General features: G+C 71.5%; 102 protein-coding genes and 2 pseudogenes (1 of these 104 running past the window's edge). 42 read left to right on the top strand and 62 right to left on the bottom strand.

Features of this window, described 5'->3' with window-relative positions:
• On the top strand, positions 1-1,118 hold the 3' portion of the coding sequence (locus Adu01nite_RS07250; RefSeq protein ID WP_203725746.1) for a sensor histidine kinase. 37 nt of this gene lie to the left of the window's left edge; the window shows 1,118 of its 1,155 coding nt (coding positions 38-1,155); the start codon falls outside the window, past its left edge; the stop codon is at positions 1,116-1,118.
• A gap of 2 nt (positions 1,119-1,120) precedes the next feature.
• Here Adu01nite_RS07250 and Adu01nite_RS07245 read toward each other — a convergent pair whose 3' ends face one another.
• The 5 genes from Adu01nite_RS07245 to Adu01nite_RS07225 form a co-directional block, all read right to left on the bottom strand.
• A complete protein-coding gene (locus Adu01nite_RS07245) occupies positions 1,121-1,486 on the bottom strand; it encodes a hypothetical protein (protein WP_203725745.1) in 366 nt (121 codons plus the stop codon).
• On the bottom strand, positions 1,483-2,391 hold the full coding sequence (locus Adu01nite_RS07240; protein WP_203725744.1) for a lysylphosphatidylglycerol synthase transmembrane domain-containing protein: 909 nt from the start codon (positions 2,389-2,391) through the stop codon (positions 1,483-1,485). The genes Adu01nite_RS07245 and Adu01nite_RS07240 overlap by 4 nt, the downstream gene beginning before the upstream one ends.
• Before the next feature lie 604 nt (positions 2,392-2,995).
• Positions 2,996-3,964, bottom strand: a complete 969-nt coding sequence (locus Adu01nite_RS07235) for a pectinesterase family protein (RefSeq protein ID WP_239132203.1) — start codon at positions 3,962-3,964, stop codon at positions 2,996-2,998.
• 247 nt (positions 3,965-4,211) lie between these two features.
• On the bottom strand, positions 4,212-5,000 hold the full coding sequence (locus Adu01nite_RS07230) for a phosphatase PAP2 family protein (RefSeq protein ID WP_239132202.1): 789 nt from the start codon (positions 4,998-5,000) through the stop codon (positions 4,212-4,214).
• A gap of 126 nt (positions 5,001-5,126) precedes the next feature.
• Positions 5,127-5,768, bottom strand: a complete 642-nt coding sequence (locus tag Adu01nite_RS07225) for a DUF4760 domain-containing protein (protein WP_203725742.1) — start codon at positions 5,766-5,768, stop codon at positions 5,127-5,129.
• Between the two features lie 286 nt (positions 5,769-6,054).
• On the opposite strand from Adu01nite_RS07225, the gene Adu01nite_RS07220 reads away from it, so the two are divergent.
• Both Adu01nite_RS07220 and Adu01nite_RS07215 read left to right on the top strand, forming a co-directional pair.
• Positions 6,055-6,930: a ribokinase gene (locus Adu01nite_RS07220; RefSeq protein WP_203725741.1), complete on the top strand. Its 876-nt coding sequence runs from the start codon at positions 6,055-6,057 to the stop codon at positions 6,928-6,930.
• Between the two features lie 385 nt (positions 6,931-7,315).
• Complete coding sequence (locus tag Adu01nite_RS07215) at positions 7,316-7,504, top strand: hypothetical protein (RefSeq protein WP_203725740.1); 189 nt, start codon at positions 7,316-7,318, stop codon at positions 7,502-7,504.
• Between the two features lie 81 nt (positions 7,505-7,585).
• On the opposite strand, the gene Adu01nite_RS07210 is transcribed toward Adu01nite_RS07215, so the two are convergent.
• The 4 genes and pseudogenes from Adu01nite_RS07210 to Adu01nite_RS07200 all read right to left on the bottom strand — a co-directional run bounded on the left by Adu01nite_RS07210 (position 7,586) and on the right by Adu01nite_RS07200 (position 11,229).
• On the bottom strand, positions 7,586-8,182 hold the full coding sequence (locus tag Adu01nite_RS07210) for a DUF6642 family protein (RefSeq protein ID WP_203725990.1): 597 nt from the start codon (positions 8,180-8,182) through the stop codon (positions 7,586-7,588).
• Between the two features lie 334 nt (positions 8,183-8,516).
• Positions 8,517-10,310, bottom strand: a pseudogene (gene recQ / locus Adu01nite_RS07205) (DNA helicase RecQ); the annotation flags it as partial.
• Positions 10,311-10,388: 78 nt separating this feature from the next.
• Complete coding sequence (locus tag Adu01nite_RS48395) at positions 10,389-10,523, bottom strand: hypothetical protein (RefSeq protein WP_275414621.1); 135 nt, start codon at positions 10,521-10,523, stop codon at positions 10,389-10,391.
• Between the two features lie 64 nt (positions 10,524-10,587).
• Complete coding sequence (locus tag Adu01nite_RS07200) at positions 10,588-11,229, bottom strand: GTP cyclohydrolase II (RefSeq protein WP_203725739.1); 642 nt, start codon at positions 11,227-11,229, stop codon at positions 10,588-10,590.
• A 164-nt stretch (positions 11,230-11,393) separates the two neighbouring features.
• On the opposite strand from Adu01nite_RS07200, the gene Adu01nite_RS07195 reads away from it, so the two are divergent.
• Positions 11,394-12,083, top strand: coding sequence for a RibD family protein (locus Adu01nite_RS07195; RefSeq protein ID WP_203725738.1), 690 nt, complete (start codon positions 11,394-11,396; stop codon positions 12,081-12,083).
• Positions 12,084-12,101: 18 nt separating this feature from the next.
• Here the strand turns inward: Adu01nite_RS07195 and Adu01nite_RS07190 are convergent, their stop codons facing one another.
• The 5 genes from Adu01nite_RS07190 to Adu01nite_RS07170 are packed head-to-tail and all read right to left on the bottom strand — an operon-like array spanning position 12,102 to position 16,426.
• On the bottom strand, positions 12,102-13,136 hold the full coding sequence (locus Adu01nite_RS07190) for a lysylphosphatidylglycerol synthase transmembrane domain-containing protein (RefSeq protein ID WP_203725737.1): 1,035 nt from the start codon (positions 13,134-13,136) through the stop codon (positions 12,102-12,104).
• Positions 13,137-13,196: 60 nt separating this feature from the next.
• Positions 13,197-13,964, bottom strand: a complete 768-nt coding sequence (locus Adu01nite_RS07185; RefSeq protein ID WP_203725736.1) for a class I SAM-dependent methyltransferase — start codon at positions 13,962-13,964, stop codon at positions 13,197-13,199.
• Positions 13,965-14,016: 52 nt separating this feature from the next.
• The gene (locus Adu01nite_RS07180; protein ID WP_203725735.1) at positions 14,017-15,051 is read right to left on the bottom strand and encodes a glycosyltransferase family 4 protein; all 1,035 of its coding nucleotides are present in this window, start codon (positions 15,049-15,051) and stop codon (positions 14,017-14,019) included.
• On the bottom strand, positions 15,048-15,446 hold the full coding sequence (locus Adu01nite_RS07175) for a 6-pyruvoyl trahydropterin synthase family protein (protein WP_203725734.1): 399 nt from the start codon (positions 15,444-15,446) through the stop codon (positions 15,048-15,050). The genes Adu01nite_RS07180 and Adu01nite_RS07175 overlap by 4 nt, the downstream gene beginning before the upstream one ends.
• 5 nt (positions 15,447-15,451) lie before the next feature.
• Positions 15,452-16,426 (bottom strand): zinc-dependent alcohol dehydrogenase, encoded by a 975-nt coding sequence (locus Adu01nite_RS07170; RefSeq protein ID WP_203725733.1) that lies wholly within the window; start codon positions 16,424-16,426, stop codon positions 15,452-15,454.
• Between the two features lie 97 nt (positions 16,427-16,523).
• Here Adu01nite_RS07170 and Adu01nite_RS07165 point away from each other — a divergent pair, with 97 nt between their 5' ends.
• Positions 16,524-17,291, top strand: coding sequence for a CDP-alcohol phosphatidyltransferase family protein (locus tag Adu01nite_RS07165; RefSeq protein ID WP_239132201.1), 768 nt, complete (start codon positions 16,524-16,526; stop codon positions 17,289-17,291).
• An 83-nt stretch (positions 17,292-17,374) separates the two neighbouring features.
• Here the strand turns inward: Adu01nite_RS07165 and Adu01nite_RS07160 are convergent, their stop codons facing one another.
• Complete coding sequence (locus Adu01nite_RS07160; protein ID WP_203725732.1) at positions 17,375-18,259, bottom strand: ABC transporter substrate-binding protein; 885 nt, start codon at positions 18,257-18,259, stop codon at positions 17,375-17,377.
• A gap of 236 nt (positions 18,260-18,495) precedes the next feature.
• Between Adu01nite_RS07160 and Adu01nite_RS07155 the strand changes: the two genes are divergently transcribed.
• The gene (locus tag Adu01nite_RS07155; RefSeq protein WP_203725731.1) at positions 18,496-19,113 is read left to right on the top strand and encodes an HAAS signaling domain-containing protein; all 618 of its coding nucleotides are present in this window, start codon (positions 18,496-18,498) and stop codon (positions 19,111-19,113) included.
• On the opposite strand, the gene Adu01nite_RS07150 is transcribed toward Adu01nite_RS07155, so the two are convergent.
• Positions 19,110-19,970 carry an alpha/beta fold hydrolase gene (locus Adu01nite_RS07150; RefSeq protein WP_239132200.1) on the bottom strand — a complete coding sequence of 287 codons (861 nt, stop codon included), beginning with the start codon at positions 19,968-19,970 and terminating at the stop codon, positions 19,110-19,112. The two genes, Adu01nite_RS07155 and Adu01nite_RS07150, sit on opposite strands and share 4 nt — an antisense overlap.
• 239 nt (positions 19,971-20,209) lie before the next feature.
• Between Adu01nite_RS07150 and Adu01nite_RS07145 the strand changes: the two genes are divergently transcribed.
• Positions 20,210-20,419, top strand: coding sequence for a hypothetical protein (locus Adu01nite_RS07145; protein WP_203725729.1), 210 nt, complete (start codon positions 20,210-20,212; stop codon positions 20,417-20,419).
• Here the strand turns inward: Adu01nite_RS07145 and Adu01nite_RS07140 are convergent.
• A complete protein-coding gene (locus Adu01nite_RS07140; RefSeq protein ID WP_203725728.1) occupies positions 20,394-20,753 on the bottom strand; it encodes a hypothetical protein in 360 nt (119 codons plus the stop codon). The two genes, Adu01nite_RS07145 and Adu01nite_RS07140, sit on opposite strands and share 26 nt — an antisense overlap.
• Before the next feature lie 57 nt (positions 20,754-20,810).
• Positions 20,811-21,584, bottom strand: coding sequence for an alpha/beta hydrolase (locus Adu01nite_RS07135; protein WP_203725727.1), 774 nt, complete (start codon positions 21,582-21,584; stop codon positions 20,811-20,813).
• Positions 21,585-21,636: 52 nt separating this feature from the next.
• Here Adu01nite_RS07135 and Adu01nite_RS07130 point away from each other — a divergent pair, with 52 nt between their 5' ends.
• From Adu01nite_RS07130 to Adu01nite_RS07120, 3 genes are all read left to right on the top strand, one after another.
• Positions 21,637-22,380: an alpha/beta hydrolase family protein gene (locus Adu01nite_RS07130; RefSeq protein WP_203725726.1), complete on the top strand. Its 744-nt coding sequence runs from the start codon at positions 21,637-21,639 to the stop codon at positions 22,378-22,380.
• A gap of 97 nt (positions 22,381-22,477) precedes the next feature.
• Complete coding sequence (locus Adu01nite_RS07125) at positions 22,478-22,747, top strand: hypothetical protein (RefSeq protein ID WP_239132199.1); 270 nt, start codon at positions 22,478-22,480, stop codon at positions 22,745-22,747.
• Between the two features lie 80 nt (positions 22,748-22,827).
• Positions 22,828-23,673 (top strand): inositol monophosphatase family protein, encoded by an 846-nt coding sequence (locus Adu01nite_RS07120; RefSeq protein ID WP_203725725.1) that lies wholly within the window; start codon positions 22,828-22,830, stop codon positions 23,671-23,673.
• Positions 23,674-23,709: 36 nt separating this feature from the next.
• On the opposite strand, the gene Adu01nite_RS07115 is transcribed toward Adu01nite_RS07120, so the two are convergent.
• From Adu01nite_RS07115 to Adu01nite_RS07080, 8 genes are all read right to left on the bottom strand, one after another.
• A complete protein-coding gene (locus Adu01nite_RS07115; protein ID WP_203725724.1) occupies positions 23,710-24,390 on the bottom strand; it encodes a double zinc ribbon and FHA domain-containing protein in 681 nt (226 codons plus the stop codon).
• The gene (locus Adu01nite_RS07110) at positions 24,387-25,652 is read right to left on the bottom strand and encodes a vWA domain-containing protein (protein ID WP_203725723.1); all 1,266 of its coding nucleotides are present in this window, start codon (positions 25,650-25,652) and stop codon (positions 24,387-24,389) included. Before Adu01nite_RS07110 ends, Adu01nite_RS07115 begins: the two co-directional genes overlap by 4 nt.
• A 2-nt stretch (positions 25,653-25,654) precedes the next feature.
• Positions 25,655-26,671, bottom strand: coding sequence for a protein phosphatase 2C domain-containing protein (locus Adu01nite_RS07105; RefSeq protein WP_203725722.1), 1,017 nt, complete (start codon positions 26,669-26,671; stop codon positions 25,655-25,657).
• Between the two features lie 15 nt (positions 26,672-26,686).
• Complete coding sequence (locus Adu01nite_RS07100) at positions 26,687-28,861, bottom strand: serine/threonine-protein kinase (protein ID WP_239132198.1); 2,175 nt, start codon at positions 28,859-28,861, stop codon at positions 26,687-26,689.
• Positions 28,858-30,042 carry a hypothetical protein gene (locus tag Adu01nite_RS07095; protein WP_203725721.1) on the bottom strand — a complete coding sequence of 395 codons (1,185 nt, stop codon included), beginning with the start codon at positions 30,040-30,042 and terminating at the stop codon, positions 28,858-28,860. Before Adu01nite_RS07095 ends, Adu01nite_RS07100 begins: the two co-directional genes overlap by 4 nt.
• The gene (locus Adu01nite_RS07090; RefSeq protein WP_203725720.1) at positions 30,039-30,995 is read right to left on the bottom strand and encodes a glutamate ABC transporter substrate-binding protein; all 957 of its coding nucleotides are present in this window, start codon (positions 30,993-30,995) and stop codon (positions 30,039-30,041) included. The genes Adu01nite_RS07095 and Adu01nite_RS07090 overlap by 4 nt, the downstream gene beginning before the upstream one ends.
• Positions 30,995-32,296 (bottom strand): GlnX family signal transduction membrane protein, encoded by a 1,302-nt coding sequence (locus Adu01nite_RS07085; protein ID WP_239132197.1) that lies wholly within the window; start codon positions 32,294-32,296, stop codon positions 30,995-30,997. The genes Adu01nite_RS07090 and Adu01nite_RS07085 overlap by 1 nt, the downstream gene beginning before the upstream one ends.
• A 142-nt stretch (positions 32,297-32,438) precedes the next feature.
• Complete coding sequence (locus Adu01nite_RS07080; RefSeq protein ID WP_203725719.1) at positions 32,439-33,986, bottom strand: long-chain-fatty-acid--CoA ligase; 1,548 nt, start codon at positions 33,984-33,986, stop codon at positions 32,439-32,441.
• Positions 33,987-34,195: 209 nt separating this feature from the next.
• Between Adu01nite_RS07080 and Adu01nite_RS07075 the strand changes: the two genes are divergently transcribed.
• Genes Adu01nite_RS07075 through Adu01nite_RS07065 form a run of 3 tightly spaced genes read left to right on the top strand, consistent with a single transcriptional unit; the run spans position 34,196 to position 37,154 of the window.
• Positions 34,196-35,185, top strand: a complete 990-nt coding sequence (locus tag Adu01nite_RS07075; protein WP_239132196.1) for an efflux RND transporter periplasmic adaptor subunit — start codon at positions 34,196-34,198, stop codon at positions 35,183-35,185.
• Complete coding sequence (locus Adu01nite_RS07070; RefSeq protein ID WP_203725718.1) at positions 35,182-35,874, top strand: ABC transporter ATP-binding protein; 693 nt, start codon at positions 35,182-35,184, stop codon at positions 35,872-35,874. Before Adu01nite_RS07075 ends, Adu01nite_RS07070 begins: the two co-directional genes overlap by 4 nt.
• Complete coding sequence (locus Adu01nite_RS07065) at positions 35,871-37,154, top strand: ABC transporter permease (protein ID WP_203725717.1); 1,284 nt, start codon at positions 35,871-35,873, stop codon at positions 37,152-37,154. The genes Adu01nite_RS07070 and Adu01nite_RS07065 overlap by 4 nt, the downstream gene beginning before the upstream one ends.
• Before the next feature lie 141 nt (positions 37,155-37,295).
• On the opposite strand, the gene Adu01nite_RS47610 is transcribed toward Adu01nite_RS07065, so the two are convergent.
• Genes Adu01nite_RS47610 through Adu01nite_RS07035 form a run of 6 tightly spaced genes read right to left on the bottom strand, consistent with a single transcriptional unit; the run spans position 37,296 to position 43,159 of the window.
• Entirely contained in the window at positions 37,296-37,460 is a 165-nt protein-coding gene (locus Adu01nite_RS47610; protein WP_307836579.1) for a cellulose binding domain-containing protein, read from the bottom strand.
• 25 nt (positions 37,461-37,485) lie between these two features.
• Positions 37,486-38,691: an O-antigen ligase family protein gene (locus Adu01nite_RS07055; protein WP_203725716.1), complete on the bottom strand. Its 1,206-nt coding sequence runs from the start codon at positions 38,689-38,691 to the stop codon at positions 37,486-37,488.
• Positions 38,692-38,726: 35 nt separating this feature from the next.
• On the bottom strand, positions 38,727-40,031 hold the full coding sequence (locus tag Adu01nite_RS07050) for a lipopolysaccharide biosynthesis protein (RefSeq protein ID WP_203725715.1): 1,305 nt from the start codon (positions 40,029-40,031) through the stop codon (positions 38,727-38,729).
• Positions 40,032-40,035: 4 nt separating this feature from the next.
• Positions 40,036-40,734 (bottom strand): sugar transferase, encoded by a 699-nt coding sequence (locus tag Adu01nite_RS07045; RefSeq protein ID WP_203725714.1) that lies wholly within the window; start codon positions 40,732-40,734, stop codon positions 40,036-40,038.
• Positions 40,731-41,738 carry a glycosyltransferase family 2 protein gene (locus Adu01nite_RS07040; RefSeq protein ID WP_203725713.1) on the bottom strand — a complete coding sequence of 336 codons (1,008 nt, stop codon included), beginning with the start codon at positions 41,736-41,738 and terminating at the stop codon, positions 40,731-40,733. Before Adu01nite_RS07040 ends, Adu01nite_RS07045 begins: the two co-directional genes overlap by 4 nt.
• Positions 41,735-43,159: a tyrosine-protein kinase domain-containing protein gene (locus Adu01nite_RS07035; protein ID WP_239132195.1), complete on the bottom strand. Its 1,425-nt coding sequence runs from the start codon at positions 43,157-43,159 to the stop codon at positions 41,735-41,737. The genes Adu01nite_RS07040 and Adu01nite_RS07035 overlap by 4 nt, the downstream gene beginning before the upstream one ends.
• Before the next feature lie 150 nt (positions 43,160-43,309).
• Here Adu01nite_RS07035 and Adu01nite_RS07030 point away from each other — a divergent pair, with 150 nt between their 5' ends.
• Positions 43,310-45,124, top strand: a complete 1,815-nt coding sequence (locus tag Adu01nite_RS07030; protein WP_239132194.1) for a nucleoside-diphosphate sugar epimerase/dehydratase — start codon at positions 43,310-43,312, stop codon at positions 45,122-45,124.
• A gap of 80 nt (positions 45,125-45,204) precedes the next feature.
• Here Adu01nite_RS07030 and Adu01nite_RS07025 read toward each other — a convergent pair whose 3' ends face one another.
• Positions 45,205-46,401 carry a Rieske 2Fe-2S domain-containing protein gene (locus Adu01nite_RS07025; protein ID WP_203725711.1) on the bottom strand — a complete coding sequence of 399 codons (1,197 nt, stop codon included), beginning with the start codon at positions 46,399-46,401 and terminating at the stop codon, positions 45,205-45,207.
• A gap of 37 nt (positions 46,402-46,438) precedes the next feature.
• Here Adu01nite_RS07025 and Adu01nite_RS07020 point away from each other — a divergent pair, with 37 nt between their 5' ends.
• The gene (locus Adu01nite_RS07020; RefSeq protein ID WP_203725710.1) at positions 46,439-47,263 is read left to right on the top strand and encodes a DUF1028 domain-containing protein; all 825 of its coding nucleotides are present in this window, start codon (positions 46,439-46,441) and stop codon (positions 47,261-47,263) included.
• On the opposite strand, the gene Adu01nite_RS07015 is transcribed toward Adu01nite_RS07020, so the two are convergent.
• On the bottom strand, positions 47,260-47,850 hold the full coding sequence (locus tag Adu01nite_RS07015; protein ID WP_203725709.1) for a GNAT family N-acetyltransferase: 591 nt from the start codon (positions 47,848-47,850) through the stop codon (positions 47,260-47,262). The two genes, Adu01nite_RS07020 and Adu01nite_RS07015, sit on opposite strands and share 4 nt — an antisense overlap.
• Before the next feature lie 29 nt (positions 47,851-47,879).
• Between Adu01nite_RS07015 and Adu01nite_RS07010 the strand changes: the two genes are divergently transcribed.
• Complete coding sequence (locus Adu01nite_RS07010) at positions 47,880-48,347, top strand: GyrI-like domain-containing protein (RefSeq protein ID WP_203725708.1); 468 nt, start codon at positions 47,880-47,882, stop codon at positions 48,345-48,347.
• A 1-nt stretch (position 48,348) separates the two neighbouring features.
• On the opposite strand, the gene Adu01nite_RS07005 is transcribed toward Adu01nite_RS07010, so the two are convergent.
• On the bottom strand, positions 48,349-49,236 hold the full coding sequence (locus Adu01nite_RS07005; RefSeq protein ID WP_203725707.1) for a LysR family transcriptional regulator: 888 nt from the start codon (positions 49,234-49,236) through the stop codon (positions 48,349-48,351).
• A gap of 79 nt (positions 49,237-49,315) precedes the next feature.
• On the opposite strand from Adu01nite_RS07005, the gene Adu01nite_RS07000 reads away from it, so the two are divergent.
• From Adu01nite_RS07000 to Adu01nite_RS06990, 3 genes are all read left to right on the top strand, one after another.
• Positions 49,316-49,714 (top strand): RidA family protein, encoded by a 399-nt coding sequence (locus Adu01nite_RS07000; protein ID WP_203725706.1) that lies wholly within the window; start codon positions 49,316-49,318, stop codon positions 49,712-49,714.
• A 37-nt stretch (positions 49,715-49,751) separates the two neighbouring features.
• Entirely contained in the window at positions 49,752-51,248 is a 1,497-nt protein-coding gene (locus Adu01nite_RS06995; protein ID WP_239132193.1) for an ABC transporter ATP-binding protein, read from the top strand.
• Between the two features lie 66 nt (positions 51,249-51,314).
• Positions 51,315-51,572 carry a hypothetical protein gene (locus Adu01nite_RS06990; RefSeq protein ID WP_203725705.1) on the top strand — a complete coding sequence of 86 codons (258 nt, stop codon included), beginning with the start codon at positions 51,315-51,317 and terminating at the stop codon, positions 51,570-51,572.
• Between the two features lie 4 nt (positions 51,573-51,576).
• On the opposite strand, the gene Adu01nite_RS06985 is transcribed toward Adu01nite_RS06990, so the two are convergent.
• The 3 genes from Adu01nite_RS06985 to Adu01nite_RS06975 all read right to left on the bottom strand — a co-directional run bounded on the left by Adu01nite_RS06985 (position 51,577) and on the right by Adu01nite_RS06975 (position 54,357).
• Positions 51,577-52,530 (bottom strand): hypothetical protein, encoded by a 954-nt coding sequence (locus Adu01nite_RS06985; RefSeq protein WP_203725704.1) that lies wholly within the window; start codon positions 52,528-52,530, stop codon positions 51,577-51,579.
• Positions 52,531-52,609: 79 nt separating this feature from the next.
• Positions 52,610-53,428, bottom strand: a complete 819-nt coding sequence (locus tag Adu01nite_RS06980; RefSeq protein ID WP_203725703.1) for a HEAT repeat domain-containing protein — start codon at positions 53,426-53,428, stop codon at positions 52,610-52,612.
• Between the two features lie 26 nt (positions 53,429-53,454).
• Complete coding sequence (locus tag Adu01nite_RS06975) at positions 53,455-54,357, bottom strand: LysR family transcriptional regulator (RefSeq protein WP_203725702.1); 903 nt, start codon at positions 54,355-54,357, stop codon at positions 53,455-53,457.
• A 70-nt stretch (positions 54,358-54,427) separates the two neighbouring features.
• Between Adu01nite_RS06975 and Adu01nite_RS06970 the strand changes: the two genes are divergently transcribed.
• Positions 54,428-55,330 (top strand): DMT family transporter, encoded by a 903-nt coding sequence (locus Adu01nite_RS06970; protein ID WP_203725701.1) that lies wholly within the window; start codon positions 54,428-54,430, stop codon positions 55,328-55,330.
• 55 nt (positions 55,331-55,385) lie between these two features.
• Here Adu01nite_RS06970 and Adu01nite_RS06965 read toward each other — a convergent pair whose 3' ends face one another.
• Complete coding sequence (locus Adu01nite_RS06965) at positions 55,386-56,423, bottom strand: lysylphosphatidylglycerol synthase transmembrane domain-containing protein (RefSeq protein WP_203725700.1); 1,038 nt, start codon at positions 56,421-56,423, stop codon at positions 55,386-55,388.
• Positions 56,424-56,597: 174 nt separating this feature from the next.
• On the opposite strand from Adu01nite_RS06965, the gene Adu01nite_RS06960 reads away from it, so the two are divergent.
• From Adu01nite_RS06960 to Adu01nite_RS06950, 3 genes are all read left to right on the top strand, one after another.
• On the top strand, positions 56,598-58,244 hold the full coding sequence (locus Adu01nite_RS06960; RefSeq protein ID WP_203725699.1) for a methyl-accepting chemotaxis protein: 1,647 nt from the start codon (positions 56,598-56,600) through the stop codon (positions 58,242-58,244).
• 71 nt (positions 58,245-58,315) lie between these two features.
• Entirely contained in the window at positions 58,316-58,555 is a 240-nt protein-coding gene (locus tag Adu01nite_RS06955) for a hypothetical protein (RefSeq protein ID WP_203725698.1), read from the top strand.
• 110 nt (positions 58,556-58,665) lie between these two features.
• Complete coding sequence (locus Adu01nite_RS06950) at positions 58,666-59,112, top strand: hypothetical protein (protein WP_203725697.1); 447 nt, start codon at positions 58,666-58,668, stop codon at positions 59,110-59,112.
• 204 nt (positions 59,113-59,316) lie between these two features.
• On the opposite strand, the gene Adu01nite_RS06945 is transcribed toward Adu01nite_RS06950, so the two are convergent.
• Entirely contained in the window at positions 59,317-60,603 is a 1,287-nt protein-coding gene (locus tag Adu01nite_RS06945) for an HNH endonuclease signature motif containing protein (protein WP_203725696.1), read from the bottom strand.
• A gap of 108 nt (positions 60,604-60,711) precedes the next feature.
• Positions 60,712-61,842, bottom strand: coding sequence for an AI-2E family transporter (locus tag Adu01nite_RS06940; protein ID WP_239132192.1), 1,131 nt, complete (start codon positions 61,840-61,842; stop codon positions 60,712-60,714).
• Between the two features lie 51 nt (positions 61,843-61,893).
• On the opposite strand from Adu01nite_RS06940, the gene Adu01nite_RS06935 reads away from it, so the two are divergent.
• From Adu01nite_RS06935 to Adu01nite_RS06925, 3 genes are all read left to right on the top strand, one after another.
• Positions 61,894-63,243, top strand: coding sequence for a dihydrolipoyl dehydrogenase family protein (locus Adu01nite_RS06935; protein WP_203725695.1), 1,350 nt, complete (start codon positions 61,894-61,896; stop codon positions 63,241-63,243).
• Between the two features lie 80 nt (positions 63,244-63,323).
• Positions 63,324-63,806, top strand: coding sequence for a VOC family protein (locus tag Adu01nite_RS06930; RefSeq protein WP_239132191.1), 483 nt, complete (start codon positions 63,324-63,326; stop codon positions 63,804-63,806).
• A gap of 202 nt (positions 63,807-64,008) precedes the next feature.
• Positions 64,009-64,746 carry an SDR family NAD(P)-dependent oxidoreductase gene (locus tag Adu01nite_RS06925; protein WP_203725694.1) on the top strand — a complete coding sequence of 246 codons (738 nt, stop codon included), beginning with the start codon at positions 64,009-64,011 and terminating at the stop codon, positions 64,744-64,746.
• 31 nt (positions 64,747-64,777) lie between these two features.
• Here the strand turns inward: Adu01nite_RS06925 and Adu01nite_RS06920 are convergent, their stop codons facing one another.
• Together Adu01nite_RS06920 and Adu01nite_RS06915 are read right to left on the bottom strand one after the other, a co-directional pair.
• Complete coding sequence (locus Adu01nite_RS06920) at positions 64,778-68,896, bottom strand: MMPL family transporter (RefSeq protein WP_203725693.1); 4,119 nt, start codon at positions 68,894-68,896, stop codon at positions 64,778-64,780.
• Between the two features lie 22 nt (positions 68,897-68,918).
• Entirely contained in the window at positions 68,919-69,728 is an 810-nt protein-coding gene (locus Adu01nite_RS06915) for a hypothetical protein (protein ID WP_203725692.1), read from the bottom strand.
• Between the two features lie 372 nt (positions 69,729-70,100).
• On the opposite strand from Adu01nite_RS06915, the gene Adu01nite_RS06910 reads away from it, so the two are divergent.
• The gene (locus Adu01nite_RS06910; RefSeq protein ID WP_203725691.1) at positions 70,101-70,706 is read left to right on the top strand and encodes an FKBP-type peptidyl-prolyl cis-trans isomerase; all 606 of its coding nucleotides are present in this window, start codon (positions 70,101-70,103) and stop codon (positions 70,704-70,706) included.
• Positions 70,707-70,732: 26 nt separating this feature from the next.
• Positions 70,733-71,527 (top strand): peroxide stress protein YaaA, encoded by a 795-nt coding sequence (gene yaaA, locus Adu01nite_RS06905; protein WP_203725690.1) that lies wholly within the window; start codon positions 70,733-70,735, stop codon positions 71,525-71,527.
• Here yaaA and Adu01nite_RS06900 read toward each other — a convergent pair.
• Positions 71,514-73,175 (bottom strand): copper resistance CopC/CopD family protein, encoded by a 1,662-nt coding sequence (locus Adu01nite_RS06900; RefSeq protein WP_239132190.1) that lies wholly within the window; start codon positions 73,173-73,175, stop codon positions 71,514-71,516. The two genes, yaaA and Adu01nite_RS06900, sit on opposite strands and share 14 nt — an antisense overlap.
• Before the next feature lie 143 nt (positions 73,176-73,318).
• Between Adu01nite_RS06900 and pgm the strand changes: the two genes are divergently transcribed.
• Both pgm and Adu01nite_RS06890 read left to right on the top strand, forming a co-directional pair.
• Positions 73,319-74,962 (top strand): phosphoglucomutase (alpha-D-glucose-1,6-bisphosphate-dependent), encoded by a 1,644-nt coding sequence (pgm, locus tag Adu01nite_RS06895; RefSeq protein ID WP_203725689.1) that lies wholly within the window; start codon positions 73,319-73,321, stop codon positions 74,960-74,962.
• A 75-nt stretch (positions 74,963-75,037) separates the two neighbouring features.
• Complete coding sequence (locus Adu01nite_RS06890; RefSeq protein ID WP_203725688.1) at positions 75,038-77,344, top strand: putative bifunctional diguanylate cyclase/phosphodiesterase; 2,307 nt, start codon at positions 75,038-75,040, stop codon at positions 77,342-77,344.
• On the opposite strand, the gene gnd is transcribed toward Adu01nite_RS06890, so the two are convergent.
• Entirely contained in the window at positions 77,341-78,777 is a 1,437-nt protein-coding gene (gene gnd, locus Adu01nite_RS06885) for an NADP-dependent phosphogluconate dehydrogenase (RefSeq protein WP_203725687.1), read from the bottom strand. The genes Adu01nite_RS06890 and gnd overlap by 4 nt on opposite strands.
• Before the next feature lie 211 nt (positions 78,778-78,988).
• Here gnd and Adu01nite_RS06880 point away from each other — a divergent pair, with 211 nt between their 5' ends.
• A complete protein-coding gene (locus Adu01nite_RS06880; RefSeq protein ID WP_203725686.1) occupies positions 78,989-79,303 on the top strand; it encodes a type II toxin-antitoxin system PemK/MazF family toxin in 315 nt (104 codons plus the stop codon).
• Between the two features lie 134 nt (positions 79,304-79,437).
• Positions 79,438-81,231 (top strand): SpoIIE family protein phosphatase, encoded by a 1,794-nt coding sequence (locus Adu01nite_RS06875; RefSeq protein WP_203725685.1) that lies wholly within the window; start codon positions 79,438-79,440, stop codon positions 81,229-81,231.
• Here Adu01nite_RS06875 and Adu01nite_RS06870 read toward each other — a convergent pair.
• The 3 genes and pseudogenes from Adu01nite_RS06870 to Adu01nite_RS06860 all read right to left on the bottom strand — a co-directional run bounded on the left by Adu01nite_RS06870 (position 81,158) and on the right by Adu01nite_RS06860 (position 84,761).
• Positions 81,158-82,789, bottom strand: coding sequence for an alpha-amylase family glycosyl hydrolase (locus tag Adu01nite_RS06870; protein ID WP_203725684.1), 1,632 nt, complete (start codon positions 82,787-82,789; stop codon positions 81,158-81,160). The two genes, Adu01nite_RS06875 and Adu01nite_RS06870, sit on opposite strands and share 74 nt — an antisense overlap.
• A gap of 29 nt (positions 82,790-82,818) precedes the next feature.
• Positions 82,819-83,838, bottom strand: a pseudogene (locus Adu01nite_RS06865) (S1 RNA-binding domain-containing protein); the annotation flags it as partial.
• A gap of 317 nt (positions 83,839-84,155) precedes the next feature.
• Entirely contained in the window at positions 84,156-84,761 is a 606-nt protein-coding gene (locus Adu01nite_RS06860) for a TetR/AcrR family transcriptional regulator (protein WP_203725683.1), read from the bottom strand.
• A gap of 208 nt (positions 84,762-84,969) precedes the next feature.
• On the opposite strand from Adu01nite_RS06860, the gene Adu01nite_RS06855 reads away from it, so the two are divergent.
• On the top strand, positions 84,970-86,544 hold the full coding sequence (locus tag Adu01nite_RS06855) for a CocE/NonD family hydrolase (RefSeq protein ID WP_203725682.1): 1,575 nt from the start codon (positions 84,970-84,972) through the stop codon (positions 86,542-86,544).
• Positions 86,545-86,574: 30 nt separating this feature from the next.
• On the opposite strand, the gene Adu01nite_RS06850 is transcribed toward Adu01nite_RS06855, so the two are convergent.
• The 7 genes from Adu01nite_RS06850 to glgX form a co-directional block, all read right to left on the bottom strand.
• Positions 86,575-87,357 (bottom strand): class I SAM-dependent methyltransferase, encoded by a 783-nt coding sequence (locus tag Adu01nite_RS06850; protein WP_203725681.1) that lies wholly within the window; start codon positions 87,355-87,357, stop codon positions 86,575-86,577.
• Positions 87,354-88,445, bottom strand: coding sequence for an alpha/beta hydrolase (locus Adu01nite_RS06845; protein ID WP_203725680.1), 1,092 nt, complete (start codon positions 88,443-88,445; stop codon positions 87,354-87,356). Before Adu01nite_RS06845 ends, Adu01nite_RS06850 begins: the two co-directional genes overlap by 4 nt.
• A complete protein-coding gene (locus tag Adu01nite_RS06840; RefSeq protein ID WP_203725679.1) occupies positions 88,442-89,854 on the bottom strand; it encodes an MFS transporter in 1,413 nt (470 codons plus the stop codon). Before Adu01nite_RS06840 ends, Adu01nite_RS06845 begins: the two co-directional genes overlap by 4 nt.
• 61 nt (positions 89,855-89,915) lie before the next feature.
• A complete protein-coding gene (locus tag Adu01nite_RS06835; RefSeq protein ID WP_203725678.1) occupies positions 89,916-91,124 on the bottom strand; it encodes a lanthionine synthetase LanC family protein in 1,209 nt (402 codons plus the stop codon).
• 116 nt (positions 91,125-91,240) lie between these two features.
• On the bottom strand, positions 91,241-91,873 hold the full coding sequence (locus Adu01nite_RS06830; protein WP_239132188.1) for a class F sortase: 633 nt from the start codon (positions 91,871-91,873) through the stop codon (positions 91,241-91,243).
• A 2-nt stretch (positions 91,874-91,875) separates the two neighbouring features.
• Positions 91,876-92,319, bottom strand: a complete 444-nt coding sequence (locus Adu01nite_RS06825) for a hypothetical protein (protein WP_203725677.1) — start codon at positions 92,317-92,319, stop codon at positions 91,876-91,878.
• Positions 92,320-92,442: 123 nt separating this feature from the next.
• Positions 92,443-94,551, bottom strand: coding sequence for a glycogen debranching protein GlgX (gene glgX, locus Adu01nite_RS06820; protein ID WP_203725676.1), 2,109 nt, complete (start codon positions 94,549-94,551; stop codon positions 92,443-92,445).
• 385 nt (positions 94,552-94,936) lie between these two features.
• Between glgX and Adu01nite_RS06815 the strand changes: the two genes are divergently transcribed.
• Positions 94,937-95,872 (top strand): SMP-30/gluconolactonase/LRE family protein, encoded by a 936-nt coding sequence (locus Adu01nite_RS06815; protein WP_203725675.1) that lies wholly within the window; start codon positions 94,937-94,939, stop codon positions 95,870-95,872.
• A gap of 81 nt (positions 95,873-95,953) precedes the next feature.
• Positions 95,954-96,373 (top strand): MmcQ/YjbR family DNA-binding protein, encoded by a 420-nt coding sequence (locus Adu01nite_RS06810; protein WP_203725674.1) that lies wholly within the window; start codon positions 95,954-95,956, stop codon positions 96,371-96,373.
• A 101-nt stretch (positions 96,374-96,474) separates the two neighbouring features.
• On the opposite strand, the gene Adu01nite_RS06805 is transcribed toward Adu01nite_RS06810, so the two are convergent.
• The 4 genes from Adu01nite_RS06805 to Adu01nite_RS06790 all read right to left on the bottom strand — a co-directional run bounded on the left by Adu01nite_RS06805 (position 96,475) and on the right by Adu01nite_RS06790 (position 99,207).
• Entirely contained in the window at positions 96,475-96,744 is a 270-nt protein-coding gene (locus tag Adu01nite_RS06805) for a flagellar biosynthetic protein FliQ (RefSeq protein WP_203725673.1), read from the bottom strand.
• Between the two features lie 90 nt (positions 96,745-96,834).
• Positions 96,835-97,458, bottom strand: a complete 624-nt coding sequence (locus tag Adu01nite_RS06800) for a maleylpyruvate isomerase N-terminal domain-containing protein (protein WP_203725672.1) — start codon at positions 97,456-97,458, stop codon at positions 96,835-96,837.
• Between the two features lie 22 nt (positions 97,459-97,480).
• Entirely contained in the window at positions 97,481-98,665 is a 1,185-nt protein-coding gene (locus Adu01nite_RS06795) for a hypothetical protein (RefSeq protein ID WP_203725671.1), read from the bottom strand.
• Between the two features lie 62 nt (positions 98,666-98,727).
• Entirely contained in the window at positions 98,728-99,207 is a 480-nt protein-coding gene (locus Adu01nite_RS06790; protein ID WP_203725670.1) for an RICIN domain-containing protein, read from the bottom strand.
• A gap of 97 nt (positions 99,208-99,304) precedes the next feature.
• Here Adu01nite_RS06790 and Adu01nite_RS06785 point away from each other — a divergent pair, with 97 nt between their 5' ends.
• The 4 genes from Adu01nite_RS06785 (at position 99,305) to Adu01nite_RS06770 (ending at position 103,520) form a co-directional block, all read left to right on the top strand.
• Positions 99,305-99,718 carry a DUF1810 domain-containing protein gene (locus Adu01nite_RS06785; RefSeq protein WP_203725669.1) on the top strand — a complete coding sequence of 138 codons (414 nt, stop codon included), beginning with the start codon at positions 99,305-99,307 and terminating at the stop codon, positions 99,716-99,718.
• Positions 99,719-99,805: 87 nt separating this feature from the next.
• The gene (locus tag Adu01nite_RS06780) at positions 99,806-101,350 is read left to right on the top strand and encodes a purple acid phosphatase family protein (protein WP_203725668.1); all 1,545 of its coding nucleotides are present in this window, start codon (positions 99,806-99,808) and stop codon (positions 101,348-101,350) included.
• A gap of 265 nt (positions 101,351-101,615) precedes the next feature.
• On the top strand, positions 101,616-102,848 hold the full coding sequence (locus Adu01nite_RS06775) for a metallophosphoesterase (RefSeq protein ID WP_203725977.1): 1,233 nt from the start codon (positions 101,616-101,618) through the stop codon (positions 102,846-102,848).
• A gap of 72 nt (positions 102,849-102,920) precedes the next feature.
• A complete protein-coding gene (locus Adu01nite_RS06770) occupies positions 102,921-103,520 on the top strand; it encodes a YbhB/YbcL family Raf kinase inhibitor-like protein (RefSeq protein ID WP_203725667.1) in 600 nt (199 codons plus the stop codon).
• 43 nt (positions 103,521-103,563) lie between these two features.
• Here the strand turns inward: Adu01nite_RS06770 and Adu01nite_RS06765 are convergent, their stop codons facing one another.
• The 3 genes from Adu01nite_RS06765 to Adu01nite_RS06755 form a co-directional block, all read right to left on the bottom strand.
• Positions 103,564-104,661, bottom strand: a complete 1,098-nt coding sequence (locus Adu01nite_RS06765; RefSeq protein WP_203725666.1) for a cellulose binding domain-containing protein — start codon at positions 104,659-104,661, stop codon at positions 103,564-103,566.
• Positions 104,662-104,739: 78 nt separating this feature from the next.
• On the bottom strand, positions 104,740-105,399 hold the full coding sequence (locus Adu01nite_RS06760; RefSeq protein ID WP_203725665.1) for a GNAT family N-acetyltransferase: 660 nt from the start codon (positions 105,397-105,399) through the stop codon (positions 104,740-104,742).
• A gap of 56 nt (positions 105,400-105,455) precedes the next feature.
• Positions 105,456-108,497: a putative bifunctional diguanylate cyclase/phosphodiesterase gene (locus Adu01nite_RS06755; RefSeq protein ID WP_203725664.1), complete on the bottom strand. Its 3,042-nt coding sequence runs from the start codon at positions 108,495-108,497 to the stop codon at positions 105,456-105,458.
• A 171-nt stretch (positions 108,498-108,668) separates the two neighbouring features.
• On the opposite strand from Adu01nite_RS06755, the gene Adu01nite_RS06750 reads away from it, so the two are divergent.
• The 3 genes from Adu01nite_RS06750 to Adu01nite_RS06740 all read left to right on the top strand — a co-directional run bounded on the left by Adu01nite_RS06750 (position 108,669) and on the right by Adu01nite_RS06740 (position 111,676).
• Entirely contained in the window at positions 108,669-109,385 is a 717-nt protein-coding gene (locus Adu01nite_RS06750) for a DUF1775 domain-containing protein (protein WP_239132187.1), read from the top strand.
• A 64-nt stretch (positions 109,386-109,449) separates the two neighbouring features.
• The gene (locus tag Adu01nite_RS06745) at positions 109,450-110,289 is read left to right on the top strand and encodes an alkaline phosphatase family protein (RefSeq protein ID WP_203725662.1); all 840 of its coding nucleotides are present in this window, start codon (positions 109,450-109,452) and stop codon (positions 110,287-110,289) included.
• A 7-nt stretch (positions 110,290-110,296) separates the two neighbouring features.
• Positions 110,297-111,676 (top strand): MFS transporter, encoded by a 1,380-nt coding sequence (locus Adu01nite_RS06740; protein ID WP_203725661.1) that lies wholly within the window; start codon positions 110,297-110,299, stop codon positions 111,674-111,676.
• Positions 111,677-111,782 lie beyond the last annotated feature (106 nt).

Below are 111,782 nucleotides of genomic sequence, written 5' to 3'. Positions count from 1 at the left end.
GGTTGTTCGCGGTGTGCGGCGCGATCCTGGTGGCGATCACCTACGGACTGGTCGCCACGAATCTGCCGCAGTCCACGTCGAAGGGTACGGTGCCGGCCGACTTCGTGGAGAGTTGCGAACGGGCGTCGGCCGACTCCGACCCGGCGCTGCTGTCCAAGTGCAAGGCGGCCTACCAGGAAGGCGTCATGACCGGCGCGAACACCCAGCGCGAGGCCATCCTCGACCGCCTGCTGTGGTATTCGCTCGGCACTCTCGCGGTGGTGACGCTCCTGGCGGTGGTGGCCGGCTGGCTGGTCGCCGGCCGGGTGCTGCGGCCGGTGCACCGGATCACCGAGGCGGCCCGCAACGCCTCCGAGGAAAATCTGTCCGCCCGGCTGGCGCTGCCCGGCCCGCGCGACGAGCTGCGGGAGCTGGCCGACACGTTCGACGACATGCTCGGCCGGCTGGAGGCCTCGTTCGACAGCCGGCGCCGGTTCATCGCCAACGCCGGCCACGAGCTGCGCACCCCGCTGACCGTCATGCGGGCCGCCGTCGACGTGGTGCTGGCCAAGCCCGAGCCGACCCCCGCGGAACTGGTCGGCATGGGCCGCGACGTGCGCACCGCCGTCGGCCAGGCCCAGTCGCTGATCGACGCGCTGCTCACCCTCGCCCGCACCGATCAGGGCGGGTTCGGCCAGGAGCCGGTCGACCTGGCCACGGTGACCGAGGACGCGATCGACGCCGGTGCCGCCGAGAGCGGTGCGGCCCGCCTGCACGCCGCGCTGGCGCCCGCCCCGACCGGCGGCGATCCGATCCTGCTCGAACGGCTCGCCGCCAACCTCATCGACAACGCGCTGCGCTACAACGTGCCCGACGGCGACGTCTGGGTCAGCACCGGCGTCGACGACACGCACGTCGTGCTGACGGTGGCCAACACCGGCCCGCCGATCGCCGCCGGCGACGCCGGCGGCCTGTTCGAGCCGTTCCGCCGCCTGCAGGAACGCACCGGCGACGGCGGCTTCGGGCTCGGGCTGGCGATCGTCGCCTCGATCGCGGCCGCGCACGGCGGCAGCGCGACCGCCGGCGCCCGCCCCGGCGGCGGGCTGACCGTGATCGTCCGGCTGCCGGCCCAGCGGTAGCTTCAGCGCCTGTTCAGCTCCGTGGTCGCGGGCGGATCGGCCTGGCCCGGCACCTCGGCGGTGCCGGCCGCCGACGCCGGCAAGCTCGTCGCCACCTTCAACTCCGTCTTCAAGATGCAGGACACCGCGGGCGGCTTCGCTCTCGGCGGGCGGTCCTCGCGGCCGCTCGCCGACATTCTGGCCATCGCCGGCGGGTTCCTGCTGCGGCCGGTGGCCGGTGCACTCGCCGCCCGGGTGCCGATGTCCAGCTGGTTCCTGCTCACCTGTTCGTCTCCGACCGGTTCCTGCTCGGCGCCGGTTTCACCTGGGCGGCCATGGCCAGCTCGGCCATCTACCTGGGCTGACTCAGGGATACGTCCGTCGTTCATGCGTTCTCCTTGATGGTCGAGTGATTGCGCAGGCCGGCCCAGCAGGCGGCGCCCACCGGGAGCAGCGCCCAGCAGGACATGAGGCGGTAGGTCAGGACACCGGCCGCCGCCGCGGCGGCCGGCGCGTGGCCGGTGGTGGTCATCGCGAGGATCAGGCCGGCCTCGATCACGCCGAGCCCGCCGGCGGTGGCCGGGATCTGCCGGGCCAGCTGGGCACCCAGATAGGCGGCGCCGACCACCGGCACCGGGACCGACAGGCCGACCGCGTGCAGACAGGCCAGCAGGCAGAGCAGGTCGCAGAGCCAGTTCACGGTGGCGAGGGCCAGCACGACCAGCCATCGCCGGGCCGGGATCATCGCGGCCAGCACGGCGGTCTCGTGGATGGTCCGCCGCAGCCCCGATGTGGTGTCCGCCGGCGGCGAGCTGCGCCGGATCCGCCGCACCACCAGCACCAGCAGGGCCGGGACGAGAACCGTGATGGCGGCCGCGACGAGCGTCCCGGCCCGGACCACGGCGTCCCCGGCGTAGAGCACGGCGAGGCCGGAGAACGAGGCGACGCCGCAGAGCACGGTGACCGTCCCGGCGACCGAGCGACTCGCGCCCCGGGACCGGAACTGCCGGAAGCCGTACGCGGCCGCGACCGCCGACCCACCCGGCAACCCGGTGGCCATCGCCGACCGGGCGAACGTCACCGCGACGGAGGTCCGGGCCGGCATCGCCACCCCGAACGCACCCAGCAACCGGCGCTCCTGCTCGGCGAACGCCACCATCGACAGGACCTGCAGCACCACGGCCGCGACCAGCCAGCCCAGGCTCGCCTGGCGCAGCACGGCCCACGTCGAGGCGGCGTCCGGCAGATGGCCGTGCAGCTCGTACACCGCGAGACACCCGGCCAGGGCAAGCACCGGAAGCTTCCACCAGCCCCGGCGGCGGGCGGCGCGATCCGCCTGGTCAGCGTGTTCGGCACCCTCGTCGCCGACAACGTGATCGAGATCTTCGCCGTCTCGCCGGACACGACCACCGTGGCCTTCGCCGTTCTGCTCGCCGTGACCCTGACGGCCTGGTTCCTGACCGAGCGAACCGTGTCGATCAGCACGGTCGACACCGGCCGCCGGGCGGCGTTCTCCTGGCTCGCCGTCCTGTTCACCTTCGAACTCGGATCGGCTGCCGGACATGCGGGCGACGAGGCGCTCACCCCCGGCTACGCGGGCACCGCGATTCTTGTTCGGGTTCTGATCATTGCCGTGCGGTCCGTGCATCACTTCACCGGGAGCGGCTCGGCGATCGCTTTCTGGGTCGCCTACGTTGTCGCGCGCCCCGTCGGCGGGTTCCTCGGCGACCTCGGCGGCCTCTGGTTCGGCACGGCCCTGACCAGCCTGTTCGGGCTCGCCGCGATCTCCCTCGTCGTGTTTTACCTGACGGTCAGCCGGCGTGACGAACCATCCCTGGCCAATGCGGCGAGCAAGGTTTGGGCCCCGCCCACCGTTCCCGGCGGGCGGGGCCTGTTCGTCAGCCGATCGGGTTCCAGCCGTCCGACCCGGCCAGGTACTTCTGCGGGGTGTAGTTGGCCGCGGTCGAGTCGCTCATCTGCGGGCGGTTGCTGTTGGTGGTCGCGCCCGAGCCGGTGTTCTTGTACTCGAAGAAGCGGGCGTTCTTCCACGAGTTGCTGGACATGTCGATCCACGGCTGCGAGGTCGCGATGGTGGCGCTGAGCGAGGACTCGCGGAACAGCACCTGCGCGGTCGCACCCCACGGGCGGCCGAGCTGGGTGGTGTTGTTGGTCGCGCCGGTGATCGTGCTCTTGTAGATCAGGAAGCCGTAGGTGTTGCCCGACGGCGTCCGGGCTGCCGTCAGCGGGCCGCCGGTGGAGCGCTTCTCGTAGATCGACGTGGCGTTGAAGACCGCGGTGGCGTCGCCGAAGATGAAGTCGACGGTGCCCTCGACGTACGAGTTGGCGATGTATTGCCGTTGGGTGTTGGCCAGCAGGGTGTCCTGGTTGCCGAGGAACCGGACGTTCTTGTAGATGCCCTTGTCGCCGTTCATGTTGATCGCGACGGCCTGGCTGCCGGTGCCGTAGTCGTTGGAGAAGGTCAGGTTGGTCGCGACGAACTCCTTCGCGTTGACCGTCACCGTTGCGCTACCGAAGGTGCCGTAACCGCCGGCGTTGCTGCGGTTGTTGACGATCACCACATTGCTCGGCCCGGAGCCGGTGCCGTTCAGCGTGATGTACGGCTTGTTCGACGGGACGACGACGATCTCCCGGTAGGTGCCGGCCTTGATGTTGATGGTGGCCCGGCTGGCGTTGTTGGCGGCGACCGCGTTGACCGCGGCCTGCACGGTCTTGTACTGGCCGGTGCCGTCGGCGGCGACGGTCAGGGTGGTGGCGGCCGCGGAGGACAGAGCGGTCACGCCGACGACGGCGGCGGTGCCGCCGACGACCACGGCGAGCGCGGCCGACCATTTCACGATTCTGGGCACGGTAGATCTCCTCGTTCGTGCTTCGTGCGGAAGCGGGTAGGCGCCGTACCGCCGTCGCATCGCGCCGGCCGATGCTCCGCGACGGTGGATCACGGGGCACGGCCGAACGGCGGTATCGGCAGGCCGGCACCGGTCGGGGAGAACCACCCTCAACGACGTCGAGGTGCCGGTCGAGCACCCAAAACCTACGACCCGCGCACGGACCAGGTCAATCGATGCAAATAAATGCAAGTCCGGCGTACGCCGCTCAGCGCTGCCCGGCCAGGACCAGCGGCCGCTCGACCTCCTCCGGTGGCAGCGCTTCCACCCGGCCGGCCCGCCGCACTGCCCCGACGATCACCCAGCACAGCGAGGTCAGGGCGGCCCCGGCGATCGCGTCGACGAGGTAGTGGTTCGCGGTGCACAGCACGGTGATCACCATGGCCACCGGCAGGGTGACCGCGATCAGCCGCAGCAGCACGTGCCGGGACGCGGCCGCGATGGCCAGCCCCATGACCAGGTCCCAGCCGACGTGCAGGCTCGGCATGGCGGCGTACTGGTTGGTGAACATGGCCGGCTGCAACACCCGGTAGGCATGCGCCCCGGCGGTGACGGTGTCGGCCATGCCGAGACCGGCCAGCCGCGGCGGCGCCACCGGAAACGTGGCGAAGATGACCAGACCGATCCCGCCGGACAGCAGCATCGTGTCCCGGGCCCGCAGATAGACGGCGGGATGCCGCCGCGCCAGCCAGATCAGCGTCACCGCGATGACCGGCCAATGACCCCAGATGTAGATGTCGTTCAGCACCGTACGCAGGAACGGCATGCTCATCACCGAGGCCTGCCACCCAGGCTCGCGAAAGAGCCCGAGCGCGCGTTCGACATCGACCACCAGATGCGCGTTACGCACCGCCTCGACAGTGGCCGCCTGGGTGGCCCCCCGAACCAAGAAATACGCCGCGACGGCCGCCATCATGACCGCCACCTGCGGCAGCAGCCGCACCCGCTCGACCGTGTCCACCTGCGGCCGCAGCCGCGTCCCCCCGTTGACCACCATGCATCGAGCCTGGTCGTTCACCACCTCCAGGCCATCCGGCATCAACTCCGACGTCACCCTGAATTCCGCGACCACAAACCCCGTAAGGGCCTCTGCCGGTCGCGACCGGGCGAAGACCGGCGAACGTCAGGCGTTCCGCTGCCGGAAGCGGACCGGCAGGCGGCGCCGGCGGGCCGGCGCCGGAGCCCGATCCACGGCCGCCTGGTCGAATTCGGCAGCGAACTCCGCCGACCGGCTGCCGATCTGCTCGAGCCCCAATTCCCGGTGCAGTCCCGGCAGGTCGGCGTCCCCGGCGACCGCCGCGAGATGCTCGAAATAGGCCATGTACGTGGACTTCCTGATCTCCCGCTCGCGAAGGATGTAGGGCTCCAGAATCTTCCAGCACCGGCGCACCCGATAGTGCGTGGAACTGATCAGCAGCGCCTGATCGATCGCTCCGAGCTTCGACATGATCCCGAGGCTGGAGTAGTACAGCCCCATCCGCGTGGCGTGTTTCCACGCATCGACCGGCAGCCCGTCGACGCCGCGCTCGGGCGAATGGTCGTCGGCAAGATGCCGCACCACATAGGCCTCACTCTCCAGGAACTGCTCACTGCGGCATTCCTGGGTGAGAAGCTCGATGGCCACGAGCGTGTTGTTCGATTCCTGCGACGCATGCACCTGCTGATGGGCCGCCCGAACCTGCCGCAACCCGATGAGCAACGAGGCGCCAAGCGCGGCCGCAGAGATGACGATCGCCGTGAAGTTCAGCAGGATGGCCGCGTCCATTCCGATCTCCACATCGAGTCATGAACCACATCGCCCCTGGCTCAACGTTACGAGTAACCGGCAATGCCGCCACCAGGCGTTACGCTGCGATCAGCGGACAAATGAAGGAGGCGCCGGCATGAGCCGCATCGCCAACGCAGGCCCAGGCGGCGCCGATCCGGTGGCGGCGAGCGCATGAGCCGCATCGTCCAGGCCGGCCGGGGCGGCGTCGCTCTCGTGGCGGTGAACGCATGAGCCGCATCGTCCGGGCCGGTCGAGGCGGCGTCGCTCTCGGTGCGGTGAGCGCATGAGTCGCGTCGTCGTGGTCGGCTCGGTCAACGTTGACCTGGTGGCGGCCGGCGGTCGCATGCCCCGGCCGGGGGAGACCGTCGCGATGGCCCGCTTCGCGGAGACCCACGGCGGCAAGGGTGGCAATCAGGCATCCGCCGCCGCGGCGCTGGGCGCCGAAACCCACCTGGTGGGCGCGGTAGGCGACGACGACCGAGGCCGTGCGGCCCGCCAGGACCTGCAAGACCGGGGTGTACGCGTGGAAGCACTGAACACCGCCGAAGCCCCCACCGGAGTGGCGATCATCCTGGTCGACGACGAAGGCGAGAATTCGATCGCCATCGTGGCCGGCGCCAACGCCACGATCTCCCCGGAGGAGGTGACGGAGGCGCTGGCCGCCATCGAGGGCGACGCGGTGGTGGTCGCCTGCCTGGAGATCCCGATCCCGGCGATCATGGCAGCCGCCGCGACGGCCCGCGACCGCGGCTGGCCGATGATCCTCAACCCCGCCCCGGCCGTGCCGCTGCCGGCGTCGTTGATCGCACTGTGCACGGTCCTGACCCCCAACGAGAGCGAGTTGTCCCTGCTGGGCGGCGCCGACGCCCTGCTGGCGGCGGGCGCCGGCGCGGTGGTGGTCACCCAGGGCGGCGCCGGTTCCGCAATCCATTCCGTACGCGGTGAGCAACACGTCCCCGCCTACCCGGCCAAGGTCGTGGACACGACCGGAGCCGGCGACACGTTCACCGCCGCCCTGGCCGTAGCCCTCGCCGAGGGCAACCCGCTCCCGGAAGCCGTCCGTTTCGCCGCCGCCGCAGGCGCCCTGTCCACCGAGGGCTTCGGAGCCCGAGGCGCCCTCCCGTCCACCGCCGACGTCCACCGCCGCCTCAGCGGGTAGATCCGCTCAGCGGGTAGATCCGCCCGCACCCCGGGCTGACGCGGAGGCCTCAAGTTCCCGGCACCAGTGGCCCCGTGGCCGTCGACGGCGGTCGAGCCGACCGCTGCTGCCTGCTCAATTGACTGCAGTTGACTGCTGATTCGTCATGTTGACTGCATCAATATTGAGGTCCATATGACCGCGATACATGTTGAAGTCATGTTGACGCTCAACCCGATCAGCATCGACGTCCGGCGATGCGGCCGGGCCGAGCCCTCCACGGACGACGGAAAAATATGGTCATTCAGGGGTTGGCGGGCCCTTGACCACGCAGGTAGTTGTAGGCGCTTGACGTAGTGATGGGACCAGGGACGGTCCCTTTCGCTCAAACGGGGAGGACGCTCAAGTGCAGGATCTGGCGGATGTATCAACCGGCGGCGAGATGGCCGGCAACCAATCGACGCCACGGTGCCTGCACTGCGCCGACCCGCTGGTCCTCGACGACCTGTGGGGCTGGGTGCACGACAGCGGCGAGTACCTGTGCCGCGACCGCGAGAGCGGCGAGCTCCTCTGCCAGCCCGCCACCTTGATCTGACACCAACCGAAAGAAGCCGTCCCGGCCCACCGGCCAGGACGGCATCTTCGTGCCCAAGCGCTGTCGCCCGGCGGGCGGCCGTCAGCCCTTCGTGGGGGTGGGGCGCCAGGTGCGGCCGTCGGCGTAGACGATGCGGAAACCGAGCGAGTATGCGAGGGCTGCCCACCTCGCTGAGCCGAAGCGTTGCTCGGCCGAGTCGACTCGGGCTCCGTTGGCCAGGACGTCCAGCAGGACGGTCTCGAACGCTGCGGACTCGACCCAGTCGACCGCCCTGGTGTAGCCGCAGACCAGGGCGGCGCCGGTGGTGGTCAGGAACTCCTGCAGGGCGGCCTTCGAGGAGCGCATCGCGGAGCAGGCCCCGAAGTACAGGCGTTTGCCCTCGCATTTGCCGGCCAGCTGGTCGGCCACGTGCGCCAGGTCGACGCTGCGCCGGTCGGTCAGCCAGAACTTGCCCGGGTCGCCGTGCATGGCGAAGAACCCGACGTGGTAGTCGCTGTACTGCTTCAGGGACCACCGGCTCAGGTAGTAGTCGAGCTCCTCGGGGGTGGCCACATCCCGGTGGATGTAGCGCACCAGCCGCAGCCGTTCGAGCAGCTCCAGGGTCGGCAGCACCGAGCCACGCCGTTCCAGGTCACGGTCCCACTGGCCCTCGACGCAGAACACCCCTCCGCGAACCAACTCAGCCCTCGTCATAGGGGTCGTAGGGCGGCTCGTCGTCCGGCGGCTCCTCATCGGTGAAGATCAGCGGCGGCGGCTCGGCGGCGCCCCGCTGCACCGGCGGCAGCGTGGCCGTGGCCGGCGCCGGGGAGGCAGCGGGCTTCGCCGCAGCACCCCCGCCGGCGACCGGGCGCGAGCTTCCGGCCCTGGTCGCGCCAGTGTCCGAAGCGCCTGGGCCCGAAGCGCCTGGGCCCGAAGCGCCTGGGCCCGAAGCGCCTGGGCTCGAAGCGCCAGTGCCCGAAGCGCCAGGGCTCGGCGCGGCCGGTGCTGCTGGGCCGGCGCCCTGGAAGAGGTCCAGGACCTGCTGGCCGAACTTCGTCAGCTTGCCCTGGCCGACGCCGCTGATCGTGCCCAGCTGGGCGAGGGTCGTCGGCTTCAGGGCGGCGATCGCGCGCAACGTCGCGTCGTGGAAGATGACGTAGGCGGGGACGCCCTGCTCCTTGGCCGTCGCCGCCCGCCATGCCCGCAACCGCTCGAAGTCGGGGCCCGCCTCGGCGGGGAAGTCGGGAGCGGCCGCGGCGGGTGACGAGGCGCCGCCGCGGGCGCGCGGGGCGCGGGTCTTCTGCTGCGGGGCCTCCCGTCGCATCATCACCTTGACCTCGCCGCGCAGCACGTCGGAGCTGGTGTCGGTGAGGACCAGGGTGCCGTATTCGCCCTCGACCGCCAGGTAGCCGGCCGCCAGGAGCTGGCGGACCACGCCGCGCCACTCCTGGTCGCGCAGGTCGGTGCCGATGCCGAAGACCTTCAGCTCGTCGTGCCGGAACTGCATGACCTTCTCGGTCTGCTTGCCGACCAGGATGTCGATCGACTGGCCGGCGCCGAACTTCTGGCCGCGCTCGCGCTGCAGGCGCAGCACCGTGGACAGGAGTTTTTGCGCGGCGACGGTGCCGTCCCACGACTCCGGCGGGGTCAGGCAGGTGTCGCAGTTGCCGCAGGCGGTGTCGGCGCGCTGGCCGAAGTAGGCAAGGAGCTGGGCCCGGCGGCAGGAGACCGTCTCGCAGAGGGCGAGCATCGCGTCCAGGTGTTTGGCGGCGTTGCGGCGGTGCGCGGCGTCACCGTCCGAGCTCTCGATCATCTTGCGTTGCTGCACCACGTCCTGGAGGCCGTAGGCCAGCCAGGCGGTGGACGGCGCGCCGTCGCGGCCGGCGCGGCCGGTCTCCTGGTAGTAGCCCTCGACGGACTTGGGCAGGTCGAGGTGGGCGACGAAGCGGACGTCGGGCTTGTCGATGCCCATCCCGAACGCGATCGTGGCCACCATGACCAGGCCCTCCTCGCGGAGGAAGCGGGACTGGTTGGCCGCCCGCACCCGCGAGTCGAGGCCGGCGTGGTAGGGCAGCGCGGGGATGCCGTTCTGACTCAGGAACTCGGCGGTCTTCTCCACCGAGGCCCTCGACAGGCAGTAGATGATGCCGGCGTCGCCGGGGTGCTCGGCGCGCAGCAGGTCGAGGAGCTGGCGGCGGGGTTCGTTCTTGGGGGCGATGCGGTACTGGATGTTCGGCCGGTCGAAGCTCTGGGTGAAGTGCCGGGCGCCGGTCAGCTGCAGCCGGGTCGCGATCTCCTCACGGGTGGCGCTGGTGGCGGTGGCCGTCAGAGCGATGCGCGGCACGTCCGGCCAGCGCTCGTGCAGCATCGACAGGTTCAGGTAGTCGGGGCGGAAGTCGTGCCCCCACTGCGACACACAGTGTGCCTCGTCGATCGCGAAAAGTGAGATCTTGCCGCGGTCGAGCAGTCGCTGGGTGTTGGGGACGCCCAGGCCCTCCGGCGCCACGTAGAGCAGGTCGAGCTCGCCGTTGACGAACTCGGCCTCGACGATCCGCCGCTCCTCCATGTCTTGTGTGGAGTTGAGGAAGTTGGCCCGCACGCCGGCCGTGCGCAGCGCGTCGACCTGGTCCTGCATGAGGGCGATCAGCGGCGAGATCACCACGCCGGTGCCCGGGCGGACCAGGGCCGGGATCTGGTAACACAGCGACTTGCCACCGCCGGTCGGCATCAGGACCAGGGCGTCGCCGCCCTCGATCACGTGCTCGATGATGTCGCGCTGACTGCCCCGGAAGTCGGGGTAGCCGAACACGCGGTGGAGAACGTCCATGGCGGGGGAGAGGGCCGAAGTCACCCCGCGATAGTAGAGAGTGGGACCGACATTCTGCGGAGGCCTGTGGATAACTCGTCAGGCGAACGAGCGAGTGTGCGGCAGTCCGGCCAGGTCGAAAATCACCCGCACGGTGATCTCGAGCACCAGGACGGCGGACAGCGACAGAACCCGCAGCTCCGGCCCCTCGCACACGACGAGGATGAACGGCACCTGATCGAGTGCCGCCGGCCGGCGCCGCGGGTCGTCGCGGTCGTCACCACATGGTGCCGGACACCTATTCGGCCAGGGGTAGCTCGATCGTGTGCGAGGTGTGCGTGGCCTTGGTCGCCAGATAGCGGACGTTGGCCGGGGACATGTGCACGCCGGTCGGGATCCGCTGGGTCACGTCGATGCCGTATTTCTCCAGCTGGAGCGCTTTGTCCGGATTGTTGGTGAGCAGCCGCACCCGGTCGGCCCCCACCGCGAACAGCATCTGCGCCGCCGCCGCGTAGTCCCGCTCGTCCTCGCCCCGGCCCAGCGCCACGTTCGCCTCGTAGGTGTCCAGCCCCGAGTCCTGCAGCGCATACGCGTCCAGCTTGGCGTACAACCCGATGCCGCGGCCCTCCTGGCGCAGGTAGAGCAGGAAGCCGCCCTGCTCGGCGATCCGCTCCACCGCCTCGCGCAGCTGCGGCCCGCAGTCGCACCGCAGCGACCCGAACACGTCGCCGGTCAGGCACTCGCTGTGCGGACGGACCATCGGCGCCCGGCCGCCGGCCGCCGACTTGGTCAGGGCCCGCTGCCAGTCACCCAGGCCGAGGGCCAGGTGTTCCTGCCCGTCGACCAGCCCGTCGAAGGTCATCACCCGCGCCGGGGTGGTGTATCCATCCGTGAAGCGCAGCGGAACGGTCACCTGCTGGCGCACCGTGGCCTTCATCATCGGTATCGGTCCTCCTCGTTGATTCCCCGCTGATTCGCTATGCCCGCTGTCGAGGTGACCACAACGCAACAGACCGCGAATGTGTCTGTAATCGTCGCCCGGATTATCTTGGACGCAACTGTTTGACTGGGGTGACGGTCGTCGCTCGACTGGAGGCGTCATCGGTGGTTGAGCGTCCTTACACTTTGCTGAGCTGTGGAATGTCCATCGACGGCTACCTCGACGACGCCGCGCAGGACCGCTTGCTGCTGTCCAACGAGGCCGATTTCGACCGCGTCGATGCGGAACGGGCGGGTTGTGACGCGATCCTGGTCGGGTCGAACACGATCCGCCAGGATGATCCGCGGCTGATGATCCGGGCCGAGTCGCGGGTGTCCGCCCGGGTCGCGCGGGGCGAGGCACCGCACCCGCTGAAGGTCACCGTGACCGGCAGCTGCGACATCGACCCGGCCGCCCGGTTCTTCACCCTCGGTGACGCCGAGAAGCTCGTCTACTGCGCGTCCGCCCGGGTCGGCGACGCCCGCGAGCGGCTCGGCAAGGTCGCCACCGTGGTCGACGGCGGTGATCCGGTCGACCTGCACCGGGTGACCGCCGACCTGGCCGCGCGCGGCGTGCGGCGGCTCATGGTCGAGGGCGGCGGCTCGATGCACACCCAGTTCCTCACGGCCGGCCTGGCCGACGAGTTGCAGCTGGTGGTGGCGCCGTTCTTCGTGGGCGACTCGCGCGCGCCGCGGTTCGTCAGCGACGGCGACTTCCCGTGGGGACCGGCCCACCGGGCGAGGCTGGCCGGGGTGCGGCAGATCGGCGACGTCGTACTGCTGCGGTACGCCCTCTCCGAGAAGTTCGAAGACTAAGGATGATGACACCAGGGATCACGCGCCGGTGCGGGCGAGCTGGCGGTGCTCACGCTGGGTGGCGTAACCGACGGCCGGGGACACCGGCGCGACCGCCCGGACCGCCGAGGCGGTGGCCACCACCTTGACCCGCGTGACCGCCCGGGTCAGCACCACGATCGCGCCCGGCAGGGCGGCCACGAAGGCGAAGACGCCGTAGACGACGGCGATGGTCAGGCCCTGCGAGGCGCTGAGGCCGGCCGCGCCGAACGCCCACGCGGTGACCGCCTCGCGGGGGCCCCAGCCGCCGATGTTCAGCGGCAGCGACATGGCCAGCAGCGCCAGCAGCATCAGCGGGGTGAGCCGCACCAGGGAGGCGTCCGAACCGGCGGCGCGGGCGGCCACCACGAACGTCGCCAGGTGACCGGCGAGCACGACGGTCGAGGCGAGGGTGATGCCCGGCCAGTTACGGCGGGCCAGCAGGCCGGTACGGATCTCACCCAGCGTGGTCCGCACGGCCGAGGCGACCCGGGAGCCGCCCTGCCGCAGCCGGCGGCAGGCGACCAGAACGAGAACGCCGGCCACGGCGGCGGCGAGGGCGACCGTCGCGGCCACCGCGCCGTGCTTCTGCAGCAGGGTCAGGACCGGCGAGGGGACCGTGACCAGCACCGTCACGCCCACGCCGAGCAGGACGATCTGGCCGGCCGTGCGCTCCAGCACGACCGCGCGGACGCTACGGGCGACATCGCCCTCGTCCCGGCCGTGCTTGACCGCCCGGTCGACGTCGCCGATCACACCGCCCGGCAGGGCCGCGTTGAGGAAGAGCGCCTTGTAGTAGTCGGCGATCGCACCGCGCAGCGAGAGCCGCAGGCCGAGACCGCGGGCGACCAGGCACCAGCGCCACGCACTGAACACGGTGGTGACCACGCCGATCGTGAACGCGGCGGCCAGGGCGGGCCCGTCGATCACCCGCAGTCCGTCGAGGAACGCGCCGGTGCCGAGCCGCCACAGCAGCACAGCGAGGATCGCCGCCCCGCCGAGCAACCGCGCCCATGGCCAGATCGATCGCGTCACTTCGCCGTCCCCCTCTGTTCGCCCGTCTTCCCCTAGTACGCCGGGACGGACCGAAAGGGTTCAGCTAAAGATCGCTAAAAGATCGACATGTCCGACCGTGGCCCGCGGCAGCTCCTCGAGCCGGGCCCGCAGATAGTCGTCGAGCCGCAGGTCAGGGCTCTGTTCGGCGGCCGCGCCGACCCATCCGCGCAGCCATTCGGCGGTCAGGTCGGGCAGGTCCGGGCCGAGCTGCCATGCACTCGACCGGGTGATCACCGTCGCACCGGCCTTCTCGAACGCGGCCCGCGCGGCGGCCGGCGCGTCCGGCCCGAGCAGCCGGCGCCCGCCGACGGTCCGGCGCTGATGCTCGTTGAAGGCCGCTTCGACCGTTTCGTCCTCCGGCCGGGCCGGGTCGAACGTGACCTCCCCGGCCACCGACAGCGTGAACAGCGCCGGCGTCGCCGAGGCCGCACACACCGCCGCGAGATCCTCGACCTCCTCGACGGTCAGCAGATCGAGCAGCGCCGAGCAGGTGACCAGGTCGGCGTCCGCCAGGTCGGCGGCGGTCAGCTGGGTGACGTCGCCGAGCGCGGTCCGGACCGTCACCCCGTCGAACGGCATGTTGGCGGCCGCGTGCTCGAGCAGCGCCGGATCGAGGTCGGCCATCACCCAGTGCTGCGGGGTGGGCAGTTGCGGCGCGAGCCAGCGGCCGAGCGACCCGGTCCCGCACCCGAGGTCGCGAATGGTCCGAATAGTCCCCGGCAGCATCCCGACCAGGTCGGCGGCGCGGGCGGCGGCGTCGGCGGGTTCACGAAGCCCCAGCCAGGTCGAGCTGAACTCTCCAGTCATGCGGTGCCCTCCTCAGGCGCGATGCGGGTCGCGATGCGGGTCGCGATGCGGGTCATGCGTCGAGCACGGCGCAGATGCGGCGTGCGGTACCGGCCCAGATGGGCAGCGTCTCGCGGCGGGCCCGGGCCGAGGCGCGCAGCTGCTCGCGCAGCTCCGGCTCGGTGAGCCAGCGGCGCAGGGCGCCGGCCAGCGCCACCGGGTCGTCCGGGGGGATCAGCAGGCCGGGGCGGGTGCCGTCGGGGGCGAGGCCGAGGGCCTCGGACACCCCGCCGACGTCGGTGGCGAGCACCGGCAGGGCGCGGGCGAGGGCTTCGGTGACCACCATGCCGTACGTCTCGGCGCGCGACGGAAGCACGAAGAGATCCGCGTCGGCGTACGCCGAGGACAGGTCGGCGCCCGCCTTCGGGCCGGTGAAGTGGATGTTCGCGCTGGTGTGCGGGACCGGCCGGACCAGGGCGCCGACGCACGTGCAGCGCCAGGTCAGGTCGGCGAGGTCGCGTTCCAGGGCGGTGACCAGCCGGTCCTGTCCTTTACGGGGAGTGACCGACGCGACGCAGAGCAGCCGGTGCCCGTCCGGGGTCGGTGCCGCCGGGGGAGCGGGTTCGACGCCCGGCACGGCCGCCGCGACATCCCGCAGGTCGTGCATCTCGGCGAGCTGCCGGGCCGCGGTCTCGCTGGTGGCGATCACCGCCGAGGCGAGGTGCAGCGCCGCCCGCTCCTTGGCGCGCAGCCGGTCGGCCTCGTCCGCGCGCAGTCCGGTCTCGTCGCTGAGCGGCAGGTGGACCAGCACGATCAGGCGCAGCCGCCGGTGGTGCGGTTCGAGAATGTCCGGCACCCCGCAGGCGACGAGCCCGTCGATCAGCACATCGGACTTGTCCGGAATGTCGCCGAGGGCCCGGCTCAGGGCCGTCCGCGCGGGCCCGGCCGGAGCCGGCCAGGACCCGCCGACGGCGATCTCGTGCACGTCACGCGCCGCGACCCCGCCGGCCAGCAGGGTCAGGATCGTACGGTCGTAGCGGTTGCCGCCGCTGGGGGCGGCCGGGTCGTCGATGCCGCCCGGCAGCACCGCCCAGAGCGGCCGTGTCACAGAGTGCGCTCGTAACTCGCCCACGCCACGTGGGACTCGTGCAGGGTCACCGAGATGCCGGTCAGGCCGGATGCGCCCGCGCCCAGGCCGCCGGACGTGACCTTGTCGGCCAGGCGGTCGGCGATCACCTTGGCCAGGAACTCGGTCGACGTGTTGATGCCCTTGAAGGCGGCCTCGTCGTCGAGGTTGCGGTAGCTCAGGCCGGAGCAGATGGTGCGCAGCTCCTCCAGGGCCAGGCCGATGTCCACCACGATGTTGTCGTCGTCCAGCTCGGGGCGGCGGAAGGTGGCGTCCACCACGAACGTGGCGCCGTGCAGTTTCTGCGCCGGGCCGAAGACCTCGCCGGTGAAGCTGTGGGCGACCATGATGTGGTCGCGGACGGTGACGCTGAACAAGGGGGCTACTCCTCGGGGTAGTCGATCACGTGGCAGAGGGCCGGAAGGCTACCGTCCGCGAGGCGGGGCAGCACCTCCGGAAGATCATGGAACGGCGATCGTCCGGTGATCAATGTCTCGAACGCCGGGTTCTCCAGCAGTTCCAGCGACAGGGCCAGCCGGTCCGCGTACGTGCGGCGGCGCCCGGGGACGATGTTCCCCACCTGGCTGCTGCGAATCTTCAGCCGGCGGACGTGGAAGAACTCGCCGAGCGGCACGGTGACCTGCTTGTCGCCGTACCAGCTGAGCTCGACCACGGTGCCCTCGTCGGCGAGCAGTTCCAGCGAGCGGGTCAGGCCGGCCGAGGTGGCGCTGGCGTGGATCACGATGTCGCAGTCGCCGAGCGCGTCGTCCGGGTGGGCGAAGGACGCCCCGAGGGACGCGGCGATCGGTGCGCGCGTGGAATCCACGTCGACGAGCTGAACGCGTACGCCCGGAATTGTCGTCGCGATCGCGGCGACCGAACATCCCACCATGCCGCCCCCGACCACCGCGATCCGGTCGCCGATCAGCGGGGCGGCGTCCCAGAGGGCGTTGACCGCGGTCTCCACCGTCCCGGCCAGGACGGCGCGATGGGCGGGCACGCCCGGCGGCACCACGGTGACCGCGGAGGCCGGCACGACAAATCGGGTCTGATGCGGGTAGAGGGAGAAAACGGTCTTCCCGAGGAGATCGTCCGGGCCGGCCTCGACGACACCGACGTTGAGGTAGCCGTACTTGAGCGGGCCCGGGAAATCGCCCTCCTGGAACGGTGCCCGCATGACCGGCCACTGGCTCTCCGGGACCCGGCCGGTGAAGACCAGCGTCTCCGTGCCCCGGCTCACGCCGGTGTGCAGAGTGCGGACCAGAACCTCGTCGCGACCCTTCACCGGCAGCGTCGAGCTGCGGATCTCCCCCTTCCCGGGGGAGGCGAGCCAGAACGCCCGGGCGTCACCCGACATGGGCTGTCTCCTCAACTGCTGAACCGAAAGCCGCCGCTCGTCGTGTTAACCCCTGACAGCGGCAACCATACGCAGCCGATCTTGCACTGGAGGCACGGTGACACTCGCAGCGACCCCGTCGGCGCCCCCGCGCGGCCCGATGACCGGCCTGGCCGCCCAGCTTCTCCTGCTGGCCGCCCTCGCCGTTACGCTCGGGCTCACCCCGGCCGGCCTGGCCGCCGGCGTCATCTACGGTCTGGTGCTCTGCATTCTGCTCGCGGCCGGCCTGAGCCGGGCCGGGATGGTCCGGATGGGCCCGGCGAACGTGGTCACGTTCAGCCGCGCGATCCTGGTCGGCGGGGTGACCGCCCTGGTGGTCACGTCGTTCTCGCACCCGATCTCGATCCCGGCCCTGGTCGCGATCGCCGGCGTCGCCCTCGCCCTGGACGGGGTGGACGGCCAGGTGGCCCGCCGCACCGGCAACACCACGGTGCTGGGTGCCCGGTTCGACATGGAGATCGACGCGTTCCTGATCCTGGTGCTCAGCGTCTACGCCGGCGACCGGTTCGGCTGGTGGACGGTGGCGCTCGGCGCCTACCGCTACGTGTTCGTGGCGGCCTCGTGGGCGGCGCCCTGGCTGAACGCGGCCCTGCCGCACCGCTTCTCCCGCAAGGTCGTGGCCGCGCTGCAGGGCATCGTGCTCGCGCTGGTCACCGCGAACCTGCTCCCGCACTACCTGGCCTTCGCCGCCCTGGTCGCCGCGCTCGCGTCGCTGACCTGGTCGTTCGGCCGGGACACGCTCTGGCTGTACCGGGCGTCGCGGGTCCGCGCCGCCGCCCGCGAGCGCTGGTCGGCCACCCCGCCGCAGCCCGTTCTCGCAGCCTGACGCACTAGTCGGCCGGCCGACCCACCCTCCGCCGCCGCGGGGCCTGGGCCGACGAGGTCGCCCGGTTCAGCTTCTGAGGGTTGCTACGCGATCCGGGCGATCGTGTCCGGCGGCGGGGCCGGGACCGCGGACGGGTGGAAGATCGCGGCCAGGGCCTCGACACCGGCGATCAGGCGCGGGCCGGGGCGCACGATCAGGGCGTCGCCGTCGATCGCCCAGACCTGGGCGCCCGGGAAGTGCGGCACGACCGCGGCCGCCTGTTCGGCGGCGCCGGCGAGGTGGAAACCGCAAGGGGTGACCACGACGAACTCCGGGGCGGGGGCGGCCAGGTCCTCGTACGCCATCGGAACGGAGCGTTCGCCCGCGCGATGCGCAACCGGCTCGCCGCCCGCCGCTTTCACCAGGTCGGGCACCCAGTGCCCGGCGGTGAACGGCGGATCCACCCACTCGACCACAGCGACCCGGGGACGCCGGCGGCCGGCCACGGCCGACGCCACCGCATCCAGCCGGTGCCGCAGCGCCGCGACGAGGCCGGCGGCCCGGTCCGGCACGCCGGCTGCCACCCCCACCTGCACGAACGTGTCGAGCACCGCATCCAGCGAGTAGGGGTCGAGCGACAGCACGTCGGCCCGGCAGCCCAGATGTTCCAGGGCCGCATCGACGTGGTCGGAGGGCAGCGCGCAGACCCGGCAGAGGTCCTGGGTGAGGATCAGCTCGGGGTTCAGACCGGCGAGTGCGTTCGCGTGCAGCGTGTAGAGGTCGCCGCCCGCGGACATCTGCTCCTTGACGTACGCGTCGATCTCGGCGGGGGACATGCCGCTGGTGTCGCGGCCGCCGACGACCACCGTCTTCTCGGTGCGGGCCTGCGGCGGCTCGTCGCACTCGAAGGTCACCCCGACCAGGTCGTCGCCCAGGCCCAGCGCATAGACGATCTCGGTCGCGGACGGCAGCAGGGAGACCAGGCGCATGCCTCCATCCTGCCCCGGGCCCGTCGGGACCCTGACGGCGACCGCGGCCCCCACCGCGATCGCCGTCCTGCCCTTCCCTTACGGCCGGAGAACGTCGGCCGGGGTCTGCGGATCATGAGGGGAATCGGCCGAAAGTTGCAGATCGGGTCCCGGATTCCGTCCGGGGACGGATGTGCCGGGCATCGCCGGGCGCAGATGCTGTTGCCTACCCGCCGGACCAGCATGGGGGAGCAAACATGACCACGGCACCGCTCGCGCACACCGACGTGATCGTCCTGGACTACCTGGCCGCGCTGTGGGCGCAGAGCGAGGATCTGTCACCCGAGCAGCGCGACTCGCTGATGAGCACGGTGGCCGACTACATCGCCGCCCGCCGGGTGGCGGCCGTCGACCCCCTGGAGGACGCGGCGGCCATCGTCCGGCGGTTAGGGCCACCCGAGGACCTGGTGGCGGCGATGCGGCGAGGTGCGCTTCCCCCGCACGTACGCCTTCCGGCGCTGGTCCTGCCGCCCCCGCCGGCCCCGCCCGTGCCGCCCGCGCGCAGCGGTCCCGGCGGCGCCGAGTATGCCGCGGTCGGGATGCTGACCGCGGGCGCGTTCGTGCTGCCGGCCGTCGCGCCGGTCGCCGGGATGCTGCTGGCCACCGCGTCGCCGCACTGGACGCCGGCGCAGAAGGTGACCGGCTGGGCGCTCACCGCCGGGACGGTGGCCGGTGGTTTCGTGCTGACCGTGCTGTTCACCGCGATGCCGTTCAGCAGCCCGTTCGAGCTGGTCCTGATCTACATGGCGATGTGCTTCGGGTCGATCGCCGCGGGTGCCGTGCTCCTGGCCGGCCTGCGCAACAAGCCCGCCTAGGCGGGCTGGCGGCCGCGGGCCGCGTGGCCGATGATCTCGTCGATCACCTGCTGCCACACGGCCAGGGGTGGGAACTCGTGGCCGACGCCCTCCAGCCAGACGATCCGGGCGCCGGGGATCTCGGCGGCCAGGGCGTGCGCGTGCTCGGGCGGGAACATCGGGTCGAGCGTGCCGTGCAGGATCAGGGTGGGCGCGCTGATGCTGGACATCGGCTGCCGCGGCGGCGGGCCGGTCGGGCAGCACCAGTGGTTGAGCTGGGTGGCGGCCATGTCGGCGGTGCGGTCGAAGATCCGTTCGGCCAGCCGGCGCAGGTGTGCGTCGTCGGCCGTGAACGGGCCGCCCAGCTCCTTGGTCGCCCGGATCATCCGGTTGACGGCGGATTTGCGGTTCGTCCAATCCGGCCCTTCCGGCTTCTCGCTGAGGGCGGGCGAGTCCGGTGCCTCCTCGGTGCCGTCGTCCGGTGAGTCGGCGAGGGTCGTCGACATCAGGGTCAGCGACAGCACCCGGTGCGGGCGTTCGACGGCGATCCGCTGCGCCAGGGCGCCACCCATCGACAAACCCACCACATGCGCCTTGTGTACGCCGATGGCGTCGAGCACGCCGAGCGCGTCGTGGGCCAGGTCCACACCGGAATACGGTGGGGAGCCGGGCGGGAACGACGTGGACCGCCCGGTGTCGCGATGGTCGTAGCGGATGACGTGCCGGCCGCCCGCGGCCAGGCGGCGGCAGAACTCGTCCTCCCACCAGTCCATCGAGCTTGCCCCGCCTGCGATGAGCAGCAGGGCGGGATCCGTCGGCTCGCCGAAGGTCTCGACACACAGTTCGATACCGTTTACCGGCAGGGTCTCCGCCACCATCGACCCATTCTCGTGCATCACAGTTCACAGCCGGGTTAAAACTCGATCACCGCCACGTACGGGATGCTTGCGATTTCCTTAACCGGTTGGCACCGAACTGCTTAGATACGCACGTGATTCCCGACATTTCGGAATATTCGCTTATGCGTACGGAGCAGGATGCGCCTTTCGAGGGCGTACCCGTACCCGGGCTTGAGGCTTGGTTCTTTCATCGCTCCGAAGGAGCGCGGACCGCGACCGTGGGCTGCTACTACCTCGGTGGCGAGGAGATCCTGCGGGCCTGGGGCTACGCCGACGAGGAGCACTGCCGGCACAACGCCGTGCGCGACGGCAGCGGCTGGCATCCGCCGCAGCACGGCTGCCCCGATGTGGAGCTGATCCGGGACGGCCAGGCCGCCGTCGTCGGCCTGGCCGTCCGGGCGCCTAACGGGGAATGGGTGCGGGCGTGACCGCCCTCTGTCGCACGACGCGTAGCGACACCGCGGTCAGGCCGATGGCGATCACGAAGAGTGTCAGGTGCAGGTAGGGGTTCGCGATCGGTACGAACCCGATGATCGCGACCGGGATCTGCACGACCGCGATCAGCGCGGCCAGCCACCACCGGTTGCCGCCGCTCCACAGCAGCGCCGTCCAGACCGGAGCGGACGCCACGAGCAGGGTAAGTGCATCCAGGACGGCATGCAGCGAGGTGCTGTGGACATTGTTGTGGGCGAATGCCTGGGCGGGCGAGGCGATCCAGAGGGCCGCGACAAGGGCGGCGACGAGGACAGCGGCACGACGCATGGGATCCTCCAGCGTGAGTTGACCGTTGCTCTGGGTGACTACGGTACGGAACGGGCGTCAGCGCCGTAAAGCCCCGCCGACGAAGTCGAACGCATTCGGCACACACCGCGACCAGTAGCCGAAGTTGTGCCGGCCGTCGGCGTAGCCACCCGCGGCCGGCTTCTCCGGCAGCTGCTTCTCCAGCGCGCGCACGTTGTAGTAGAGGCTGTCCTGCTTGCCGCACCACAGGCCGACCGGCGTGCCGCGGAGCAGCGCGGCCGCGCCGGTCACGTCGTCGCCCGGGCGCACGGCGGGGGAGAAGGCGGCGACCGCGCGGACGAACCCCGGGTACGCCTCGGCCAGCAGCAGGGCTCCGTAGCCGCCCATCGACCAGCCCCAGGCCGCCATCCGGTCGGTGTCGTAGCCGAGCTTGCGGCACCAGGCCGGGATCTCCTCGTGCACCATCCGCTGCGGGTCGTCGCCGCCGGACGGCTGCCACGCCAGGCGGTCGCCCTCCGCGCCGACCAGCACGAACGGGGGCGCTCCCCGGCGTACCGCATCGGTCAGGAACCGGCCGAGGCCGAGCGCGGCGAAGTCCGCCGGTCGTTTGCTGCCACCGTGCAGGATCAGGCAGACCGGCAGGCCGTGCCCGTTGCCGTGGCCGTACGGAACGGCCGTGTAGACGTCGACCGTCCTGCCCCGGGCGGCCGACGGGAGGTGCAACAGGCGCTGCTCGCCGGCCGGGGCTGCCGGGATCACCAGCTGCTCCTCGGCCAAACGGCGGCGGTACCCGGCCACCGTGGCGAACGTGGCCACCGCTGCGCCGGCGCCGAGCAATATTCGTCGTCTCATCGCCCCCACAACGGCGATATGTCCGTTGGCGTGACGTTTCTACGCTGACCGCATGCGCAGGCTGGGGGCAATCGTCGTGCTGTTGGCGTTGCTTGCCGGTTGCGGTGCCGACGTCGCCCGTGCCGATCCGAAACCCCGGGTGATCACCCTGGTCATGCATCTCGCGCGGCGCGCCGACCGGCCCCTCGACACCACGATCTGGGCCCGCGACGGGCTGACCGGAAAACACCCGGTCGTGTTGTTCAGCCACGGGCTCGGCGGGCTGCCCGCGCACTTCGCGCCGCTCGCCGCGACGTGGGCGCGGGCCGGGTTCATCGTGGTCGCGCCCACCTACCCGCACACCAGCGCCCGGGTGCCGGTCGACCGCGGCGACATCGCCAATCAGCCCGCCGACGCGATCTACGTGCTGCATGCCGTGGAGCGCGCCGATCCACGTCTCGACGCCGGGCGGGTGGCGGTGGTCGGGTTCTCGGCCGGTGGCACCACGACGCTGGGCATGCTGCGGGCCGGGCACGACCCCGGGATCCGGGCGGCGGTGTCGGTGGCCGGTCGGCGTCCGCCGTGGGCGTTCGGCGGCGCCGAGGTGCCGGTGCTCTTCGTGCACGGCGATCACGACCGGACGGTTCCGGCGCGGGCCGGGCAGGAGGCGTACGCCGCCCTGCCGTGGCCGAAGAGCTTCGTGACCGTGCCCGGTGGCCGGCACGGCGACTTCCTGAAACCGGGCCGCCCCGGCTATTCGCTGGTCTCCGTCCGAATCCTCACGTTCCTGCAGCGGGAGCTCGGCCCGTCGCTTTAGCCGGGCTTAGGACTTTCACCCAGAGTGGTACTCGGGGCCGGAAGACTCGTCCGCTCGGGCGGGATGCACTGAGAGTGATCTTGCCTAGGCTGCATCGGTGCACTTGACCCACGTAGCGATGGCGGCAGCAGTCACGGTGAGTATCGCCGGTGTTTCTTACGCAGCGTTGAGCCCGGACGAGTTGGAGGCCACCGCGCGCGTCGTGGCGGACCAGGCGTCATGCCGCACCGTCGACGCCGCGATCGTCGCCTTCGTGGGCGCCAACGGCGCGCCGCCCGCGTCGGTCGCCGACCTGGCCGGCTACGTGAAGGGCGACATCACCGCCTACTCGATCGTGGACGGGGTGGCCGCGGGTCCTGGCTGCTGACTGTTCGCGCCGGCGACATCCCGGCGACGCATTCGGAAAGCACGCTGTGCTCACGACACGTCGCGACGGGAGATGCCGACATGCCGGTGCAGCTGGGGCTGAACGTGCAGGATGACCTGGTGGAGACCGATCTTCAGCTGGCCCACCGCGCCGTGCTGACCGGGGCGGCGGTGGCGTTGCCGCACTTCAGCGCCCTGGCCGACCTGCCCAAGGAACTCAAGGCCGACGGTTCGGTGGTCACCGCCGCCGACCGGGCCACCGAGACCGCGATCCGCGACGTGCTCGCCGCGGCCCGCCCGCACGACGCCGTGCTCGGCGAGGAACACGGCGAGAGCTCCGGCCCCGAGGCGTCCCGCCGCTGGATCATCGACCCGATCGACGGGACCGCGCTGTTCGTGCAGGGCGACGACCGCTGGCTGATCCTGCTCGCCCTGGAGGAGGGCGGCGAGATCGTCGTCGGCGTGGCCGCCCACCCCGCGCAGGGCAGCGTGTTCTGGGCGGTGCGCGGCGGTGGCGCCTTCGAGGGCCGCATCGTCGGCGGCCGGGTGGTGGCCGCCACCGAGATCCACGTCGTCCCGGACGGCCCCGACGCGCTGGACGGAGCCCGTTTCGCGGCGGTGCCGGAGACCTGGCGCCCGCACCTGGTGGCCCCGATCGCCGAGGTGACGCCGCAGCTGCCGTGGCCGGTGCACCCCGGCTTGATGGTGGCCCGCGGCGACCTCGACCTGGCGATCCAGACCGGCGGCCAGATCTGGGACTTCGCCGCGACGTCGCTGATCCTGACCGAGGCGGGCGGTTCGTTCAGCGGCCTGAACGGCCGCACCACACCGGGCCCGGGCGCATCCCTGTACGCCCGGAGCGACGCCCTGCGCGTCGCCACCCTCGACGTGCTGGCCGACGCCCGCCACGCCGCGTCCCACGCCTGACCTCACGCCACGCCGACGCCGCGCTTTGCCGAGATGTCAGGCGGTGGGGGCGTGCAGGGTGATGGTCGTCCAGGCGCCTACGTGGACCTCGTCGCCGTCCTTCAGCTGGCGGGTCTGGCCGGCCGACAGCGGCTGCTGCTCCGCACCCACCCACGTGCCGTTGGTCGAGCCCAGGTCGGAGACCAGCCACAGGCCGTCCACGCTCAGCGTCAGCAGGGCGTGGCTGTGCGAGACGCCGGGGTCGGAGTCGGCCAGGTCGATCTCCGGGTTGGTGCCCTTCGAGCTGCTGCGGCGGCCGATCCGGACCTGTGGGGCCGGCAGGTCGACCTGGCGGGACCGGGCGTCGGCCGGGAACTCGACGCCCTCGATCGCGTTCTCCTCGAAATACTTGCGGTCGGCGGCGACGGTGGCGGTCCACCGGCCGGCCGCCGGCGCGGTCACCGGCGGCGGCGTGGTCAGCACCGGGATCTTGCCGGTGCTGTGGTCGTAGCCGCAGTCCTCGCAGAACCGCGACCCGCCCGCCCGCGGCGCCCCGCAGTGCGGGCACGGGGTGCCGGTGGCCGCGGGGGTGGCGGCCGGGGTGGCGGCCGGAGACGGAGAGGCGACCGCACCGGAGGCGGCCGCGGCCGGGGCGGCGCCGCCGATCTTGGCGCCGCACTCGTCGCAGAAGTCGTCGGTGGTGGACGCGTGGCCCTTCGGGCAGGCGTATGTGGTCACTGGCCTCGCCCGACCCGGACCGTCTTCGTCGAGCGGGTGTCCAGGGCCATCTCGTCGGCCGCCTCGACCTTGCGCCGCAGCCGGACCGTGCCGGTCGCCGCGTCCTCGATGTCGACCACGGTGGCCAGCAGCTCCTCGGTCGCCTTGTTGCCGCTGGCGTGGGCCAGCTGGGCGGCCCGGCCGAACTTGATGGTGGCGGTGCGGTCGTCGCCGGCCTTGCGGGCCTCGATGCCGGCCTGGATCGTCTCGGCCAGCTCGGCCTGGCCGGTGTAGTGCGCGACCTGGCGGTTGATCCGGGTCGACAGCGCCGTGTCCTCGGTCCAGACCGCCCGGACCAGGGCCTGCGAGTGCACCGTGTCGCCCTCGACCACCGACACCCGCGCGGCGAGCATCTCGTCGCCGGCCGCGCCCGCGGTCACGTCGATGCAGACGTGGTAGTCGCGGCTCTCGGCGCCCCACGAGCCGAGCGGGTAGCGGGCGGCGCGCGGGCCGTCCTCGACGCGCTTGCCGGTCAGGTCCATCACCTCCGGCTCGACCTGCTTGACGAAGCGGACCGTCGAGTTGACCGGGGTCCAGATCTTCAGTTGCACGTCGGCGCTGGTCTTGCCCATCGCCTTGGTCATCATCTGCTCGAACGCGGCGGCCAGGTCGGCCGGCTTGGCGACGATGTCGACGGTGCCGAGCATCGCCTCGGCGATCTTGCGGAGTTCGGAGACCTTCCAGTTGACGCCGACGCCGCGGCAGTCGCAGGCGAACTTGCCGGCGATCGAGGCGAGGACCTGCTCCAGGTAGCCGACCCGCTCGCCGTTGTCGCCGTCGGTGAGCAGGATGGCGTGCGCGATGTCGCCGGGGCGCAGGGCGAACAGCTGGGCGGCGAGCAGCAGCCAGGCGCCCATCGCGGTGCCGCCGCTGGCCTGCAGCCGGTCGATCGAGCGGATCGCGTCGGCGCGGGTCTGCGGGGAGGAGACGGCGAGCTGGCCGGGGGCCGGGAACAGCTGCTGGGCGGTGCTGACGCCGGCGATGATGGCGAAGTTGACGCCGTCGTCGATGCATTCCACCGCCGTCTTGGCGGCCTGCCGGGCGGCGCTGATCCGGCCCTCGGCCTGCATCGAACCGGAGGCGTCCACGATGATGATCTCGGTGGCGCCGGCGGTGCGGCGGCCGCCCTCGGCGCCGGACGAGGTGACCGTGACGATGGCGTTGACCTCGGACGCGCCCAGCGCGAGGAATTCGTTCTGGAAGGCCTCGGCGGTGTACGGCATTCCTACTCCTTGATGTTGCTGACGGGCGCGAGCGCGATGTTGCTGACGGGCACGAGCGCGACGGTGATGTTGTCGGCGCCGCCGGCGGCGTTGGCGTAGTCGGTCAGACCGCGGGCGGCATCGATCAGAGTGCCGCCCTTGTGCAACTGGTCCCGCACCACCGCCCCGAGTTCGGCCGGATCGGGCAGGTAGTTCCACAGGCCGTCGCTGCACAGGATCAGGTGGCCGGGGCCGATCACGGTGAACGCGCCGGTGCGCGGCGCGACCGGGCCGGCGTCGGCGCCGAGCCACGCGGTGATCGCGTGCGCCTTCGGGTCGCGCATCGCGGCGGCCGGGTCGGCGCCCATCGCGATCGCGTGGGTGGCCCACGAGTCGTCCTCGGTGAGCTGCTCGGCCGGCCCGTCGGCGGGCAGCCAGTAGGCGCGGCTGTCGCCCACCCAGCCGATGTTGATCTCGACGCCGCGGATGGTGGCGGCGACGATCGTGCAGGCCGGGTTGGAGGCGGCCCGGCGCGGGTCGCCGACGCCGGCCAGTTCGGCGACCGCGGCCTTGGCGTCGAGGATGGCCGCCGACACGTCCGGCGACTTGCCGAGGGCGGCGCCGGCCGTGTTCGCGGCGACCTCGGAGGCGACGTCCGGGTCGAACGACGCCGAGACGCCGTCGCAGACGACCACGTCGACGTCGGTGCCGCGGACGGCCAGCCACATGGCGTCCTCGTTGCGGTGGTGCCGCCGGCCCCGGTCGGTGACCGCGGCGGCGATCTCCGCCGAGTCGGCCTCCAGGTGGTCACGGCTGCGGCCGGCCAGCATCCCGCAGTGCTCGCAGTAGCCGTCGGTGCCGACACCCCCGGGCACGCCGCAGTTGGGGCAGGGCGGCTTGGCGGCCAGCGGAGGTTCGCTGAAGGGCTGCTCCAGCGGCACGCCGGGGGTCGCCTCGATCAGGGAACGCCCGCACGCCTCGCAGAACGCCGCGCCGGCGGCCCGTTCGTCGGCGCACGAGGCGCAGTCGGTCATCGTCATCGTGCCTCGTTTCGGTTACGTGCGCGTCCGGGGGCGGGACGCGTTGGCGAGATCGACCAGGCGGATCCGTTCCGGTCCATGGGCGGCCCGGGCCATCTCGCGGTAGGCGTTCTCCAGGGCGAAGCGGACGTCCCGTTCGCGGACCTCGCCGCTGCGGGTCGCGCCGAGCACGGCGGCCGGCAGCGCGCGGCCGCCGGTCACCGTCTGCAGGGCCTGTTCGAGCAACTCGGCGCGCAGAGCGGCGAGCTGGGCGGCCTCGATCTCCAGACGTTCGATGAGCGCGGCCGCGGCGGCCAGCGAGGTGACGTCGGCGGCGGCCGACGGGTGCGCCCGGACCAGCGCACGGACCGCGCCGACCTGCGAGCTGCGGTAGGCCGACGAGGTGCCGGGCACCCGGTTGTACGCCTCGACGGCGCCGCTGCGGTCGCCGGCGCCGAGGCGGCAGCGGGCCAGCCCGGCCGCCGCCGTGGTGTACGCCGGGTCGGTGCGGCTGACCACGTCGTAGTAGCCGGCCGCGCCCGGATCACCCGCGAGTTCGAGGGTGAGGCCGAGGGCGAGCTGCGGCGCGAGTTCGCCGGGCAGCGCCGAGTAGACCGCGTCGAACTGCTGACGGGCGTACTCAAATCGTTCTGTTGCCAGCGAGAGGAGCCCGTCGTACCAGGCGATCCGCCAGTCCGCGCCGTCGGTGCCGAGCAGCGCGTCGCGGGCTTCGACGGCCGGCCGGAAGTCGTTCTCCCGGACCCCGAGGTCGATGTGCGCGCGCAACGCCCGCAGCCGGACCTCGACGGTCTCCTCGGGCGCGTTCGCCAGCAGGGCGAGGACCTCGGCCGGGTCGGTGACGGTGACCGAGGCCAGGAACGCCGCCGACGGGTCGGTCAGGTCGATCATCGGGGTGGGCAGATCCTGCCAGCGGGGCAGGTCGGCCTTCAGGTCGGTGCGCAGCTCGCCGGTGAACAGCCGGGAGGTGGCCGGCCGCGGGTCGCCGTCGGTGGCCAGCACCTGGCGCAGGACGCCGAGCATCTGGTCGGTCATCTCGCCGGCGTCGATGAACCGGTCGGCCGAGTTGAGCATGGTGGCCCGCTGCAAGAGCCGGTAGAACGACTCGTACGTGCGGTAGACCTCGAACTCGCCGCGGTCCGGCAGGCTGTCCTTGTAGGTGGTCTGGTAGCCGCGGAAGTCGGTGGTGAGCACGGCCAGGGTGCGGCCGATGGTGAACAGGTCGGAGGCGATCGAAGGGCCCTCGGTGGCCATCTCCGGCGCCTGGTAGCCGACCGTGCCGTAGAGCGCCGCGTCCAGGTCGTCGATGTGCACGACGCCGCCGAGGTCGATCAGCTTCATCTGGTCGCCGGACTGGATCACGTTGTCCGGTTTGAAGTCGCAGAAGATCAGGCCACGGTCGTGCAGGTAGCCGAACGCCGGCATGATCTCCAGGACGAACGCCAGGGCCTGGTCGACCGGGAGCGGTTCGGGTCGCCGCTTCTTGAGCATGTCCTTGAGCGACTGGCCGCCGACATACTCCATGACGATGTAGCCGGCGCCCTCGTGCTCGACGAAGTTGTAGATCTTGACGATGTTCGGGTGTTCGACCTCGGCCAGGAAGCGCCGCTCGGCCACCGCGGCGGCCAGGGCGTCCTCGTCGCCGGAGTTGAGCAGGCCCTTGAGCACCACCCAGCGATCCGAGACGTTCTTGTCGACGGCCAGGTAGATCCAGCCGAGACCGCCGTGCGCGAGCGCGCCGACCACTTCATACTGCCCGCCGACCAGCTCGCCCTTGAGTAGCTTCGGGGTGAAGTTGAACTGCTCGCCGCAGGACGGGCAGAAGCCGGAGGCGCGCCCCTCGCGGTCGCCGCGGGACCGGCCGACCGGGTTGCCGCACTTGGCGCAGTAGCGCTTGTCCTCGGGCACCTCGGCCTTGGCCATCACGGCGGTGGCCGGGTCGGCGTGCACGATCGGCACGACGTCGACGAGACCGCCGCCGAAGCGGCGGCGCCGGGATCCGGTGCGGGAGCTGCCGGTCCGGCCGCTTCCGCCGGTACGGGTGGACAGCGCCGCCGTCCGTGATGACGGAGTGGTCGCCCCCGAGCGTTGCTGGGGCGTGGTGACCGGCTTGGCGCCGGCCACCGGCGCCATCCCGCATGTGTCGCAGTAGCCGTCCTCGATGGTGCCGGGACAGTCACGTTCGCACTTCATCGGCCTTCCCTCGCGATCGTGGCGGTGAGCGCATCCTGGTAGGCGTTGACGGCCACGCGGGCCGCGTCAAGATCACATGGTGCCGTATAGAGCCTCTCCCGGGCCGCGGTGGCCAGCGGGGTCAGCTCCGCATCTTCGCCGAGGCCCCGGCGCAGGGCCTTGGCCTGGTAGGCGTCGAGCCGCCCGCGCAGCTCGTTGCGGGTGCCGAGCAGGCCGGCGTTGTGCGCGGCGGCGGTCTGCAGCGCGGCCAGGCGTTCCCGGGCGCGGCGCGCCCAGTCGGCCAGTTTCGGGCTGATCAGCGGCCAGTGCCCGGCCGCGGCGAGCGCGTCGATGGCCGCCAGGTCGGGGCGCAGGTCGGCCCCGCGTACGGAAAGAATGTCCTGCTCCCGGAAGCGGTCCGCGGCGGCCTGCGCCGCGGCGTCCGCCGCATGCTGCGCCTCGGTGAGCTGGGTGGCCAGGGCGCGGGCGTCGGCGAGCCGCTGGGTGAGGGCCTCCCGCAGCTCGGCGGCCGAGGTGCGCTCGGCGTCGGCCCGGCTGATCAGGGCGCGGACCGCGTCGAGGTCGGCGCCGTTGACGCCGAGCGGGTCGGTGGCCAGCTGGGCGGTGAACGCACCGAGCCGGCGGTCGGCCGCGTCGATGGTGGCGGTGGCACCGCCCGCCTGCCGGGTCAGCGCGCGCACGGTGTCGATGCTCGCGGCCGCGTCGGCGGCGGCCGGCAGCAGCTTCTGCCAGGCGTCGCCGGCCTCGGTGGCGACGGTGACCGCGATCGTGAATGCGGCCTCCATCGCCGACAGCAGCTCGGCGGGGGAGCAGGTGCTGTGCACCTGACTGGTGCCGAGCAGCCCGCGCTGGGCGAGCGGCACGATCGTGGTGGACAGCGTGATCGACCGCCCGAGCACCTGATGGGCGAACGCGGCCCGGTCGGTGTCGCTTAGTCTGCGCTGGTCGCGCTTCTGCCGCGCGCTGGTGGTGAGCTCGGTGAGCATCCGGTACCCGTCCCACAGCTGGGTCAGGGCGTCGGTGGCATCGGCCCACTTCGCGGCGGTCTGTCCGCTCAGTTTCGTCTTGTCGAGGTCTTTGCGGGCCGGGTTGTCGTCGAGGTCGACCAGGTTGGCGGCGATCGTGGTCAGGGCGGTCTCGAGGCGGAGCAGCTCGGCGTCGGCCGGCGCGATGTCGGTCATTGGTACTGCGCCGCCGGCGGCTTGGGCGCCGCGCCGAACGAGCCCAGCCACTTGTTGTAGGTGGCCGTCCAGGTGCCGTTTGCGCGGTTCTTCTCGAGGACCGCGTTGACGAACCGGGTGAACTCGGGATGCTGCTTGGACATCGCCATCCCGTACGGCTCCTGGGTGAACTTCGGGCCGACCACCTTCGCGTACGGGTCCTGGGCGGCCATGCCGGCCAGGATCGTGTCGTCGGTGGAGACGCCCTCGACCTCGTTCTGCTGGAAGGCCACCAGGCAGTCGCCGAACGCCGGCTTCGCGACGGCGATCGGTTTGGTGCTGACCAGACCGATATTGACGTACGACGTGGAGCCGGCGGCCGCGCACACCTTCTTGCCGCCGAGGTCCTCGATCTTGGTCGCCTTCGAGTCCTTCGACACGAGAACGCGCTGGCCGGCCTCGTAGTAGATGGTGGAGAAGTTGACGTCCTTCCACCGGGCGCAGTTGGCGGTCATGGTGTCGGCCACGATGTCGACGCCGTTGTTCTCGGTGCCGTCCATGACCGAGCTGACCCGCTTGTCGTACGCAATAACTTTGATCTGCAGTTTGTCGGGATCGCCGAAGATGGCCTCGGCGATCTGCCGGCCCATGTCCACGTCGAAGCCCTCGACCTTGCCGGTGAACGGGTTGCGCGAGGAGAACAGCAGGGTGTCCTGGCTGGTGCCGAGGACGAGCCGGCCGGCCTTCTGGATCTGCGCCATCAGGCTGCCGGCCGGCATCTTGCCCGGCGCCGGCAGCGCACCGGCCGGTGCGAGGCTGGCGCGCGGGTTGCAGGATGTGTCGGCCGGGGCCGCGGAGGTGGCGTCGGGCACCGGCGAGCCGGAGACGACCGGCAACGGCGACGCATCGCCGCTGCATGCGGCGAGGGTGAGCAGCAACGCGGCGGCGGTGAGCTTCCCGAGGGTACGGATCATCAGCGGTACTCCTCGAGACGGGCCCGGATGCCGGCGAACGCGAGCCCGCAGATGGCCAGGGCGGCGAGCGGGCCGAGGATCATGAGCAGGCCGAGCCCGTTGCCGGCCGCCCCGATCTCGTCGGTGAACGCCGCCTTACGCTCGTCGAGGGCGGTGCCGATGTCGGTGGTGACCTGCTCGAACGCGGCCGTCGTGTCCTTGCCGATGGCCAGCGCGACGGCGCCGTCGTAGTCGCCGATCTTCTCGTCGAGGTCGCGGATCTTCTGGTGGGCATCGGCGTAGGTGGTGTAGCTCGCCGCGGTGCTGCTCGGCAGGTATTCGTTGGTCAGCGCGTCGGCCAGCAGCGGATTGTTCTCCTGCCAGCGTTTCTCCGGCTCGTCGCTGCTGCCGTGCAGGGCGAGCGTGAGCGCCTCGTCGCCGCGCTCCTCGAGGGCGAGGATGCGGGCGTCGGCGAGCTCGGCGACCGGGGTGGAGCCGGTGTCGCCGGCCCGGTCGAGGTGCCGGCCCTGGCCGATGAAGACCGTCGCGGTGCCCAGGCCGAGCAGCACGGTCAGGATCGTGGCGGCCAGCAGCGGGACGTTGAAGGTGCGGTGGGTGTGCCGGCTCAGGTAGCGCTGGGCCAGCAGCAGCGCGCCGAGCAGCAGCAGGATGGCGAGCCCGGCGACGGTGACCCACCAGCTACTCGCGGCGCTGCGGTAGCCGTCCTCGACCTCCTGCTGGGCCATGTCGAACAGCTTCTTCGCCTCCGGGAGCAGCGTCTCCCGGTTGAGCGTGGACGCCGACGACAGGTAGGACGACCCGACCGGCAGGCCCTGGCGGTTGTCGGCCCGGGCGGTGGCGACCAGCGCCGTGTAGCGGGCCACGCCGTTGGACAGCGCCTCGACCGACGCGGCCGCCTCGCTGCCGGCCGGGGTGAGCCGGGCCGCCTCGGCGAGCGCGGTGGTGGCCTGGGTCAGCCGGGTGTTGTAGCGGTCGGTGAGGGCGGCCGGCTCCAGGCCGCCGGCCAGGAACGCCTGGGCGGCGGTGGTGTCGGCGTCGGCCAGACCGGAATAGATCGCCTCGGCCTGCACCAGCAGCGGTTGAGCGCGGTCGCCGAGGTCGGCGGTGCCGGAGCGGGCGGAGGCGGCGGTCAGCCCGGCGACGAGGCCGGCGAGCAGGCCGGCCGCGACCAGGGCGGCCAGGATCAGCTGAAGCCGCCCGGGCGTCGTGCGCCGCAGACTCCTCAGCCGCTGGAAGGCGCTGCCTTCCCCCGTTGTGACCTGCTCACCCGGCGCGGGCCGGGCCACCAAGGCTGTGCTCAAGCTTCCTCCGTCGGGCCGGGCGGCTGCCCGTCCTACTGTGCGGTATCCGTGCAAGTGATCATCGGCTGCTTCCGAGGTCGCCGAGTCTAGTTACGGTGAGCGCCCGGCGGGGTCCCCCGCCGGGCGCCTCTTCGACCGTTTTTCAGCTGAGGGCGCGTTTCAGGAGTTTTCCGGTGGCGGTCATCGGCAGCGAGTCGACGATGGCGACCACGCGCGGGTATTTGTAGGCCGCCATCTGCTCCTTGCTCCAGGCGACGATCTCGTCCCCGGTGGCGGTCGCGCCGTCCTTGAGGATCACGAACGCCTTGACCTCCTCGCCGTGGCTCGGGTGCGGCACGCCGATGACCGCGGCCAGTGACACCGCCTCGTGGGTCATCAGGACCTCCTCGATCTCCCGCGGGTAGACGTTGAAGCCACCCCGGATGATCATGTCCTTCGCCCGGTCGACGATGTAGAAGAACCCGTCCTTGTCACGCCGGCCCAGGTCACCGCTGCGGAACCAGCCGTCCTTGATGACCTCGGCGGTCGCCTCCGGCCGGCCGTAGTAGCCGCGCATGATGTTGTGGCCGCGGATGGCGATCTCGCCGATCTCGTCGACGCCGTCGATCGTGTTCCACTGCTCGTCGATCAGCTTCACCTCGACGCCCCAGATCGGGATGCCGATCGAGCCGGGCCGGGGGTCGCTGTTCGGGTCGCTGAAGGTGGCGACCGGCGAGGTCTCGGACAATCCGTACCCCTCGAGGATGGTCACCCCGAAGCGTTCCTTGACCGCCTTGATGATCTCCACCGGCAGGCTGGAGCCGCCGGAGACGGCGACCCGCATGTTCGCCGCGATCCGCTCGACGTCGACGCCCTCGGTCAGCGCGTTGAGCAGCCCCCAGTACATGGTGGGGACGCCGGCGAAGAACGTGACGCTCTCCGACTGGAGCAGCTCGACGGCGGCGGCCGCGTCGAACCGGGGGAGCAGCACCAGGGTCGACGCGGTGGCGAAGCCGGCGTTCATGTTGACGGTCGAGCCGAACGAGTGGAACAGCGGCAGGACCAGCAGGTGGGTGTCGTTGCCCGGTTTGCTCTGGAACAGCCGGTTGCAGGTCAGCGCGTTGAGGACCAGGTTGGAGTGGCTCAGCTCGGCGCCCTTGGCCTGCCCGGTGGTGCCGCTGGTGTAGAGGATGACGGCCGGGTCGGTCTCCGGCAGCAGGACCGCCTCGAACACCGGCGCCTTACCGGCCAGGGCCGAGCCGAGCGTCTCGGTGCCCTCGATCGGTGACGCGGCGGCCGGGTCGGCGGTGACCAGGAAGAAGTGCTCGCACCCGTCGGCCTGCCCGAACCCGGTGAACCCCTCGGTGCCCATCGGCAGGTCGGGGGTGCCCTGGAAGCAGAAATACGCCTTGGCCTCGGAGTCGGCCAGGTGGTAGGCGATCTCCCGGCCCTTGAGCAGCACGTTCAGCGGGACGACGACGGCGCCGGCCTTGAGGATGCCGTAGTAGATCACCGGGAAGTACGGAAGGTTCGGGCAGGAGAGCGCGACCTTGTCGCCGGGCCGGATGCCCCGCTCGACGAGAAGGTTGGCCACCTGGTTGGCGGCCGCGTTCACCTGGGCGTAGTTGAGTCGCTGCTCGCCGAGAACGACCGCCGCCCGCTCCGGATAGTTGCGAGCGCTGTCCTCCAGCAAGATGGAGAGATTGAGCATGCGTCGTTCCCTTTCATGATCGGGGTGTGGCCCCGGTCTCATTCGAGCACGCCAACCCTCCCCGAAGAACCCTCCGTTTCGTTGTTGTTTCACGTTCGGTGCCGTCCGCCGCCCGATTTGCATGATCACGGTAGCCTCGCGTCGGCCGCGCCGGATCGGGGATGATCACTGTCTTCGGCCGGCTTTTCGCACGCGCCGGAGGGATTTCCGTGGACCGAAGCAGGCTTGCCCGACTGGCGGTGATGCTGGCAGCAGGCGCCGTGCTGTGCGGGTGCAGCTCCTCCGGGGAGAAGGCCGAGACGCCCGGTCTCCAGGCGCGTGGGACCGTCCTGACCACGGTGAAACCGACCCGGCAGGACCTGACCAACCAGATCAGCCTGGCCGGCAAGGTCACCATCAACCCGGTGTTCGGCATCGTCGCGCCGGTCGACGGCGAGCTGCGGTACGTGGACCGGCAGCCGTCGAAGACCGCGGCGACCCGGCCGATGTGGGTGGCGTCGGTGTGGGACGACGGGGTGCCGCGCCGGGTGGAGATCCCGAAGGACTCGATCCTGGCCGGCCGGCTCATGGACGACCGGTCGGACGTGACCGCCGGGATGCCGGTCATCTCGGCCCGGTACGCCGGCTACGGCATCGTCGCCGACATCGACAGCGCCCAGGCCTACCGGATCGCCGGCGCGGTGAAGACCGTGCGCGGCCAGATCACCAACGGGCCGGGCCCGTTCGAGTGCACCGCCCTCGGCACGATCGCCGCGCTGCCGGCCGGCACCATCCCGGAGCCGCCCGCGCCGACCGCGACCCCGGGCACCGCGGCGTCCGATGCCCCGGGTCCGATCGCCACCGGGGACGCCCCGGCTCCCGGGTCCGAGCCGACCGGCCTGCAGCTGGTCTGCACCGCGCCCGACGAGGTCAAACTGATCAACGGCGCGTCGGTCACCCTCGACGTGGTCACCGCCAAGGCGTCGAAGGTGCTGGTGCTGCCGGTCGAGGCGGTGGCCGGCATCCAGGGGAAGGGCAAGGTCGACGTGGTCGGCGAGGACCGCACCCGCAAGACCGTCGACGTCACCCTCGGCCTGACCGACGGCAAGGTGGTGGAGATCCGCACGGGCCTGCGCGGCGACGAGACCATCGCGATCCCCGGCCCCGACCTGCCCACCGCGGCCCCCGGCGAGCAGGGCCAGCCCGGCGGTAAGGGATGAGCGACCCGCTGATCCGGCTCACCGGCATCACCAAGGTGCTCAAGGGCCAGCAGGAGCCGCGGACCATCCTCGACGGGGTGGACCTGAGCGTGGACGCCGGCGAGAGCGTCGCCATCGTCGGCCGGTCGGGCTCCGGCAAGAGCACCCTGCTCAGCGTGATCGGCCTGTTCGACCGGGCCGACACCGGGACGTACGAGCTGGACGGCGTGGACATCAGCCGGGTGCCGGAGCGGCGCGCGGCCAAACTGCGCAGCTCGCACTTCGGGTTCGTGTTCCAGCGGTTCTTCCTGCTCAAGCACCTGACGGCGGCGCAGAACGTGGCGATGGCGCTGGTCAACGGCCAGGGCTGGCTGCCCCGCCGGGAACGCCGGGCCCGCGTCATGGAGGCCCTCGATCTGGTCGGCATCGCGCACCTCGCGAAGAACCGGCCGGCCCGGATGTCCGGTGGTGAGCAGCAGCGGGTGGCGATCGCCCGGGCCCTGGTCCGCCGGCCGCGCGTCCTGCTCGCCGACGAACCCACCGGCGCCCTCGACACCGAGACCGGCGCCCTGGTCATCGACGCGCTGCTGGCGGCGACCACCCGCGGCTGCGGCCTGATCCTGGTCACCCACGACCGGGACCACGCCGCCCGGATGGGCCGGATCCTCGACCTGGACGCCGGCGTGCTCACCGAGCGGGTGCCGGCATGAGAAGGTTCTCCGGCCGGTTCCGCTCCTCGCTGATCATCGGCCTGCAGGGCATCCGGGCGCGGAAACTGCGCACCCTGCTGTCCATGGTGAGCCTGTTCCTCGGGGTGTCCGCGGTGGTGGTCGTGGAGGCCGGCGCCAGCATCGCCGAGCGTGCGCTGATCGCCGACCTGGAGCTCACCGACGGCATCGACGGCACCCGGATCCTCGACATGCCGCCCAACGACAAGGCCGCCGACATCATCGTCAGCACGGTGAAGGGCCGCACCGACGCGGTGGGCGCGCTGTCCGTCTCCGGCATCGTCGGCGAGCCCGGCGTCCGGCCGGTCAACGAGGGCGGCTCCCCGATCGACCAGAACTGGGGCGGCGGCGCGATGATCTGCTCGTCCGACGGCCGCTGCGTCGAGGACACCAGCCGGCCCAAGGGCGAGGCGATCGAGGTCCGGCTGACCGCGCTGACCGGCGACATCCGGGTGTTCCGCCCGTTCACCCAGGTGTCCGGCCGCTGGCTCGACTTCGCCACGATGCCCTCGATGGCGCCGCACCTGGTGCTCAACCGGGAGGCCGCGAAAGGCTTCGAACGCCACCACGTCCCGGCCGAGATGCGGGTGGCCGGCGCGACCGCCAACCTGACCCCGCAGTTCGTCGGCGTGGTCGACGACGGCGACGTGCGGCCGAGCGCCTACGTCCGGCTCGACGAGCTCGCCAACTGGCTGCCCGCTTCCGGCCTCGGCAACCCCAACGGCGGCGCCGAGGTACGCGTCATGCTGGCCCCCTCCTCGCCGGTCGAGCAGGTGCTGACCACCAAGCTGCGCGGGGCGGGCGTGGAGACCTACGTGTCCACCATCGAGTCCCGCAAGCACCGCCAGAAGGAGCTGACGCTGATGCGCCTGATCTTCTTCTCGATGGCCGGCCTGGTCCTGCTCATCGGCGTGGCCGGCATCCTCAACGTCGGCCTGGCCACCGTCGGCGAGCGGATCGAGGAGTTCGCCCTGCGCCGCGCGGTCGGCACCCCACGCATGCTGCTGGCCGGCATCGTCCTGGCCGAAACATTGCTGACCGGCCTGCTCACAGCGGCCGCCGCGATCGGCGTGTGCATAGCCGGCCTCAAGGTGGTGACCATGGTCGTCGGCGATTCCCAGCCCCTGCTGCACAACGTGCAGTTCCCGTGGGAGGCAGGCGTGGCCGGCATCATCGCGGGCCTGGTCGCCGGCATCCTGGGCGGTTTCGTCCCGGCCCTGCGAGCGGCCGGAATCCCGATCGCCACGGTGATGCGCGCGTAGGCCGTTACCCACCGCCGCACGCGAAAGTGGCGCAACGGCCTTGGCCACGCAGGTGGCCGGCCGTGCGCCACGGGACTTCTGCTACGTCGTATCCATGAAAAAAGCCGGCCCCGGCAATCGCCGAGACCGGTTTTCCGTGCTTCAGCTGCAGGTGGCGCCGTTGAGGGTGAAGCCCGTTGGGGCTGTGTTGTTTCCCGTGTGGTTGGCCTGGAAGCCGATCGTGGTCGAGCCGCCCGGTGGGAGGGAGGCGCTGCTGCCGCCGGGGGTGGTGGGAGGACGGCCCGGGGACGGGGCCGCGAGGGACACGAATCGACGCCGTGGGTGGGGACGCTCATCGATGGATGGAGTATTGGCCCGGCGGTGGCGGCGCGTCAACAACTTCCGAAGTCGAGCCGAAACTCTCGGGATGGGCAGCGGCCAGCAGGAAGAAGATCCACATCAGGCGGTGGTCGTAGTAGTCGCCGGAGAAGAAGCTCGCGATGAGGATGAAGATGCCGGAGTACGAGGCCGCGCGGCTCGGCAGCGACCGCTGCTTCTTCGGGACCCGGGCGTATTCGTGGCGCAGCGCCCACAGCGCGACCAGCAGGATGATCAGGCCGACCGCGCCGCCCTCGGCCGCCACCGCGAGCGGCAGGTTGTGCACGTATTTCTCGCCGGGGCCGAGGTTGGTGATCGCGTAGAAGCCGTGCACGCCGACGCCGAAGATCGGGCTCTCCACGAACAGCCCGAGGCCCTTCTCGTAGAGGACGTCGCGGTCGGAGGTGTTGCGCTGCTGGATGGTGCCGGCCAGGAAGCGGTTGTTGATCAGGAACATGATCTGGTCGCCGAAGAGCAGCCACACCACCGCGCCGACCATCGGGATCGCCGCGAGGGGCTTGATCGCGCCGTGCCGCTTCATGAACCGGCCGAGGCTGCGGACGGCGATCAGGAAGATCCCGCCGAACGCGACCAGGCCGCCCCGGGAGCCGGACGCGATCGCGCCGACCAGGAAGAGCGGGGCGGCGGCCAGCCAGGCGAATCTGCCGCCGCTGCGGAAGTAGAAGTAGGCGGCCGCGACCATGCCGAGCACCATCACCCGGACGTAGACGTTGGGGCCGCCGCCGAACGCGGTCCAGCGGCCGGCCGCGGTGGCGCCGTGCCCGGACGCCGAGTAGAGGAAGTACAGCCAGGCGGCCACGTACTGGCAGTACATGGTCACCACGATGACCCGGTCGCGGTCCCATTCGGCGAGGGCGGTGTAGACGACGACCAGCACCACCATGGCGACCAGGTCGCCGACGACGTCGTTGATGACCGCGTTGCGCGGCGCCCACACCGCGGACAGGATCTGGTAGCCGAACAGCAGCAGCACCGGCTGCAGGGTGCGCCGGGCCGGGCCGGAGTGCAGCGGGTTCACCCCGGCGTGGTGCACCTCGAGCACGAACGCCATCAGCACGGCCGAGAAGAACAGCACGCGTACGTCGTTGAGGACCGGCACCGACATGCCGATCCGGGTGAGCGTGAAGTGGCCGGCCAGGGTGGCGACGAAGGGGGCCACGATGATCACCGGGCTGGGCCTGGGTTTCCGGGCTTTCACGGCGCCGAGATCCGGGCCGGGGACGGGATGGCGTGCACGAGGGCGACGTACGAGCAGGCGGCGAGCAGGATGGCGGCGGCACCGAAGCCGGCCAGGGCGGCCGGCCAGGGCGGCATCAGCAGGCCGGCGACCACGGTGACCGCGATCTCGGCGGCCAGGCAGCCGACCAGCAGCCAGGTGGTCACCGGCGCCTCCCGCAGGGCGTCGATCGACGGGCGGGCCGCGTAGAACATGGCCAGCGGGATCGCCACCGGCACGCCGAAGCGGACCACGTCGTCGCCGCCCGAGAACTCGGCGCCGAGGAACCAGTGCAGCACCGGCGTCGCCGCGACCACCAGCACCAGGCTGATCAGGGCGGCGACGGTGGCGGCCGCGAACGGCAGCAGCCGCAGCCCGCGGGCCAGCTCGGCGCCGAAGCCGCGGCCGGCCGCCCTGGTGGCGTCGGCGTGGCCGCTGAGCCGGGGCAGCAGGACCGGCGAGAGCATCCCGAAGATCGAGCAGATCAGCGTGATCGTCGAGGTGGTGAAGCCGATGTAGCCGGCCTCGGCGGCGCTGCGGGACATGCCGGCCACGTAGAACGTCGGGAACGCGAACATGGCGGGCAGCGCGATGTCGCCGGGGGTGCGGCGCAGGCCGTAGCGGACCAGGACCCGCAGCGGCGGCGCGGGCTTGGGGGTGGCCGGCAGCCGCTCGGCGTCGCGCGGCCCGGCCTGGCCGATCACCCACCAGGCCAGGGCGGCCATCGCGGCGCCCTGCAGGATCAGGAAGACGTCGATCCGCCGGGTCACCGCGAACGCGAGCACCGGCAGGACGCCGTAGCCGGCCAGCGACGCGAGGTTGGACCGGCCCGCCTCGCCGCTGCCGCGCAGGGCCGCGACCGCGACGGTGAGCAGGCAGTTCCCGGCGGTCATCACCATCACGGCGCGGACCTCGGCGCCGCCGCCGATGTGGAACAGCCGGCCCAGGCCGTCGGCGAACGCGATGGTGAGCAGCCCGATGACGTTCAGCGCCCCCACCTCCAGCAGGAAGGCCTGCCGGGCGAGCACCCGGACCCGGCGCCCGGCCCGCGGGAGATACCGGTGCAGGGCGGGCACCATGCCGAAGATGGCCAGCGGCTGCACGGTGGAGACCACGCCGCGGGCGATCTGGTAGTAGGCGAAGCCGGCCACCCCGGCGCGGCCGGCGACGAGGTGGAACAGCAGCAGGCCGGAGGCGAGCGTCAGCCAGTGGGCGAGGGACGTGGCGAGGTAGTCCCGCCGCACCTTGGAGGGAACGCGGGCCAGGAGGCGGAGCGACGGCACGATGTCAGGCGCGGGCCCGGACCGAGGTCACCATGCGCTGCAGCAGTTCGTCGGTGCGCCGGTACCGCAGCAGGGCCAGCGCGGTCAGGCCGAGGATGCCGAGGTCGACGGCGTAGCTGCGGTGCCGCAGGTAGGCCATCGCCAGGTCCATCTTGCCGGGCCGGATGAGCTCGAAGTACGCGGCGTGCGGGTCGGCCCGGCCCTCGATGAGCAGGTCCTGGCTGCGGTAGCGGATGGACGACCAGTCGGTGATGCCGGGCCGCACGTCGAGCAGGTGGCGCTGGTCGTCGTCGTACTGGTCGGCGTCCCACACCGTCGGCGGCCGCGGGCCGACCAGGCTCATGTCGCCGCGCAGCACGTTGACCAGTTGCGGGAGCTCGTCGAGTTTCCACCGGCGCAGGAACCGCCCGGAGCTGGTCAGGCTCGGGTCGTCGCCGGGGGTGACGTGCAGGCCGAGCTGGTCGGCGCCGACCGCCATGGTGCGGAACTTGAAGATGTGGAAGGTCCGGCCGCCGCGCCCGACCCGCAGTCCGCGGAAGATCACCGGTCCGCCGTCGTCGCGATGGACCCGCCAGGCGATGGCGGCCCCGAGCGGCGCGGCGACCACGATGGCGGCGGCGGACACGACGACGTCGGTGGCGCGTTTGGCCGCGTCGTACATCGGCGTGGCGGGCGCGACGGCTCCCCTGATTTTCGTCTTCATCGCCGGCCGGCCGGATCGAGGATGCCGACCGCGGAACCGACGCCGTAGGCGACATGCGTCGCGAAGAAGACCACCGGCATGGCGACGAGCAGCCGCGGATCACCCTCCCGCTTCGCCACCCGGGCGGAGGAGATCAAAACCATGCTTGCGTACGTTCCGACAACCGTGCCCGCCACCTGGCGTACGAGCTTGGAGTGCGGTCCGAGGACGGCGGCACCCGCGAGTCCGGCCACGAAGCCCAGCGGCACGCAGTTGCGCCACGACCCGATCCACCGGCCGACGGTGCGGCTGCCCCGGAACGCCCAGTACGCCGACCGGTAGGTCCAGGTGACGAACTCGCGCCAGTCGCCGCGCGGGTAGTACGTGCAGATGATGTCCGGGATCAGCAGGATCTTCCCGCCGGCGGCCCGCAGCCGCTGGTTGAGCTCCAGGTCCTGGGTGCGGTCGAGGCGCTCGTCGAACAGGCCGATCCGGTCGAAGACGTCCCGCCGGTAGCAGCCGCCGAAGACGGTGTCGACCCACTTGGGCCCGGACGCGCCGATCCGGTACTTCGCGTTGCCGGCCGCCAGGGGGTGCGTGTTGGCGAGCGAGATTGCCCGGCTCAACAGCTTCTCGTCGCGCGGTTCGGCCCGGCGGACGCCGCCGACGTTGTCCGCCTCCGGGTGCGCGACCAGCCCCTGGACGCATTGGCGCAGGTAGTCGTTCTGGTAGACGGCGTGCACGTCGAGCCGGATGATGACGTCGCCGCGGGCCTCCAGGATGCCGAGGTTGAGGGCGACCGGCTTGCTGTGCCCAGGGTTGTCGACCAGGTGCAGGCGCGGCTCACGCTCGGCGTACCTCGCCACGATCTCCCGGGTGCCGTCGTCGCTCATCCCGTCGACCAGCAGGATCTCCATGCGGTCCGGCGGGTAGTCGTTGGCCAGCACCGAGTCGAGGAACGCCGCGACGAACCCGGCCTCGTTCCAGCACGGGATCACCACACTGAGGAAGGGCAATCCGGTCATAGCGCTCCGCTCAGGGCGATGGCGTTCCAGCCGCCCGGCCGGGGCGCGGGCGGCAGCGGCGGGCCGGTCGTGTCGGCGCTGGTGGGCAGGCCGATCCGGCGGCGGGGCGCGGCGACCATGTTGAACACCGGGCCGAGCAGCCGGGCATCGACCGCGGCGAGGGCGCGGACGGCCGCGGTGACCTGCGCGGCGGTGGTCTTGCGGGCGCGCACCAGTAGCAGCGCGCCGTCGGCCCGGGCGGCGACCACCGCGCCGTCGGTGACCGGCAGCAGCGGCGGCGAATCAAAAATGATCTTGTCGAAGCGGTCGCGCAGCTCGGCGATCAGCTCCTCCATCCTGGCCGAGCCGAGCAGCTCGCTCGGATTCGGCGGCCGGTGCCCGCTGGCCAGCAGCCACAGCCCGGACCCCCACGGCTGCAGCACCTGGTCGAGCGAGGCCGCGCCGACCAGCACCGTGGTCAGCCCGGCCGAACCCTCCCGGCCCAGGAACGCGGCGAGGCGGGGGCGGCGCAGCTCGGCGTCGACGATCAGCACCCGCTGGCCGGCCTCGGCGAACAGGATCGCCAGCCCGCACGCGGTCGACGAGCGGCCCTCGCCGGGCATCGCGCTGGTCACCGCGAGGATCTTCACCGGGTGGTCGCGGTCGGCGAACTGGACGTTGGTGCGCAGCTGGCGCAGCGCCTCGGCGCGGGCCGACCGGCTGTCCGAGACGAACGGGCCGCTGTCCTTGGCTCGCAGCTTCCGGCGGACCCTGCGGTCGATCGGGATCAGGGCCAGCACCGGCAGGCCGGTCAGACCGGGCAGCACCCCGGCGACCCGCAGCGAGCTGTCGCACACCTCGCGGATCACCCCGGCGGCCGCGCCGACGAGCAGGCCGACCGCGACGGCGAGGGCGTCGTTGTGCAGCGGGCGCGGCGACACCGGGTCGGGGTCGAGCAGCACCGGCTGGACGATCTCCACCACCACCGCCGGACCGGCCGCCGCGGTGCGTTTCTCGAGTACCTGAACGAGTGGCGGGAATCGCTTGACGAGCACGTCGGCGATTTTCTCGGCGCGGCTCGGCATAGTGTCGGTGACCGTTACCGTCAGCAATACGCTGCCGCTGTCGACGGTGACCGTAATTCTTTCCTCGATATCGTCGAGGCTCAGCCCGGTATTGGTCGACGCGGCGATTTCCTTGAGCATCTGCTCGCCGGTCAGCAACTCGGTGTAGGTCTTCAGCCGGGCCGCCACGAACATCGATCCCTCGAGCACCGACGACTCCCCGTCCCGCGCGCTGGACAGGAAGAACACGGCCGACGCCGCGTACTCCGGGGTGGTCTTCTTATTGATCACCTGGGTGACGCCGAGCGCGACGAACACCATGATGGCGACCACCCACCATTGCCTCTGTACCACCCGGAGGTAGTCGCGTATCTCCACGCAAGCTCCTCCCGTCCGCCGCGTCTCACGATCAAACTAGGCTCCCGGCCAGCGGTGTGCGGCGATATCCCAAACTTCTTCCGGGGGACAACAGGTCGATTACGCTTATTTTTCGGTAGCGGGCAGTAAATGAGCGCGGGAGGTGCACCCGTGGCCGATGTGACAACGGTGGCGCCGCGCTTTCCCCGATGGGTGGCGGCGCCCGCCGTCGACTGCCTCGCGTGGGTCACCGGTCTCTACGGCGCGATTCTGGCCCGCTACGAGTACGGCCTCGAACTGCGGCACCTGGCGGCCCTCGCCCCGGTGCTGATCGTCGCCGTCGCCGTGCAGGTCACCGCCGGGCAGCTGCTGTTCCTCTACCGCGGCCGGTACGCCTACGGCTCGATCGAGGAGGTCCGGGTCCTCATCCGGATCGCCCTGCTCGACGTCGTGGTGCTGCTCCTGGCCGACATGTGGGCGCGCGACCAGGCGGTCCCGGCCGGGGCGCCGGTGGTCGGCGGGCTGGCCGCGCTCGTCCTCATGCTCGGCTGCCGGCTCGTCTGGCGGCTGCGCGAGCTGGCCCGCTCCCGGCCGGACGCGCGGGTCGCCGCCCGGGTGCTGGTCTTCGGGGCCGGTTCGGCCGGCCGCCATCTGCTGCAGTCGATGCTCACCGACCCCAAGGGGCGGTACCTGCCGATCGGCGTGGTCGACGACGATCCGGGCAAACGGCGGCTGCACCTCAGCGGCGTACCCGTGCTGGGAAGCCGTTCGGACATCCCGGCGCTGGTGGAACGCACCGGCGTGACCACCGTGGTCTTTGCCGTGTCGAACGCCGAGGCCGAGCTGGTCCGGGCGATCCGCGACATCACCACCGGCGCCGGGGCCCGGTTCCTGCTCGTGCCGTCGGTCGCCGAACTGCTCGACCACGACCTCGGCCTGCGGGACCTGCGCGAGGCCGACGTCACCGACCTGCTCGGCCGGCACCAGATCGACACCGACCTCGACTCGATCGCCGGCTACCTGACCGGCAAGCGGGTCCTGGTCACCGGCGCGGGCGGGTCGATCGGCTCCGAGCTGTGCCGGCAGATCCACCGCTTCGAGCCGGCCGAGCTGATCATGCTGGACCGCGACGAGTCGGCGCTGCAGGCCGTCCTGCTGTCGCTCGACCCGCAGGCGCAGCTCACCGATCCGTCCCTGGTCCTCGCGTCGGTCCGGGACGCCGAGCGGATGCGGCAGATCTTCCGCACCCGGCAGCCGCAGGTGGTGTTCCACGCGGCGGCGCTCAAGCACCTGTCGCTGCTGCAGCGCTACCCGGCCGAGGCGGTGAAGACCAACATCTGGGGCACCCTCGCGGTGCTCGAGGCGGCCGGCGAGGTGGAGCGGTTCGTGAACATCTCCACCGACAAGGCCGCCGATCCGGCCAGCGTGCTCGGCTACGCCAAACGCATCACCGAGCGGCTCACCGCCTGCCAGGCGCGGCGCAGCCCGGGAGCGTTCTTGAGCGTACGGTTCGGGAACGTTCTCGGCAGCCGCGGCTCGGTGCTCACCACGTTCGCCGCGCAGATCGCCGCCGGCGGGCCGATCACCGTGACCGACCCGGACGTGACCCGGTACCTGATGACCATCCAGGAAGCCGTGCACCTGGTCATCCAGGCCGCCGCGATCGGCCGGGACGGGGAGGCCCTGGTGCTGGAGATGGGCGAGCCGGTGCGGATCGCCGAGCTCGCCCGGCAGATGATCCAGCTCGCGCCCCGGCCCGTGGAGATCACCTACACCGGGCTGCGGCCGGGGGAGAAGCTGGCCGAGGTGCTGTTCGGGGCGGGGGAGATCGACCGGCGGCCGTTCCACCCGCTCATCTCGCACGTCGAGGTGCCGCCGCTGGACCCGGCGCTGGTGCTCGACCTGGACGTCGACGCCGAGCCGGCGTCACTGGCCGCCGCATTGTCCGGCCTGTGCGCCTCTGTTCGGTCGGCGAGGGCCGCGTGAACGGTCGTGCTGCGGGCGAGGCCGGTCGCGGCAACCACCTTGCCTCGCCCGCAGCACTTCCGGACCGGGCGCCGTAGCGTTCAGTCCCCAGCCTGCCCGCCGAGGGCGGCGGCGGGCGACTGTCCGGTGTGGAATTTGGCGAGAATCCGGCGCATGTGCACGCCGAGCAGGTCGGCCCGCACATGGAGTTCGTCGCGCATCCGCAACGGCAGACCGGGCAGCCGTTGCGTCCTCTGCAGTTCGAGGTCCTCGGCCAGCACCGCCTCCTCGAAGGCGACCTCCGAGCGGATCACCTCCGGTGCCGGGTCGGCGACGCCGCCGATCCCGTGGAACAGCATCTTCGTGTAGATCCGGGTGCTGGACAGCGACTCCGGCCGGGCGAAGAACAGGATCGTCTTCACCGCGCCCGCGTCCAGCTCCTCGAGGCGCAGCATAAGCTGGAACGGCGCACGGTACACATAGGTCGCCCGGCGCCTTTGCCGGATCGGCCGGATCCCGGCGGCCACGCCCGGGTCCTCCGGGTTGTCGAACCACTGGTCCTGCACGCTGCGGCAACCCCACGGCTCGTCGGTCACCTCGTACCGTTCGACCAGTTTCTCCTCGGCTGCTCCAAACGTCTTGGCGTGCACGAACGGGAAGTGCGCGACGTCGAGGAAGTTGTCGGCGACGACACCGGCCGGTGCGTTGCTGCGGGCGGTTTCCAGCCATGCGCCGACGTAGTTCGCGTCGTCGTGATCGGGGTCGTCGAAGAGCTCGACCCGCGGCTCCGCGGGGGCGAGCCAGAGCAGTCCCCAGCGCTCCCGGGTGCGTTCCTCGCTGGGCCGGTAGGTGCGGCCGAGCAGCTGGACTTCGGACATTTCGTCCTGGCCGACGATCCCGACCGGGTGCCAGGCGTGCAGCAGGGACGGATCCTCATTGGTGAAAAGGTCCGTTGGGTCGTTGTCCGGCAAATCCGAAATCTCCACCACGCCGTCCCGGACCCGCACTCGCGGTCCCTTCGGCAAACTGGCCCGCGGCGGCGGCGCGCCCTCCTGCGACGGCAGCGTCACGCACGCGCCGGACGCGTCGAACTCCCAGCCGTGGTAGGCGCAGCGCAGCCGGCCGTTCTCGACGGTGGCCGCGGACAACGGCACCAGGCGGTGCGGGCAGCGGTCGGCGAACACGACCGGCGCGGCGTCCGGTTCCGGCCGCACGACCACCAGGGGTACGCCCGCGGCCGTCACGGTCATCGGCCGGGTGCTCACGTCGACGTCCAGGGCGATCGGCAACCAGTCCATCGCGCCAGTCTGCGCCCGCGGTGTTACAGAATGCGCCATGACATTTTCGATCGTGGCCCGCTCCGGTGCCGCCCACGGCGTCGCGGTGGCCAGCAAGTTCCTCGGCGCGGGCGCGGCCGTGCCCGCCGCCCTCGCGTCGGTCGGCGCGGTGGCCACCCAGTCGTACGCCAATCTCGCGTACCGGCCGCAGGCCCTCGCCCTGCTCGGCAGCGGGTCCTCCGCCGCCGCCACCGTCCGGGCCCTGGTCGCCGGCGACGACGGCCCGGTCGCCCAGCGCCAGGTCGGGGTGGTCGGCCCGGACGGCGACGGCGCCACGTTCACCGGCGACGACTGCCACGCCTGGGCGGGCGGCACGGCCGGCGACGGCTACGCGATCCAGGGCAACATGCTGGCCGGCCCGCAGGTCGTCGACGGCATGGAGGTGGCCTGGCAGGCGTCCGCGGCCGAGACGCGCCTGGCGTACCGGCTGCTCGCCGCGCTGCGCGCCGGCGACCTGGCCGGCGGCGACCGCCGGGGCCGGCAGAGCGCCGCGGTGCTGGTGGTGGCGAAGGGCATGGGGTACGGCGGGACCAGCGACGTGTGGGTCGACCTGCGCGTCGACGACCATCCGGACCCGGTGACCGAGCTGCAGCGCCTGCTGGAGATGCACTCGCTGTACTTCGAGCGCCCCGACCCGGCGACGCTGATCCCCCTCACCGGCCTGGTCGCCGAGGAGGTCCGCGACCGGCTGGCCCGGGCCGGGCACCGCGGCGACGACGTCGACGCCGCCCTGGCCGACTGGGCCGGCATCGCCAACCTGGAGGAGCGGATCGTCACCGGCGCGATCGACCCGCTGGTCCTGGCCCAGCTGCGCGCTTTTTAGTCGTTCTGGTCTGTTTTGATGCGCGCGTGCAGGTGCATGTCGTGCCGGCCGTCGGCATGCACCGCGTCGCTGCGCATGGTGCCCTCCCACGGGAACCCGGCCTTGGTGGCCACCCGGCAGGAGGCATCGTTGCGGGTCGAGTGGGCCAGGTGGAGCCGGAAGAACCCGGCCGCCCCGAGCCCCCATTCGCTCAGCGCGACCAGCGCGGTGGTCGCCACCCCGGCGCCGCGGGCATCGGGCAGCACCCAGTAGGCGCACCCGGAGATCCCGTCGTCGAAGTCGAACCCGCGCATCGCGATCCGCCCGAGCACCGGCCCGCCGTCCCGGGTGATCGCCCAGTGCCCGCCGCGCTCCCGCGCCCAGTCCAGGCGGTACTGCTCGAACCAGCCGAGCACCTCGGTCACCGTCCGCGGCCGGCGGGTGTGCCACCGCTGGATCGCCGGATCCCGGTAGGCGCCGAGGAAGACGTCGGCGTCACCGTCCACCCACGGCCGCAGCACCAGCCCGTCCGCGGCCGGAAGGACCGGTTGCGGGCCGCCCGACAGGGACCCGGCGGCGATGGTGGCTGGCGTGGTGAGACTCCTCATGGTCCGAGCATGGTCTACGTTGGCTCACGGTGGAAATCTTCGACGGCCCGGCGGTGGTCACGCACCCCGACCGGCACTATCTGGGCATCCGGGTGATCACCCCGTTCCGCGGCATGTTCGCCGTCCGCGACCAGCTCATGAAGGAGCTGTACACCCGGCCCGACCTCTCGGCGGGGCTCACCTTCTTCCGGCTGCACGAGATCGACATGGACGGCCCGATGGACATCGAGGTCGGCGTCGTCACCCAGTCGCGTTTGGCGGGTGACGAGCGGATCCGCCCCGGAGTCCTCCCGGCCGGCCGCTACGCGGCGATGACCTACTCCGGCCACGGCCGCCGCGCCAACGGCACCCTGCTCGATTGGGCCCACGACGAGGGCCTGGCGCTGGACCGCGCCGGCGACCGGTTCGGCTGCCGCTACGAGGCCTACCTCACCGACCCCCGCACCGAGCGGATGAAGACCCGCTGGCGCATCGAGCTGGCCATCCGCCTCGCCTGACTCAGCCGGCCGCCGCGCGCAGGTGCGGCAGGAACGCGGTGACCGCCGGGCTCGCCGGGCGACCGGCCGGGGTGGCGGCGAAGACCTGGCGGATCGGCTCGTCGGCCGGGTCGAGGCGGACCAGGGCTATGTCGGCGGGCGCGCTGCGCAGTGCCAGGGCCGGTATCAGTGCCACGCCGAGCTGGGCCGCGACGCAGCCGAGCTTGCCGGTCCAGTCGGCGACCACGATGTCGATCTTCGGCTGGAAACCGCCGGGCAGGTTGGCGTGCAGCAGGGCGCTCTCGTTGGTGGCCGAGCCGACGATGAACGGCTCGTCGGCCAGCTCGGCCAGCGTCACCGTCGCCCGGGCCGCCAGCGGGTGGTGCACCGACATCGCCACCAGCAGCCGCTCGTCGAGCAGGTGGTGCAGGGTGAAGCGGGCGGCGTCCAGCGGCTCGGCCGGTGACGAGCTCACCACGGCCAGGTCGGCGTCGCCGGCCGCCAGGCGTTCCAGCAGGCCCGGGGTCCGGCCCTCCAGCAGGGTCAGCGCCGCGTCCGGGTAGGCCGCGCGGAACGACGCCAGCGCCCGCGGGACCAGCGCGGCGACCGCGGTCGGGAACGCGCCGATCCGCAGCCGGGCCTGGCCGGCGTCGTGCAGCGCGTCCACGGCCTGCCGGGCGGCGGCGAGCCGGTCGAGAATCGCCTCCGCGTGCGGCAGCAGCGCCCGGCCGGGGCCGGTGAGGGCGACGCCGCGGGGGAGTCGCTCGAAGATCCGCGCGCCGACCTCGGCCTCCAGCGCCGCGATCTGCCGGGACACCGCCGACTGGGTGAACCGGAGCCGCCGCGCGGCCGCGGTGATCGAGCCGAGGTGCGCGACGGTCCGGAAGACGTGCAACAGCTGGGTGTCCACGCCAGCCATGCTAGAGCCGCATGGCAGCCATGCCGGACAGTCGTTGGCGGTATGCCTCGGCCGTCCCTACCTTGGCGGCATGACCGCACACCTGGACAACCCGGCCACCGCGGCCGCGCCCTTCGGGGACCGCTTCGCGCACGTCGCCCGGCTCGACTCGCTGCTCCTGCTGTCCGGGCAGGTCGCCGTCGACGACACCGGCCGGGTGGTCGCGCCCGGCGACGCCGGTGCGCAGGCCGAGCGCATCTTCGAGATCATCCGCGACATCCTGGCCGGCTACGGCGCGACCCTGGCCGCCGTCGTGCACCTCCGCACCTTCATGACCAACCTCGACGACCTTTCCGCGTACGCCGTGGTCCGCCGCCGCCTCTTCCCGGCCGACGGCCGGACCCTGCCACCGGCCAGCACCACGGTCGAGGTGAGCCGGCTGTTCCTGCCGGGCGCGGTGCTGGAGGTCGAGGTGACCGCCAGCTACTGAAGTACCCGCAGCCGACCGCGTCGCCGGTGGCCGGTGAGTGTCGGCTTTCCGACGTCGCCATGGAGAAATCGCGGTCCTTCCGCGGACGGTGGAGCAGCGGGCCACCCGCGGCAGCGAGGCCGCGATCGAGCTGGTCCAGGACACGATGAACCTGTTCGCCGGGGTGGTCAGCCTCCTCGCCGTGACCGTCGCGGTGGTGGCGATCAACCCGCTGCTGCTGCTCGCGCTGCTGGTGGCGACGGTGCCGACCGCGTACGCGGCGCTGCGGGCCGGGCACGAGCGGTTCAAGAGCTACCTGGCCAGCTCCACCCGGCGGCGCCGGCGCTACGTGCTGCAGACGCTGATGGCCGAGCGAACCTCGGCGACGGAGCTCCGATCGTACGGACTGCGGGGTTTCGTCCTTGGTCTTTATGACCAGGTGATGGGGGCGCAGACCGCGGTGGACCTGGCGATGGCGCGGCGGGTGACCACGACGGTGAGCATCGGATCGGCGGTCGGCGGCGCCGCCCTGCTCGGGGTGTACGTGCTGCTCGGCGGGCTGCTGCTGAACGGGCAGATCCCGCTCGCCGCCGCCGCGACCTGCGTCGTCGCCGTGCAGGCCGCCCAGCGGGCCCTCACCCAGGTGACGTTCCAGGTCGACCGGGTCTACGCGTCCGGGCAGTTCTTCAACGAGTACGTCAAGTTCCTCCGGACCGCCGCCGGCTACCTGTCGCCCTCGGCAACGCCCGCATCCGCGCCGGACAGTTTTCAGGAGCTCGGCGTGCACGGGGTCAGCCTGCGCTACCCGGAGCGGGAGCGGCCCGCCGTCGACGACCTGACGCTGACCGTCCGGGCCGGGCAGACCGTCGCGCTGGTCGGCGAGAACGGCTCCGGCAAGACCACCCTGGCCGCGATGATCGCCGGGCTGCGCCAGCCGGACACCGGCCACCTCACCTGGAACGGCCGCCACTACGCCGGGTGGGACGCCGACGGGCTGCGCCGGCACATCGCCGTCGTGCAGCAGGACCACCACAAGTGGCCGTTCAGCGCGGCCACCAACATCGCCATGGGCGACATCGACACGGCCACCGACGCCGGCCGGATCGCCTCCGCCGCCGCGCAGGCCGCCGCCCACGACATGATCGAGGAGCTGCCGCACGGCTACGACACCCTGCTGGACCGCACGTTCAAGGACGGCCAGGACCTGTCCGGCGGCCAGTGGCAGCGGATCACCGCGGCCCGCGGCTTCTACCGCGACGCACCCCTGATGATCATGGACGAGCCGTCCTCGGCGCTGGACCCGCGGGCCGAGGACGCGCTGTTCCAGGCGCTGCGCAGCCGCCAGGGCCGGCGCACCACCATCCTGATCACGCACCGGCTCGCCAACATCATCCACGCCGACCAGATCTACGTGATGCACGCCGGCGCGCTGGTCGAAGCGGGCACGCATGCCCAGCTCATGGCGGCTCGCGGGCGCTATGCGGAGCTTTTCACGTTGCAGGCCGCCGGGTATCAGCCGAACCGCCCGGACACGGGGGATGATCGAATCCTGTGAGGATCACAGTTTTCCGAAGTACGCTGCGAGCCGCGGATGCAGTGCCCCGGACAGAAGGGCTCGCCGATGGCCACCGAGGACAAGCAGCGTCAGTTCGACCAGATCGTCGAACGGCTGACGACCGACTACCCGTCTTTGCGGCGGCTGCCACGACAATGGCCGCGACCGGTGCTGATCACGGTGTTGTCCGTGGCCGGCGTGGTCTGGGCCCTGCTGTCGGTGGCCATGGTCGCGTGGGGCGCCCGTGGCGTCGCCCTGACCCTGGCCGTCGTCGCGCTCAGCGCGGTCGCATTGGCCGTCGACAACTACCGCCGACGGCGCTGACCTTTTAGAACAGCAGCGCGGCGACCTCCGGCGTGGTTCGCACCAGCCGGGCGTCGCCGATCATCGCGCGCTTGCAGCCGTCCGCCTCGACGTAGATCTCGCCGGCCGGCGTGTGCACCACCGCGAAGCGAGAGGCCGGTGTGGTGCATGGGCCGGCCGGGGCGGCGCCCGCCAGCTCGCGCTTGAGGGCCACCCACGTCGCCGGCGCGAGCTTCCCGCCCGAGACGAAGTCGCCGGCCGGCTTGTCGCTGCCCTGCTCGCTCGCCGGCACCCGGTAGACGCACAGGCTCGCCGCGGCGTCGTCGGCGGCCAGCGCGTGCGGGTCGGCGTTGCCGGCCCCGTTCTGCCCGATCACCCAGAGCATGTCGGCCCACTGCTGGCTGCACCCGGCGGTCGCCGCCTCGTCCGACTCGACGTTCTGCAGCGTCCGCTTGGCCACCGTCTCGGTCTTGAGCTGCGCGACCGCGTCCCGGAACTCCCGGCGCGGCTTGCTGCAGGAGTCGACCGGGACACCCGGGCGGATCCACCGGCCGTCGGCGTCCAGCAGCACCAGCCACGGCACCAGCACCAGGTCGGCGGTGCAGGCGCCGGCGGTCGGTTCCTCGTCCGGCAGCCGCAGGGTGGGCAGCAGGGCGGTGACATCGCCGGCCCGGACCTCCTCCGCGGTCAGATCCTCACCGCCGCCGGGCCGCTTGAACGGTGCGGTCCGGCAGATCACGGCGGCCACCGGCGCGAAGCTGTCGTCGAGCCGGAGCAGCGTCAGCGCATCCGTGCTGCCACCGAGCCCGGCGGTGTCCCGCGGCCCGTCGGCGGCACACGACTCCCAGCGCGCCTGCACGACCGGCGCCCCGGCACTGCGATCCGCCGCCCCACCGCCACCACCACCGCCGCCGCACCCGGCGGCCAGCATCGCCAGCCCCAGCAGTGTCCCCGTCACGATCGTCGTCCGCGCAGTCATGGCATCCCCTCGTCGTCGCCGTGTTCCCTGGGACGGTGCCGTGCCGCCCTGGGTTCCGGTGGCCGGGGTATCAGCGCCGTCAGAGGGACTTGGCGCTCTCCCGCTCGGTGATGGCGGCCTTGATGCGGCGGAGCGTACGCAGGGCTTTCTTCGCCGCCGTGCGAACCTCACCGTCGAACACGGTCACGCCGCGATCGCCGGCCATCAGCCGCTCCAGCACCGGCACCGCCCGGTCGTCGCCGGTCGAGCCGAGCGCGACGGCCGCCCAGTACCGCTGATCCGGATCGGGGCTCTCGGCCGCGGCGAGCAGCCGGGGCAGCACGTCCGGCGTGAACAGGGCGAGGGTGCTGGCGAGATAGCCGATCCGGGGGAACCGCCGATTTTCGAACTCGTGCCACAGCGCCTCCAGCGCCGCATCGCCACCGATGTGGGCGAGGGCGTCGGCGGTGCGCTGCCGAAGCCAGTCGGCCTCGTCGCCGAGCAGCACCGCCAGCGCGGGCACGGCCGAGGCGTCCCCGAGGCGGGAGAGCGCGCTGACCGACTCACCCCGGACGATCCACTGCGGATGGTCGAGGAGCCCGATGAGCTGCGGCACCGCGGCCGTGATGTCCATCGCGGCGCACCCCATGGCGGCCCACGCCTGACAGTTGTAGCGGGTGTCGGCGAGCGCGTCGAGCAACGGCGCCTGCAGCCCCGGGTCGGCAAAGACGTCGGCATGGTTCAACGCCCGCGAATACAGCGACCGATGGAAGTCCCGATAGTCACGGACAAGCACGTGCAGAGCCGCGATGGCCGACTCGTCACCGTGCTCCCGGGCCCGTTCGAGCAGGTCGTGCACGTGCGCTTCACGGGAGGCGAGCGAGCCGGATCGAAGGCCCTGCAGATCAGCGGGATTCACCGCCCGACAATACGCGCCCGCCGACCCTATGCGGGCGTCGGCAGGCAGGCGACCGTGTCCTGCAACGCCGCCATCAGCGCTGCCGCCAGTGGGCGCCGGCGGCCGGTTGCCGTAGCCATACCGATGTAGCGGGACGGGCACGGCGGGCGCAGCGGGACCGTGGCCAGGCCGCCCAGGTCGCCGGTCAGGGCCACCTGCGGGACCATGCTCACGCCCACGTCCGCCCGGACCAGCGACTGGGCGAAGATGTAGTCGGTGCCCCGGCAGGCGGTGCGGACCTCGTAGCCGGCCATCGCCGTGTAGTGGTCCAGCAGGTCGATCACCGACAGGCAGCCGTGCACCCAGCGCTCGCCGGCCAGGTCGGCCAGGGTCAGCGACTCGCGGCCGGCCAGGGGATGGGCGGCCGGCAGGACCATCCACATCGGGTCTTCCATCAGCGGGGTCCAGGTCAGACCGGGGTGCGGCGGTGGCGGGCCGTCGAAATGGTAGGCCAGGGCCAGATCGGCCGCGCCCGAGCGGACCAGCGGGAGGCTGTCGTCGGTGTCGCTCTCCAGGACGGTCAGCTCCACCCCGGGGTGCTCGGCGGTGAAGCGGAGCAGCGCGGCCGGCAGCAGGCGCTGGCCGCCGCTGGTGAACGTCGCCACCGTCAACTGCTCGGTGCGATCCGTGGTCAGGCGGGCTATCTCCTCCTCGGCGTTGGCCAGCTCGGCGGTGATCGCGTCGCTCGCCGTCACCAGGACCCGGCCGGCCTCGGTCAGCTCCACGCCCCGGGTGCTGCGCTCGACAACCGGCGTGCCAAGAGCCCGCTCCAGGGCGCTGATCTGCTGGGACACCGCCGACGGGGTCAGCCGCAACGCTGCCGCCGCCTTGTTGAAGCTGCCGAGGGTGGCCACCTCGCGCAGGACGGTCAGCCGGCGCACGTCGATCATTAGCTCCCCTTAATACGCTTTCAGCAAGTCACCACTACCGCTTACCACCATAGAGCGGAAGGCTCGACCTGTGAATCGACGAGCCTGGCTTCTCTTTCTGCTGGTCGCGGTGCTGTGGGGCATCCCGTATTTCCTGATCAAACTGGCCATCGACGACCTGTCGCCGGTCTTCGTGGTGGCCGGCCGCGGGCTCATCGCGGCTCTGGTGCTGCTGCCGGTCGCCGCGGTGCGAGGCACGCTCGGCGCGCTTCGCGCACGCCTCGGCGTGGTGTCGGTGCTTGCGGTGGTGCACATCATCGGGCCGTTTCTTCTTATTACGTACGGCGAGCAGCACATCACCAGTTCTCTCACCGGGCTGCTGATCGCCGTCGAACCGGTGGTGATCGCACTGCTGATGTCCGGCACCGAACCGCTCACCCGGGTGCGCACGATCGGGCTGGTCCTCGGCTTCGCGGGCGTCGCCGTGCTGGTCGGCCTGGACGTCTCCGGTGACCGCCTCGGTCTGCTCGGTGCGGGTATGGTGCTGCTCGCAGCGGTCAGCTACGCGGTGGCGACGATGCTGGTGCAGCGCCGGGCGGCCGACGTGCCGCCGGAGACCCTCGCCGGTGGGACCACCGCGATCACCGCGATCGTGCTCGCGCCGTTCGCGATCATGACCTGGCCGACCGAGCCGGTGCACGCCAAGGCGTGGACGTCGCTCGCGCTGCTCGGGGTGCTGTGCACGGCGGTGGCGCTGCTGGCCTTCTACCGGCTGATCGCGCTCGCCGGGTCGACCCGGGCCGGCCTGGTCACCTACCTCAACCCGGTGGTGGCGGTCTTCCTCGGGGTGATCTTCCTGAACGAGCCGCTGCGGTGGAGCACCGGGGCCGGGTTCGCCCTGGTCATCGCCGGGTGCTGGTTGTCGACCCGGCCGGTGCCCAGCAGGGCGGCCGAGCCCGAGACGGAGGCGGCCGTACCGGCCGTTGCTCACTGAAATTCCAGAGGCGGGGACACGACCTTGCGGTTGTGGACGTCGAGACCTCGTACATTCATCGGTGGTCTGCTGTTGATCTTCCGCCGTTCGGGGTGGCTGGGGCTGCGACGGCTCGGTGGCGGATCACCAGCCAGGAGATCCAGCCGAGGCCGATGATGAAACCGAAGCTGATGATGCGGTAGAGGACTACGGCGGCGATCGCGGTGGAGGTGGGCACGCCGCCGGCCAGCAGGCCCAGGACCAGGGCGCTGTCGATGAGGCCGAGGCCGCCGGGGATGATCGTGATGGTGCCGGCGGCCATCGCCGCGCAAAAGGCCAGCAGCACCTGGTTGAGCCCGACGGCGTCGCCGACCGCGCGGCAGCAGAGCCAGAGGCACATCGCGTCGAAGACCCAGTTCAGGACGGCGAAGGTGGCGGCCGCGGCGCCGTGCCCGGGATGCAGGCGGGCCGCGCGCAGCTGCTCGATGAACGTGTGGAGACGGTCGCCGCCCTGCTGGGCGGGGCGGCGGCGGATCCGGTTGACCAGGGCCAGCGGGCGGGACAGGCGTTCCGGGCGGCGGACCACCCGGCGGATCCCGATCACCAGCAGCAGCACCGCCACCGCCAGGCCGGCCAGATGCTCCCAGTGGGTCGCGCCGCCGGCGGTCAGCGCGCCGACCGTGGTGACCGCGGCCAGGGCGGTCGCGGAGAGGATGCCGCTGAGCGCGATGCACCAGGAGGCGATCGCGGGCGTGGCCCCGAAGCGGATCATCTGCTGGTAGTTGAAGCGGGTGGAGAAGGCGGGGCCGCCGGGGAGGGTCACGCTCAGCGAGTGCGCGGCGTAGGCGAGGGCGACGTGATCCCAGATCGGGCGCTTGATGCCGGCCGAGCGCAGGAGGCGGCGCTGCATCCGGGCGTAGGCGCCCATCGCGGCCACCTCGGCGATCACCGCGACGGTGAGCCAGCCGGGGTGCGGGGCGCGCAGGTGACCGAACGCGGCGGCCAGCGAGTCCCAGCCGAGCACCAGCTCGGTCCCGAAGAGGGCGATCAGGGCGGCGACGGCCATCGGGCGCAGCCAACGGCGCCTGCGGGCCTCTCGCAGATCGACAGTCATGTTCTCTTCCCGTTCGGCCGCGCCCGCGGACGGCTGAGCGTGGCGGGCAAACTCGTCGACGCCAACCTCGAAGCGCAACCAACTGCTCACTGAATTGCTTCGTACGTCTTAAGCCCGCCCTTCGGTTGCCGATCACTGAGGCACTACCGCCCGGTGATCGACGAAGGGTCCCAGATGGCCGCGAAACCTCTCCCGCGGACAGTGCAGGTAACCGCCAAGCGGAACGCACTGGCCGGCAAGCTCGCCGACGTCCGCGTCGGCACGAAGATCTACATGTCGGTGCTCATCGTCGCCGTGGCCGCACTCGGCATCGGCGGGTTCGGCATCAGCCGGATGAACACCCTCAACGACGGCATCCAAGACATGAAGACCCGGCATGTCGACGCCCTCGTGCAGCTCAGCACGATGCGCGGCGCCTCCAGCGACAGCTTCCAGGGCATGTGGCTCTACGCCCTCATCGCCACCGGCAAGGACACCTACGTCACCCGCACCAAGACCGCCGACCAGGCGTTCGAGGCCGCGCTCACCGCCTACCGTCAGCTCGCCGCCGGCTCCTCGAAGAGCTCCGCGGCCGCGGCCGACCTCGCCGGCACGTTCGACTACTACCAGACGCTGCGCAACGTTCTCGTCTTCCACGAGGCGGCGCCGGCCGGCTTCGCCACCCCGGCCGCGGACCAGATCGCCAAGGTCTGGAACCAGACCCAGACCGACCTGAAGAACGCCATCGTCACCCTGCAGCAGACCGAGGAGTCCGAGGCCGCGGCGATGACCTCGGCCGCCGAGAAGTCCTACAAGGACGCCCGCACCCAGCTCATCGCCATCATGGTGGCGGCGCTGGTGATCGCCCTCGGCCTCGCCCTGTTCGTCTGCCGGCTCATCCTGCGCCAGCTCGGCAGCGTCTCCGACTCCCTGGCCGCGGTGGCCAAGGGCGACCTGTCGGTGGCCGCCGAGGTCCAGTCCCGCGACGAGCTCGGCGCGATGGCGGTCGCCGTCAACACCGCCCGCGACGGCCTGCGCGACGTGGTCGCCCACCTGACCGACAGCTCCCGCGCCCTCGGCGCCAGCACCGGCCGCCTGACCAGCACCACCGAACGGATCGGCAGCTCCGCCCGGGAGGCCGCCACCCAGGCCGACGCGGTGGCCGCCGCGGCCGGCACCGTCTCCAGCAACGTTCACACGGTGGCGGCCGGCAGCGACGAGATGGGCCTGTCCATCCGCGAGATCGCCGAGAGCGCGAACGAGGCAGCCCGGGTGGCGTCGGAGGCGGTCGGCGTAGCCGAGCACACCAACGCGACGGTCACCAAGCTGGGCGCGTCCAGCGCCGAGATCGGCAACGTGGTCAAGGCGATCACCGCGATCGCCGAGCAGACCAACCTGCTGGCCCTGAACGCCACCATCGAGGCGGCCCGGGCCGGCGAGTCCGGCAAGGGCTTCGCGGTAGTGGCCAGCGAGGTCAAGGACCTGGCCCAGGAGACGGCGAAGGCGACGGAGGACATCTCCCGCCGGGTGGAGGCGATCCAGGCCGACACCGCCAACGCGGTGGTGGCGATCGGCGAGATCTCCGGAATCATCGCCCGCATCAACGACTACCAGCTGACCATCGCCTCGGCGGTGGAGGAGCAGACCGCAACGACCGGCGAGATGAGCCGCAGCGTCAGCGACGCGGCCGCCGGCAGCACCCAGATCGCCGGCACCATCGCCGGCGTAGCCAACGCCACCCAGACCACCACGGCCACCCTGGCCGAGGCGAACAGCGCGGTGAGCGAACTGGCCGGCATCAGCACGGAGCTGCAGCAGGTGATCGGTCGCTTCCGCCTCTGAGCGCTGCTCTCCACGATGGCCCGGCCGGTTCCCACCGGCCGGGCCATCGGCGTGCTGGCAGACTTTGCCGCATGGCCGACTGGTTCACGCAGGCCGAGGTGGGTGGCGGCGTCACCCGAATCGCGGAGCCGCACGTCAACGAACTGCTGTCGGCAAACTTCTGGTGGTTGCGCGGCACCGACCGGGACATCAAGTTCCTGACCGGCCTCGACGTCTCCGTCGTCCACCCTGGCCACGGGCCCAGCTTCGACCGCACCCGCCTCCACCAGCTGGCCAAGGACTATCTGCGCAGCAAGGCTCACCGGCTGTGACTCGATCGCTCAAGGGTTGGGTTGAGAACGACGTGTCCACCATGAACATCTCCCGCATCCTCGCTCGCGTCCAGAGGGCTGCCTCCTCGGCTTGTGCTCATCCCAGCGTCATGGATTTTGTGCTGGGGGGAAAGAATCGGGAGTTTGGCCAGGTCGGCCGGGGGTATTGCGCGGCTTTCGTGACCTTGGCCCGCTGTCGGATAGCCGCAGTGGTGACTGATTGCATCGCACACTGTCGGGCGGGTGGCTGTGCGTGTCACCGAAAAAGGCAGGCTTTTTTGCATGTCCAGGCCTGTTATCAGCCGCAAAAGATCAGTTCTCACGCCGTCGCCGAAGGAATTTGTTCGCGACGTTTTCTCAACGTTCTCGCGAACCTGGTTGCCGGAGCCATCGTCTACTTGCTGGGAGTAGTTGCCGGACTTTTCCTTCTGTACTTCTACGGTCACGCTCAACGGCTCAGGCAGTATAAACGCGTGCTGGTCCGCAAATTGAAACATGCAAAGGATCACGAAGCTCGGCAACTGATGTCGTGGTACGTCTATCGTCGTGGAACCTGAAATCAGTCAGCATGAGGCAACCGAAATCAGCCAGTGAGGTGCAGTCCCTATCGGTCGCTGGGTGATTAGCTGGGTGCCAAACGAGTGGCACCAGCGCGGGCGGCCATAGATTTCGTTGGACAGTGTGCGCAGCTCAAGCAGTATGGGACAGCCCGTCGTGATCGTTCCCTCACACGGAAGAGGTCGAGTAGGGGCGGTCATCTGTCATACGCGTGGGTGGTAGAGGTTGCGTCGGGGGTGTTGCTGCGGGTCGATGTCGGGTGGAGGGATGAAGTCGGGTAGCCCGTCGGGGCCGAGGCGGATCTTCCAGCCGGCGGCGGGGTGGTGGATGAGTCGGTGGTGGTGTCGGCAGAGCAGGACCAGGTTGTCGAGGGTGGTGGTGCCTCCGTCTGCCCAGGCGGTGATGTGGTGGGCGTCGGTCCAGCGCGGTGGCCGATCACAGTCGGGGTGGGCGCAGCCGCGGTCGCGAACCGCGAGTGCCTGGCGTAGGGGGCCGGTGGCGAGGCGTCGGCTGCGGCCGGCGTCGAGGATCTGGCCGGCGCCGTCGAGGGTCATGGGCAGGATGCGGGCGTCGCAGGCCAGGCGGCGGGCGGTGGTCGCGGACAGCCGCTGCCCGGTGTCGGTGGTCGCCGTGCTCAGAGCTTTGGCGAGTGGGTCGTAGGCGACGGTTACGGTCACCTGAGGAGGCTGGCCGCCGTCGTCGGGGAGTTGGCCGGTGCGCAGGGCGAGGCGGCACACGTCGACCAGGGCGTCGGCGCGTTGTTGGGCCGGGCTGCGTTTGTCGCCGGGGGTCGGTGTGCACAGGGGGTGCAGGGCGGCTTGGACGGTGGCGGCGTCCTCGACGCCCAGGACCCCGCGCAGGTACACGAGCCCGTCGACCGGAGCCGACAGGGTGAAGCCGCGGCGGGCCTGGGCGCGCGCTTCCTGGCGGGCCAAGGCGGCCTCGTCGGCGCGCTCGGCCAGGTGTGGAGCGACGTAGGCCAGGATTCGATCGCCGACGCGGCGCAGCTGGAAGGCCGACAACCGGGCGGCCATGCCGATCAGGGTGTTTTGGGCTTGCTCCACGATCTGGGTGCTGTCGTTCGCGTCGGCATCAGGCTGGTCGAGAGCGGCGAGTTCGTCGGGGATGGCGTCGAGGGTGGTGGCGATCGCGGTGGCCTGACGGGTGTTCAGGTGGCCGTCGAGCAGGGCCTGCTCGACGGCGGGGTGGTGGTGCAGCAGGGTGGCGCGGTCGGCGAGCTCCCGGGCTGGTGGGGAGTCGAGGCGTAGTCGGCTGCGTAGCCAGGACGCGGTGCTGCGGTGGCCCTGAGCTCCAGGTAGGCCGCGGGCGGCGGCTTCGTGCACGAGGCGGGCCTGCAGGGCGGCGGCGGCCTGCTCGAGGTGGTAGGCGGCGTGCAGGCAGTCGGTGAGCTCGCTGTCGGCCAGCGGCCACAGCGGTGCCGCGGCGAGTTTCGCCGTCTCGCCGCTGAGGTCCTGCAGGTCTGCCAACATGGGACCATCTTGGAACACCTGTACGACAGTTTTTCGCCTGCCAGACCCTGCCCGGAGATCGACATTCACCATCTGCAAACAGGGCATCGGAGGGTCAGAATCGGTGGGTCAGTCGGCGGGTTTCGGGTTTGGCAGGGACTCCACCGGTTCCGGATCGGGGCCGGGTTCGGGCTCCGGGAGCGGGTCGCTGAGCTGCTCGCGGACGTAGTTCCACGCCGCGGCCAGCACCGCCGCCACCGGAACGGCGAGCAGGCTGCCGACGATGCCGGCCAGGCTTCCGCCCAGCGTCACGGCCAGCAGCACCACCGCGGCGTGCAGGCCCAGGCCGCGGCTCTGCACCATCGGCTGGAAGACGTTTCCCTCCAGCTGCTGCACGAGCACGATGATGCCGAGCACGATCAGCGCCGACGTCACCCCTTTGAAGACCAAGGCTATGAGTACGGCTACGAAGCCCGCGAACAGGGCGCCGACGATCGGGACGAACGCGGTCACGAAGGTGAGCACGGACAGCGGCAGGACCAGCGGCACCCCGACGATCCACAGTCCCAGGCCGATGAAGACGGCGTCGAGCATCCCCACGAACGCCTGCGACCGCACGAACGCGCCCAGCGTCGACCAGGAGCGAGAAGCCACCTCGGGTACGTCGCGGGACAGCCGGCCGGGCAGCTGCCGGGACAGCCATGGCAGGAAGCGCGGGCCGTCCTTGAGGAAGAAGAACATCAGGAACAGCGCCAGCACGATGGTGACCACCGCGTTCACCACGGTGCCCACCCCGGTGGCGGCGGCGGTCGCGATGTCGCCGATGCTGCTCTGGAGCTTCGCCACCGCGGTGTCGATGGCCGAGGTCACCTGGTCGTCGCCGATGTTCAGCGGCGGGCCGGCCGCCCACTCGCGCAGCTGCTGGATGCCGTCGACCACGCCGTCGGCCAGCTGGTCCGACTGGGCCGCCACCGGGACCGCGATGCCGACCAGGATGCCGGCGGCCAGCAGCAGGAACGCCACCGTCACCGCCGAGGCGGCCAGCGCCGGCCGCCAGCCGTGCTTGCGCAGGAAACGGACCGGCGGCCAGGTCAGGGTGGTGATGAGCAGGGCGACCGTGAGCGGCCACACCACCGACCACATCTTGCCGATCAGCCACAGCGTCACGCCGGTCATCAGCAGGATCAGCAGCATCTCGGCGGACAGCCGGGCGGCGGTGCGCACCGCGGTGCGGGTCTTCGCGGTGCTCAGGACAGACATGATCTCCACCCTAGGTATCGGGTCGCAACCGGCACGCAGGATCATCAGGGTATGCAGACTTTTGATGTGGTGGTCGTCGGGGCCGGGCCGGGCGGCGAGGTGGCCGCCGGACGGCTGGCCGAGGCGGGGCTGTCGGTCGCGATCGTCGAGGCGGACAAGGTCGGCGGCGAGTGCTCCTACTACGCGTGCATTCCGTCGAAGTCGCTGCTGCGGCCGGGGGCGCTGCTGATCGAGGCGCGCCGGGTGCCGGGGGTTCGCGAGGCGATCACCGGGACGATCGACGTGCCGGCCGTGCTGGCGAAGCGGGACGACAACATCGGGCACCTCGACGACAGCGGCCAGGTGCCGTGGCTGACCGACCGGGGCGTGACGATCGTCCGCGGGTGGGGGCGGCTCGACGGGGACAAGCGGGTCGTCGTCGGCGACGAGGTCCTCGAGGCGCGGCGGGCGGTGATCCTGGCCGGCGGCACGATCGCCAACGTCCCGGACATCGACGGGCTGGCCGAGGCCGGGCCGTGGACCAACCGGGAGGCCACCACGGCCAAGGACATCCCGGCCTCGCTGATCGTGATCGGTGGTGGGGTGGTCGGCGCCGAGATGACCCAGGCGTACGCGTCGCTGGGTTGCCGGGTCACCCTGGTCGAGGGGGAGCACCGGCTGCTGTCGCGCGAGGAGGAGTTCGCCTGCGTGCAGGTCACCGAGTCGCTGGCCGGCCAGGGCGTGGACATCCGCACCGGGCAGACCGCGAAGAAGGTCCGGCGTGACGGCGACCAGGTCACCGTCACGCTCGCCGACGGCTCGACGGTCACCGCCGAGCAGGTGCTGGTGGCGGCCGGGCGTACGCCGCAGTCGGCGGAGCTCGGCCTGGACACCGACGGCTACATCACGGTCGACGACCGGATGCGGGTGCCCGGCCACGACGGGCTGTACGTGATCGGTGACCTCAACGGCCGCGCCCTGTTCACCCACATGGCGAAATACCAGGCCGCGATCGCCGCCACCGACATCCTCGGCGGCGACATGGTGGAGAAGCACCTCGCCGACGGCCCCGGCTCACCGCGGGTGATCTTCACCGAGCCGCAGGTGGCCGCGGTCGGCTACACCACCGCCGGCGCCGCGAAGGCGGGCGTGACGGTCCGGGTCGTCGACGTCGGCACCGAGGCCAACGCCGGTGGCGCGTTCACCGGCGGCGGCGCCGGCACCTGCCGGTTCCTGATCGACGAAGCCAAGGGCGTGCTGGTCGGGGCCACTTTCACCGGCTCCGAGGTGGCCGACTTCCTGCAGGCCGCCACCATCGCCATCGTCGGTGAGGTGCCGATCCGCCGGCTGCGGCACGCCATCCCGTCGTTCCCGACCCGCAGCGAGATCTGGCTGTACCTGTTCAACGAACTCGGCATCTGACCCAGGGACTGTCCCTGGTGCGACGAGGTGGCCCGGCGCGCGATGGTGCTAGCGACGCCAACGCGAGAAGAGGAACTGCCGTGGACTTCAAGCTCGAGGTCATCGTGATCCCGGTTTCCGACATCGACCGGGCCAAGGCCTTCTACCTGTCGCTCGGGTTCCGCCAGGACGCCGACTTCACCGGGGAGGGCGGGTTCCGGCTGGCCCAGCTGACCCCGCCCGGCTCGACCGCGTCCATCATCATCGGCGGTCCCGAGGTCACCGAGGCGGCGCCCGGCTCGGTGCGCGGCCTTCATCTGATCGTCGACGACATCGAGAAGGCCCGCGCCGAGCTGGTCACGGCCGGGGTCGACGCGAGCGAGATCTTCCACGACGCCGGCGGGGTCTTCCACCACGCCGGCACGAAGAACCGGGTGGCCGGTCTCGCGCCGGGCCGGGCCACCTACGGTTCGTTCGTGTCGTTCACCGACCCGGACGGCAACGAGTTCCTGCTCCAGGAGATCACCACCCGCCTGGCCGGCCGGGTCGAGGAGGTCGTCTACCGCAACGCCCGCGATCTCTAGCAGGCGTTGCGGGACGCGGCGGCCGCGCACGGCAAGCACGAGGAGGAGACCGGCAAGCCGGACCCGGAGTGGCCGGTCTGGTACGCCGACTACATGGCCAAGGACCGGCAGGCGTAGCCCGAGGTGCGTCCCCGGCTTCCGGCCGGGGACACAGCTTTTTGGGTACGACCGGAAGGCCGCGACCGGGCATAGGGTGACCGTCATGAGCCAGCGGATTCTGATCACCGGTGCCCGCCGCGGCATCGGGGCCGCGATCGCCGTCGGGCTGGCCCGGCCCGGCAATGTGCTGTTGCTGCACCACCTGGACGCGGCCGCGGAGACCGAGGGCGTCGCCGGCCTGTGCCGCGACCTGGGCGCTGACGCCGAGCTGCTCGACGCCGACCTGTCCGACCCGGCCGCGGTGACCCGCCTGGCCGACCTGGCCGGCCCGGTCGACGTGCTGATCAACAACGCGGCCCGGGCATCCAACGTGCCGTTCGGCGAGCTCCCGCTGGACGAGTGGGCCGCCACGTTCGCGGTCAACGTGACGGCACCGATGCTGCTGGCCCAGGCGCTGAGCGCCGGCATGGCCGAGCGAGGCTGGGGCCGCATCGTCAACGTGGTGTCGCCGACGGTCCGGATGGGCGGCCCGTCCGGCCCTTCCTACGTGGCCAGCAAGGCCGCCCTGATCGGCCTGACCCGCTCGCTGGCCCGCAGCCTCGGCCCGCTGGGCATCACGGTCAACGCGCTGTCCCCCGGCGCGATCCGCACCGAGGGCGAGGCCGAGCTGGCCGCCGGCCACGACGAGGAGGCCCACGCCCCGCTGGTCGCGACTCAGGCGATCCCGAGGTCCCTGCTCCCGGAGGACGTGGTCGCCACCGTCCGCCTGCTGGTCTCGGACGGCGCCGGCGCCCTGACCGGCCAGGTGATCGAGGTCGGCGGCGGCCTGATCTTCCGCTGAAACTCACCCCGCGCGACCGCCGCCGGGGTGGCTATTCGTCGTGGTCGGTGGTGTCCCGGGTGGAGGCGGTCTCGGCGCGCCTGGACATGTGGTCGGCCAGGGTTGCCGGGCGCTTTGCGGTGGCTGAGGGCTCGGGCGAGGGAGCGGCCGGGCCCTCGTTTCGCCTGGTGAAGCCGGGCTCGGCGGGTGGGCCGTCGAGCGGGCGGCGCATCCGCGGGATGCGGCCCTCGGTGTAGTCGCTCAAGTCGGCGGGACGGGACTCGCGCAGGTGGTCGGCGAGGTCGGCCGGGCGGCGGGGCACCGGCTCGGCAGCGGGGGGTCGCTGCGGTTCGCTCTCGGTCATGGGCTGCGGCTCCGGGGACGGGAGGATGGTCCGCTGGGAGTACGGCTGATCGCCGAGGGTAGCCGGGCGGCGAAGCGGTGCCTGCCATTCCGGGGTGGACGACGACCCTGTGTCGGCGGAACGGTTCGATGAGCGGCGCGCCGGCGGCTGGTCGGCGAGCGTGGCCGGACGGCCGGCGCCGATCCGGGGGGCGAGATCAACCGTCGGCCCGGCCTCGACGGAGGCCGACGGGGCGTACGCGTAATCCGGCGTGACCGGATCCGGCCCGAAGAGGGTCGCGGCCGCCCGAGCGTAGAACTCCTCGTCGAGTGGCGCATCCCCGCCCGCGCGGGGACCGGACGCCCCCGCATAGACCTCGTCACCAGGCTCCGGCGCCGACTCGTCGGCCCCGTCCGCCGCCTCGCCGGAAACCCACCGACCAGGAAGCGGCTCCTCGACGGAGACAGCTTCCTCAGCAGCGCGGGCGTCGGCGGAGGCTGCCTCCTCAGCGGGAACGGCCGCCGCGGTGACGGGCTCGGCGTAGCGGTAGTCGCGCGGGGCAGGGGTGGGGACGGTCGCCCGAGCTTGGATGAATGCTTCTGGCTCTTCCTCGGCCTCGGCCTCGACCGACGACGCGGTCGTGGCGACCGGCTCGGAAGCGGAGGGCGCGAGCGGCTCGAAGTCCGTTGCTGGGGTTGGCGCCGACGTGGTCGGCTCTGCCGGCTCCGATTCAGCCAGGGTGGCCGACTCGAATGTGGCCTCGGCGACGGGCTCGGATGCGGTTCCAGTTGAGGGCTCGAAGTCGTCTGAGGCGGTCGTCTCGGAGGCGGTTCCGCCGATCGGCCCAAGGTCCGCGGCAGCATCCGGGTCGAGGTCTGCGGCATCCGGCTCGAGGCCGGCCGGCGTGAGTGGCTCGACCTCGGTCGGGGCGATCGGCTCTGCGGCGGCCGAGGCGACGAGCTCGAACTCGGCCGGGTCGGCAGGTTCGAACGCGGAGCCGGTGACCGGCTCGGCAGGGACGTTGTTGTCCTGGTCGGGGCCTACCGGCGGCTCGGCTGCGGTCGACGCGAAGATGGGGGTTACTGGCTTGTCGTAGCGGTCGGGCTCGGCATGGGGGTCCACCGGCAGGGACATGCCGGGGATCACCGGGATCGAGCTGGCGGGGCGGTCCTTGTCGAACGGGTTGTCGAATCTTGTCAGGCCGGCCGGCAGGGCCAGGGGGCCGCTCGGTGGGGCGCCGGGGGAGCCGAAGAAGAACGAGTCCTCGGAGGAGGACGGGCGGGACGCGGGGGCGTCGTAGCGCGGGGCGGCCGGCAGGAAGCCGGACAGCTCGGCCAGGCGGGTTGCGGTCACCTCCGGGTCGAACTCGCGCAGGACCGGCACGTCGGGCTGGGTGAACAGGGAGATCGGGTCGACGATCTCGGCGTCCACCGGGTCCTCGTCGGCGACCACCCGTGCGTCGGGAGCGGCCGGCAGGCTCAGCACCTGCGTCTCCTCGAAGCGGGTGAAGACCTGGGTCTCGTCGTTGCTGCCGGCCGGCAGGGCGTGCTTCGTGTCGGCTGCCGGCAGGGCGCGGGTGGCGACGATCTCGCCGGAGACCTCGGGGTCGGCCCACGGGAAGTCGGGGGACGCGGCCGGCAGCGCGAACGGGCTCGGGCGGTAGGTCAGCACCTGGGTGTCGTCGGGCAGCGCGTGCCGTCCCGTGGTGGCGGCGGGGGCTTCCGTCTCGTACTCGGCAAGCCCTGCTTTTTCCTGTAGGCGGCGCAGCGGGCCGGGTGCCCACCAAGCGGCGTCGCCGAGCAGGCGCAGGACGGCCGGCACCAGCAGCATGCGGACGACGGTGGCGTCCAGGAGCAGCGCGATGATCATGCCGACGCCGACGAATCGCATGGTGGTGATCGAGGACATCGCGAACGCGCCGGTGACCACGATGAGCAGCAGCGCGGCCGCGCTGATCACCCGGCCGGTGCGGGCCAGGCCGGTGGTGACCGCCTCGTTCGTCGAGGCGCCACGGGTGCGGGCCTCGACCATCCGGGACAGCAGGAACACCTCGTAGTCGGTGGACAGGCCGAACACGACGGCGGCCATCAGCACCACGATGCCGATTTCGAGGGGCGCGGGGGAGACGTCCAGCCAGCCGGCGCCGTGGCCCTCCTGGAAGATCCAGACCAGCAGGCCGAAGGTGGCGCTGAGGCTGAGCGCGCTCATCAGCACCGCCTTGATCGGCAGCAGGATCGAGCCGAAGGCCAGGAACATCAGCAGCAGGGTGGCGCCGACCAGCATGCCGATCATCAGCGGCAGCCGGTCGGTGGTGGCGTCGAGGCTGTCCACGTTGCGTGCCGTGGTGCCGCCGACCAGCACCGTCGCGCCCTGCGGAACCGGGATGGCGCGGATCGCGTCGACCACGTCGCGGGCCTCGGCGCTGAACGCGTCGGAGGTCTTGAGGGTGGCGGTGAACAGGGCGACGCCGTTGGCCTTGCGGGGCACGCCGAGCTGCGCGATGCCGGGCACCTGGCGCAGCTCGACCGCGAAGCCGGCGGTGTCGTCGGCGTCGCGCAGCACGATCTGCACGCTGTCGCCGGTGAACTGCGGGTAGTCGGCCTTCAGCGTCTCGATCGCCGTCCGGGACGGGTCGCCGGCGGGCAGCTGGCGTTCGTCGTTCTCGCCGAAGTGCACGTGCCGGATCGGGGCGGCCAGGAGCAGCAGGAACGCCAGGATCGGGATGGCGACGAGCAGCGGGCGGCGCAGCACGAAACCGGCCAGCCTGGTCCAGCCGCTGCCGGGTTCGGCGGCGTTCCGGCGGCCGGGGAGGCGGACCGGGAGTTTGTCGACGCGCGGGCCGAGCACGGCCAGCAGCGCGGGCAGCAGGGTGAGCGAGAGGAACGCGGCCAGGAACACCGAGGCGAGGCCGCCGTAGGCGAGGGACTTCAGGAAGCCCTGCGGGAACAGCAGCAGGCCGGCCAGGGCGATCATCAGCAGGGTGGCGGAGAAGACCACGGTCCGGCCGGCGGTGCCGACGGTCCGGGCCACGGCTTCGGCGGGCGTACGTCCGTCGGCCTGTTCTTCTCTGAATCGGCCGACCATGAACAGGCCGTAGTCGATGGCCATGCCGAGGCCGAGCAGGCTGGCCACGTTGACGGCGAACGAGTTGACGTCGTGCACGCCGGCGATGGCGTGCAGGATGCCCAGCGAGCCGAGCACGGCGGCGCCGCCGACCAGCACCGGCAGCGACGCGGCGACCAGCGAGCCGAAGATGAGCACGAGCAGGATCAGGGTGATCGGCACGCTGATCGCCTCGGCCTTGCCGAGATCCTCGGTGGAGCGGGTGGAGGAGGTGTCGGCGAGGACGGTGGCCCCGGAGAGCTGTACCTTCGCGCCGGGCACGGCGAACTTGTCGCCGATCTCCCGGTAGGCGTCGAGCTTGTCGGCGTCACCGGTGCCGGCCAGCGTGATCAGCGCGACCGCGCTCGACTTGTCCGCGGCGGCGTACGTCGAGGACTTCGTCGACCAGTACGAACTGGACGCCGTCACCGCCGACTTGGGCAGCTGGGCGAGGGAGTCCTTGACCGCCTTGCCCAGCGCCGGGTCGTCGATCTTGCCCTGGGTGGGGGTGTAGATGATGACGAGGTCGCCGCCCTGCGCGCCGAACGCATCGGTTATCGCTTCCTGGGCGTGGGTGGATTCGCTGTTCGGGTCGGTGTAGCCGCCCTCGGTCAGCTGCGAAAAAATACCCAGCCCCCAGATGCCCGAGCTGATCACCGCGACGAGCGCGACGGTCAGCACCGGCCATCGGAAGCGGGCAACCCACGATCCCCAGCCCGCGAACACGAAATCCCCTTTTTTCGGTAAATCAGCGCAGGGTTGCCGCTTGAAGCGCAACCCCGCCGCAGCCGTCCCCAAACGCCTGCAGCGTCTTCCAACTGAAATTGATCCTGGTAGCCGCCGGTGCCCGGTAGGTGACCGTGTAAACCAGCGTGCGGAAGGTACCGTCCCGCTGCTGGACCGAGCGAGCGGCGGTCGCGGAACCGGCCGACAGCGAGGCCCGCAACTCTCCCTGCGCGTCGATCACGCCGACGTAGAGCCGCAGCACCCGGGTCGAGCTGGACGCGGGTGCGCTGATGGTGAAGGCGTTGCCGGCCCCGCAGGTGCGGATGCCGGTGGTGGTGCCGTCACTGTGGTCGACCGGGTCGCCGCCGGTCCACCGGAAGAACTGCGGGCTCAGGGCGTGCTTGAACCGGGGCGCGGTCGGCGTGCCCTCCAGGATGGCGAAGCCGCCGCCCTTGTCCCGTTCCAGGGAGAACGTGCCGTCCAGGCCCCAGTGCACCCAGTCGGTGCTGCCCTCGGCGGTCAGGTCCACGGTCGACGGCACCGAGGAGGCGGCGATCTGGATGCTGCCCTGGAACGGCGGTTTCGTCGTCGGCTTGGTGGTCGGCTTGGCCGAGGTGGGCGTCGGGGTCGGGCTGGACGACGGCGACGGTGACGGCGTGCCGATCGGGATCGGCCCCGGACTGCCGGAGGGCAGCGGGATGCCGCCGAGCGCGGCGGTGGGCGGCGGGTCGGGCAGCGGGTTGTCCCCGTCGTTGTTGATGACGCGGCTCGCGACGAAGCCGAAACCGACCACCACGATGACGCCGGCCAGGATCACCGAGGCCGAGGACATGATCTCGTTCCACCCGTGCCGATCACGGGCGGGGCCCTGCGGTGTCTCGGCGGCACGGCGGAATCCGATGAAGGCGGTCCGGCGGCGCGGGCCGCGACGGCGCGCGGGTTCGCGACCAAAACCGGTCGACGGCAATCGACCCTCCCCTGGTCGTTCGCACGGCCCCGCCCGGCCGTGAAAGCGTTCTCACATCTTGAACCGGTAAACGATCTCATTTCGATCAGTGACGGTGAAGAACGATTTGAGTGACGGTCCGGACGGACGATCACCCGCATCGGCGGTTCGGTGGAGGTTTGGTGAGGGGCCGGTCACCCCGGCGGGTACCGTGTCGGAAGTTTCCGCCCGAGCCCGTTACAGGAGAGTCGACAACTTATGAGCACCCAGACCGAGTCGGCGAAGCGTCGCGGGCAGGCTTTCGCCGGCGCACTCGCGGGGGTAGCGATCGTCGTCGTGCTGACGGTGGTCTTCTTCGTCGTCAAGAACAACGACTCCGACAAGACTCCGGTGGCGTCGACCCAGCCTGCCGCATCGCAGCCGGCCGCCGCGCAGCCGACCGATGCCGCGCCGAGCGAGCCGGCCGCGCCCACCGCGCAGGCCCAGCCGTCGGCCGCCGCCGTGAACACCCCGGCCGCGCTGAGCAAGGAGCCCGAGGTCAAGGCGGGCGGCACCACCAAGCTGACCAAGCTGGTCAAGACCACCCTGGTGGCGGGCACCGGCCCGGCGGTCCAGAAGGGCCAGACGGTCACCGCGAACTACAAGCTGGTGAAGTACGCGACCGGCGAGGTCATGGACTCCTCCTGGTCGCGCGGCACGCCGTTCTCCACCCAGATCGGCGTCGGCGCCGTGATCCAGGGCTGGGACGAGGGCATCGTCGGCCTCAAGGTCGGCAGCCGCACCCAGCTCGACGTGCCCGAGGCGCTGGCCTACCCCGGCCAGGGTGACCTGCGCTTCGTCGTGGACGTCCTCGCCGCTCAGTAAGCGGTAAGGGCTTGTAATCTCGCCGGGTGCTGATCCTGCTCCCGCCGTCCGAAGGCAAGACACCCGCCGTCGCCGGTTCCCCGGTCGACCACGACCAGCTCTGGCTGCCCGCGCTGGCCGGGGCCCGGCGGCGGGTGCTGACCCGGCTGGTGGCGATGTGCCGGCGCGGCAGCGCCCGGTCGGTGGCCGACTCGCTACGGGTGCTCGGGCTCAGCGAGGGGCAGAAGGACGAGATCTTCCGGAACGCCGGGCTGGCCGACGCGCCGGCGGCGCCGGCGGTCGAGGTCTACACCGGGGTGCTGTACGAAGCGTTGGAGGCGGCCACCCTGCCCCCGGCCGCCCCGCAGTGGCTCAACGAGTCCGCGCTGGTGTTCTCGGGGCTGTGGGGCGCGGTGCGGCTCGGTGACCGGATCCCGGCCTACCGGTGCTCGGTCGGCGTCACCCTGCCGGCCGTGGGCGGGCTCACCGCGTACTGGAAGAAGCACCTCAAGCCCGCGCTCGACCCGGCGGCGGCGGACGGCCCGGTCCTGGATCTCCGCTCCGGCGCCTACGGCGCCATGTGGTCGCCGACCGGCCAGGCGGCGACCGTGCGCGTGCTGCACGAACGTCTGGTCGGCGGGGTGCCGAAGCGGGCCGTCGTCAGCCATTTCAACAAGGCCACCAAGGGCCGCATCGTGCGCGCGCTGGCCACCGCGGGGGCCGAGCCGGCGTCGATCGATGACGTGGTGGCTACGCTGCGTGATCTCAAGTACACGATCGAGGAGTCACCGGTGGCGGCCGGCAAGCCGCGTCAGCTGGACGTGGTGGTCAGCGAGCTGTAGGCGCGGAATTGGCCGGTACCGAGACCGTGGTCTTGACGGTGGCCTGGTTCAGCTCGCCGATCCGGACGGTGAACTTGATCTCGTACTCGCCGGGGAAGGGGAACGTGATCGCGCCGGCCGCGTGGTGCCGGGGCTGCAACGGGAGCAGCGGCTGGGTGACCGGTTCGAGGTCCCTGCCGAGCAGCTGCGACGTCACGGTCCATTCGTCGGCGGGCAGCGGCGCCCCGGCCGGGGTGTAGACGAACGCGTGGATCGTGTTGTTGTCGCCGATCTGTCCCGGGAAGATGTTGAACTGCAGCGTGTAGAGCGGGCAGGTCAGCGTCTGCGAGATGCCGTCCTCGCGGACCGCGCCCTCGTCGACGGTGGCGCTGCGACCCGGATTGACCTGCACGAGCACGGCGCTCAGCCCGAGGATGACGGCGGTGGCGACGACCTCGATGCCGACCGCGCGGCGCATCCGGCCGGCCCCGGCCGCGGGCACCTGACGGCGGTTGACCAGCCGCCGGGCGTACCAGGCGGCGGCGAGGGTGGCGGCGAGGATGGCGACCTTGGCCAGCAGCAGGCGGCCGTAGTCGGTCTCCCACAGCGCCCGGACCGTGCCGACCTGCACGACCGCCTGGACGACCCCGCCGGCGACCAGCCAGACCACCGCGAGCGCGGCCCAGCGGGACCAGACCGGCAGCACCACACCGAGCACCCGCGGGTCGGTGCGGCGCAGCAGGAAGACGGTGAGGGTGATCAGGCCGCCGAGCCAGACGGCCATCGCGGCGATGTGCACGACGTCGGCGGCGACGATCGCGGCGGCCAGGGGAGAGGCGGCGGCGTGGCCGGTGAGCGGCCAGGTGACCAGCCCGCCGAGGGCGACGGCGAGCAGCGCCAGGCCGCGAGTTCGGGAGGAGTGGCCGCGCAGCACGGCCGGCAACAGAGCGGCGGCAACGGCGAGGGCGGCGAGGCGGGCGAGCAGGGTCAGGCCGTACGCGCTGGTCAGCACCTGGCCCAGCTCGGCCGGCCGAACGTCCCACAGGGCCGCGCCGCTGCTGGCCGGGGCCTGCGTCCAGAGCGAACCCAGGGTGGCAGCGGCGATCAGGCCCAGCCCGGCGTGAACGGTGCGGGTCGCCCCCGTCCGGGAGCGGCGACGAGGCCACAACAGGGCCAGGAACAGTGCTGGTCCGGCGGCGAGCGTCAGGCCCGCGTACCCAAGGAAGCGCGTGACCGGCGTCGCCAGGGTGACCGATCGGTGGGTGCCGGCCTCGGCGGCCTCCGGCGGTGTTGCGGAGGGCGCGCCGACCGAGAAGGTGATAGCGCCGCCGACCGGATGGCTGTCGGCGGAGATGACCCGGTAGCTGACCAGGTACGTGCCGAGTGGCTGGCCGGCCCGGCGGACCGGGATCCGCAGGACCGCCCCGGACGCGGTCGGGGTGCCGGAGATGCGTTTGCCGTCCGGGTCGAGCACCTGCACCCGGCCGTCGACCGGGGTGACCGCCTCGCTGAAGGTCACCACGATCTCGGTGGGGGAGGCGCCGATGATGCTGCCCGGCGCCGGCGTCGAACCGATCAGCGCGGCGTGCGCGCTGGCCGGGCTCGCGGGCAGGACCAGGGCTCCCAGAGCGATCAGCACGGCCGCCAGCAGACGCACGGCTCTGCTCACATCGCCCCTCTCGTCACGCCAGGTAGTTCGGATACCGGAAAGGAAAGGTTCAACCCGTGGACCGGCGCTTACGTCGCCGTCGCCGCGGGCACCCGGTATCGATAGGCTCGCAGGAGGTTACCTGCACCGAAGGAGGCCCCTCCATGTCCGTTGATCCCCGCGCCGGTAAGCCCGCCGAACCCCGGGACCTCATCGACGTGCCGAGGGTGGTCTCCCGGTATTACACCGAGCATCCCGACCCGGCCGTGGTCGGTGAGCGGGTCGCGTTCGGCACGTCCGGGCACCGCGGTTCGTCGGTGAAGACCGCGTTCAACGAGGACCACATCGCCGCCACCAGCCAGGCGATCGTCGAGTACCGCAAGGCGCAGGGCACCGACGGGCCGCTGTTCCTGGGCCGTGACACGCACGCGCTCAGCGAACCCGCGATGATCACCGCGCTCGAGGTGTTCGCGGCCAACGACGTGACCACGCTGATCGACAGCCGGGACGGCTACACGCCGACCCCGGCGGTGTCCCGGGCGATCCTCGCGCACAACAAGGACCGCACCGGCGGGCTCGCCGACGGCGTGGTGGTCACCCCCTCGCACAACCCGCCCGCCGACGGCGGTTTCAAGTACAACCCGCCGAACGGCGGCCCGGCCGACACCGACGCGACCCGCTGGATCCAGGACCGGGCGAACGCGATCATCGCGGCCGGGCTCAAGGAGGTCCGCCGGGTGCCGGCCACCCGCGCCCGCAACTCGGCCCAGGTCACCGGCTACGACTTCCTCGACGGGTACGTGTCCGACCTGCCCGGCGTGATCGACCTGGACGCGATCCGCTCGTCTGCCGTCAAGATCGGCGCCGACCCGCTCGGCGGGGCCAGCGTCGCCTACTGGGGCGCGATCGGCGAGCGCTACGGCCTCGACCTGACCGTGGTGAACCCGAACGTCGACCCGACCTTCGGCTTCATGACGCTCGACTGGGACGGCAAGATCCGGATGGACTGCTCCTCGCCGTACGCGATGGCCTCGCTGATCGCCCAGAAGGACAAGTATCAGCTGGCCACCGGCAACGACGCGGACGCCGACCGGCACGGCATCGTCACCCCCGACGCCGGCCTGATGAACCCCAACCACTACCTGGCCGTGGCCATCTCCTACCTGTTCGCCAACCGCCCGGGCTGGCCCGGCGGTGCCGCGATCGGCAAGACCCTGGTCTCCTCCTCGATGATCGACCGGGTCGCCGGTGACCTCGGCCGGCACCTCGACGAGGTGCCGGTGGGGTTCAAGTGGTTCGTGCCCGGCCTGCTGTCGGGTGAGGTCGGCTTCGGCGGTGAGGAGAGCGCGGGCGCGTCGTTCCTGCGCCGCGACGGCTCGGTGTGGAGCACCGACAAGGACGGCCTCATCCTCGACCTGCTCGCCTCCGAGATCATCGCGCGGACCGGGCGGACCCCGAGCGAGCACTACCGCGACCTGGTCGCCAAGTTCGGCGAGCCGGCGTACGCGCGGATCGACGCCCCCGCCACCCGCGAGGAGAAGGCCATCCTGGCCGCGCTGTCGCCGGCCCAGGTCAGCGCGAAGGAGCTGGCCGGCGAGCCGATCACCGGGGTGCTCACCACCGCCCCCGGCAACGGCGCCGCGATCGGCGGCCTCAAGGTGGTGACGGCGAGCGGCTGGTTCGCGGCCCGGCCGTCCGGCACCGAGGACGTCTACAAGATCTACGCCGAGTCGTTCCAGGGCCCCGAGCACCTGGCCCGCATCCAGGAGGAGGCGCGCGGAGTGGTCTCCGCCGCACTGCGCGGCTGATCCTCTCAGCTCTTCCTGCTCCCGGCCGACAGGTATGCCGCAACGGACATACTGACTCGGGAGCCAGGGGAGCTCATGACACGACCCGTGGTGACCGCTGGCCGGTCCCGCGCGGCAGCCGGGCTGACCCCGCTGCTGATCGCGGGCGCGGTCACGGCTGCGGTGTGCCTGTGGCTGCTGGTGCAGACCGGTGACGGTGTGCTGATCGGCTACCTGGGCGGGCCGATCGCGCTGGTCGGCGCCGTCTACGGCTGCTGGCGGATCGGCTCCAGCATCGTCGTCTCCCGGCCGGTGCGCTCCTTCTGGCGGCAGCTGTCGCACGCGTCGGTGCTGCTGCTCATCGGCTCCTGCGTCTCGCTGTCGCTGTCCAACAACAACGCCGGCCTGTCCCTGGTCGCGGCCGCACCCAACGTGCTCGGCATCGTCTGGGTGGTGGCCGCCATGGCCCGCCTGCCGCTCGGCGAGAACAGCCTGCTCGGCTGGTCGCGGACCCTGCTCGACCTCACCACCGTCGCGGTCGCCGGCACCCTGATCTTCTGGTACGTCGTGCTCAGCTACGCCCCGCCCGGCGTCGACCTGGAGTCCCGGGCGGCGGCCGGCACCGTCGGCGTGCTCGGCCTGGTCGCCCTGGCGATCATCGGCAAGGCGTCGGTGATGCCGAACGCCCCGATCGACGCCCTCGCGCTGCGACTGCTGGCCGGCGCCCCGATCGTCGGGGCCACCATCGCGGTGGTGCTGATCGCCGGCTCGGACGGCCCCCGCCTGGCGATGTCGGTGCTCACCGGCCCGCTGGTCGCCCTGTCGTTCGCCGCGGCCGCCTGGCGCCAGCGGCACGTGCTGGCGCACCCGTCGGCCGACGTGGCCCGGCGGCACCGCTCGATGTGGGACCTGCTGCCGATGCTCGGCGTGGTCACCACGGCCGCGCTGGTGATCAGCGTGTCGTCGCGGGAGATGAGCGGCCGCGAGCGGGCGGTGATCGTCGGCGCGGCGCTGATCGTGGTCTGCGTGGTCGCCCGCCAGCTGCTGGGCCTGCGCGAGAACAAGCGGCTGCTGGTCGGCATCCGGACCCAGCAGGTCGAGCTGGAACGGCTCGCGATGACCGACCCGCTGACCGGGCTGGCCAACCGCACCCGCTTCGGCGCCGCCCTCGAGGAGCGCCTCGCCGGGCACCGCGCGGCCACCGTCCTGCTGATCGACATCGACGACTTCAAGGTCATCAACGACACGATGGGCCCGGCCCTGGGCGACCAGCTGCTCTACCAGGTCGCTCAGCGCCTGCGGAACAACAGCGTGGTCACGGAGCTGCCCGCCCGCCTCGGTGGGGACGAGTTCGCCGTGCTGCTCGACGCCGACGAGATCGACGTCGCCGAGGACGCGGCCGCCCGCATCCAGCGGGCCCTGTCCGAGCCGTTCCGGGTCGGCGAGGAGCGGCTGCTCGCGCACGCCAGCATCGGCGTCGCGGTGGCCGGGGCCGGCGACAGCGCCGACGAGGTGCTGCGCAACGCCGACATCGCCATGTACGCGGCCAAGGAGGGCGGCAAGGCCGCCTGGGTGCGGTTCGAGCCGCGGATGCGCCAAGAGGTGGTCAACCACGCCCGGCTCGGCAGCGAGCTGCACAACGCGATCATCCGCAACGAGCTGTTCCTGCTCTACCAACCGGTCTTCGACATCGCCACCGGCCGGCTGCACGGCGCCGAGGCCCTGGTGCGCTGGAAGCACCCGGCCCGCGGGTTCGTGTCGCCGGGCGACTTCATCCCGGTCGCCGAGCGCTCCGGGCTGATCGTGCCGCTGGGCGCCTGGGTGCTGCGCGAGGCGTGCCGGCAGCTGGCCGCGTGGAAGGCCGAGTACGGCCCGGGCGCGATCAAGGCGATCAACGTGAACGTCGCGGTCCGCCAGCTGCGCGAGTCCGGCTTCGTCGACGAGGTCGCGGCGGTGCTCGCCGAGTACGGCCTGCTCCCCGGCAACCTGGTCATCGAGATCACCGAGTCGTCGGTGGCCGACGGCCGGCAGGTCCGCGAGACGCTGAACGCGCTGCACGAGATGGGCGTCCGGCTGGCCCTCGACGACTTCGGCACCGGGCAGTCGTCGCTGAGCCTGCTGCGGGCGTTCCCGGTGGACGTCCTCAAGCTGGACAAGTCGTTCGTCGACGGCATCGCCGACGGCGAGGACCGCGGCCGCCTCGCGGTGGCGGCGGCGGTGGCCCAGCTGGCCGAATACCTTGGCCTGTCGGCGGTGGCCGAGGGCATCGAGAGCGAGGCCCAGCTGGACCGCCTGCGCGACATGGGCTACCGCCTCGGGCAGGGTTTCTTCATGGCGAAGCCGCTGCCCGCGAACGAGGCCGGCGCCCTGATGGCCGCCGACCCCGTCTCGGTGATCAACTAGGCGTCGACCTCGGGCCGGCCCTCGGCCGCCCACAGGGTGTGGAACGAGCCCGGCTTGTCGATGCGGTGGTACGTGTGCGCGCCGAAGAAGTCGCGCTGGCCCTGGATCAGGGCGGCCGGCAGGCGCTTGGCCCGCAGGCCGTCGTAGTAGGCCAGCGCCGACGCGAAGCCCGGCGCCGGGATGCCCTGCTGCGCCGCCGTCGCCACGACCCGCCGCCAGGCGTCCTGCGCGCCGCTCACGGCGTCCAGGAAGTACTCGTCGACCAGCAGCGTCGCGAGCTCCGGCTGCTTGTCGTACGCCTGCTTGATGAAGTCGAGGAACTTGGCCCGGATGATGCAGCCGGCCCGCCAGATCTTCGCCATCGCGCCCGGGTCGATCGCCCAGCCGTACTCCTTGCTGGCCGCCTGGATCTGCTGGAAGCCCTGCGCGTACGCCACGATCTTCGACGCGAACAGCGCCTGCTCGACATCCGCCTGCAGGTCACCGGCGTGCTTGTTCTCCGGGGAGGGCCCCGGCAGCGCGGCGTCGGCGGCGGCCTTGCGGACGTCCGCGCCACCGGACAGGGCGCGGGCGAACACCGACTCGGCGATGCCGCTGACCGGCACGCCCAGGTCGAGGGCGGCCTGCACGGTCCAGCGGCCGGTGCCCTTCTGCTCGGCCTGGTCGAGGACGATGTCCACGAACGGCTTGCCGGTCGACGCGTCGACCTGCTTGAGCACCTCGGCGGTGATCTCGATCAGGTAGGAGCCCAGCCGGCCCTCGTTCCAGCCCTGGAAGATCCCGGCGATCTCGGCCGGCGACGAGCCGCCCACCTGGCGGAGCAGGTCGTACGCCTCGGCGATGAGCTGCATGTCGGCGTACTCGATGCCGTTGTGCACCATCTTCACGAAGTGACCGGCACCGTCCGGGCCCACGTGCACGCAGCACGGCTCCCCGTCGACCTTCGCCGCGATGTCCTCCAGCAGCGGGCCCAGCGCGTCGTACGACTCCTTGGGGCCGCCCGGCATGATGCTCGGCCCGTGCAGCGCGCCCTCCTCGCCACCCGAGACGCCGGCGCCCACGAAGTGCAGGCCCTTCTCCTTGAGCGCCGCCTCGCGCCGCCGGGTGTCCAGGTAGTGCGCGTTGCCCGCGTCGATCAGCATGTCGCCCGGCTCCAGCAGCGGAGCGAACTCGTCGATCACCGCGTCGGTCGGCCCACCGGCCTTCACCATGATCACCACGCGGCGGGGGCGTTCCAGGCTGGCCACGAAGTCCGCGGCGCTCTCCGAGGGGATGAACTTCCCCTCGTGGCCGAACTCCTCCACCAGCTCCTTGGTGCGGCCGTACGAGCGGTTGTGCAGGGCCACGGTGTGGCCGTGCCGGGCGAAGTTACGCGCCAGGTTCCGTCCCATCACCGCCAGACCGGTGACCCCGATCTGTGCCTTCTCCGACATCATTGACGTCCTTCCCTAGCGGCCTTCAACGCACTCATTGTTACCTACGGGGGGAGGGGGATCTTGGTTCGATCCCCAGGGAGCGGAAACGGCTTTCCGGCGCGCCGCAGCCTGCGCGACACCTAAGATCCGGGCGGCGGTACCCTCATCGGCATGCCTTCGCGTGCCGCTGCCCGCATGCCCGCCCGCATGCCCGCTCGGATGCGCTGAGATGCGGCGGGGCGAGATCTGGACCATCGGCAACCGCACCGACCTGCGCTACCGGGTCCTCGTGCTGTCCGGCGACAGCTACAACGAACGGAAGAACGCGTCGCCGTTCTGCGCGCCGATCGTGCGCCAGCGCGGCTCCACCGAGCTCCCGCCGTACGCGGTGGCCCTCTCCGAGCAGGATCCGATCACCGGCGTGGTCGTGGTCAACCGGATGCGGCGGCTCCCGGCCGAGATCGGTGCGGAGCGCATCGGCATGGTCACCGGCGCCAGCATGGTCCGCCTGACCGAGGCGATCCGCGAGCTTTTCGAGATCTGAGCCCCTTTCGGGTGATGTGCAGCGAGTAGCACCGCAGGTCCGACAGAGCCCGGATGAACGGCCGATGACGATCGACCGTTCGCTGACGTACCAATGAGGCCGGTAGCCGGAACGGGACGTCGGGGAGGTGCGGGGTGAGTCACGCCGTGAGCACGCTGAGCACTTCCGAGGCCGATCGTGTCCTCATCGAACGCGCGGTCGGACTGCTCGCCGGCCGGTCCCGCTGCCGCCTTTCCGAGGCCCACGGCCACCTGCTGCGGATGGCCGCTGACCAGCACCGCGGCATGGCCGAGGTGGCCGCCGGAGTGATCCGGGTCCTCGATGTCGCGTCGGCCGTGGCGGAGTCGCCGGCCGCCGTCCCGCAGATGGTCGCGGCCGCCCTGACCGCCCCGGTCCCGGCCCGCCCGGCGCCGGTCCGCCGGTTCACCCCCTGGGTGTCCCTCGTGCAGCGGGTGCTCGACCGCACCCCCGGAATGTGTGGCTACCTGACCGCGGAGCGTGACTCCGCGGGCCGGATCGTCGACCTGATCTGGCAGGCGGCCAGCCCCGGCGCGGCCACACCGGACGGTCGCCGCGGCCGGCAGCTGATCGGCGAGCGGGCCAGCGGCCAGTTCCCGGCGGGCTGGGACGTCTATCAGGACGTCCTGGAGTCCGGCTGCCCCGCCGCGGTCGGCCCGTTCCGCTACGGCGGCGGCCACTACACCGTCCGGGCCCACCGGCTCGGCCACGGGCTGCTGCTGAGCTGGTCCAAACTCGACGAGATCGACCAGTTCGCCAACCTCGGCTGGGGCGAGTGGGACCTGGTCACCGGCGATGTGTTCTGGTCGGAAAACATGTACCGGATCTACGACCGCGACCCGCGGCTCGGCCCGCTGACCGCGGCCGAGACCGACGCGCTGATCGAGCCGGGCGACGCCACCATGATCCGGGCCGCCCTCGACGCCTACGACCACGCGTCCCAGGTGGACGTCACGGTCCGGGTGGCCACCGGCGGCCGGGCCAAGCAGCTGCGCACGGTCGCCGACGCGGTCCGCGACGCGGCCGGCCGCCCGCTGCGGGTCTACGCGATCGTGCAGGACGTCACCGACCGGGAAAATGACACCCGCCGCCTCGCCGAGGTCGAGCAGCAGCTGGCCGACGAGCACGACCTGGCCGGCCGCCTGCAGCGGATCATCCTGCCGATCCCGGAGCAGCCGATCGAGCTGCCCGGCCTGAAGGTGGCGCTGCGCTACCTGCCGGCCGGCCAGGAGAGCTTCGTCGGCGGGGATTGGTATCAAGCGACCCGCCTGCGCGACGGCTCGGTGCTCCTGGCCGTCGGTGACGTCGCCGGGCACGGCACCCCGGCCGCCACCACCATGGCCCAGCTGCGGCACGCCCTGCGCGCCCTGGCGGTCACCACCGGCGACCCGGGCATCCTCCTCGGCCACCTCAACCGGCTGACCTGCGAGCTGGAGCGGGAGAACCCGGAGCTGTCCGCGACCGCGGTGGTCTGCCGTTTCGACCCGACCGCCGGCGAGATCACCTGGGCGCAGGCCGGCCACCCGCCGCCGCTGCTGAGCCGGGGCGGCCGCACCGTGCCCCTCGAACGCCCGCCGGGCCCGATCCTGGGCGTCGTCGACGACGCCGTCTACCCGACCCAGCGGCTCCCGTTCCGGATCGGCGACCTGCTGCTGCTCTACACCGACGGCCTGGTCGAGCACCGGCACCGCGGCCCCGACGACGGCCTGGCGCACGTGATCCGCACGGTCGACGACGCGGTGCACGCCTCCCCGCAGCAGCCCCTCGCGCAGCTCCTGGCGCGCCTGCAGCAGGCCAACCCGGACGACGACACGTGCATCCTGGCCGCCCGCCCGGTCACCGGCGAGACCCGGGACCTCCGTCATCACCTGCGAGCGTCAGGATCCCGTAGGCAAACCCTGCCACGCTGAGCCCGTCGGCGGTCCGCTCGATCCCGTCGGCGAACAGCGGCGTGGCCGGGGGCGCCACCAGCGTCGCCGGCTCCCGGCGGGGGTTCACCACCACCAGGTGGGTGCCGCCCCGGACGTACGCGAAGGGGTAGCCCTCGCTGATCACCTCGATCGACGCCCGGGTCCGCAGCGCCGGGTTGGCGTGCCGCAGGGCGATCAGCTCGCGGACGAAGTGCAGCGTCGACGCCGGGTCGGCCTCCTGCGCCGCCACATTCGGCCGCTGCGGGTCCGGATCGACCGGAAGGTACAACCTGTCGGCCCCGGCCGTGGAGAAGCCCGCGTTGGGCCCGTCATCCCACTGCATCGGGGTGCGGCAGCCGGCCCGGTTGTAGCCCGGATTGCAGATCGCCCCCTCCACGTCCGGCATGTCCGGCAGGTAGCGCATGCCGATCTCGTCGCCGTAGTACAGGCACGGCACGCTGCCCCAGGTGAACAGGAAGACCAGGGCCGCCCGCAGTTGCTCCTCGGTGCGCCCGCCGACCCGCAGCCGGTCGAAGTCGTGGTCGGCGGTGGCGAGCACGATCGGCCGCGCCGGATCGGCCGCCCGGGCCGCCGCCCAGGCGTCCAGGAACGGCCGGGTGCTGCCCAGCCCGGCGGCGTCGAAGAACGGCTCCCGCGGCGCCTGGAACGGCAGCAGGCCCGCCGCGTGGTTGTCGAACAGGCTCGCGTGCGCATCCTTGATCACCAGGAAGAAATCGGCGTCGAACGCGAACGGCTTGCCGGTCCGCGGTTCATTGCCCTCCGGGATCAGAACCGCTTCCGGGTACGCCTCATCCAGCCATCCCCGGATCTCGCGCCAGATCGCCGCCGTCTCGGCCAGGCCCTCGTCCCACAGTTCGTCCTTGACGAGCGAGAACGCCATGTCCACCCGGAACCCGGCCACGCCCTTGGCCAGCCAGAACCCGATGATGTCCTGCAGCGCCTGCACGTTTTTGCGCGGCCCGGGCGCGTCGACCGCGTCCCGCCACGGCTCCGGCGTGCTCCCGGCCCGGGCGACCCAGCCGAAGTTGAGCGCGGGCTGCTCGTCGTAGAAGTTCTTCAGGTAATACCCCGGGCGCGGCCCCGGCGACGGCACCCAGGCCGGCGTGCCTGGCATCGCCCGGCCCCAGCCGCTCGCCGGCAGCTCTTCGCACCAGATGTAGCGGTCGCCGTCCGGGTCCGGCCCGTCCGCGGCGACCTCCGTGCGGAACCACTCATGCTCGATCGACGTGTGGCCCGCGACCAGGTCGAGCATGATCCGGATGCCGCGCCGCCCGGCCTTGGTGACGAGCTCCACCATGTCGTCGTTGCTGCCGTAACGCGGCGCGATCGCCAGGTAGTCGGACACGTCGTAGCCGGCGTCGACGAACGGCGACGCGAAGCACGGGTTGAACCAGATCACCGTCACCCCGAGCGAGGCGATGTGGTCGAGCCGGTCGATCACCCCGCGCAGGTCGCCGACCCCGTCGCCGTCGGAGTCGGCGAACGACTGCGGGTAGATCTCGTAGAGCACCGCATCGGCAAACCAGTCACCAGCCATGCTCCCGAGACTCCCACAGCCGTCCGTCGCTACAGGCCCAGGCCCGCCTCACGCCCGGCCAGCACCTGACGGCCGTGCGCCTCCCAGCGCTCACGAGCGTCCGAGTACTGCTGCTCCCAGGCGTCGCGCTGCTCGTCGTACCCCTCGCGCCAATCGCCGGTCTCCGGGTCGAAGCCCTCGGGGTAGATGTAGTTGCCGTCGTTGTCGTAGGTGGCGGCCATCCCGTAGAGCGTCGGGTCGAAGTTCTCGTCGCCCTCCTGGTAGGCCTCGGTCGCCTGGCGCAGCGACAGCGAGATGCGCCGCCGCTCCAGGTCGATGTCGATCACCCGGACGAAGACCACGTCGGCGGTCTGCACGACCTGCTCGGGGGACTCGATGTGACCGCCGGCCAGCTCGGAGATGTGCACCAGACCCTCGATGCCGTCGTCGACCTGGACGAACGCGCCGAACGGCACCAGCTTGGTGATCCGGCCGGGCACGATCTGGCCGATCTGGTGGGTCCGCGCGAAGTGCCGCCACGGGTCTTCCTGGGTCGCCTTCAGCGAGAGCGACACCCGCTTGCGCTCCTGGTTGACGTCGAGCACCTCGACCTCGACCTCCTGGCCGACCCGCACCACCTCGGACGGGTGGTCGACGTGCCGCCAGGACAGCTCGGACACGTGCACGAGGCCGTCGACGCCGCCGAGGTCGACGAACGCGCCGAAGGCGACGATCGACGAGACCACGCCCTTGCGGACCTGGCCCTTGGCGAGGCGCTCGAACAGGCCGGTGCGCGACTCGGTGCGGTGCTGCTCCAGCCAGGCGCGGCGGGACAGGACCACGTTGTTACGTGCCTTGTCCAGCTCGATGATCTTGGCTTCGAGCTCGCGGCCGACGTACGGTCGCAGGTCGCGGACGCGGCGCATCTCGACCAGCGAGGCGGGCAGGAAGCCGCGCATGCCGATGTCGAGGATCAGGCCACCCTTGACGGCCTCGGTGACCGGACCGCGCACGACCCCGTCCTCGTCCTTGATCTTCTCGATGGCCGCCCAGGCTTCCTCACGGGCGGCCGCGGCGGGATCAGGCGCAGCGGACTCGGGTGCGGCGGACTCGGGTGCAGCAGGATCGGGTGCAGCGGGATCGGGAGCATCAGGCTCATCGGCGGCGGGCTCAGGGGCAGTGGCGTTTTCCGGCGACAGAGCGACGTCAGGCTCGGATGAGGCTGCGGTCTCCGGCGTAGGAGCGATCTCGGTTGAAACAGCTACCTCCGGTGGAGGACCGGCTTCGGTTGACGGGGCGATCTCGGGCAGAACGGACTCCGGCGCCTCGGTTTCGGGCACCACTGCATCGGGCGAGCTCATCGACTATCCCACCTGTTCGTCGAACATCAGAGCTTACCAATCCGCAGTGGCGCCTCGGAAGGCGACGAAATGGGCCGGAATACGCCGTCTAGTGCCAGGTCGATGGAACGGCCGGCGGCCGCCACCGCCTCGGCATGGCTACGTGCACCCTCGACGACGCCCTCGACCATACCGAACAACAGAACCAGGTCGTCAGGGACCAGATCGGCTCGTACGTGTCCGAAGTCCTGCGCGCGCCGCAACGGCTCGGCCAGAACCCCGACCAGGCGGCGCAGGAACCGTCCTCGGGTGGCCGCGTCGAGCCGCCGGGCGAGCTGCACCAGGGGCCGCATGGTGACCTGGGCGCGCAGGATCTCGTTGAGCGCGGTGCGGAAGGTGGCCGGCGATTCGAGGCCGGCCGCCACGCAGCGCTCGAGCTGATCGATGAGGTAGCCGATGACCGCGGTCGCGAGGGCGGTCCGGTCGGGGAAGTGGCGGTAGAGGGTGGCCTGGCCGATCCCGGCCCGGCGCGCGATCTCCGGCATCAGGACGCTGTTCTGGTCGGTTTCCATCAACTCGCACGCCGCCTGCAGGATGGCGGTCCGATTGCGCTGCGCGTCCCGGCGGCGCGCCGGCTGAGCACCGTAGAGCACCGCGACCTCCCCTTTACATTGGTTACTCACCAGTAAAGTGACCAACGTTACTTGCCAGTAACGATAATGTCATGAAGTTCAAATTCTCGGTACCTGCTCTTACGCTCCCGGCACCGGAGCGCTCCGGCACAGCTCCCACTCTCGCCTCCGGGCGCGGCGACACCAGCCACCCAGGTTTCGTCGCGCCCGTCCGTCCCGAGGAGTGCGCATGGTGCCGCGCCCCACATCCCTGCTCGCCTGGCTGCTGTCCACCCTGGCGGCGATCGTTCTGATCGGGGCCGGCCTTCCCGGCCCGGCCGCAGCCGCGGCCACCACCACCGGCGTCAAGTTCGTCGACATCCCCGGCGACGGCGTGACGCTCAAGGCCAACGTGGTCGCCCCGGCCGCGGCCGGCAGCTACCCGGCGGTCGTCTTCCCGTCCAGCTGGGGCCTCAACGACGTCGAGTACATCGCGCAGGCCACCAGCATGGCCGCCGCCGGGTACGTGGTGGTCTCCTACACCCCGCGCGGCTGGTGGGCGAGCGGCGGCGAGATCGACACCGCGGGGCCCGCGGACATGGCCGACCTGTCCAAGGTGCTCGACTGGACGCTCGCCAACACCCCGGCCGACCCGGCCCGGCTCGGCACCGCCGGCGTCTCCTACGGCGCCGGGATCAGCCTGCTCGGCGCCGCCTTCGACAAGCGGATCCGCGCGGTCGCCATGCTCAGCGGCTGGACCGACCTGAACTACTCGCTCTACAGCGACCAGACCCGGCACCTGCAGTCGGCCGGCCTGCTCGGCCTGGCCGCCCAGCTGGTCGGGCACCCGAGCGCCGAGCTGACCACGATGCTCGGCGACTTCACCGCGAACCGGAACATCGCCACGGTGATGGAGTGGGCCAAGGTCCGCTCGCCGGCCACCTACCTCGACCGGATCAACGCCAACGCGCCGGCCGTGATGATCGCCAACGCGTGGGGCGACACGTTCTTCCCGCCCAACCAGCTCGCCGACTTCTACGGCAAGCTCACCACCCCGAAGCGCCTCGAACTGCGCCCCGGCGACCACGCCATCGCCGAGCTGACCGGCATCCTCGGCCTGCCCAACGACGTGTGGACCAGCGTCCGCGGCTGGTTCGACCGCTACCTCAAGAGCGACGCCAACGGCACCCAGCCGGGCAAGGTCTACCTGAAGCCGGACAACGCCGCCGCCGAGACCTGGAGCAGCTGGGGCGCGCAGACCACCAGCACCAAGCGGTACGGCCTGGGCGCGATCCGTTGGTACGACGGCACCGGCCTGCTCGGCGGCAGCCCCACCACCGGCTGGTCGAAGAGCCTCCCGAACGACCTGGACACGGTCGCGAACGGCGGCGTGGTGCTGCTGACCAACGGCATCAGCGCGTTCACCGGGCTGCGGCCGACGATCTGGCTGCCGTTCGTCGACCGCAACCGGGCCGGGGTCTGGGCGGCCGAGCGGCCGTCGACCGCGCTGAAGGTGCGCGGCATCCCGAAGGTGCACCTCAACCTGACCGGGACGGCCGCGAACGGGTCGCTGGTCGCCTACCTCTACGACCTCGACAGCCTCGGCAACGCCGCGCTGCTCACGCACGCCCCGGCGACCTGGCTGTCCGGGACGGCCGGCAGCCGGACGCTGGACGTGTCGCTGTCCGCGGTCAACTACGACGTGCCGGCCGGGCATTCGCTGACCCTGGTCGTGGACACCGTGGACCCGCTCTACTACGACGCCAACAGCGCCGGCACGATCACCGTCGCCGGCGGTTCATACCTGGACCTGCCGGTCAAATGACCTCGGGGCTGATCCTGGCGGACGCCAGGATCAGCAACGGGCGATGACCAGCCGCACCTTGGTGGTGAAGTCGAGCGGATGGGTCAGCTCGGCGGCGAGCGCCGAGATGGCGAGGGAACGCCGCTCGACCGGGATCAGATCCACCAGCTGGCGGCCGGCGTGCGAGCCGATCCACTCGTACAGATGGGCGGCGTCGTTGAACGCGCTGCCGACCTCGGCCTCGCGCACCTCCACCGCCGCGTAACCGGCCGCGAGCACCGCCTCGCGCAGGCTCTCCGCCGAGTCGAACATCGGGTGATACCTGCGCTCCGGCGGTGCGTCCGCGAAGCGGGCCATGATTTTCAGAGCCTGGGCATAGCGCGGGTCCTGCTGGGCGAAACAGCTGAAGCCCAGCCGGCCTTGCGGCTTCAGAAGCTTGCGGTACGCGGTGAGCGCGGCCGGCGGGTCGGGCAGGAAGAACAGCACCAGGCCCGACGTGATCAGGTCGAACGAGCCGGCCGGGTACGCCGGGTCCTGCGCGTCGCCCAGCTCCACGACGACCTGGTCGAGGCCGGTGGTGGTGGCCCGGCTGCGCGCCACCATGCCGGGCGCGAGATCGATGCCGGTCACATACCCGCTCGGGCCGACCGCCTCGGCCACCGGGGCGAGGACCGCGCCGGTGCCGCAGCCCGCGTCGAGGACGTGCTCGCCCGGCTGGGGCGCGACGGCCCGCACCAGCTCGGCGGCGATCGGGCGGAAGAACTCCACACCGACGTTGTCGTAGGCCTCGGCGGCTTCGTCGAAGACTTGAACTATCGGAGAGAGGTCCGTCATCGAACAAGCATGTCAGCTTCGCGCACCCCCGGCTCGGCGGGTGCCCGCCAGGTGGTGCCGGTGGTGACCGCGGCGAGGAAGCCGGCCAGGTAGTCGACGGTGATCGGCAAGGTGCCCGGATCGCCGACCGGAAGCAGCATCCGCACCGGCGCGGCCAGCCAATACGACCCGTAGTCGCTGAAGTCGAAGTGCCGGGCGGCGGGCAGCGTGAAGGCCCAGGAATCGTTGCCGCCGCCGAAGATCGCCCGGGCCGAGGCGTCGCCCGCGGCACCGTCCACACCGGAGCTGAGCAGCAGCCGCGGCTTGTCCAGGCCGTCGGTGACCACCTGCCCGTACGGGGTGCCGTCCAGGTCGGCGGCGCCGCGGCAGTGGTCGTCGGTGCGGCACGCCTCGAGGGCGGCCGCCCCGCCGAACGAATGGCCCAGGTAGACGACCCGGGCGGCGTCGGCGTGCGCGCCGAGCAGCACCGCGACCCGCCCGGCCGCGAATCGGGCGTCGGCCGCCCAGACCGTAGCGAGCCGGTCGCCCCGCGGCCCGGACAAATCGCTCGGATTGCCCGCCGCGGACGCCCGGACCGGCTTGCCGCCGAGCACGGTGAGGTTCGCGCTGTAGGTGGGGGTCACCCCGGCCACCAGGTAACCCCGGCCGGCGATCCGGGCCGCGAGGGCCGCGTACTGCGGGGCCGAGAAGCCGAGCCCCGGCATCAGCACGACGATCGGGAACGTGCCGGCGGCGAGCGGCGCCTCGTCGTACGTCCCGGTGTCGATCCGGTCGAAACCGGTCTGCGCCCAGCCGAATCGGTGCAGCCCCGACCAGGCGCCCGGCGCGTACGCGGACGGGGTTCCGCCGGTGGCCGCGGCCGGGTACCACAGCATGATCGACAGGACCCGCGGGTTGCCGCCGACCGGCGCCAGCTCGTCGGTGCGGGACCGGTCGGCGAGCTCGTGCACGGCCCGGCCGACCCGGAACGTCCCGTCCGGCGCCAGCGACACGGTGTGCCGGGCACGGTGGCCGAGGAAACCGGCGTACGCCCCGGCCAGAAGAAGCACCGCGGCCGCCGCCGCGGCCAGAACCCGCCTGATCGTCACCCGGCTATTTTGGCCGCCACCGGCGGCTCGGCCGGCACCGCCGCGCGCTCGATCGTCGAGCGCGCCCACCGCCCGGTCGTCACCAGGCCCAGGACCAGCACCGCGACCCCGAGACCGGAGATGATCCACCAGCCGGCGTGGCTCGCCTGCGCGAACCCGGCGCCGGTCCCGGTGGCGACCGCCGCGCCGATCACCGCGACGCCGAGCGCCCCGCCGACCTGCCGGCTGGTCGACGCGATCGCGGCCGCCACCCCGGCCTGCTCGCGCGGCATGCCGGACACCGCGGTGTTGGTGATCGGCGAGTTGACCATCGAGAATCCGAACCCGAACAGCACATAACAGACCATCAGCTGCCAGACCGGGGTGTCCGCGGCGAGCCGGGTCATCGGCAGCATCCCGGCGATGAACCCGATCCCGGCCAGGGTGAGCGGCAATCTGGTGCCGCGCGCCGCGACCAGCCGGCCGGAGATCGGCGCGAAGATCGCGGTGGTGGCGGCCATCGGCAGCGTCCACAGCCCGGCGTGCAACGGGGTCAGACCCCGTACGTCCTGCAAGTAAATCGAATTGAGGAAGAGGAAACCGGCGAGCGAGGCGAATGCCGACACCGCGATCAGGGTGGCGCCGCTGAACGGCACGCTGCGGAAGAACCGCAGCTCCAGCAGGGGTTCCGCCTGGCGCGGCTCGTAGATCAACAGAGCGGCCACGGCCGCCGCGCCGACCAGGAAACACCCGAGGATCCGCGGCGAGCCCCAGCCGGCGGTCGGTCCCTCGATGATGCCGTACGTGACTCCGGCGAGCGCCAGGAAGACGAAGACCTGGCCGGCCGGGTCGAGACGGCGTGGGTGCGGCGCCCGCGACTCCGGGATGAACTTCGCGGCCAGCAGGAACGCGGCGATGCCGACCGGCACGTTGACCCAGAAGATCGCCCGCCAGCCGAGCGTGTCGACGAGCAGCCCGCCGAGCAGCGGCCCGACCGCCATGCTGAAGCCGACCACGCCACCCCAGACGCCGATCGCCCGGGCCCGCTCGCGCGGTTCGGTGAACGTGTTCGTGATGATCGACATGGCGACCGGGTTGAGCATCGACCCGCCGATCGCCTGCACCGCCCGGAACGCGATCAGCCAGCCCAGGCTGGGCGCCACGCTGCAGAGCAGCGACCCGGCGCTGAACAGCACCAGCCCGGTCTGAAAGATCCGCCGCCGCCCGATCCGGTCGGCGGTCGACCCGGACAGAACCAGGAGGCTGGCCAGGACCAGGGTGTACGCATCGATGGTCCACTGCAGCCCGGAGATGCTCGCGCCGAGATCCGCCCGCAGCGCCGGCAGGGCGATGTTCATGATCGTGGCGTCGAGCCCGACGATGAACAGGCTCATGCAGCAGATGGCAAGAACCAGGTAGGGGCGGCGCATCCCTCAGTTCTACCCGAATGCTGCATCATGCAGCCTGTTAGTTAGCTCTCCAGGCTGTGGTTCACAGCCAGGGCAGCACTGGGCCGCTGCCGGGGGTGTCGAGGCGGGCCAGCCAGCCGGCGACGCCCGCGCTGCCCTGCATGAATCCCGGCTCCGGCGGCAGGTCGGGCGGGGTGGCGGTGTGCTCGACGTTCGACCAGGTCACCCCGGCCGGGGTGGTCAGCCGGCGGGCGATCACGTCGTCGGCCAGCCGCTGCGACCAGGCCAGCAGTGAAGGGTCGCCGGTGGCGTGGTGCCGGTTGAGCAGCACCTGGCCGACGCCGGCGGTGCCGCAGCAGCGGGCGACGTTGTCCCAATAGCCCGGGTACAGGCGTTCCGGGATGCGGCTGTCCCGCAGCCCTTGCAGGCAGGCCTCGATGCCGCGTCCCCAGCGCGGATCCGGCACCAGCGTGTCGAGCAGGGCGAACAGTCGCAGCGTGCCGGTCGGCCCGTGACACCAGCCGAAGTTGACGGTCGGCCGGTCCGGCTTCGGCGGGATCAGCAGCGGCACCGCCCACCCGCCGCCCGGCTGGTGCCCGAGGGCGAGCAGCCCGTCCGCCGCGCGGACGGCAACGTCGATCAGATCGGTCCGGCCGAGCGTCTCACCCACCCTGGCCAGGGCGTACGCCACTCCGGCCGTGCCGTGCGAGAAGCCCGGCAGGAGGTGCTCGTACTCCGGCGTCATCATCATCTGCCAGTGCAGCCCGTCCGGGCGCTCAAGGGCCAGCCCGGCCAGGCCATCGGCGAGCTTCACGGCCGCCTCGGCCACGGCCGGGTCGGCACAGTCGTCCACCAGCGCGAGGAGGACACCGGCGTCGCCGGAAATGACATCGGTGCAGCGCGCCGGGTCGTCGTCGCGACGCCGCATCCGCTCGGCGACGGCCGCCGTCACGGTGGCCGCGGCCTTGCCGGCGGCCTCGTCCCCGGTGACATCCGCCCAGGCCCGCAGCGCGACCGCGACTCCCGGCCACCCCTCGAACAGCCCGTCCTCGATCTCGGCGCCGTTGCTCGCGATGTGCAGGAGGCGGTCGCGCGCACCGGCGGCCACCCGGGTGACCGCGCCGCACGCTCCGGCGGACAGGGCTTCGGTGCAGCCGAGCAGGACACTCGCCGTACCCACGTAAAGGTCGTCGGAGGGTTTTCCGTCCTCCGCCCAGCTCAGCCCGCCGTCGGCGGCGACCGCCACCGACTCGATCCAGGCGAAAGCCTGGCCCACCACGTCCCCCGACACCGCGCTCACCTCTGATTCAAATGCGGAAACGGCTCATCCGGTACGCCCACACCCGGCCCCGATCAGTCGCACCGGCCCATGCTCGCACGGCCGCCGACCGGCAGGTCGGCCGCTGATCAGCGGGCGGTGACCACGACGTTGGAGCGGTAGGTGGCCCGGCTGCGGTCGAACGATCCGCCGCAGGTGACCAGGCGCAGGCCCGGGTACGGCACCGGGCCGTACACCAAGTCGGTGGGGAAATCGGACTTCGGGTAGAGGCCGACGGTGACGACGTGGAACGTCGCGGTCGTGCCGTCGGCGCGGCGGACCGTGATGCTGTCGCCGGGCTTCAGGGCGCCCAGCCGGTAGAACACCGCCGGGCCGTCGCTCGCGGTGTCGACGTGGCCGATCAGGACGGCGGCGCCGATCTCGCCCGGCGTCACCGAATGTTCGTACCAGCCGGCCGGGGCGTCGCCGTCCAGCGGCGGCACCTCGACCGTGCCGTCGCGGTTGAGGCCGAGCCGGACCAGCCCGGTGTGCACCTCGATCGCCGGGATGTCGAGGTGCACGGGGACCGAGGACGGCATGCCGGCGTCGGGCGCCGGCTCGCGCCGTGGCTCGGCGAACGGCACCGCGGCGGCCACCGGGGCCGGCGGCGGCTGCCATGGTGTCGCGGCCGCCCGGGCCCGGAGCCCGCCGGCGACCAGCGGGGCGCCGGTCAGGGCGAGAACCATGGCCAGCGCGGCAAGCCGCGGGCGGGCGACCTCCAAGGTCAGGTCCGCCTCGACCGGCGCAGCGCGAAGCCGCCCGCTGCCATCGCCCCGATCAGCAGAACGCCACCGGCGAGGATCGCGAAGCCGCCGCCGTCATCGGCCGGCCTGCCGCCACCGGCGTCGACCCCGCCCTGCGGTGCTGTCGTGGTCGGGCTCGCGGTGCCACCGACCGGGGTGGTCGACGGCGGCGGGCTGGTCGTCGACGGGGTGTCCGTAGGAGTCACGGTCGGGGTCACCGTCGGTGTCGGGCTCGTCGTGGCCACCGTGGGTGGTGTCGTGGCCGACGGGCTGCCGTAGCCGGTCGGGGTGTCGTCGTCTCCGCCGCCGCAGAACGCGAGCAGCAGGATGATCGCAATGATGATCGCGATGATCAGGGCGACCAGAATCGCCACGCGGCGGTTCCGGGACGGCTGACCCGTCGTGGGTGGCGCGCCTTCCGGCATGGCCAGATCCTTCCGCGTGGACAACTGGGCGCCATAGATGATAGGGAATGCGCAGCCCCATGCCTGTCGCGTTGCCGACCCGGCCCGGCCGTTCAGCCGGACGGGGTCAGCGCCGCCGCCGGCTCAGTATCGGCAGCGGAGCACCTCGAGGGTGTGGCCGGGGACGTCCACCTGGGTGCCGGCCCGGGCGGTCCTGCGCCGCTTCGCCAGCAGCGGGTCGGCGGTGTTGATCACGACCTCCCAGGTCCGGCCGAATTCCTTCGGTGGCAGCGTGAACGAGACCTGATCGCCGAGCGGATTGAACAGCAGCAGGAACGATTCGTCGATGATGGCCTCGCCGAGCGCGTCGCGTTCCGGAATGCCGTGCCCGTTCAGGTAAACGGTCATCGTCATGCCGCTGCGGGCGTTCCAGTCCTCCTCGGTCATCGCTTCGCCGTCGCGGCGCAGCCACGCGATGTCCGGAATCTTGGAATCGCCGACCGGGTCGCCGGTGAAGAACCGGCGGCGGCGGAAGATCGGGTGTTCGGCGCGCAGCTTGGTCACCTGGGCGGTGAACCGGGTGAGCACGTCCTGGTTGCGGGCGTCCTCCCAATCCACCCAGGACAGCTCGTTGTCCTGGCAGTAGACGTTGTTGTTGCCGTGCTGGGTGCGGCCCAGCTCGTCGCCGTGCGCGATCATCGGGACGCCCTGGGACAGCAGCAGGGTGGCCAGGAAATTGCGTTTCTGCCGTTCCCGCAGGGCCACGATCTCGGCGTCCTCGGTCGGTCCTTCGACACCGCAGTTCCAGGACCGGTTGTGGCTTTCCCCGTCCCGGTTGTCCTCGCCGTTCGCGCCGTTGTGCTTGTCGTTGTACGACACCAGGTCCTGCAGGGTGAACCCGTCGTGCGCGGTGACGAAGTTGATGGACGCGATCGGGCGCCGGCCGTCCACCTCGTACAGGTCGGAACTGCCGGTGAAGCGGGACGCGAACTCGCCGAGGCTGGCCGGTTCGCCGCGCCAGAAGTCGCGTACCGAATCCCGGTATTTGCCGTTCCATTCGGTCCAGAGCGGCGGGAATCCGCCGACCTGGTAGCCGCCGTCGCCGACGTCCCACGGCTCGGCGATGAGCTTGACCTGGGAGACGATCGGGTCCTGGTTGACCAGGTCGAAGAACGCGGCGAGCCGGTCGACCGAATGGAATTCGCGGGCGAGCGCGGCGGCCAGGTCGAACCGGAATCCGTCGACGTGCATCTCGGTCACCCAGTAGCGCAGCGAATCCATGATGAGCCGCAGCGATTCGTGGTGCCGCACGTTGAGGCTGTTCCCGGTGCCGGTGGTGTCGTAGTAGTACTGCTTGTCCTCGTCGACGAGGCGGTAGTAGGCCGGGTTGTCGATGCCCCGGAACGACAGGGTCGGGCCGAGGTGGTTGCCTTCGGCGGTGTGGTTGTAGACGACGTCCAGGATCACCTCGATGCCGGCCTGGTGCAGCGCCTTCACCATCGACTTGAACTCCTGCACCTGCCCGCCGTGCCCGCCGAACGAGGCGTAGTCGTTGTGCGGCGCGAAGAATCCGATGGTGTTGTAGCCCCAGTAGTTGGTCAGACCCCGGTCGACGAGCGTGGAATCGTGCACGAACTGGTGCACCGGCATCAATTCGACGGCGGTCACGCCGAGCTTCTGGAAATGCTCGATCATGCGCGGGTGGGCGAGCCCGGAATAGGTGCCGCGGACGTCGTCGGGAATGCCCGGGTGGCGCATGGTGATGCCTTTGACGTGGGTCTCGTAGATCACCGTCTCCCAGAACGGGATGCGCAGCGGCCGGTCGTTGGACCAGTCGAAGAACGGGTTCACCACGACGGATTTCTGGGCGAACGGCGCCGAGTCGCCGTCGTTGCGCGACAGCGGATCACCGAACCGGTAGGCGAACAGCGCCTCGCTCCACTCGTTGTGCCCGTCGATCGCCTTCGCGTACGGATCGAGCAGCAACTTGTTCGGATTGCAGCGCAGCCCGGCCGACGGATCGTACGGCCCGTGCACCCGGTATCCATACCGCTGCCCCGGCACGATCCGCGGCAGATAACCATGCCAGACGAGGGCCTCCCGCTCGGGCAGATCGACGCGCGTCTCGTTCCCGTCGTCGTCGAACAGGCACAACTCGACGCGGTCGGCCAGCTCGGAGAAGAGCGCGAAATTGGTACCGCCACCGTCGTAGGTGGCGCCCAGCGGATAAGGGTTGCCCGGCCAGATCTTCATACCCGCACTGCTTCCCACAAGTCCCCCCACGCAAAACCGGCCCGAACCCGGAGTCAAGCCCGTCACGGACGGTTACGCAAGCCGAACGATCAAGATCACGATGTCGTGCCTGGGTGGTGGGTCCGGACCGTCGCTCCCGCCGGGACGCGACCGGCCCGAGCAGGGCGCTGCGCGCCCAGAACGCTCGACCCGCCCGCGCGGCCTGCGTGCGCACCACGCTTACTTCACAAGCTAATTCATGCCCGTCGTTGTCTCAGTTGCCTTTCCTATCAATCAGAACATCATTAATTTCCGTTCAGGGCTGGACGAAAAGGACCACAATTAGGCAGTATCGAGCGCGCCCCGGCCGGATTCCCCCGCGCCGCCGGAGAGGAGACCCCCGCAAATGCGACGCCGATCAGTGCTCGCCCTCTCCACCACGATTTCCGGCGCATCGGCGCTGGCCGCGTCCCCGGCGTTCGCGGAGGCCGGCGGCACGTTCCCCGGCGTCATCACCCTGCCCGGCGGCTTCGCACCGGAGGGCATCGCGATCAACGGCCCGTTCGCCTACCTGGGCTCCCGGGCCACCGGCTCGGTCTACCGGGCCGATCTGGCCACCGGCACCGGCGAGATCATCTACACCGGCCCCGGCACCCCCACCAACGGCCTGGAGATCGACGGCCGCGGCCGGGCGTTCCTCTCCGGCAATACGGGCGGCGACATCCGGGTCGTCTCGATCCACACCGGCCGGTTGCTGGCCTCCTACCAGGTGACCGCGGCCGGTTCGTCGTTCCTCAACGACGTGGTCCTGACCCGCGACGCCGCCTGGTTCACCGACTCGTTCAGTGCGACGCTCCACCGGCTGCCGACCCCGCCGGACGGCGGCCTGGGCGCCGAGGTCACCGCGCTGCCGCTGACCGGCCTGACCGTCACCGCCGGCACCATCAACCTCAACGGCATCTGCGCCACCCCCGACGGCCGGGCGCTGCTGGTCGTGCAGTCCAACACCGGCCTGCTGTTCCGGGTCGACCCGGCATCCGGCGCGGCCACCCCGGTCGACCTGGGCGGCGCCACCGTGTTCAACGGCGACGGCCTGCTGCTGGAGGGCCACATCCTGTACGTGGTGCAGAACCGCCTGAACACCGTGCAGGTGTTCACCCTCAACCGGCACGGCACCGCCGGCATCTGGACGACCACGATCGCCGACCCGGCCTTCGCCGTCCCGACCGCGGCCGCGTCCTTCGACAACCGCCTCTACGTCGTCAACGGCAAGCTGACCACCCCGATCGCCCCCGATGTCGGGTACGACGTCATCGCCGTACCCATAACCTGGACAGTCTGAGTCCGCGGCCCCGGTGCCGGCTGGTTCCGCACGACATAGCGATGTGGCCGGCGCCTCGCCGGGATCCGTTACTGTCGGCGCATGTCGGGTCCTGGAGACGTGCCACCGGAGATCCTTGGCCGGTTGCGGCCGATCTGCCGGGAGCTGCCGGAGGCGTACGAGGAACTGGCTTGGATCGGCATCCGCTGGCGGATCCGCACGCGGACCATCGCGCATGTCTACGTTCCCGACCTGGAACGTTATCCGGTCTACGCCCGGCACATGGTCGACGGCGAGACGCCGACCGTGATGACGTTCCGCGTACCCCTCGAAGACCTGCTCGGTCTCACCGCTCCAGGCTTCCCCTACTTCAAAGCCCCCTGGGGCGACGACGTCGCCGGCGCCGTCCTCGGCGACCACACCGACTGGACCGAGATCGCCGAGCTGATCACCGACAGCTATTGCGAGATGGCCCCGAAGTTCCTGGTCGCCCGGGTCACGCTCCGGCCGCCGGGCAGCTGAGGTGGAGCCCCTGGATCAGACGCCCCTGGGACCGCACCGCCGGCTGAGCGGAAATGCGAAGGGCCGGTCCGCATGCGGACCGGCCCTCGTGACGGAGTGGTTCAGCTGAGGAGCATGGGGAGCTTCTCGAACAGTTGCTGGGTGAAGGTCACCATCTCGTGCAGCATCCAGTTGCCCGAGAACAGCAGGGCAGCGCCGCAACCGGCCGCCTTCGGGACGAAGGCCAGGGTGGCTTCCTGGATCTGGGTGACCGACTGGAACAGTGAGATCGCGAAACCGACCGCCAGCGCGGTCAGCAACACCGGAGCGCACATTTTCGCGGCGATCGTCATGGCCTGCAGGCCCAGCTCAACAATCATCGTGTCGGTCATACCCATCATTTCGGGCGTTCCGGGCCCGCGGGTAGTGCTAACCGGTCGCAGAACGGTTGCATTCGGGTTCGCGCCGCCGAAAACCTCACGTCAGACGATGGAGAACTTCGGCGGCAGCTCACCCCGGCCGGTCAGGGCGCGCAGCAGCATCTCACCCTCGCCTACGGCGATGGCCACCCGAGCGGCGCGGGCGGTTGCCTCGGCGACGGCCTCGGGCGAGAAGTTATGGGGTACGCCGGTGGCAGCGGCCAGGTCGATCCCGTGCACCACCAGCTCGAACGTCCGGGTCGGCAGCCAGTCGCGGACCCGCATGCCACCCGCCGCGGTCAGCACCACGTCGTCGTCGGCGGCCGTGGCGACCGCCTGGGTGGCGCGGCCCGCCAGCTCCCGGATCGCGTCGGCCGGGTCGTCGCCGAGCACCAGGCCGGTCGCGTGCGCGTCGTCGCCGGAGGCGGCCACCGCGGCGGCGTAGATGTCGGCCGGCACCTGGCGGGCGAGGGCCCAGTAGCCCTCGGCCGAGGACACCACGATCTCCCCGCCCGGCGTCGTGAGAACCACCGGCACCTGCCGCAACGCCGAGCTCACGGTGTGCCCGACGAGCTCGCGGACGGTCCAGTCGCCGAGGCCGGGGCCGTCCCACTTGTCGGCCGGCACCCGGGACACGAGATCGACATAGGTGACGGCGGCCGAGCGGTAACTCCGTCGAAAGTCCATGGCGCCCATCTTGCCCCGCCGGTCATCCGTGGCGGGGCGGCCACTCGTCCGGCGGGTTCTCCGCCCGGTGGTGGTGGCCGGCCGGGGGCTGCTCCGAGTCCGGGGAGTCCGGGGCCGCTGCGGGCGGCTCCGGCTCCTGCAGCCAGGCCGGCCGCCGCAGCCGGCTGGTCGTCTCGTAGGAGTGCGGCTGGTCGGCGTGGATGTCCCCGCTGGGGTGCGTGTCGTGCCCGGCGACCTGCTGGCCCCCGGGGGACGGCTCGGCGGGCGGTTCGTACGTGCCGAACCGCTCGCCCGGGTCGTAGTTGCTGTAGCGGTCGGCCGAGCTGTAGCCGCCGGAGTGCCGGCCGGGTGACTCGTGCCGGCCCGGCGTGGTGGGGAACCGCTCCTCGGGTTCGTAGGCCGCATACCGCTGGTCGGAGGCGTGGTCGTAGGGCTCGTTGTGCCCGCCGGAGTGCCGCCCGGGCCGCTCGGCGGAGGGAGGAGCGGCGGGCGGAGCGGTGGGCGGCGTGGGAAGGGCAGGCGGCTCGGAGTGCGTGCGCGGCCATCCGGGCACCGGCGAACCGCCCGGCGGCTCCGCCGGCGCCGATCCGTCACCGAGCATGCCCCACGGGTTGCCGGCGGCGCCCGGGGCGGGCGGACGGCCGCCCGCCCCGGACGGGGTCACGCCGTGCAGGAAGCCGGGCGGCTTCGGCGGCGGGCTGCCCGGTGCGGTCGGGGGCAGCGCGGGCAGCCCCGACGGCATCGGTGGCCGCGGCGACATCGGGCCTTCACCGCGGGTCGGCGGGAGCGTGTGCGGCGGCAGGTTGGCCAGCCCGGACGAGCCGCGGGCGCCCTCGTCGACGGGCGCGTCGCTGCCCAGCGGGGCCGGCGGCGGCGGGAACGGCGTCAATGGGGTGGGGGCGGCCGGGGCCGCGTACACCTGCGGGGTGAAACCGGCCGCGAAGCGCCGGGATCTTGCTCGTTTGCGCTGCCGGAACATGTGCACCACCAGCACCACCGGCGCGGCGAACGCGTAGTAGAGGACCCAGACCTTCGCCGGATCGGCGACGATCAGGTAGGTCGCATAGCCGAGGAAGCCCACGGCGAAGACGCCATCGGCGATCCGGCTGGAGACCGGCTGATCGAAGCCGCGGACGGCCAGGACCGAGAGCAGCAGGCCGCTGATGACCAGCAGCCCGACGTAGGCGTGGAATGCGCCTTCCGACATGGGTGACTCCCGCTATCAGGTAGGACTCTTCCACTGTCGGACGCCGCGGCCGGAAATGCAGGCTATTGGCTCCATTTCTGGTTGAGCTGCCCGTTGCAGTCCCAGACCTGGACTTTGGTGCCGTTGTGGGTGCCGCCCGCGATGTCCTGGTCGAGGCAGCGGCCGTCCTGCCGGCTGGTGATGGTGCCGTCGGCGTGCCGGTCCCACTTCTGGTTCAGCTGGCCGTTGCAGTCCCACAGCTGCACCTTCGAGCCGTTGCGGGTGCCGCCGGCGATGTCCTCGTCGAGGCAGCGGACGGTCCAGGAGGAGCGGATCGTGCCGTCGAAGTACCAGGTCCACGACTGGTTGCTGCTGGCGGTGAAGCACTGCCAGGTCTGCACCTTGGTGCCGTTGCGGGCCGGGGTGGAGTTGTCGGCGTCGAGGCAGCGGCCGTCGTTGCTGCTGACCAGCGGCCCGGAGGCGAGGGCGGGGCTCGCCGGGAGGACCAGGGCGGCACCGGCCACGAGCACGGTGGCGAAGGCCTTGCTGAGAACCGCGCGCATCAGATTCCTGCTTTCGAGAGCTGTGCGGCGGGGGGCCGATTGCACTCTAGGCCGGTTCGTGCGACCAGGAGGCCGGAACAGGCGGGAGGATGGTGCGATGAGTTTCGACCTTCACCGGTTCGTGTCGGCACAGGACGGGGTGTACGAGCGGGCGCTTGCCGAGCTCACCGCGGGCAGCAAGCGGTCACACTGGATGTGGTTCATCTTTCCGCAGCTCAGCGGCCTGGGTTCGAGCCCGGCGGCGCAGCGGTACGCGATCGCCGATCTCGCCGAGGCGCGCGCGTATCTGGCCCACCCGGTGCTGGGTCCGCGGCTGGTCGAGTGCGCGACGGCGCTGCTGGGCCAGAGCCGCAGCGCGACCGAGATCTTCGGTTTCCCGGACGACCTGAAGCTGTGCTCGTCGATGACCCTGTTCGCGCAGGCCGCCGCCGACCCGGCCGTCTTCAACAGGGTGATCGCGCAGTTCTGCGGCGACCCGGACCGGCGCACTCTTGATCTTCTTGGTGCCTGATCTTTTCAAAGGGCGCCCGATTTCGACCAGTTACTGCTGCTAAAGTATCACATCATGCGCTCTGGGAAAGATCTGGATCTGCCACGCATGGGACTGCCGGCGGATCTCGCCGCCCGGCTCAGCATGCCGGAGCAGCACGAGTATTTGACCCGGGGCCTGCGCCGCCGCTCGCTGCTGGTCGCCGCGGCCGGCGGGGCCGCCGCCCTGGCCGGGGGAGCCGCGGCCTACGCCGGCAGCCGCGACGCCGTGCCGGGCAAGCTCGTCGTCCCGTTCGGCCGGCACCTCGCCTGGGGCGCCAACCCGCGCACCCAGGTCCGGGTCGGCTGGCAGGTGCCGAAGACGGTGCGCCGCCCCTACGTGCGGGTCGGCAACTCGCCCGCCACGCTCGGCGACAAGATCTTCGGCGAGCTCCGGCCGCTGCACACCGAGATCGAGGACGTCATCCCGGCGACCGACCAGTACTACGTGCACGCCGCGATCGACGACCTGATCCCCGGCACCACGTACTACTACGCGGTCGGCCACCACGGCTTCGACGCGCGGGAGCTCAAGGAGTTCGGCCGGATCGACTCGTTCACCACCGCGCCCACCCGCCGCCGGGCCGCCGAGCCGTTCACCTTCACCGCCTTCGGTGACCAGGGGGTGAGCCCGCACGCGCTGCACAACGACGGTCAGATCGCCGCCGAGCGGCCGGCGTTCCACCTGCACGCCGGCGACCTCTGCTACGCCGACTCCAGCGGTCAGGGCCGGATCGACGACCTGTACAACCCGCTGCGCTGGGACCAGTTCCTGGCGCAGACCGAGAGTGTCGCGGCGTCGGTGCCGTGGATGGCGACGCTCGGCAACCACGACATGGAGGCGGTCTACTCGCCGAACGGCTACGGCGGCCAGCTGGCCCGCTGGGAGTTCCCCGGCAACGGCCCGGCCAAGGGCGTCGGGGTCTACTCGTTCATCTACGGCAACGTGGGTGTGGTGTCGCTGGACGCCAACGACATCTCGTTCGAGGTCCAGGTGAACCGCGGCTACACCGGCGGCGAGCAGACCCGGTGGCTCACCGAGCGCCTGAAATGGCTGCGGGAACAAGACGACGTCGATTTCATCGTCGTCTTCTTCCATTACTGCGCCTATTCGACGACCGAGGCGCACGCTTCCGACGGCGCGGTCCGCAACATGTGGGTGCCGCTTTTCGACAAGTACCACGTGGACCTCGTGATCAATGGCCACAACCACGTGTACGAGCGGGCCGACGTGCTCAAGGGCGGCGAGGCGAAGAAGACCCCGATCGGCTCGACCGTGCACCCGTGGGCCGACGGCACCACCTACATCACCGCCGGCGCCGGCGGCCGCGGCCTCTACGAGTTCCCCGAGGGCCAGGAAAAACAGCACGACGGCGTTCGATCGTACGTGTGGAACGCCGACGGCAACCGTGTCCCGGAGACCGTCGGCTGGTCCCGGGTCCGCTACGGCGGCTATTCGTTCCTGGCGGTCGACGTGCGGCCGGCCCCGCCCGGCGAAACGACCACGATGACCCTTCGCGGGGTAACGGAGAAGGGCGTCGAGATAGACCGGGTGGTGCTCGCCAGAAAAGCATCAGGTGGTTCCCGTGAGCAACTCAGCGACGCGATCGCCTGACAAATTGATTCGACGGATGTGAAGTCTTTTGTATGGCTAATTATGTTCAGGGCGATGTAACCAAGCCGATCAATTATGCGGGCATGGACATCCCACGCATGGGCCTGCCCGACCGCCTGACCGCCCGGTTGAGCATGTCGGAGCAGCACGAACTCCTCACCCGGCATCGCGGCCACCGGCGCCGCTCGGTCCTCGCCGCCGGGGCCGCGGTCGCGGCCGGTGCGGTCGCCGCCGGGGTGCCGGCCAACGCCGCGAGCGCCACCGTCTGGCAGCAGCCCACCAAGGTCCCCGGCAAGCTGGTCGTCCCGTTCGGCCGGCACCTCGCCTGGGGTCCCAACCCGCGCAGCCAGGTGCGGGTCGGCTGGCAGGTGCCGCACGCGGTGCACCGCCCGTTCCTGCGGGTCGGCGACGCGCCCATCAACCGTTCACGACCGCGCCGACCCGCCGTCGCGTTCCGACGTCGTTCACCTTCACCGCGTTCGGTGACCAGGGGGTCAGCTACCACGCGCTCGGTAACGACGGCCAGGTCGCCGCCCAGGACCCGGCCTTCCACCTGCACGCCGGCGACCTCTGCTACGCCGACTCGAGCGATCTGGGCCTGCCCGCCGACACCTACGACCCGCGCACCTGGGACCAGTTCCTGGCCCAGACCGAGCCGATCGCCGCGTCGGTGCCGTGGATGGCGTCGCTCGGCAACCACGACATGGAGGCCCTCTACTCGCCGAACGGCTACGGCGGCCAGCTCGCCCGCTGGGACTTCCCGGACAACGGCCCGGTGCAGTCGGAGGGCGTCTACTCGTTCATCTACGGCAACGTCGGGGTGATCTCGCTCGACCCGAACGACGTCTCCTTCGAGATCCCGGCCAACCTCGGCTACACCGGCGGCGCCCAGACGAAGTGGCTGGACAACCGGCTCAAGTTCCTCCGCGAGCAGGACGACGTCGACTTCATCGTGGTCTTCTTCCACCACTGTGCCTACTCGACGACGACCGCGCACGCCTCCGAGGGCGGGGTCCGCAACCAGTGGGTGCCGCTGTTCGACAAGTACGGCGTCGACCTGGTCATCAACGGACACAACCACATCTACGAACGCGCCGACGTCCTCAAGGGCGGTAAGTCCCGGAAGACCCCGATCGGCTCCACCGTGCACCCGGCCACCGACGGCACCACCTACGTGACGGCCGGCGCCGCGGGCCGCAGCCTCTACGCGTTCGCCGTCCCCGACTCCTACGCGGGTCACGTCAACGACGTCGACGAGGTCCCGTCGTTCGTCTGGGCGGCCGGTGCGGTCAAGGTGACCGAGAACGTGACCTGGTCCCGGGTCCGCTACACCGGGTATTCCTTCCTGGCCGTCGATGTCAAACCGGCCGACCACGGCCGCACGACCACGCTCACCCTGCGGGCGGTCACCGAGTCCGGCGACGAGATCGACCGCGTGGTCATCGCCCGCCAGGCCGGCGGCACGGCCCGGCAGCGACTGAACGACGCAACAGCCTGAGTTCGTGCCCCCACGGAACGCAACCGCGGGGGCAGAATCCCCTTCATCGGATGATATTCAAGGGGGTAGATCATGCACCGCATATCTCGCCGTCTCGCCGTGGTTCTCGCTGTGGTTCTCGTGTTCGTCGGGGCCGCCGCCGGGGCGTCGGCGGCGACCGTCCTGCACTTCGGATTCAAGAAGGTCCGCACGGGACTGCCCACCGGGCTCGCGCATTTCAAGCTGACCAGCACCGACGTCCGCGCCGGCAAGCCGATCCCGGCCCGGCAGTGGGGCTGCGACGACGCCGGGCTGTCGCCGCAGCTGTCCTGGTCGGGGGCGCCGGCCGGGACCAAGAGCTTCGCGGTCACCCTGTTCGACCCGGATGCGCCGACCGGCAGCGGTTTCTGGCACTGGGTCGCCTGGGACATCCCGGCCGGCACCACCTCGCTGCCCACCGGCGCGGTGCTGCCCGCCGGTTCGGTGAGCGGCCCGAACGACGGCGGCGGCGTCGGCTACACCGGGCCGTGCCCGCCGACCGGGGACATCACCCACCACTACGTCTTCACCGTGGTGGCGCTGAGCTTGCCCACCCTGGACCTCGCGCCCGGCACCTCGCCGGCGGTCGTGGGCTACGTGACCGGCCACAACGCGCTCGCCTCGGCGAGCTTCACCGCAACCGCGCAGCAGTAGCCACGAGCGGGCGGGTGAAGGGGCCCTTCACCCGCCCGCCGGGTCAGGCCAGCTGGCAGGGGGTGCCGTTGAGGACGGCCTGGGTGGGTGGCGCGTTGCTGGTCTGCCAGCTGCCGAGCAGACCGGCCGAGACGCTGCTGCCGGCCGGGATCAGACGGTTCCAGCCGGCCGCGGTCAGCGTGACGACGTTGCCGGTCTGGCTGGCGGTGGCGTTCCAGGCCTGGGTGACCTTCTGGTCGCCGCCGAGGGTCAGCACCAGGGTCCAGCCGTCGATCGGCGTGGCGGTCAGGTTGGCGACGGCCACGTCGGCGACGAACCCGCCGGCCCACTGTGATCCGTTGTGGTAGGTCACCCGGCAACTCGGCGCGGGCGGGGGAGTGGTGGTCGGCGGGGTGGTGGTGGTGACCGGCACGTTGGCGGTGTTCGAGGTGGCCGACAGGTTCCCGGCCGCGTCCAGGGCCCGTACGTACCAGCTGCCGATCGCCGCGGTCGGCAACGGCACCGTGATCGCGGTGCCGCTGGTGCTGCCGACCAGGGTGGAGATGTAGAGGCCGTCGAACCGGTACACGTGGTAGCCGGTCACCCCCACGTTGTCGGTGGACGCGGTCCAGGCCAGCGATGCGCCGCTGCTGTCGGCGGCGGTGACCTGCAGGTTGCCCGGCGCGCTCGGCGGGGTCTGGTCGCTCGCGGTGTCCGAGGCGGGGGTGACCACGGTGACCCGGTTGGAGCCGAGACCGGTGTGCCCGAGGATGTCGCGGGCGGACACCCCGAACGAGTACTGCTTGGTCGCCGAGATGTTGCCGGTGATCGTGACGGTGGTGACGTTGCCGACCTGCTGCAGCCAGTAGATGTCGTTGAACGCCTGGGTGTAGCTGATGTTGTAGCCCTCGATGGCGGCGCTGGTGACGGCGGGCGCGGTCCAGGCCAGCGTGACCGAGCCGGTGGTGACCGCGGTGACGTGCAGGTCGGTGGGCGCGTTCGGCAGCGAGGGCGAGGTGCCGGGGGTCGGCACGGTGGCGGTGGGCGCGGTAGTCGGGGTGGGGGCGGCATTCGCGCCGGACGCCAGGGCGACTCCGGCGGCGAGAACGGCGGCGGCGAGGAGCGTCGCGGCCGCGAGCGTACGGGGACGGGAGTGCGACATGCCTCGACGTTCCGGCAGCCGTAGATGACTGTCAATGGATACCCGCGGGTACGCCTGCGCGCACCCGCGGACCGCGACTCAGCCGGCGTACCGGAACAGCGCGAACACCACCTCGTGGCTGGGTTCGAAGCCGAGCCGTTCGTACAGCCGTATCGCCCGCTCGTTGTCGGTGGCCGCGTGCAGGAACGGCAGCTCGCCGCGCTCCAGGATGCCGGCCGCGACGGCCAGGGTGAGCCGGGCGCCGAGCCCCTGGCCCTGGAAGTCGGGGTCGGTGCAGACCGCGCTCACCTCCGTCCAGCCGGGCACCCGGAACCGCTCGCCGGCCATCGCCACGAGCCGGCCGTCGACCCGGATGCCCAGGTAGCGGCCGAGCACGATGGTGCGCTTGGCGAACGGGCCGGGCTTGGCCCGCTCGACCAGGTCGAGCACCTCGGGCACGTCGTTCTCGGTCAGCACGACGGTGTCCGGGTCGGCGACGCCGGTCATGGCGCGGCCGACCATCTGCAGCCCGGGCACCGCGACCTCGGTCTTCCACCCGGGGCCGGGGTTGAGCGTGGGCCCGGTCAGCAGTGCCTCGTGGGTCAGTCTGGCCAGGTCGCCCCAGGCGGCCCGATCGGCCGGGTCGGCAAGCCCGGCGAATGGCGAGATGTCGGACGTATAGCGGGCGGCGTCACCGGACGCCTCGGCGTAGCAGGCCTGCGGCCCGGAGAGGGCGGCCCACACGGGATTCTCGAGCATGCCTCGACCCTGTCCCGGTCAAGCCGCCACCGCTAGTGAATATCCGTCAAAACTACTCAGACGAGCTCGGGGACGCTGTGCGTGAGGGCGACGATCTCGTCCGGCCAGGCCGGCTTGGAGAACAGGTAGCCCTGCCCGAACGGGCAGCCCATCGCGGCCAGCGCGGCCCGCTGGCCGGTCTGCTCGACCCCCTCGGCGATGACCTTGAGGTCGAGGTTGCGGGCCAGCGCCACGATCGAGTCGACCATGGTGTGCTGCTGGTCGCTGGTGAGGATGTCGTCGATGAAGCTCTTGTCGAGCTTGAGCACGTCGACCGGCATCTGCCGCAGGTAGCTCAGCGACGAGTAGCCGGTGCCGAAGTCGTCGATCGCGATGCGTACGCCCAGGGCGCGCAGCATCCGCAGGTCGTTCCAGACCTGCTCGGCGTCGCGCAGCACCAGGCTCTCGGTGATCTCCAGCAGCAGCCACTCGGGTCGCGCGCCGGCCGCGTCGAGGGCCTCCCGGACCCGCTCGACGAAACCGGGCGTCCGGAACTGCCGGGCCGAGACGTTGACGCTGACGTACTTGAGTGACATGTCCGGGTCGTCGGCGCGCCAGCGGGCGAACTGGGCGAGGGCCTCGCGCAGCACCCAGTCGCCGATCGCGACGATCGCGCCGCTCTCCTCGGCCACCTCGATGAAGTGGAACGGGCCGAGCAGCCCCCGGGTGGGGTGCTCCCAGCGGACCAGGGCCTCGACGCCGGCGATCAGGCCGGTGTGCAGGTCGACGATCGGCTGGTACATGTTGCGGAACTGCTCGGCGTCGATCGCGTCGTGCAGCGCGGCGCGTACCTCGAGCCGCTGGTTCATGGCCGTGTGCAGCTCCGGCCGGTAGCGCTGCCAGGTGCCCTTGGCGCCGCCCTTGGCCTGGTAGAGCGCCAGGTCGGCGTGGCGCAGCAGCTCGGTGGCGCTCTCCGCGTCGGTGCTGGCGGCCACGCCGACGCTGGCCGCGCCGCTGACGATGTGCGACCCGCCGAAACCGTCGCTGACCTCGAACGCCACCGCCAGGCTCGCCACGATCTGGGCCGCCACCAGCTCGGCCTCGTCGACGCCGCCGCAGTCCTCGATGAGCACGGCGAACTCGTCGCCGCCCATCCGGGCTGCGGTGGCGGCACCGCCGATGACCGTGGTGATCCGCTGCCCGACGGTGATCAGCAACTCGTCGCCGACCGCGTGCCCGAGGGTGTCGTTGACCTCCTTGAAGTCGTCGAGGTCGACGAAGAGCACGGTCAGCGTGGTGCCGTCCCGGTCGGCCGCGGCGAAGGACCGCTCGAGCCGGTTGCGGAACTTGACCCGGTTGGCCAGCCCGGTGAGGCCGTCGTGGAACGCCAGGTGGGACAGGTCGTCCTCGAGCCGGCGACGCTCGGTGACGTCGCTGATGGTCAGCACCAGGCCGCCCACCGTCGGGTCGTCGCGCAGGTCGCGGCCGTCGACCTCGACCTGGACGAGCCGGCCGTCGGCGCACAGCACGCTCAGGTCGGGGGCGCCGTCGGTGCCCGCGCCGCCGCGGACGGCGGCGAGGATCGCCCGCATGGTCCGGTGGTGGCTGACCGCGACCAGCGCGGACAGCGGGGTGCCGGCCAGGTCCTCGTGGCCGAAGACGGTGGCCGCGGAGGGGCTGGCGTAGCGGATGTGGTCGTCGTCGGTGACGATCAGGATCACGTCGGAGGCGTTCTGGATCAGGGTGCGGAACCAGACCTCGCTGTCGCGCCGGCTGACCTCGCCGGTCAGGGTGATCCGCTCGAGCACGACCTCGACCTGCGCGGTCAGCGCGGCGAACGTGTCGACCATGTCGCGCAGCAGGTTGCCGGGCGCGGCGATGATCCCGAGCAGCTGGCGGGCCGGCGTGCCGGGCAGCTGCAGCGTGCCGATCAGGTACGTGTCGTAGTTCTCGGTGCGGACCTCGTCCGGGACCTCGTCGGCGCCGACGATCCGGACACCGCTGTTCCGCGGCGCCTCGGTGACCTCGATGACCTGGCGCAGGTCGTACGGCGTGTCCCGGGGCATGAGGGTGCCGATGGCGTCGGCGGCCGCCTGCAGCGCGTCGTCGACGGTGGCCGCCGCGAACAGCTTCTCGCTGGCCTTGCGCAGCGCCCGCTCCCGGGACCGGGCCCGCAGCTGGTCCAGCGCGAGGCCGTTGACCCGGGCGATGACCAGCACGAACATCAGGGCGGCGGCGCCGGCGATGACCGGCGCGTCGATGACCCCCTGCCGGGCGGCCTCGGCGCCGTTGATCCACTCCAGGTAGAGCACGACCGGGGCGATCAGGGCGGCCGAGGCCATCCAGATGATCCGGTGCGGGGTCTCGGCGCCGTGCGCGCCGGACGGCTCGGTGAGTTCGCGCATCGACGGCATCAGCCCGACGAAGCCCATCGCCGCGTAGAACACGATCCAGCCGAGGTCGACCGGGCCGCCCAGCGACCAGGCGCTGTTGAGCTGGGACTGGCCGTAGAGCACGTCGGAGATCAGCAGGCCGATCATCGAGATGCCGAGGACGGTGAGCACCCGCGGCCGCTTGCCCGGGGTGGTGATCATGCGCAGGGTCATCGCGAGGACGAGCACGTCGCCGAGCGGGTAGCCGACCGAGACCAGCTTCTCCACCAGCGACAGGTCCTGCGAGCGGGTGAACGGCGCGATCCAGTAGACCCAGGAGAGCAGGCCGAGCCCGACCGTCGGCACCAGCGCGTCGAGCAGCGCGGCCCGGTTGCTGACGCCGCCGTTGCGCAGCCGGACGAACATGATGAAACCGCCGGTGAGCAGCGGATACACCGCGAGGTACAGCCAGTCGGCGATGCCCGGGAAGTTCGGCTCGTGGCCGAACGCGATGATCAGGTTGTAGGCGTTGTCGCCGGTGTTGAAGACCACCAGTGCGGCGGCGATCAGGTACCAGGGCGCCCGGTGCGACGGCTTGTTGAGGTGTACGCCGAGCACGATCATCGCCGCGCTGGAGTAGCCGAGCGCCGCCCACGTGTACAGGTGGCTGCCGGGGAAGGCGTAGTAGACGGCGGTGAGCACCACGATCCACGCAGCGAAGCATCCGCGTGCGGTTCGCGTCGTCATCCGCTCTCCGATCCGGCCGGGGACAGCATGGTTGCTGTCAGGCTTTTCATCGGGCGGTCCGGCACTCCCTTGAGCGGTTTGCGGCGTACCCGTCGTAGGATTCGCCGGAACTTTTCGCCCGTACACGGCGACTCATGTCGTGATGTGGTCGACAGCGAAGGTGGTAACACGGTGCGGTTCGGGTCTCGGGTGGTCACGGTGGGTGCCGTTGCGGGTTTCGCGGTCCTGGGAGTGGCCGGTCCGGCACTCGCCCACGTGGAGGTGAGCGCGGACAAGACGACCGCGGGCGCGGCGAACGTGACGCTCACCTTCAACGGCGAGGCGGAGAGCACCGACGCCGGCATCACCTCGGAGCGGGTGGTGCTGCCGGCCGGGCTCGCCCCGGCGAGCGTCACCCTGGTCAAGGCCCCGGCGGGCTGGACGTTCACGCCGAACGCGGACGGCTTCACGGTCGGCGGCAAGGCCCTGAAGGTCGGCACCGATGCGGTCTGGAAGGTCAAGATCGCGAAACTGCCGGACGGCGAGACAAGGCTTTCCTTCAAGACCTTGGAGACGTACGCCGACGGCGAGGTCGTCCGCTGGATCGAGATCCAGGAAGCCGGCAAGGACGAGCCGGACCACCCGGCGCCGCTCGTGACGCTCAAGCCCGGCCCGTCGACCGCGCCCACCACCGCGGCGCCCTCCTCGGCGGCGCCGTCCGCCGAGCCCTCGTCGGCAGTCCCGGTGATCACTTCCGCGGCGCCGACCATCAACGCCGAGCCGGCCGCCGCGGCCGGCGACGGCGGCAGCACCTGGTGGATCTGGGTGATCGGGGTCGTCGTGGTCGCCGCCGTCGCGGGCTTCGTGCTGGTCCGGCGCGGCGCCGCCAAGTCGGATCGACAGCCCTGAATTCTTAACCTGTCGTAAACGTCCTGTCCGGGCGCGCTTGTCCGGCTCTGCCGACGATGCAGAGATGTCCGTACGGCGTGTCTCGGTCGCAGTGGCGACCCTCGTCCTGGTCGTGGCCGGCCTGTCGGTGACCCCGGCAGCCCAGGCCGCCACCAGCGTGCCCCGCTTCGACCACATCGTCCTGGTGATGTTCGAGAACAAGGCGAGCTCCCAGATCACCGCGTCCAGTGCCCCCTACTTCAAGAGCCTGGCCGCGCAGGGGGCGAGCTTCTCGCAGTCCTACGCGATCACCCACCCCAGCCAGCCCAACTACCTCGCCCTGTTCTCCGGTTCCACCCAGGGCGTCACCAACGACGACTGCCCGAAGAACTTCACCGGCGACAACCTCGGCGCCCAGCTGATCACCGCCAGCTTGACCTTCAAGGGCTACTCCGAGTCGATGCCGTCGAACGGCTACACGGGTTGCTCCAGCAGCACCTACCGGCGCAAGCACAACAGCTGGGTGGACTTCTCGACGGTGCCGGCCGCGAGCAACCTGACGTTCGCGAGCTTCCCGTCGAACTACGCGTCGCTGCCCACTGTCGCTTTCATCAGCCCGAACATGTGCAACGACATGCACGACTGCAGCGTCAGCACCGGAAACACCTGGCTCCAAACCAACCTCGACGCGTACGCCCAGTGGGCGAAGACCAACAACAGCCTGCTGATCGTGAACTTCGACGAGGACAACTCCCTTTCGCTGAACCACATCTACACCACGTTCGTGGGCGCCCACGTCCAGCCCGGCACCTACTCCTCGAAGATCACCCACTACACGGTGCTGCGCACGATCGAATCCGCGTACGGCCTGAGCGCCCTGGGCGGCGCCGCAAACGTCACCCCGATCACCGACGTCTGGAACTGACCGCCACATGTACCTGGCCTCGGTATCCCGCCCCGCCAGCGCCACCAACCGGACAAAAGCCGTGAAGGTCGCGTCCAATGTGTTCGCGCTGGGCACGGTCAGCCTGGTCACGGACGTGTCCAGCGAAATGGTGACGGCGATCCTGCCGCTCTACCTGGTAGCCGGCCTGGGCCTCGGCCCGGCGGTGTTCGGCCTGGTGGACGGCCTGTATACCGGGGCAACGGCATTGCTGCGCCTGGCCGGCGGCTACCTGGCCGACCGGGCGCAGCGCCGCAAACTGGTGGCCGGCCTCGGCTACGGCATCTCCGCCGTGGCCAAGGCCGCCCTCCTGGCCGCCGGAAGCTCCCTGCCCGGCATCGGCGCGGCCATCGTCGCCGACCGGGCCGGCAAGGGCCTCCGCACGGCCCCCCGCGACGCCTTGATCACCCTGTCAACTCCACCCGAGGGCCTGGGCCGGGCATTCGGCGTGCACCGGGCGATGGACAGCGCCGGAGCGTTCGCCGGCCCGCTGGTCGCCTTGGCCGTGCTTGCCGCTTCCGGGCAGGCCTTCGACGCCGTCTTCGTGGTGAGCGGCTGCATCGCGGCTATCGGCGTGCTGATCCTGATCACCTTCGTCCGGGATCCCCGCCCGACCCGCACTCCGCGCAGCCCGCACGCTTCGCACGACGAGCCCGCTCCGCGTGGCCCGCACTCTCCGCGCGACGATCTCGCTTCGCATCGGCAGGCTTCGCGTGACGGACCCGCTTCGCCCGACGAACTCGCCCCGCCGGCTCCGGTCACCGCTACGAAGCCGGTGGACCTGCGCCAAGCTGCCGCGCTGCTGCGTGATGTCCGGCTGCGGGCGCTTCTCGCCGGCGCCGTGCTGCTCGGGCTGAGCACGATCGGCGATGGCTTCGTCTACCTGCTGCTGCAGCGCCGCGAGGACATCGCCACCGGCTGGTTCCCGCTGCTCGCCGTCGGCACCAGCCTCGCCTATCTCGTTCTCGCGGTTCCGCTCGGTGCCCTGGCCGACCGGGCCGGGCGCACCCGCGTCTTCCTCGGCGGCTACGCCGCCCTGCTCACCGTCTACCTGATCCTGGCGACGCGGTGGTCCGGGCCCGGCGCGCTGGTCACGGTGCTTCTGCTCTACGGGATCTTCTACGCCGCCACCGACGGCGTCCTGATGGCGGTGGCCGGTCCGCTGCTGCCGCCCGAGCTGCGCACGACGGGCCTGGCCCTGATCCAGACCGGCCAGGCGCTCGCGTACCTGGTCTCCTCGGTCCTGTTCGGCCTGGCCTGGCAGTGGTTCGGCGCCGCCGGCGCGATCCGCGCCACGGTCGCCGCCGCGACGCTTACCCTGGCCGGCTCCGCCGCCCTGCTGCTCCGCACCCGCCGAGCCGCCGCATGAAGCCGGATTGCCGCGCGGTGCCCGGCCGCGGTGCGGTGCCCGGCCGCGGTGCGGTGCCCGGCCGCGGTGCGGTGCCCGGCCGCGGTGCGGTGCCCGGCCGCGGTGC

Source organism: Paractinoplanes durhamensis (assembly GCF_016862175.1).
Taxonomy (GTDB): Bacteria; Actinomycetota; Actinomycetes; order Mycobacteriales; family Micromonosporaceae; genus Actinoplanes; species Actinoplanes durhamensis.
The sequence above is the reverse complement of the archived record's forward strand: the minus strand, read 5'-3'. Positions and strand labels throughout refer to the sequence as shown.

What these genes read in the sequence shown, in the direction of transcription:
- Adu01nite_RS07155 (WP_203725731.1), top strand. Translation starts at nt 18,496, where the DNA reads ATGACCACGGCACCGCTCGCGCACACCGACGTGATCGTCCTGGACTAC.
- Adu01nite_RS06855 (WP_203725682.1), top strand. Translation starts at nt 84,970, where the DNA reads ATGGTGCCGCGCCCCACATCCCTGCTCGCCTGGCTGCTGTCCACCCTG.
- Adu01nite_RS06840 (WP_203725679.1), bottom strand. Translation starts at nt 89,854, where the DNA reads ATGCGCCGCCCCTACCTGGTTCTTGCCATCTGCTGCATGAGCCTGTTC.
- Adu01nite_RS06760 (WP_203725665.1), bottom strand. Translation starts at nt 105,399, where the DNA reads ATGCTCGAGAATCCCGTGTGGGCCGCCCTCTCCGGGCCGCAGGCCTGC.
- Adu01nite_RS06795 (WP_203725671.1), bottom strand. Translation starts at nt 98,665, where the DNA reads ATGTCGGAAGGCGCATTCCACGCCTACGTCGGGCTGCTGGTCATCAGC.
- Adu01nite_RS06960 (WP_203725699.1), top strand. Translation starts at nt 56,598, where the DNA reads ATGGCCGCGAAACCTCTCCCGCGGACAGTGCAGGTAACCGCCAAGCGG.
- Adu01nite_RS07140 (WP_203725728.1), bottom strand. Translation starts at nt 20,753, where the DNA reads ATGCGTCGTGCCGCTGTCCTCGTCGCCGCCCTTGTCGCGGCCCTCTGG.
- Adu01nite_RS07080 (WP_203725719.1), bottom strand. Translation starts at nt 33,986, where the DNA reads ATGCTCAATCTCTCCATCTTGCTGGAGGACAGCGCTCGCAACTATCCG.
- Adu01nite_RS07095 (WP_203725721.1), bottom strand. Translation starts at nt 30,042, where the DNA reads ATGACCGACATCGCGCCGGCCGACGCCGAGCTGCTCCGCCTCGAGACC.
- Adu01nite_RS06990 (WP_203725705.1), top strand. Translation starts at nt 51,315, where the DNA reads ATGGCCACCGAGGACAAGCAGCGTCAGTTCGACCAGATCGTCGAACGG.
- Adu01nite_RS07170 (WP_203725733.1), bottom strand. Translation starts at nt 16,426, where the DNA reads ATGTCGGGTGACGCCCGGGCGTTCTGGCTCGCCTCCCCCGGGAAGGGG.
- Adu01nite_RS06755 (WP_203725664.1), bottom strand. Translation starts at nt 108,497, where the DNA reads ATGACGACGCGAACCGCACGCGGATGCTTCGCTGCGTGGATCGTGGTG.
- Adu01nite_RS07090 (WP_203725720.1), bottom strand. Translation starts at nt 30,995, where the DNA reads ATGATCCGTACCCTCGGGAAGCTCACCGCCGCCGCGTTGCTGCTCACC.
- glgX (WP_203725676.1), bottom strand. Translation starts at nt 94,551, where the DNA reads ATGAAGATCTGGCCGGGCAACCCTTATCCGCTGGGCGCCACCTACGAC.
- Adu01nite_RS06745 (WP_203725662.1), top strand. Translation starts at nt 109,450, where the DNA reads ATGTCCGTACGGCGTGTCTCGGTCGCAGTGGCGACCCTCGTCCTGGTC.
- Adu01nite_RS06940 (WP_239132192.1), bottom strand. Translation starts at nt 61,842, where the DNA reads ATGTCTGTCCTGAGCACCGCGAAGACCCGCACCGCGGTGCGCACCGCC.
- Adu01nite_RS07065 (WP_203725717.1), top strand. Translation starts at nt 35,871, where the DNA reads ATGAGAAGGTTCTCCGGCCGGTTCCGCTCCTCGCTGATCATCGGCCTG.
- Adu01nite_RS07160 (WP_203725732.1), bottom strand. Translation starts at nt 18,259, where the DNA reads ATGCGCCTGGTCTCCCTGCTGCCGTCCGCGACCGAGATCGTCTATGCG.
- Adu01nite_RS06785 (WP_203725669.1), top strand. Translation starts at nt 99,305, where the DNA reads ATGAGTTTCGACCTTCACCGGTTCGTGTCGGCACAGGACGGGGTGTAC.
- Adu01nite_RS06890 (WP_203725688.1), top strand. Translation starts at nt 75,038, where the DNA reads ATGACACGACCCGTGGTGACCGCTGGCCGGTCCCGCGCGGCAGCCGGG.
- pgm (WP_203725689.1), top strand. Translation starts at nt 73,319, where the DNA reads ATGTCCGTTGATCCCCGCGCCGGTAAGCCCGCCGAACCCCGGGACCTC.
- Adu01nite_RS07110 (WP_203725723.1), bottom strand. Translation starts at nt 25,652, where the DNA reads ATGCCGTACACCGCCGAGGCCTTCCAGAACGAATTCCTCGCGCTGGGC.
- Adu01nite_RS06985 (WP_203725704.1), bottom strand. Translation starts at nt 52,530, where the DNA reads ATGACTGCGCGGACGACGATCGTGACGGGGACACTGCTGGGGCTGGCG.
- Adu01nite_RS06790 (WP_203725670.1), bottom strand. Translation starts at nt 99,207, where the DNA reads ATGCGCGCGGTTCTCAGCAAGGCCTTCGCCACCGTGCTCGTGGCCGGT.
- Adu01nite_RS07040 (WP_203725713.1), bottom strand. Translation starts at nt 41,738, where the DNA reads ATGACCGGATTGCCCTTCCTCAGTGTGGTGATCCCGTGCTGGAACGAG.
- Adu01nite_RS07130 (WP_203725726.1), top strand. Translation starts at nt 21,637, where the DNA reads ATGCGCAGGCTGGGGGCAATCGTCGTGCTGTTGGCGTTGCTTGCCGGT.
- Adu01nite_RS07020 (WP_203725710.1), top strand. Translation starts at nt 46,439, where the DNA reads ATGACATTTTCGATCGTGGCCCGCTCCGGTGCCGCCCACGGCGTCGCG.
- Adu01nite_RS06815 (WP_203725675.1), top strand. Translation starts at nt 94,937, where the DNA reads ATGCGACGCCGATCAGTGCTCGCCCTCTCCACCACGATTTCCGGCGCA.
- Adu01nite_RS06935 (WP_203725695.1), top strand. Translation starts at nt 61,894, where the DNA reads ATGCAGACTTTTGATGTGGTGGTCGTCGGGGCCGGGCCGGGCGGCGAG.
- Adu01nite_RS06765 (WP_203725666.1), bottom strand. Translation starts at nt 104,661, where the DNA reads ATGTCGCACTCCCGTCCCCGTACGCTCGCGGCCGCGACGCTCCTCGCC.
- Adu01nite_RS07245 (WP_203725745.1), bottom strand. Translation starts at nt 1,486, where the DNA reads ATGAACGACGGACGTATCCCTGAGTCAGCCCAGGTAGATGGCCGAGCT.
- Adu01nite_RS06975 (WP_203725702.1), bottom strand. Translation starts at nt 54,357, where the DNA reads ATGATCGACGTGCGCCGGCTGACCGTCCTGCGCGAGGTGGCCACCCTC.
- Adu01nite_RS06915 (WP_203725692.1), bottom strand. Translation starts at nt 69,728, where the DNA reads ATGTCCTCGGCCTCGGTGATCCTGGCCGGCGTCATCGTGGTGGTCGGT.
- Adu01nite_RS06805 (WP_203725673.1), bottom strand. Translation starts at nt 96,744, where the DNA reads ATGACCGACACGATGATTGTTGAGCTGGGCCTGCAGGCCATGACGATC.
- Adu01nite_RS07100 (WP_239132198.1), bottom strand. Translation starts at nt 28,861, where the DNA reads ATGAAGTGCGAACGTGACTGTCCCGGCACCATCGAGGACGGCTACTGC.
- Adu01nite_RS07105 (WP_203725722.1), bottom strand. Translation starts at nt 26,671, where the DNA reads ATGACGATGACCGACTGCGCCTCGTGCGCCGACGAACGGGCCGCCGGC.
- Adu01nite_RS06825 (WP_203725677.1), bottom strand. Translation starts at nt 92,319, where the DNA reads ATGCCGGAAGGCGCGCCACCCACGACGGGTCAGCCGTCCCGGAACCGC.
- Adu01nite_RS06945 (WP_203725696.1), bottom strand. Translation starts at nt 60,603, where the DNA reads ATGTTGGCAGACCTGCAGGACCTCAGCGGCGAGACGGCGAAACTCGCC.
- Adu01nite_RS06950 (WP_203725697.1), top strand. Translation starts at nt 58,666, where the DNA reads ATGGATTTTGTGCTGGGGGGAAAGAATCGGGAGTTTGGCCAGGTCGGC.
- Adu01nite_RS07045 (WP_203725714.1), bottom strand. Translation starts at nt 40,734, where the DNA reads ATGAAGACGAAAATCAGGGGAGCCGTCGCGCCCGCCACGCCGATGTAC.
- Adu01nite_RS07185 (WP_203725736.1), bottom strand. Translation starts at nt 13,964, where the DNA reads ATGACTGGAGAGTTCAGCTCGACCTGGCTGGGGCTTCGTGAACCCGCC.
- Adu01nite_RS06965 (WP_203725700.1), bottom strand. Translation starts at nt 56,423, where the DNA reads ATGACTGTCGATCTGCGAGAGGCCCGCAGGCGCCGTTGGCTGCGCCCG.
- Adu01nite_RS07200 (WP_203725739.1), bottom strand. Translation starts at nt 11,229, where the DNA reads ATGATGAAGGCCACGGTGCGCCAGCAGGTGACCGTTCCGCTGCGCTTC.
- Adu01nite_RS06880 (WP_203725686.1), top strand. Translation starts at nt 78,989, where the DNA reads ATGCGGCGGGGCGAGATCTGGACCATCGGCAACCGCACCGACCTGCGC.
- Adu01nite_RS06925 (WP_203725694.1), top strand. Translation starts at nt 64,009, where the DNA reads ATGAGCCAGCGGATTCTGATCACCGGTGCCCGCCGCGGCATCGGGGCC.
- Adu01nite_RS06740 (WP_203725661.1), top strand. Translation starts at nt 110,297, where the DNA reads ATGTACCTGGCCTCGGTATCCCGCCCCGCCAGCGCCACCAACCGGACA.
- Adu01nite_RS07225 (WP_203725742.1), bottom strand. Translation starts at nt 5,768, where the DNA reads ATGGACGCGGCCATCCTGCTGAACTTCACGGCGATCGTCATCTCTGCG.
- Adu01nite_RS06850 (WP_203725681.1), bottom strand. Translation starts at nt 87,357, where the DNA reads ATGACGGACCTCTCTCCGATAGTTCAAGTCTTCGACGAAGCCGCCGAG.
- Adu01nite_RS07220 (WP_203725741.1), top strand. Translation starts at nt 6,055, where the DNA reads ATGAGTCGCGTCGTCGTGGTCGGCTCGGTCAACGTTGACCTGGTGGCG.
- Adu01nite_RS07120 (WP_203725725.1), top strand. Translation starts at nt 22,828, where the DNA reads ATGCCGGTGCAGCTGGGGCTGAACGTGCAGGATGACCTGGTGGAGACC.
- gnd (WP_203725687.1), bottom strand. Translation starts at nt 78,777, where the DNA reads ATGTCGGAGAAGGCACAGATCGGGGTCACCGGTCTGGCGGTGATGGGA.
- Adu01nite_RS06810 (WP_203725674.1), top strand. Translation starts at nt 95,954, where the DNA reads ATGTCGGGTCCTGGAGACGTGCCACCGGAGATCCTTGGCCGGTTGCGG.
- Adu01nite_RS07015 (WP_203725709.1), bottom strand. Translation starts at nt 47,850, where the DNA reads ATGAGGAGTCTCACCACGCCAGCCACCATCGCCGCCGGGTCCCTGTCG.
- Adu01nite_RS06910 (WP_203725691.1), top strand. Translation starts at nt 70,101, where the DNA reads ATGAGCACCCAGACCGAGTCGGCGAAGCGTCGCGGGCAGGCTTTCGCC.
- Adu01nite_RS07000 (WP_203725706.1), top strand. Translation starts at nt 49,316, where the DNA reads ATGACCGCACACCTGGACAACCCGGCCACCGCGGCCGCGCCCTTCGGG.
- Adu01nite_RS06770 (WP_203725667.1), top strand. Translation starts at nt 102,921, where the DNA reads ATGCACCGCATATCTCGCCGTCTCGCCGTGGTTCTCGCTGTGGTTCTC.
- Adu01nite_RS07025 (WP_203725711.1), bottom strand. Translation starts at nt 46,401, where the DNA reads ATGGACTGGTTGCCGATCGCCCTGGACGTCGACGTGAGCACCCGGCCG.
- Adu01nite_RS06955 (WP_203725698.1), top strand. Translation starts at nt 58,316, where the DNA reads ATGGCCGACTGGTTCACGCAGGCCGAGGTGGGTGGCGGCGTCACCCGA.
- Adu01nite_RS07230 (WP_239132202.1), bottom strand. Translation starts at nt 5,000, where the DNA reads ATGGTGGTCAACGGGGGGACGCGGCTGCGGCCGCAGGTGGACACGGTC.
- Adu01nite_RS06800 (WP_203725672.1), bottom strand. Translation starts at nt 97,458, where the DNA reads ATGGACTTTCGACGGAGTTACCGCTCGGCCGCCGTCACCTATGTCGAT.
- Adu01nite_RS06870 (WP_203725684.1), bottom strand. Translation starts at nt 82,789, where the DNA reads ATGGCTGGTGACTGGTTTGCCGATGCGGTGCTCTACGAGATCTACCCG.
- Adu01nite_RS07150 (WP_239132200.1), bottom strand. Translation starts at nt 19,970, where the DNA reads ATGGTGGCGGAGACCCTGCCGGTAAACGGTATCGAACTGTGTGTCGAG.
- Adu01nite_RS06780 (WP_203725668.1), top strand. Translation starts at nt 99,806, where the DNA reads ATGGGACTGCCGGCGGATCTCGCCGCCCGGCTCAGCATGCCGGAGCAG.
- Adu01nite_RS07070 (WP_203725718.1), top strand. Translation starts at nt 35,182, where the DNA reads ATGAGCGACCCGCTGATCCGGCTCACCGGCATCACCAAGGTGCTCAAG.
- Adu01nite_RS07135 (WP_203725727.1), bottom strand. Translation starts at nt 21,584, where the DNA reads ATGAGACGACGAATATTGCTCGGCGCCGGCGCAGCGGTGGCCACGTTC.